The 113,515-nt window shown below is 65.8% G+C and carries 103 protein-coding genes and 2 pseudogenes (2 of these 105 cut by a window edge); 34 read left to right on the forward strand and 71 right to left on the reverse strand.

The annotated features are described in order from the left end of the window. The 4 genes in view from AUL38_RS08295 to AUL38_RS08310 are tightly spaced (at most 59 nt apart) and all read left to right on the forward strand, a layout consistent with a single transcriptional unit that may run on beyond the window. Nucleotides 1-363, forward strand: partial view of an iron chelate uptake ABC transporter family permease subunit gene (locus AUL38_RS08295; protein ID WP_201023716.1) — the end only. It extends 684 nt beyond the left edge of the window; only the last 363 of its 1,047 coding nucleotides appear in the window; its start codon lies beyond the left edge, outside the window; the stop codon is at nucleotides 361-363. Continuing rightward, nucleotides 360-1,433 carry an iron chelate uptake ABC transporter family permease subunit gene (locus tag AUL38_RS08300; RefSeq protein WP_059060996.1) on the forward strand — a complete coding sequence of 358 codons (1,074 nt, stop codon included), beginning with the start codon at nucleotides 360-362 and terminating at the stop codon, nucleotides 1,431-1,433. The genes AUL38_RS08295 and AUL38_RS08300 overlap by 4 nt, the downstream gene beginning before the upstream one ends. Nucleotides 1,434-1,465: 32 nt before the next feature. After that, nucleotides 1,466-2,350, forward strand: coding sequence for an ABC transporter ATP-binding protein (locus AUL38_RS08305; protein ID WP_059060998.1), 885 nt, complete (start codon nucleotides 1,466-1,468; stop codon nucleotides 2,348-2,350). A 59-nt stretch (nucleotides 2,351-2,409) separates the two neighbouring features. Then, nucleotides 2,410-3,438, forward strand: a complete 1,029-nt coding sequence (locus AUL38_RS08310; protein ID WP_083506708.1) for an ABC transporter substrate-binding protein — start codon at nucleotides 2,410-2,412, stop codon at nucleotides 3,436-3,438. 67 nt (nucleotides 3,439-3,505) lie between these two features. Here the strand turns inward: AUL38_RS08310 and AUL38_RS08315 are convergent, their stop codons facing one another. The 5 genes from AUL38_RS08315 to AUL38_RS08335 form a co-directional block, all read right to left on the reverse strand. Next, complete coding sequence (locus AUL38_RS08315; protein ID WP_059061002.1) at nucleotides 3,506-5,971, reverse strand: ComEC/Rec2 family competence protein; 2,466 nt, start codon at nucleotides 5,969-5,971, stop codon at nucleotides 3,506-3,508. Next, entirely contained in the window at nucleotides 5,968-6,888 is a 921-nt protein-coding gene (locus AUL38_RS17730; RefSeq protein ID WP_235590657.1) for a helix-hairpin-helix domain-containing protein, read from the reverse strand. Before AUL38_RS17730 ends, AUL38_RS08315 begins: the two co-directional genes overlap by 4 nt. Nucleotides 6,889-7,152: 264 nt before the next feature. Beyond that, nucleotides 7,153-7,824, reverse strand: a complete 672-nt coding sequence (locus tag AUL38_RS08325; protein ID WP_153006524.1) for a hypothetical protein — start codon at nucleotides 7,822-7,824, stop codon at nucleotides 7,153-7,155. Nucleotides 7,825-7,888: 64 nt separating this feature from the next. Beyond that, nucleotides 7,889-10,426 (reverse strand): leucine--tRNA ligase, encoded by a 2,538-nt coding sequence (leuS, locus tag AUL38_RS08330; protein WP_059061232.1) that lies wholly within the window; start codon nucleotides 10,424-10,426, stop codon nucleotides 7,889-7,891. Nucleotides 10,427-10,500: 74 nt separating this feature from the next. Next, nucleotides 10,501-11,844 (reverse strand): anthranilate synthase component I family protein, encoded by a 1,344-nt coding sequence (locus AUL38_RS08335; protein WP_059061006.1) that lies wholly within the window; start codon nucleotides 11,842-11,844, stop codon nucleotides 10,501-10,503. 28 nt (nucleotides 11,845-11,872) lie between these two features. Between AUL38_RS08335 and AUL38_RS08340 the strand changes: the two genes are divergently transcribed. Continuing rightward, entirely contained in the window at nucleotides 11,873-12,820 is a 948-nt protein-coding gene (locus tag AUL38_RS08340; RefSeq protein WP_059061008.1) for a hypothetical protein, read from the forward strand. Nucleotides 12,821-13,050: 230 nt separating this feature from the next. On the opposite strand, the gene cydC is transcribed toward AUL38_RS08340, so the two are convergent. From cydC to AUL38_RS08360, 4 genes are read right to left on the reverse strand one after another with little or no spacing between them, the layout of a single operon-like run. Then, nucleotides 13,051-14,712 (reverse strand): thiol reductant ABC exporter subunit CydC, encoded by a 1,662-nt coding sequence (gene cydC, locus AUL38_RS08345; protein WP_059061010.1) that lies wholly within the window; start codon nucleotides 14,710-14,712, stop codon nucleotides 13,051-13,053. Further along, a complete protein-coding gene (gene cydD / locus AUL38_RS08350) occupies nucleotides 14,709-16,442 on the reverse strand; it encodes a thiol reductant ABC exporter subunit CydD (RefSeq protein WP_083506709.1) in 1,734 nt (577 codons plus the stop codon). The genes cydC and cydD overlap by 4 nt, the downstream gene beginning before the upstream one ends. Nucleotides 16,443-16,457: 15 nt before the next feature. Further along, a complete protein-coding gene (cydB, locus tag AUL38_RS08355; protein WP_059061012.1) occupies nucleotides 16,458-17,501 on the reverse strand; it encodes a cytochrome d ubiquinol oxidase subunit II in 1,044 nt (347 codons plus the stop codon). A gap of 15 nt (nucleotides 17,502-17,516) precedes the next feature. Then, entirely contained in the window at nucleotides 17,517-18,977 is a 1,461-nt protein-coding gene (locus AUL38_RS08360) for a cytochrome ubiquinol oxidase subunit I (RefSeq protein ID WP_059061014.1), read from the reverse strand. A 220-nt stretch (nucleotides 18,978-19,197) separates the two neighbouring features. On the opposite strand from AUL38_RS08360, the gene AUL38_RS08365 reads away from it, so the two are divergent. Both AUL38_RS08365 and AUL38_RS08370 read left to right on the forward strand, forming a co-directional pair. Then, on the forward strand, nucleotides 19,198-20,250 hold the full coding sequence (locus tag AUL38_RS08365) for an App1 family protein (RefSeq protein WP_235590658.1): 1,053 nt from the start codon (nucleotides 19,198-19,200) through the stop codon (nucleotides 20,248-20,250). Beyond that, a complete protein-coding gene (locus tag AUL38_RS08370; RefSeq protein ID WP_059061016.1) occupies nucleotides 20,247-21,314 on the forward strand; it encodes an aromatic acid exporter family protein in 1,068 nt (355 codons plus the stop codon). The genes AUL38_RS08365 and AUL38_RS08370 overlap by 4 nt, the downstream gene beginning before the upstream one ends. A gap of 18 nt (nucleotides 21,315-21,332) precedes the next feature. On the opposite strand, the gene AUL38_RS08375 is transcribed toward AUL38_RS08370, so the two are convergent. Continuing rightward, nucleotides 21,333-21,890: a YceI family protein gene (locus tag AUL38_RS08375; protein WP_059061018.1), complete on the reverse strand. Its 558-nt coding sequence runs from the start codon at nucleotides 21,888-21,890 to the stop codon at nucleotides 21,333-21,335. Nucleotides 21,891-22,149: 259 nt separating this feature from the next. Between AUL38_RS08375 and AUL38_RS08380 the strand changes: the two genes are divergently transcribed. Continuing rightward, nucleotides 22,150-23,670 (forward strand): HNH endonuclease signature motif containing protein, encoded by a 1,521-nt coding sequence (locus AUL38_RS08380; protein ID WP_083506710.1) that lies wholly within the window; start codon nucleotides 22,150-22,152, stop codon nucleotides 23,668-23,670. 43 nt (nucleotides 23,671-23,713) lie between these two features. Here AUL38_RS08380 and AUL38_RS08385 read toward each other — a convergent pair whose 3' ends face one another. From AUL38_RS08385 to AUL38_RS08440, 12 genes are all read right to left on the reverse strand, one after another. Continuing rightward, nucleotides 23,714-24,439, reverse strand: coding sequence for a type 1 glutamine amidotransferase (locus tag AUL38_RS08385; RefSeq protein ID WP_059061023.1), 726 nt, complete (start codon nucleotides 24,437-24,439; stop codon nucleotides 23,714-23,716). Beyond that, nucleotides 24,439-25,776, reverse strand: coding sequence for a Mur ligase family protein (locus tag AUL38_RS08390; protein WP_059061025.1), 1,338 nt, complete (start codon nucleotides 25,774-25,776; stop codon nucleotides 24,439-24,441). The genes AUL38_RS08385 and AUL38_RS08390 overlap by 1 nt, the downstream gene beginning before the upstream one ends. Nucleotides 25,777-25,785: 9 nt before the next feature. Next, nucleotides 25,786-26,478, reverse strand: a complete 693-nt coding sequence (trmD, locus tag AUL38_RS08395; protein WP_059061027.1) for a tRNA (guanosine(37)-N1)-methyltransferase TrmD — start codon at nucleotides 26,476-26,478, stop codon at nucleotides 25,786-25,788. Further along, nucleotides 26,475-27,101 carry a ribosome maturation factor RimM gene (gene rimM / locus AUL38_RS08400; protein WP_059061029.1) on the reverse strand — a complete coding sequence of 209 codons (627 nt, stop codon included), beginning with the start codon at nucleotides 27,099-27,101 and terminating at the stop codon, nucleotides 26,475-26,477. Before rimM ends, trmD begins: the two co-directional genes overlap by 4 nt. Then, nucleotides 27,101-27,349, reverse strand: coding sequence for an RNA-binding protein (locus AUL38_RS08405; protein ID WP_059061257.1), 249 nt, complete (start codon nucleotides 27,347-27,349; stop codon nucleotides 27,101-27,103). Before AUL38_RS08405 ends, rimM begins: the two co-directional genes overlap by 1 nt. 17 nt (nucleotides 27,350-27,366) lie before the next feature. After that, nucleotides 27,367-27,807, reverse strand: a complete 441-nt coding sequence (rpsP, locus tag AUL38_RS08410; protein ID WP_059061031.1) for a 30S ribosomal protein S16 — start codon at nucleotides 27,805-27,807, stop codon at nucleotides 27,367-27,369. Between the two features lie 172 nt (nucleotides 27,808-27,979). Further along, on the reverse strand, nucleotides 27,980-29,488 hold the full coding sequence (locus AUL38_RS08415; protein ID WP_235590659.1) for an aminopeptidase P family protein: 1,509 nt from the start codon (nucleotides 29,486-29,488) through the stop codon (nucleotides 27,980-27,982). Nucleotides 29,489-29,524: 36 nt separating this feature from the next. Further along, nucleotides 29,525-30,820 carry an alpha/beta fold hydrolase gene (locus tag AUL38_RS08420; RefSeq protein ID WP_059061033.1) on the reverse strand — a complete coding sequence of 432 codons (1,296 nt, stop codon included), beginning with the start codon at nucleotides 30,818-30,820 and terminating at the stop codon, nucleotides 29,525-29,527. Next, nucleotides 30,817-31,782: an ABC transporter permease gene (locus AUL38_RS08425; RefSeq protein WP_059061036.1), complete on the reverse strand. Its 966-nt coding sequence runs from the start codon at nucleotides 31,780-31,782 to the stop codon at nucleotides 30,817-30,819. The genes AUL38_RS08420 and AUL38_RS08425 overlap by 4 nt, the downstream gene beginning before the upstream one ends. Then, nucleotides 31,779-32,744, reverse strand: a complete 966-nt coding sequence (locus AUL38_RS08430) for an ABC transporter permease (RefSeq protein WP_235590660.1) — start codon at nucleotides 32,742-32,744, stop codon at nucleotides 31,779-31,781. The genes AUL38_RS08425 and AUL38_RS08430 overlap by 4 nt, the downstream gene beginning before the upstream one ends. Continuing rightward, nucleotides 32,741-34,567 carry an ABC transporter ATP-binding protein gene (locus AUL38_RS08435; protein WP_059061038.1) on the reverse strand — a complete coding sequence of 609 codons (1,827 nt, stop codon included), beginning with the start codon at nucleotides 34,565-34,567 and terminating at the stop codon, nucleotides 32,741-32,743. Before AUL38_RS08435 ends, AUL38_RS08430 begins: the two co-directional genes overlap by 4 nt. Nucleotides 34,568-34,659: 92 nt before the next feature. After that, a complete protein-coding gene (locus tag AUL38_RS08440; protein ID WP_153006525.1) occupies nucleotides 34,660-36,426 on the reverse strand; it encodes an ABC transporter substrate-binding protein in 1,767 nt (588 codons plus the stop codon). A gap of 238 nt (nucleotides 36,427-36,664) precedes the next feature. On the opposite strand from AUL38_RS08440, the gene AUL38_RS08445 reads away from it, so the two are divergent. Then, the gene (locus AUL38_RS08445; RefSeq protein WP_059061040.1) at nucleotides 36,665-37,636 is read left to right on the forward strand and encodes an aldose 1-epimerase family protein; all 972 of its coding nucleotides are present in this window, start codon (nucleotides 36,665-36,667) and stop codon (nucleotides 37,634-37,636) included. 18 nt (nucleotides 37,637-37,654) lie between these two features. On the opposite strand, the gene AUL38_RS08450 is transcribed toward AUL38_RS08445, so the two are convergent. From AUL38_RS08450 to ftsY, 4 genes are all read right to left on the reverse strand, one after another. Beyond that, nucleotides 37,655-38,740 carry a hypothetical protein gene (locus tag AUL38_RS08450; RefSeq protein ID WP_153006526.1) on the reverse strand — a complete coding sequence of 362 codons (1,086 nt, stop codon included), beginning with the start codon at nucleotides 38,738-38,740 and terminating at the stop codon, nucleotides 37,655-37,657. A 57-nt stretch (nucleotides 38,741-38,797) separates the two neighbouring features. Beyond that, nucleotides 38,798-40,357 carry a signal recognition particle protein gene (gene ffh / locus AUL38_RS08455; protein ID WP_059061043.1) on the reverse strand — a complete coding sequence of 520 codons (1,560 nt, stop codon included), beginning with the start codon at nucleotides 40,355-40,357 and terminating at the stop codon, nucleotides 38,798-38,800. Between the two features lie 269 nt (nucleotides 40,358-40,626). Beyond that, a complete protein-coding gene (locus AUL38_RS08460) occupies nucleotides 40,627-41,475 on the reverse strand; it encodes a 3-hydroxyacyl-CoA dehydrogenase (RefSeq protein WP_059061046.1) in 849 nt (282 codons plus the stop codon). A 242-nt stretch (nucleotides 41,476-41,717) separates the two neighbouring features. Then, a complete protein-coding gene (gene ftsY / locus AUL38_RS08465; RefSeq protein ID WP_059061048.1) occupies nucleotides 41,718-42,596 on the reverse strand; it encodes a signal recognition particle-docking protein FtsY in 879 nt (292 codons plus the stop codon). Nucleotides 42,597-42,812: 216 nt separating this feature from the next. Here ftsY and AUL38_RS08470 point away from each other — a divergent pair, with 216 nt between their 5' ends. From AUL38_RS08470 to AUL38_RS08485, 4 genes are read left to right on the forward strand one after another with little or no spacing between them, the layout of a single operon-like run. Then, nucleotides 42,813-44,165 (forward strand): branched-chain amino acid ABC transporter permease, encoded by a 1,353-nt coding sequence (locus AUL38_RS08470; protein ID WP_059061050.1) that lies wholly within the window; start codon nucleotides 42,813-42,815, stop codon nucleotides 44,163-44,165. A 3-nt stretch (nucleotides 44,166-44,168) separates the two neighbouring features. After that, nucleotides 44,169-45,155 (forward strand): branched-chain amino acid ABC transporter permease, encoded by a 987-nt coding sequence (locus AUL38_RS08475; RefSeq protein ID WP_059061052.1) that lies wholly within the window; start codon nucleotides 44,169-44,171, stop codon nucleotides 45,153-45,155. Next, nucleotides 45,148-46,086, forward strand: coding sequence for an ABC transporter ATP-binding protein (locus tag AUL38_RS08480; RefSeq protein ID WP_059061054.1), 939 nt, complete (start codon nucleotides 45,148-45,150; stop codon nucleotides 46,084-46,086). The genes AUL38_RS08475 and AUL38_RS08480 overlap by 8 nt, the downstream gene beginning before the upstream one ends. Then, nucleotides 46,083-46,862, forward strand: a complete 780-nt coding sequence (locus AUL38_RS08485) for an ABC transporter ATP-binding protein (protein ID WP_059061056.1) — start codon at nucleotides 46,083-46,085, stop codon at nucleotides 46,860-46,862. Before AUL38_RS08480 ends, AUL38_RS08485 begins: the two co-directional genes overlap by 4 nt. A 91-nt stretch (nucleotides 46,863-46,953) precedes the next feature. Here the strand turns inward: AUL38_RS08485 and AUL38_RS08490 are convergent, their stop codons facing one another. After that, nucleotides 46,954-47,730, reverse strand: coding sequence for a type IV toxin-antitoxin system AbiEi family antitoxin domain-containing protein (locus AUL38_RS08490; protein WP_059061058.1), 777 nt, complete (start codon nucleotides 47,728-47,730; stop codon nucleotides 46,954-46,956). A gap of 95 nt (nucleotides 47,731-47,825) precedes the next feature. On the opposite strand from AUL38_RS08490, the gene AUL38_RS08495 reads away from it, so the two are divergent. Together AUL38_RS08495 and AUL38_RS08500 are read left to right on the forward strand one after the other, a co-directional pair. After that, on the forward strand, nucleotides 47,826-48,611 hold the full coding sequence (locus AUL38_RS08495; RefSeq protein WP_059061060.1) for a crotonase/enoyl-CoA hydratase family protein: 786 nt from the start codon (nucleotides 47,826-47,828) through the stop codon (nucleotides 48,609-48,611). A 61-nt stretch (nucleotides 48,612-48,672) separates the two neighbouring features. Next, entirely contained in the window at nucleotides 48,673-50,232 is a 1,560-nt protein-coding gene (locus AUL38_RS08500) for a class I adenylate-forming enzyme family protein (RefSeq protein ID WP_059061062.1), read from the forward strand. 74 nt (nucleotides 50,233-50,306) lie between these two features. Here AUL38_RS08500 and AUL38_RS08505 read toward each other — a convergent pair whose 3' ends face one another. From AUL38_RS08505 to AUL38_RS08525, 5 genes are all read right to left on the reverse strand, one after another. Beyond that, nucleotides 50,307-51,566, reverse strand: a complete 1,260-nt coding sequence (locus AUL38_RS08505; protein WP_059061064.1) for an ABC transporter substrate-binding protein — start codon at nucleotides 51,564-51,566, stop codon at nucleotides 50,307-50,309. Between the two features lie 243 nt (nucleotides 51,567-51,809). Then, complete coding sequence (locus AUL38_RS08510; RefSeq protein WP_235590661.1) at nucleotides 51,810-53,072, reverse strand: ABC transporter substrate-binding protein; 1,263 nt, start codon at nucleotides 53,070-53,072, stop codon at nucleotides 51,810-51,812. A gap of 145 nt (nucleotides 53,073-53,217) precedes the next feature. Next, nucleotides 53,218-56,901 carry an AAA family ATPase gene (locus tag AUL38_RS08515; protein WP_059061066.1) on the reverse strand — a complete coding sequence of 1,228 codons (3,684 nt, stop codon included), beginning with the start codon at nucleotides 56,899-56,901 and terminating at the stop codon, nucleotides 53,218-53,220. A 75-nt stretch (nucleotides 56,902-56,976) separates the two neighbouring features. Beyond that, nucleotides 56,977-57,678, reverse strand: coding sequence for a hypothetical protein (locus AUL38_RS08520; RefSeq protein WP_153006527.1), 702 nt, complete (start codon nucleotides 57,676-57,678; stop codon nucleotides 56,977-56,979). Between the two features lie 49 nt (nucleotides 57,679-57,727). After that, nucleotides 57,728-58,330 (reverse strand): hypothetical protein, encoded by a 603-nt coding sequence (locus tag AUL38_RS08525; protein WP_059061070.1) that lies wholly within the window; start codon nucleotides 58,328-58,330, stop codon nucleotides 57,728-57,730. Between the two features lie 142 nt (nucleotides 58,331-58,472). Here AUL38_RS08525 and AUL38_RS08530 point away from each other — a divergent pair, with 142 nt between their 5' ends. Next, on the forward strand, nucleotides 58,473-59,792 hold the full coding sequence (locus tag AUL38_RS08530) for an MFS transporter (RefSeq protein ID WP_083506711.1): 1,320 nt from the start codon (nucleotides 58,473-58,475) through the stop codon (nucleotides 59,790-59,792). A gap of 2 nt (nucleotides 59,793-59,794) precedes the next feature. After that, nucleotides 59,795-60,568 carry a MerR family transcriptional regulator gene (locus AUL38_RS08535; RefSeq protein WP_059061073.1) on the forward strand — a complete coding sequence of 258 codons (774 nt, stop codon included), beginning with the start codon at nucleotides 59,795-59,797 and terminating at the stop codon, nucleotides 60,566-60,568. A gap of 24 nt (nucleotides 60,569-60,592) precedes the next feature. Here the strand turns inward: AUL38_RS08535 and AUL38_RS08540 are convergent, their stop codons facing one another. The 3 genes from AUL38_RS08540 to AUL38_RS08550 form a co-directional block, all read right to left on the reverse strand. Then, nucleotides 60,593-64,276, reverse strand: coding sequence for an efflux RND transporter permease subunit (locus AUL38_RS08540; RefSeq protein ID WP_059061075.1), 3,684 nt, complete (start codon nucleotides 64,274-64,276; stop codon nucleotides 60,593-60,595). A 123-nt stretch (nucleotides 64,277-64,399) separates the two neighbouring features. After that, a complete protein-coding gene (locus AUL38_RS08545; protein WP_059061077.1) occupies nucleotides 64,400-64,786 on the reverse strand; it encodes a DUF4260 family protein in 387 nt (128 codons plus the stop codon). A gap of 50 nt (nucleotides 64,787-64,836) precedes the next feature. Then, nucleotides 64,837-65,391 carry an OsmC family protein gene (locus tag AUL38_RS08550; protein WP_059061079.1) on the reverse strand — a complete coding sequence of 185 codons (555 nt, stop codon included), beginning with the start codon at nucleotides 65,389-65,391 and terminating at the stop codon, nucleotides 64,837-64,839. A gap of 109 nt (nucleotides 65,392-65,500) precedes the next feature. Here AUL38_RS08550 and AUL38_RS08555 point away from each other — a divergent pair, with 109 nt between their 5' ends. The 4 genes from AUL38_RS08555 to AUL38_RS08565 all read left to right on the forward strand — a co-directional run bounded on the left by AUL38_RS08555 (nucleotide 65,501) and on the right by AUL38_RS08565 (nucleotide 67,741). Next, nucleotides 65,501-66,253 carry an alpha/beta fold hydrolase gene (locus AUL38_RS08555; protein WP_153006528.1) on the forward strand — a complete coding sequence of 251 codons (753 nt, stop codon included), beginning with the start codon at nucleotides 65,501-65,503 and terminating at the stop codon, nucleotides 66,251-66,253. 99 nt (nucleotides 66,254-66,352) lie between these two features. Beyond that, nucleotides 66,353-67,045: an HAD family hydrolase gene (locus AUL38_RS08560; protein WP_059061082.1), complete on the forward strand. Its 693-nt coding sequence runs from the start codon at nucleotides 66,353-66,355 to the stop codon at nucleotides 67,043-67,045. 30 nt (nucleotides 67,046-67,075) lie between these two features. Continuing rightward, nucleotides 67,076-67,300 carry a GNAT family N-acetyltransferase gene (locus AUL38_RS17940; RefSeq protein ID WP_304438376.1) on the forward strand — a complete coding sequence of 75 codons (225 nt, stop codon included), beginning with the start codon at nucleotides 67,076-67,078 and terminating at the stop codon, nucleotides 67,298-67,300. Between the two features lie 9 nt (nucleotides 67,301-67,309). Further along, nucleotides 67,310-67,741 (forward strand): GNAT family acetyltransferase, encoded by a 432-nt coding sequence (locus tag AUL38_RS08565; RefSeq protein WP_059061084.1) that lies wholly within the window; start codon nucleotides 67,310-67,312, stop codon nucleotides 67,739-67,741. 275 nt (nucleotides 67,742-68,016) lie between these two features. On the opposite strand, the gene AUL38_RS08570 is transcribed toward AUL38_RS08565, so the two are convergent. Continuing rightward, nucleotides 68,017-68,463: a MepB family protein gene (locus tag AUL38_RS08570; protein WP_059061086.1), complete on the reverse strand. Its 447-nt coding sequence runs from the start codon at nucleotides 68,461-68,463 to the stop codon at nucleotides 68,017-68,019. 141 nt (nucleotides 68,464-68,604) lie between these two features. Here AUL38_RS08570 and AUL38_RS08575 point away from each other — a divergent pair, with 141 nt between their 5' ends. After that, nucleotides 68,605-69,219 carry a helix-turn-helix domain-containing protein gene (locus AUL38_RS08575; RefSeq protein ID WP_161937424.1) on the forward strand — a complete coding sequence of 205 codons (615 nt, stop codon included), beginning with the start codon at nucleotides 68,605-68,607 and terminating at the stop codon, nucleotides 69,217-69,219. Continuing rightward, nucleotides 69,216-70,451, forward strand: a complete 1,236-nt coding sequence (locus AUL38_RS08580) for an MFS transporter (RefSeq protein WP_059061089.1) — start codon at nucleotides 69,216-69,218, stop codon at nucleotides 70,449-70,451. Before AUL38_RS08575 ends, AUL38_RS08580 begins: the two co-directional genes overlap by 4 nt. Here the strand turns inward: AUL38_RS08580 and AUL38_RS08585 are convergent. Continuing rightward, the gene (locus AUL38_RS08585) at nucleotides 70,420-70,968 is read right to left on the reverse strand and encodes a DUF1648 domain-containing protein (RefSeq protein ID WP_059061092.1); all 549 of its coding nucleotides are present in this window, start codon (nucleotides 70,966-70,968) and stop codon (nucleotides 70,420-70,422) included. The genes AUL38_RS08580 and AUL38_RS08585 overlap by 32 nt on opposite strands. Nucleotides 70,969-71,095: 127 nt before the next feature. Here AUL38_RS08585 and AUL38_RS08590 point away from each other — a divergent pair, with 127 nt between their 5' ends. Continuing rightward, complete coding sequence (locus tag AUL38_RS08590) at nucleotides 71,096-71,827, forward strand: TRM11 family methyltransferase (protein WP_235590662.1); 732 nt, start codon at nucleotides 71,096-71,098, stop codon at nucleotides 71,825-71,827. Here the strand turns inward: AUL38_RS08590 and AUL38_RS08595 are convergent. Beyond that, on the reverse strand, nucleotides 71,824-72,414 hold the full coding sequence (locus AUL38_RS08595; RefSeq protein ID WP_059061094.1) for a DUF6434 domain-containing protein: 591 nt from the start codon (nucleotides 72,412-72,414) through the stop codon (nucleotides 71,824-71,826). The genes AUL38_RS08590 and AUL38_RS08595 overlap by 4 nt on opposite strands. A gap of 89 nt (nucleotides 72,415-72,503) precedes the next feature. On the opposite strand from AUL38_RS08595, the gene AUL38_RS08600 reads away from it, so the two are divergent. Beyond that, on the forward strand, nucleotides 72,504-73,058 hold the full coding sequence (locus AUL38_RS08600; protein WP_059061096.1) for a GNAT family N-acetyltransferase: 555 nt from the start codon (nucleotides 72,504-72,506) through the stop codon (nucleotides 73,056-73,058). Between the two features lie 37 nt (nucleotides 73,059-73,095). Here the strand turns inward: AUL38_RS08600 and AUL38_RS08605 are convergent, their stop codons facing one another. Together AUL38_RS08605 and AUL38_RS08610 are read right to left on the reverse strand one after the other, a co-directional pair. Further along, nucleotides 73,096-73,434 (reverse strand): hypothetical protein, encoded by a 339-nt coding sequence (locus AUL38_RS08605; RefSeq protein ID WP_059061098.1) that lies wholly within the window; start codon nucleotides 73,432-73,434, stop codon nucleotides 73,096-73,098. A gap of 148 nt (nucleotides 73,435-73,582) precedes the next feature. Beyond that, nucleotides 73,583-75,178, reverse strand: a complete 1,596-nt coding sequence (locus AUL38_RS08610) for an isocitrate lyase (RefSeq protein WP_059061100.1) — start codon at nucleotides 75,176-75,178, stop codon at nucleotides 73,583-73,585. Nucleotides 75,179-75,399: 221 nt separating this feature from the next. Between AUL38_RS08610 and AUL38_RS08615 the strand changes: the two genes are divergently transcribed. Continuing rightward, complete coding sequence (locus AUL38_RS08615; protein ID WP_059061102.1) at nucleotides 75,400-75,903, forward strand: hypothetical protein; 504 nt, start codon at nucleotides 75,400-75,402, stop codon at nucleotides 75,901-75,903. 23 nt (nucleotides 75,904-75,926) lie between these two features. On the opposite strand, the gene AUL38_RS08620 is transcribed toward AUL38_RS08615, so the two are convergent. Together AUL38_RS08620 and AUL38_RS08625 are read right to left on the reverse strand one after the other, a co-directional pair. Then, the gene (locus AUL38_RS08620) at nucleotides 75,927-76,565 is read right to left on the reverse strand and encodes a class I SAM-dependent methyltransferase (RefSeq protein ID WP_059061104.1); all 639 of its coding nucleotides are present in this window, start codon (nucleotides 76,563-76,565) and stop codon (nucleotides 75,927-75,929) included. A gap of 45 nt (nucleotides 76,566-76,610) precedes the next feature. Continuing rightward, complete coding sequence (locus tag AUL38_RS08625) at nucleotides 76,611-77,189, reverse strand: GNAT family N-acetyltransferase (protein ID WP_059061106.1); 579 nt, start codon at nucleotides 77,187-77,189, stop codon at nucleotides 76,611-76,613. A 480-nt stretch (nucleotides 77,190-77,669) separates the two neighbouring features. Between AUL38_RS08625 and AUL38_RS08630 the strand changes: the two genes are divergently transcribed. After that, complete coding sequence (locus tag AUL38_RS08630; protein ID WP_059061108.1) at nucleotides 77,670-78,353, forward strand: helix-turn-helix domain-containing protein; 684 nt, start codon at nucleotides 77,670-77,672, stop codon at nucleotides 78,351-78,353. On the opposite strand, the gene AUL38_RS08635 is transcribed toward AUL38_RS08630, so the two are convergent. The 3 genes from AUL38_RS08635 to AUL38_RS08640 all read right to left on the reverse strand — a co-directional run bounded on the left by AUL38_RS08635 (nucleotide 78,329) and on the right by AUL38_RS08640 (nucleotide 79,829). Beyond that, on the reverse strand, nucleotides 78,329-78,727 hold the full coding sequence (locus AUL38_RS08635) for a VOC family protein (protein ID WP_059061110.1): 399 nt from the start codon (nucleotides 78,725-78,727) through the stop codon (nucleotides 78,329-78,331). The two genes, AUL38_RS08630 and AUL38_RS08635, sit on opposite strands and share 25 nt — an antisense overlap. Nucleotides 78,728-78,957: 230 nt before the next feature. Continuing rightward, a complete protein-coding gene (locus tag AUL38_RS17885; RefSeq protein WP_255355609.1) occupies nucleotides 78,958-79,083 on the reverse strand; it encodes a hypothetical protein in 126 nt (41 codons plus the stop codon). Nucleotides 79,084-79,133: 50 nt separating this feature from the next. Beyond that, on the reverse strand, nucleotides 79,134-79,829 hold the full coding sequence (locus AUL38_RS08640; RefSeq protein WP_059061112.1) for a YafY family protein: 696 nt from the start codon (nucleotides 79,827-79,829) through the stop codon (nucleotides 79,134-79,136). A 72-nt stretch (nucleotides 79,830-79,901) separates the two neighbouring features. Between AUL38_RS08640 and AUL38_RS08645 the strand changes: the two genes are divergently transcribed. Continuing rightward, complete coding sequence (locus tag AUL38_RS08645; protein ID WP_059061113.1) at nucleotides 79,902-80,615, forward strand: alpha/beta fold hydrolase; 714 nt, start codon at nucleotides 79,902-79,904, stop codon at nucleotides 80,613-80,615. Here the strand turns inward: AUL38_RS08645 and AUL38_RS08650 are convergent. The 4 genes and pseudogenes from AUL38_RS08650 to AUL38_RS17740 form a co-directional block, all read right to left on the reverse strand. Next, nucleotides 80,599-83,190 carry a transglutaminase domain-containing protein gene (locus tag AUL38_RS08650; protein WP_059061115.1) on the reverse strand — a complete coding sequence of 864 codons (2,592 nt, stop codon included), beginning with the start codon at nucleotides 83,188-83,190 and terminating at the stop codon, nucleotides 80,599-80,601. The genes AUL38_RS08645 and AUL38_RS08650 overlap by 17 nt on opposite strands. Next, nucleotides 83,183-84,148: a DUF58 domain-containing protein gene (locus AUL38_RS08655; RefSeq protein ID WP_059061117.1), complete on the reverse strand. Its 966-nt coding sequence runs from the start codon at nucleotides 84,146-84,148 to the stop codon at nucleotides 83,183-83,185. The genes AUL38_RS08650 and AUL38_RS08655 overlap by 8 nt, the downstream gene beginning before the upstream one ends. Before the next feature lie 7 nt (nucleotides 84,149-84,155). Next, complete coding sequence (locus tag AUL38_RS17735; RefSeq protein ID WP_235590663.1) at nucleotides 84,156-84,644, reverse strand: MoxR family ATPase; 489 nt, start codon at nucleotides 84,642-84,644, stop codon at nucleotides 84,156-84,158. 12 nt (nucleotides 84,645-84,656) lie between these two features. Next, nucleotides 84,657-85,342, reverse strand: a pseudogene (locus tag AUL38_RS17740) (AAA family ATPase); the annotation flags it as partial. A gap of 471 nt (nucleotides 85,343-85,813) precedes the next feature. On the opposite strand from AUL38_RS17740, the gene AUL38_RS08665 reads away from it, so the two are divergent. Next, complete coding sequence (locus AUL38_RS08665; protein WP_059061119.1) at nucleotides 85,814-87,496, forward strand: ABC-F family ATP-binding cassette domain-containing protein; 1,683 nt, start codon at nucleotides 85,814-85,816, stop codon at nucleotides 87,494-87,496. 156 nt (nucleotides 87,497-87,652) lie between these two features. Here the strand turns inward: AUL38_RS08665 and AUL38_RS08670 are convergent, their stop codons facing one another. Then, nucleotides 87,653-88,021, reverse strand: coding sequence for a cytotoxic translational repressor of toxin-antitoxin stability system (locus AUL38_RS08670; protein WP_201023718.1), 369 nt, complete (start codon nucleotides 88,019-88,021; stop codon nucleotides 87,653-87,655). Between the two features lie 72 nt (nucleotides 88,022-88,093). Further along, the gene (locus AUL38_RS08675; protein WP_083506716.1) at nucleotides 88,094-88,516 is read right to left on the reverse strand and encodes a hypothetical protein; all 423 of its coding nucleotides are present in this window, start codon (nucleotides 88,514-88,516) and stop codon (nucleotides 88,094-88,096) included. 169 nt (nucleotides 88,517-88,685) lie between these two features. Between AUL38_RS08675 and AUL38_RS17980 the strand changes: the two genes are divergently transcribed. Next, nucleotides 88,686-89,189 (forward strand): HXXEE domain-containing protein, encoded by a 504-nt coding sequence (locus AUL38_RS17980; protein ID WP_059061124.1) that lies wholly within the window; start codon nucleotides 88,686-88,688, stop codon nucleotides 89,187-89,189. Here AUL38_RS17980 and mutM read toward each other — a convergent pair. The 10 genes from mutM to AUL38_RS08730 all read right to left on the reverse strand — a co-directional run bounded on the left by mutM (nucleotide 89,186) and on the right by AUL38_RS08730 (nucleotide 98,475). Then, on the reverse strand, nucleotides 89,186-90,154 hold the full coding sequence (mutM, locus tag AUL38_RS08685) for a bifunctional DNA-formamidopyrimidine glycosylase/DNA-(apurinic or apyrimidinic site) lyase (RefSeq protein WP_059061125.1): 969 nt from the start codon (nucleotides 90,152-90,154) through the stop codon (nucleotides 89,186-89,188). The genes AUL38_RS17980 and mutM overlap by 4 nt on opposite strands. Nucleotides 90,155-90,156: 2 nt before the next feature. Then, a complete protein-coding gene (gene rnc, locus AUL38_RS08690; protein WP_059061127.1) occupies nucleotides 90,157-90,882 on the reverse strand; it encodes a ribonuclease III in 726 nt (241 codons plus the stop codon). Nucleotides 90,883-90,945: 63 nt separating this feature from the next. Continuing rightward, on the reverse strand, nucleotides 90,946-91,149 hold the full coding sequence (gene rpmF, locus AUL38_RS08695; RefSeq protein ID WP_059061128.1) for a 50S ribosomal protein L32: 204 nt from the start codon (nucleotides 91,147-91,149) through the stop codon (nucleotides 90,946-90,948). A gap of 13 nt (nucleotides 91,150-91,162) precedes the next feature. Further along, a complete protein-coding gene (locus tag AUL38_RS08700) occupies nucleotides 91,163-91,708 on the reverse strand; it encodes a DUF177 domain-containing protein (RefSeq protein WP_059061130.1) in 546 nt (181 codons plus the stop codon). Then, on the reverse strand, nucleotides 91,708-92,202 hold the full coding sequence (gene coaD / locus AUL38_RS08705; protein ID WP_059061132.1) for a pantetheine-phosphate adenylyltransferase: 495 nt from the start codon (nucleotides 92,200-92,202) through the stop codon (nucleotides 91,708-91,710). The genes AUL38_RS08700 and coaD overlap by 1 nt, the downstream gene beginning before the upstream one ends. A gap of 34 nt (nucleotides 92,203-92,236) precedes the next feature. Then, the gene (locus AUL38_RS08710) at nucleotides 92,237-92,920 is read right to left on the reverse strand and encodes a response regulator (protein ID WP_369795301.1); all 684 of its coding nucleotides are present in this window, start codon (nucleotides 92,918-92,920) and stop codon (nucleotides 92,237-92,239) included. A gap of 29 nt (nucleotides 92,921-92,949) precedes the next feature. Continuing rightward, nucleotides 92,950-94,257, reverse strand: coding sequence for a sensor histidine kinase (locus AUL38_RS08715; RefSeq protein WP_059061134.1), 1,308 nt, complete (start codon nucleotides 94,255-94,257; stop codon nucleotides 92,950-92,952). A gap of 63 nt (nucleotides 94,258-94,320) precedes the next feature. After that, entirely contained in the window at nucleotides 94,321-95,190 is an 870-nt protein-coding gene (locus AUL38_RS08720) for an ABC transporter permease (protein ID WP_059061136.1), read from the reverse strand. Between the two features lie 44 nt (nucleotides 95,191-95,234). Beyond that, on the reverse strand, nucleotides 95,235-96,149 hold the full coding sequence (locus tag AUL38_RS08725) for an ABC transporter ATP-binding protein (RefSeq protein WP_059061138.1): 915 nt from the start codon (nucleotides 96,147-96,149) through the stop codon (nucleotides 95,235-95,237). 151 nt (nucleotides 96,150-96,300) lie between these two features. Further along, nucleotides 96,301-98,475 (reverse strand): ATP-dependent DNA helicase RecG, encoded by a 2,175-nt coding sequence (locus tag AUL38_RS08730; protein ID WP_059061140.1) that lies wholly within the window; start codon nucleotides 98,473-98,475, stop codon nucleotides 96,301-96,303. Between the two features lie 58 nt (nucleotides 98,476-98,533). Here AUL38_RS08730 and AUL38_RS08735 point away from each other — a divergent pair, with 58 nt between their 5' ends. Then, nucleotides 98,534-99,382 (forward strand): tyrosine-protein phosphatase, encoded by an 849-nt coding sequence (locus tag AUL38_RS08735; protein WP_059061142.1) that lies wholly within the window; start codon nucleotides 98,534-98,536, stop codon nucleotides 99,380-99,382. A gap of 3 nt (nucleotides 99,383-99,385) precedes the next feature. Beyond that, nucleotides 99,386-100,003, forward strand: coding sequence for an RsmD family RNA methyltransferase (locus AUL38_RS08740; RefSeq protein ID WP_059061144.1), 618 nt, complete (start codon nucleotides 99,386-99,388; stop codon nucleotides 100,001-100,003). Between the two features lie 403 nt (nucleotides 100,004-100,406). Here the strand turns inward: AUL38_RS08740 and AUL38_RS08745 are convergent, their stop codons facing one another. Next, complete coding sequence (locus AUL38_RS08745) at nucleotides 100,407-101,873, reverse strand: NAD-dependent succinate-semialdehyde dehydrogenase (protein WP_059061145.1); 1,467 nt, start codon at nucleotides 101,871-101,873, stop codon at nucleotides 100,407-100,409. Between the two features lie 38 nt (nucleotides 101,874-101,911). Further along, complete coding sequence (gene gabT, locus AUL38_RS08750; RefSeq protein ID WP_059061146.1) at nucleotides 101,912-103,246, reverse strand: 4-aminobutyrate--2-oxoglutarate transaminase; 1,335 nt, start codon at nucleotides 103,244-103,246, stop codon at nucleotides 101,912-101,914. Nucleotides 103,247-103,362: 116 nt separating this feature from the next. Here gabT and AUL38_RS08755 point away from each other — a divergent pair, with 116 nt between their 5' ends. Beyond that, complete coding sequence (locus AUL38_RS08755) at nucleotides 103,363-104,571, forward strand: PucR family transcriptional regulator (protein WP_059061147.1); 1,209 nt, start codon at nucleotides 103,363-103,365, stop codon at nucleotides 104,569-104,571. On the opposite strand, the gene AUL38_RS08760 is transcribed toward AUL38_RS08755, so the two are convergent. Both AUL38_RS08760 and thiL read right to left on the reverse strand, forming a co-directional pair. Continuing rightward, nucleotides 104,558-105,181, reverse strand: a complete 624-nt coding sequence (locus AUL38_RS08760; protein WP_059061148.1) for an SIMPL domain-containing protein — start codon at nucleotides 105,179-105,181, stop codon at nucleotides 104,558-104,560. The genes AUL38_RS08755 and AUL38_RS08760 overlap by 14 nt on opposite strands. A gap of 50 nt (nucleotides 105,182-105,231) precedes the next feature. Then, complete coding sequence (gene thiL, locus AUL38_RS08765) at nucleotides 105,232-106,269, reverse strand: thiamine-phosphate kinase (protein WP_059061151.1); 1,038 nt, start codon at nucleotides 106,267-106,269, stop codon at nucleotides 105,232-105,234. 88 nt (nucleotides 106,270-106,357) lie between these two features. Between thiL and AUL38_RS08770 the strand changes: the two genes are divergently transcribed. Beyond that, nucleotides 106,358-106,903, forward strand: coding sequence for a DUF3515 family protein (locus tag AUL38_RS08770; protein ID WP_235590666.1), 546 nt, complete (start codon nucleotides 106,358-106,360; stop codon nucleotides 106,901-106,903). Nucleotides 106,904-107,005: 102 nt separating this feature from the next. On the opposite strand, the gene AUL38_RS08775 is transcribed toward AUL38_RS08770, so the two are convergent. The 6 genes and pseudogenes from AUL38_RS08775 to leuC form a co-directional block, all read right to left on the reverse strand. Further along, a complete protein-coding gene (locus AUL38_RS08775) occupies nucleotides 107,006-108,163 on the reverse strand; it encodes a D-alanine--D-alanine ligase family protein (protein WP_059061152.1) in 1,158 nt (385 codons plus the stop codon). Further along, a pseudogene (locus tag AUL38_RS08780) lies at nucleotides 108,121-109,220 on the reverse strand (NAD(P)H-dependent glycerol-3-phosphate dehydrogenase). Before AUL38_RS08780 ends, AUL38_RS08775 begins: the two are co-directional and overlap by 43 nt. Continuing rightward, nucleotides 109,217-109,993: a 1-acyl-sn-glycerol-3-phosphate acyltransferase gene (locus AUL38_RS08785; protein WP_059061153.1), complete on the reverse strand. Its 777-nt coding sequence runs from the start codon at nucleotides 109,991-109,993 to the stop codon at nucleotides 109,217-109,219. The pseudogene AUL38_RS08780 and the gene AUL38_RS08785 overlap by 4 nt, the downstream one beginning before the upstream one ends. A 75-nt stretch (nucleotides 109,994-110,068) precedes the next feature. Next, entirely contained in the window at nucleotides 110,069-111,430 is a 1,362-nt protein-coding gene (gene murA / locus AUL38_RS08790; RefSeq protein ID WP_059061270.1) for a UDP-N-acetylglucosamine 1-carboxyvinyltransferase, read from the reverse strand. A 63-nt stretch (nucleotides 111,431-111,493) separates the two neighbouring features. Continuing rightward, nucleotides 111,494-112,096, reverse strand: coding sequence for a 3-isopropylmalate dehydratase small subunit (gene leuD / locus AUL38_RS08795; protein ID WP_059061154.1), 603 nt, complete (start codon nucleotides 112,094-112,096; stop codon nucleotides 111,494-111,496). Nucleotides 112,097-112,098: 2 nt separating this feature from the next. Next, nucleotides 112,099-113,515: the 3' portion of a 3-isopropylmalate dehydratase large subunit gene (leuC, locus tag AUL38_RS08800; protein ID WP_059061157.1), read on the reverse strand. It continues 41 nt past the right edge of the window; the window shows 1,417 of its 1,458 coding nt (coding positions 42-1,458); its start codon lies beyond the right edge, outside the window; it ends in the stop codon at nucleotides 112,099-112,101.

The raw sequence follows: 113,515 nt of genomic DNA on the forward strand, positions 1-113,515 counted from the left end.
CCGTTGAATGCGATCGCGCTCGGCGAGGATCTCGCGGCCGCACTCGGCGCGAACGTGCTCCGCACCCGGATCCTTGTGATCGTCGCCGTCACGCTCCTCGCCGGCGGGGCCACCGCGATCGCTGGACCCATCGGGTTCATCGGGCTCATGGTGCCGCACGTTGCCCGGTGGATCGTCGGGCCAGATCAGCGGTGGATCCTCGCGTACACTGTTGCGCTCTCCCCAATCTTGCTGCTCGTCGCCGACATTGCCGGGCGGCTCATCATGCGCCCGGCGGAGGTGCCTGTCGGCATCGTCACGGCGTTCGTCGGCGCCCCCGTACTGATCGTGTTGATCCGCAGAAGAAAGACGAGCAGCCTGTGAGCACCACGCATGCTGAGGGAACACCCACCCACATCAACTTCGGGCGCAAGGTCCGCCGCATTCGCTTCCGGGGAGCGTGGATCCGATTCGATGTGCGCGGACTCGTCGCGTGCATCGTGTTCGCAGCGACCGCTATCGCAATCGGCGTCGCCGCCCTCGTCAGTGGCGAGTACCCGCTGACGCTTGCCGAGGTCTGGCACGCCCTCACTTCCGGGGTGGAGGACTTCACCCGCACCGTCGTCGTCGAGTGGCGTATGCCACGTGCCCTTGCCGCCATCACGTTTGGTGCGGCGCTCGGGGCGAGCGGAGCAGTGTTTCAGTCTCTCACCAGAAACCCGCTTGCGAGCCCCGACATTCTCGGCTTCTCCGCAGGGGCATACACCGGAGCGATCATCGTGATGATCGTTTTCCACGGAACCTACATCGACGTTGCTGTCGGTGCGCTCGTCGGTGGGCTTGCGAGCGCCGCGGTGGTCTACCTGCTCGCGTTCAAGGGCGGCGTGCAGGGGTTCCGGCTCATCATTGCGGGCATCGCGGTGTCTGCGATGCTCAGCTCGCTCAACACCTGGCTCACCCTCACCGCTGATCTCGATACTGCGCTCGTCGCTGCGGTCTGGGGCGCGGGTTCGCTCAACGGCATGACCTGGGAACAGACGGGCGCGGGCAGCATCGTCGTCGCAATCTTGCTCGCCGCGACCCTCGCGATGTCGCGCCCGCTCAGGCAGCTCGAGCTCGGTGACGATGCGGCGCAGGCACTCGGCGTCCGCGTCGAGCCCACCCGGCTCGTTCTCATGTTACTGTCGGTCGCCCTCATCGCAGCGGTCACCGCTGCCGCGGGCCCGATCTCGTTCGTCGCACTGGCCGCGCCGCAGATCGCACGTCGGGTCACCCGCACGGCCGGCATCTCTGTCCCCGCCGCGGCACTGATGGGCGCCGTGCTGCTCTCAGCGTCCGACTACGTGGCGCTCCACGCGCTCCCCGCAATGCTCCCGGTCGGTACTGTCACGGTGGTCATCGGCGGCGGCTACCTCATCTGGCTCCTCATCCACGAAGCGCGAAGGCGGCTCTGATGCGCGCCCTCCGATACCCCGAAGGCACACCTATGACGACACTTCACCCAGCTACGCTTCGCGTGGAGCGCGCGACGATCGGCTACGACCATGTCACCATTTCAGAGGATCTTTCGGTTGACATCCCCGACGGTTCGTTCACGGTCATCGTCGGACCCAACGCTTGCGGTAAGTCCACACTGCTGCGCGCGTTGTCCCGGCTACTCAAGCCCTCAGCCGGGCAGGTACTCCTCGACGGCAAGAGCATCTCTACCTACAAGGCAAAGGACGTCGCTCGCAGGCTGGGATTGCTCCCCCAAAGCTCACTCGCGCCCGACGGCATCTCGGTGGCCGACCTGATCGCGCGCGGGCGTTACCCGCACCAGGGCATCATTAGGCAGTGGACCGACCGCGACGAACAGGCTGTCCTTGACGCGATGGCAGCGACGGGCGTCACCGAGTTGTCCGCGCGGCTGGTCGACGAGTTGTCCGGCGGACAACGCCAGCGCGTCTGGGTCGCGATGGTGCTCGCGCAGGAGACTCCGCTGTTACTGCTCGACGAGCCGACCACCTTCCTCGACATCGCGCACCAGATTGAGTTGCTTGAGCTCTTCACTGACCTACACCTGGCGGGAAACACGCTTGTTGCGGTGCTGCACGACCTCAACCAGGCCGCCCGCTACGGCACCCACCTCATTGCGATGAAGGACGGCCGGATCGTGGCCGAGGGGCCACCGGAAACAGTCGTGACCGAAGACATCGTGTCGGAGGTCTTCGGCCTCGCATGCCGTGTCGTACCGGATCCGGTCGCGGGGACCCCCACTGTTGTGCCGCTCGGTCGGGATCGAGGTCGCGGCCCTGCTGGATCCGCCGCTGCGGCAGGCTCGCGTCTCGAACGCGACGCGCCTCGTCCCCCTCACGCCACCACCTCTGCGTAGCTTGGAACGTGCGGCGCCACCACCGCGCCCGTACCCCTCGTCCCTGGCCTAGGAGTTTCATGCCTCTTCCATCTCTGTCACCTACTCGATCACCGCTCAGGAAGCCGGGCCGACGCCGCTGGTACGCGGTGACCTCGGCCGTGGTCGCCGCCGGGCTGCTCGCAGGCTGCGCTTCCGGTGGGGCCGCACCCGACGCACCCGATGCCGCAGCTTCGAGCGAGACCATCAGCTTCAGTTACGAGGGCTACTCGGCCGACATTCCTGCCGATCCGCAGCGGGTCGTCGTACTCGACAGCAGGAGCGGCCTCGAAATGGCGTTGCTTGCCGATTACCCGCTCGTTGCCACCGCCTACGGCACCGACAGCCCACTCTCACCGCTCATTGACGATGACGTTGCGCACCTGAAAAACACCGCGTTTGACCTCAACCGAGAGGAGATCGCGTCGTACAACCCCGATCTCATCGTCGTCGGCGTCGGGTGGTGGAACTTCTACGAGGGCGAGGATTTCAAGCTCGACGAGATTGCTCCGGTACTCGCCGTCAATGACGGACTCGAGGTCGCAGGTGCCTCTGCAGCCACTCCATTCGTCGCGATGACCGATCAGCTGTCGCTTCTTGGCCGCGATCATCAGGCTGACGAGGCCATCGCGGGCTACGAGCAGGCCGTCGCTGACGCGAAGCAGCGCATCGGTGCGGCCACCGAGGGGAAGGTCGTGTCGGTCATCCACGCCCCGAGTGACAATTTCACGGTCATTTCTGACGAGTCGATCTACGAGACAGTTCTCCCGGAGCTCGGATTCACCATCCTAGAGAACGATGAGATCACCAACGCGCCGCCGAACCAGAACGGCATCGGCCACATGCTCAGCTACGAGAACGCGGTGAGTTCGCTGGGCGCCGCTGACATGCTGCTCGTCTACAAGGATGACGTCGCGGCGGATCTCGACCCGCTCCTCAAGCGAGTGCCGTCCGTCGCCTCCGGGCACTGGATCGACGGGAACCTTGCAGAGCGGTTCGGGTTTGCGCTCACCTACACAAGTTTTGTCAACGGCATCGCTGACGCCGTCGAGGGGTTCACGGACTTCTAGCCGCACGCCTCTGCCATGGAACCCGCTGCTTCACCCCGCTACCGGCGGAGGGGCAGCGGGTTCCGCGTCATTGCATCACGGCGCTTCGAGCGCCGGCGCCCCACGGCTCAGGCCCGCTCGGCGACAGGCGGATCGCGATGGAACCGAGCTCGTCGGTGCGGAGTGGGACGGTACCCGCGGCTGCGAGGTCAGCCAGCAGCGCCGTGTTCGGGTGGCCGTACCGGTTTCCCTCTCCCGAAGAAACAAGGCCGTACTGCGCGCCGACCGTCGCGTAGAACCCGACTGCTTGGTCGCGAGAGCCGTGGTGCGCCACCTTGACGATGTCCGTGGTCAGTGCCGGATACCGCGTAACGAGTTCGCGCTGCTCTGTCTCCCCGGTGTCGCCAAGCAGCAAGACCCGCACTCCGCTTACCTCGACCGCGAGCACCAGGCTCGTTGCGTTCGCGGTCGCAAGCTGCCGTCCCGATTCGGGAGCCAACACTTCCCACACCAGCGAATCCGCCACGCCACCGGCAACGCCCGCGCGTCCGACAGCCACCGGCACGCCGCTGCGGGAGACCCGCTTCGCCAACGCTAGCCGCCCTTCGCCTTCGGCGCTCGGTGGGGCGACGAGCGCCCCGTCACTCCGCGCAAGGGCGAACTGCATTGCCCCAACATGATCCATGTGATCGTGCGTCAGCACGAGCAGTGCGATCCTGCGCACCCCGAAGAGATCCAGACACGCGCCGAGCAGTTCTGGATCATCGCCGGTGTCGACGAGCATCACTTCCGAGGGCCGCGCCGGATCACGCAGCAGGATCGCGTCGCCCTGCCCGACATCACACGCGACGACCGCCCAGTCATCCGGAACACCGAGCCGCACCGCGCCAGGCACCACCACCACGACCGCGAGGAACACCCCGGCGCCAATCGCCGCGGTAGCCCACACGAGCCGGCGCAGCGTGGCAGTGCTTCGTAGCCGACCGCGCCACGGCGCCCATCCACCGGAACCGTCACGTAGCGCCGGTGGGGACCCGCGCAGCCACCCGCTGGAGGCCGCCCAGGCGACCCCAAACACCAGGTAGACGCCGGCGAGCAGCGCAGCTCCCGGCCAGCCCTCGGGCCAGTACCACCTGGCTCCCGGCAGTGACGAGCTGACGGCCCCGGCAGCCTCGATCCAACGCGCCGGCAGCACCGCAATGCCAAGCACACACGTGCCAACGCTGGCGCTCACGGGGAGGGTGAGCAGGGCAACCATTCCGAGGCCCGTACCGAGCGGGGCCGCTGGCGCGGCCAAGAGGTTCGCGAGCACACCCCCGACAGGGAGGCCCGGTTGCAGCAGCAACAGCAGTGGGGCGCAGGCGAATTGCGCCACGGCCGCAACTGCAAGGGGAAGCGCCAGGAGTCGTGGCAGGCGCACCCTGCTGCGCAGCCACGCTTCGAGTGGCGCCGCCCACAGGAGAATGCCCACAGTCGCAGTCACGGAAAGCGCAAACCCGGGTTGGATCGCCTGCCAAGGGTCGGCGATGAGCAGCGTGATTGTCGCGAGTCCGAGCGCTGGCAGCGCATGCCGTCGCTTGCCGCCGTAGCTTGAGACGAGCAAGACCACGGCCATGATCGCCGCGCGCTGTACGCTCGCGTCCGGTCCAACGATGATAACGAACCCGCCGAGCGCCGCCGCGCCGCAGAGAATCCGCACGCGTCGTCCGAGGCCCAGTCGCTTCGCGACGGCGGTCATCGCGGTGATCACGAGCGCGCAGTTGGAGCCTGACACCGCGGTGAGATGTGTGAGGCTCGATTCGCGCATCACCCGGTCTAGGTCGTCGCTGACCAGCGTCGTGTCACCGACTGCGAGGCCTGGCACCAGCGCCGCACCCGTGGTGTCAGCCGCCACCGCGTGGAGCGACGCACGCAGTGCAGCCGCAGCCGGGCCAGTCCACCGCCCGATCCCACTGGCAGGCCCGACGTATCTGAGCGAGCTGACACGCACCTCGTAGGCGGCGAGCTCCGCCGGCGGTCCGCGCACCAGGGATCCGGTCACGAGCACGCGCGCACCAGGATGCCAGCGATCATCTGGCGGGCCAGGGAGCCAGAGCATCGCGGGGCTCGGTCGCTCAAGCGGTGTGCCGTCGACGGAAAACAGGGCGGCGCGCACCCAGCTCCGGTCCTCGCCGCCGATGCTCGACGATGGTTTCGGGTAACCGCCGACGCGGGTGAGCATGGTCACGTTGCCGTGTGCCTCGGCGGCGCCCGTGAGCAGGGGATCGCTTCTGGCGCCTTCAATCCCGTCGATCCGAGTGCCGAGCCCCAGAAGCACTGCGCAACCCACAAGCGCGATCCCAACTGTCCGGGTGGGAGGGGCACCAGCGCGGCCCAGCACAAGGACCCAGACCAGGCAGAGCACACTCCCGATGCCAGCGCTCCCCATCGCGAGGAGTCGCCCGCTCCCGGGGAAATGAATGAGCAGCGCCGCCGCGGCCCACGCCACCACCGCGGGCCCAAGCAACCGCCACTGCCCGTGCAGTTGAGCGCGCTGCGGCCGATTTCCGTTCACGTGCTCGCTCTGTCTCGAAACTTCTCCAGGGTTTTCGCGCCGATTCCGCTGACCTCGGTGAGCTGGTCAACGTTCTCGAAGCGACCGTTCGCTTCCCGCCACTCGACGATGCGCTGGGCGAGCGCAGGGCCGATCCCAGAGAGCTGCGTGAGTTGCTCGGCCGACGCCGTGTTGATGTTCACCGTCCCGCCGCTGTCGCCTCCGGCCGCGCTCTGACTGTCCGCTCCCCCTGCCCCGGGCAACGACTGCCCTGTCTCCCGCATGAGCGCAGCAGTTTCCCTGTCGAAGACCTCGATCTGTTCGCCGTCGCTGATCTGACGGGCGAGATTCAACACAGTGAGGTCAGCCCGATCCGTCGGTCCCCCGGCCGCTTCGACGGCGTCGAACACACGCGCACCGGCCGCGAGCTCCACCACGCCGGGCTCGCGCACCTCACCAACGAGGTGAACGAGAACAGGCGCTGCGGTCGTGGCCGCCCAGTCCTCCTCGGTCTCCTCGAGCGGCGAGCCGCCGACCTCAGCGGTGACAGCGGCGTCTGGGTTCAGCCCGATGGTATCGGTCTCGCTGCCGCCGGCGAGGTTTCGAATCATCACACCCGCGGTCAGGGCAACCGCGACAATAAACACGACAATCCCGACGGCAGCCGGCACGCTGACTCCGCGGAGCAGCCGCTGGAGGAGCGAGGGTGACGGCTGCCAGCTCAGTGACGCGCCTCCGGCTGCCTCGCAGGCAGGAGCGCTCACCCACCGGCCCACAGCCGCCGGATCCGACCTCCGTGTAGTGCCGTCAGGCTGCAAAGTCTCAGCCACGGCGGCATCGAGATCCTCCTCGCTCTCCGTCGCGGAACCCCAGCGCGCACGCGCCGGGCGATCGAGGGCATCGGGCCCGGTCCTGGGGTCGCCTGTTGAGGAATACATGCACCCAGCATGGTCAGCGCAACGCGCGCTGTGCCGGCCGGGGCACAATCAGTGGAGAGTCTGCGGCGGCACACGCTCACCTCACGAGTGTGGAGGAAGCACCACCCCGGAGCGCCCGAGCGTATCGATGCGGACTCGAACGGCGTGGAGAGGCGCGACCGGCGGGCGAGCAGCAGGCTGGCAGGCTGGCAGGCTGGCAGGCTGGCAGGCTGGCAGGCTGGCAGGCTGGCTGGCTGGCTGGCTGGCTGGCTGGCTGCTCAGCGGTTAGGGGGCAGTTGGCTGCCAGTCGGGGTGCGCCCCGCGAAGGTTTCCGAACACGGCCTCGATGGGCGCCGCGCCTCGTTGTCCGAACGATCCCACCCAGACGTCACCCGAGAAGCCATACCAGTTGTACGCTTCGGGATCGCCAAACGTGTAGCTGAACAGGGTGACGTCTCCGGATTGGGACTCGACATAGCTCGAGGACCTCAGTTCGGCAACAATATCCTGTGTCACCGCGCTCGGAAGCTCGGCGACAAATAGGTGCTCAACGAGCCCGGAGAGTGGGACTCCCCATACGCACGAGCGAAACTCGACGGCTTCGTCGAGGGCTGCGACTGCGGCGGGCCCCATGCGTGATTGGCGGTACTCCTCTTGGAATGCCGCGCTTGGTCCTACACCTTCCTCAAAGCTGGGCAGGAAGATCTGCTGCGCTTCCTCGTCCGTGATGAGTGACGAGCACTCGGGAACGGTCACATCGAGGTCTCTGTCAGGGACCTCACCCTCGTCTGAGGGGACGGGGGTGGGCGTCGCCGGGGCCCCGGATGCGGTGGGAGCAGGTCGAGTCGGTGTCGCCTCGGGCTCGACGGTCGGCGAGCACCCGAGCAGCCCCACGGCCACGAGACTCAGCACGACAAGGGATCCAGCGCCTCGGCGCGCAACCAACTGAGCGGACATGGCTAGATCGTAGCAGCGGGTGAGGCATCAGCGCTGCCGACCCCTCACCCGCGCCCTTCGGCTGCTAGCTCGCTGGCTTCGTCGCGATCGATACGATCTTCGGAGCGCGCGCGATGACCTTCACGATCTCGCGGTCACCAATGGCGCGCTGGGCGTTCGCTGAAGCGCGCGCTGCCGCCTCGGCATCGACTTCGCTAATCGATGGCGACACCGTGATCTTGTCGCGCACCTTGCCGTCGACCTGCACGATCATCAGCACTTCGTCGACGACCGTGAGCGATGCGTCGCCCTTCGGCCACTCGACGAGCGCAACGGTCGGCTCGTGGCCGAGCATCGCCCACATGTCTTCCGCGGCATACGGCGCGTACATCGACAGCATGACGGCGATCGCCTCAGCTGACTCGCGGACTGCGGGATCGGCGACGCCGCAGCCGGAGTCGATCGCCTTGCGGGTCACATTGACCTGTTCCATGAGCCGCGCGATGAGCACGTTGAACTTGTAGGACTCAGCGAGCTGCGGCCCGTCAATGAGCAGCTGGTGCGTTGCCCGACGCAGCGCCTTGTCGCCGTCGGCAAAGGAGACGCCCACGGGTGCCCCGCCGACCTCAACGTCGTGTGCGATGCGCCAGGCGCGGGCGAGGAACTTCGCCGAGCCCTGCACCGACACGTCGGCCCAGTCGATGTCGTCCTCAGGCGGGCCGGCGAACACGAGCGAGACACGCAGCGCGTCGGTGCCGTGCTCTTCGAGCTCTGAGGCGAACTCGACGATGTTGCCCTTCGACTTTGACATCTTTGCGCCGTCGAGCAGCACCATGCCCTGGTTGAGCATTTCGCTGAAGGGCTCTTCAAAGTCGATGTAGCCGAGGTCAAACAGCACCTTGGTGATGAAACGTGAGTAGAGCAGGTGCAGAATCGCGTGCTCGACGCCGCCAACGTACTGATCGACGGGCGCCCACTTCTTCGCCTCTGCGGGATCGAACGCCTGCGTAGGATCGTTCGCCGAGAGGAAGCGGAAGAAGTACCACGAGCTGTCCACGAAGGTGTCCATCGTGTCGGGGTCGCGCGTGAGCGTCTCCCCCGTCTCGGGATCGACGACGGTCGCCCACTCGGTTGCCGCGCCGAGCGGCGAGGATCCCTTCGGCTTGAGGTCGAGGCCTGCCGCATCGGGCAGCTTCACGGGGAGTGACTCCTCGGCGACGGGCTGCATCGAGCCGTCTTCAGAGTAGAGGATCGGGATCGGGGTGCCCCAGTAGCGCTGGCGCGAGATGAGCCAGTCGCGCAGGCGGTACGTGGTCGTCGCGCGGCCGGTGCCACGCGCTTCAAGAACCTCGATGGCGCGGGCGATTGCCGCGTCCTTGCCGAGTCCGTCGAGCTCGGCGGAGTTCACCATCGTGCCCTCGCCGGAGGTTGCGACACCCGAGACTGCGGGATCCGCGAGCGGTTCACCGTCTTCGTCGCGCACGTCGACGACAACGCGCACCGGGAGGTCGAATTTCAGCGCGAAGTCGAGGTCGCGCTGATCGTGCGCGGGCACGGCCATGATCGCGCCGTGGCCGTAGTCGGCGAGCACGTAATCAGATGCCCAGACGGGAATGCGCTCGCCACTCACGGGGTTCACGGCGAAGTGGTCGAGGAAGACGCCGGTCTTTTCGCGGTCGGTGCTCTGCCGCTCGATCTCGGTCTGCTTCTGCGTCTGCTCCATGTATGCCTGGAATTGCATCCGCACTGCCGGTGATGCTCCGGCAGCGAGTTCGGCGGCCAAGTCGGAGTCCGGGGCGACCACCATGAACGTCGCGCCGTGGAGCGTGTCGGGGCGGGTCGTGAACACGGGAACGCGCGCTGAGCGGCCCTCGATCTCGAATTCGACCTCTGCTCCGTGCGAGCGGCCGATCCAGTTGCGCTGCATGCTAATGACCTTGGAGGGCCAGCGTCCCTCGAGCTGGTCGAGGTCGTCCACGAGACGATCAGCGTAGTCGGTGATGCGGAAGTACCACTGCGTGAGCTTCTTCTTCACGACAACGGCGCCGGAACGCTCGGAGGTGCCGTCCGCGAGCACCTGCTCGTTCGCGAGCACCGTCTGGTCTACCGGGTCCCAGTTCACCCAGCTGGCCTTGCGGTAGGCGAGGCCCTTCTCGTACATCTTCAGGAAGATCCACTGGTTCCACTTGTAGTACTCGGGGTCGCTCGTGTGGAGCACGCGGCTCCAGTCAAAGGACGGCGCGTAGGTGCGGAACGAAGCCTTCTGCTGCTCGATGTTCGCGTAGGTCCACTCGCGCGGATCGATGCCGCGCTGGATTGCAGCGTTCTCGGCGGGCAGGCCGAAGGAGTCCCAGCCGATCGGGTGCAGCACGTCGTGGCCCTGGCCGCGCCAGTAGCGGGCCATGATGTCGCCGAATGCGAAGGCTTCCGCGTGTCCCATGTGGAGGTCGCCCGACGGGTACGGGAACATGTCGAGCACGTACTTCCGTGGCCTGTCTGATTCGAGGCCGACGGGCACCTCAAACGGCTTGAGCTCATCCCAGACGGGTAGCCAGCGATCCTGGATCGCCTTGAAGTCATAGCCCTGCTCAGCATCCTGCTGGCCGGTTCCCTGCTCGCTCACACGCACCTCAACACTCGTCGATCATTTCCGGCCTCTGGGACCGCACACATCCACCCAGTTTATCCCGCCGAGCGTCAAAGGTTTGCCAGCATCGCGGCAGCCTTGAGATCTCGCTCCCGCCGCTCGGCCTCCGGGACAGAATCGATCGTGATTCCCCCGCCTGCGCCCACGAGGGCACGGCTGCGCGTCGCGGTGTCAGCAGACCACACCGTCCCGGCTGCTGCGCGCAGTTCGACGCCACGAATCGTCATGGCCAGCTCGGCGTCGCCGCCGTCGTCAATCCATCCGAAACAGCCCGCGTACAGCCCGCGTGGCCCGGCTTCGAGGACCGAGAGAACCTCAATCGCGCTTCGTTTCGGGGCACCCGTCATCGATCCGCCGGGGAAACACGCTTCGAGTGCGTCGTACACGTCGGCTCCCGCACGCAGCTCCCCCGCAACCGTGCTCACCAGTTGGTGCACCCGCGGATGCGTTTCGACGGTGAGGAACCGTTCCACCCGCACCGAACCGACGGCGCACACTCGGGCAAGGTCGTTCCGCATGAGGTCGACGATCATGAGATTCTCAGCCCGCTCCTTCGGGTCGGCGGCAAGCTCGGCCGCGAGTTCCCGATCCCGATCCGCCGATTCGCCGCGCGGTCTCGTGCCCTTGATCGGATGCGTCGAGACCGTGTGGCCTCGCACACTCAGAAAGCGCTCAGGGCTAGCGCTCACGAGCGCGCGGCCGGGCATCGAGATCACCCCGCCCCGCATCGCGCCCTGCCGCAGGCGCCCGTATAGTTCGAGCGGCGACGCCACTGTGTGCGCTTCCGCGGTGTCTGTGAGGCACAGCACGTACGCGTCGCCCGCGCGGATCGCAGCGCGGCAGTCAGCTACGCGTGCCTCGTAGTCGTCGCCACGCCACACGTGTTGGGCCAACTCGTGAGCGGGGTGCAGTCTGGCCGCGCGCGCGGGCGTCGTGGCCACTGGTGCGGATCGGGTCGTAAGCAGCGCTGATAGTCGTGCGGCCGCGGCAGCGTCGCCGCAAATCTCGGCCGATCCTGTGTCGTGGTTCACCACGAGCACGGCGTCCGCACGCAGCGCAAACGCGGGCGCTGCGTCGTCCACAGGGGCGTCAGCGCCCACCAGCGCAACCCCGAATTCGTAGCCGAGGGCTGCGATCCACCCCGCGGCCAAGCCGGAGAAGACCCGCGGTGGTCGTGCGGCTGCTGCACCCTGCTGCTGCGCGCGAAGCGACGCCAGAAAGTCCCGTTCGCGACCACGCTCAGCCTCGCGCACTTCGCTGGCAATGCCCAGGTAGCTCACGCGGCGCTCGCCGGGCGCAGCTGCCTCACCGTCGAGCCAAAACCAGGCGTTGCCGCTTTCCTCGAGTACCCGAGCAGCATCGATCGCCGTCACTGCGACTCCCCCACGTTCCACCCTCACAGCGTAGTGCTACGCTCGCGCCATGAGTACTTCCGCTGGCGCGCCCGAGCTGGTTGCAGCTGACTCGTTTCGCGTGCGAGTGCGCGACGGCCGGGCAGAGGTGCGCGGATTCGAGCAGCACATCGAGCGCTTTCGGTGGGCGGTCAGCGACGCGATGCTGGCTGACGGCAGCGGCAGCCGTCCCGAGGTCTCAACGGTCGAGGAGTCAACTCGGCGGGCCGCAGCAACGAGCGCGCTCTTCGACCCAAACCCTGTCGCAGCCCCCGCCAGCTTCTCGTGGCTGGTGCACGACTCCCCTCTCACCGCTGCGGAACGGGCAACGCTCGACGCGTTCCTGATCGAGTCCGGCGCCGAGATCGAGCGTTTCGGCGAGGGGTTTCCTCGGCTGGAGATGTGGCGTGATCCAGACGGGTCCACACGCTTCGCGCGCTCCCTGCGACCGCTCCCACCGCTCGGGGAGACGCTCCAGCTCACGTCAGTCGTTGCCGCACCCTGCGCACACGCGCGCCGCAAGGGGCCCAACATCGCCAGCTACTCTGCGCTCAACCGCAGGCTCAGCGCAGAGGCAGTGCTCGTCGACGCCACTGGATTTGTCCGGGAAGGGGCGACGACGAGTTTCGTCTGCTGGCCAGACGACAGCGAGCAGACGGGCTATGTCAGTGACTCCGACGCACGCGTCGCCTCAGTCACGGAGGCAATCTTGGTTGCGGCGGCGGCACAGCGGCTCGTCGGCGAAAAGCCGAACCGCACCCGTGCTGGCCTGCTCGCCCGCGCTAGCGCAACCGTGAGCGAACTGCAGCGCGCTGAAGTGTGGGCGGTTAACGCGCTCCACGGGATCCGCACTGTGTCCCACATCGACGGCGTCACACTCCCCTCGCACAACGCGAGCCGGCTTCAGTGGTTCCGCGAGGCGCTCGACCGCTCGTGGCAGCCGGTCGAGCCCGTCACGCGCGGGGACGCTCGCCCGTAACGAGGCTCCTCACAGTTGAAGGTGTAGCGATGGCAAGGAATCGTGGTGAGCGCGGGAGGCCACGACCACCACACTCTCAATCCCAAGGCATCCCCGGCCTGAATTGCTCATCAGCCATGACCTCAGCGAGGTCATGAGCCTTTTGCTGCAAATCAATCCTGACCTCGCTGAGGTCATGGCAGGTGAGCGTCCGTACTCGTGAGGTCTACACCTGCAACTGTGACGGGGCGCTACAGCTCCAATCGCGCAGAAACTGGGATGCCGTCTGGCAGCCCGGTGTGCGTGATAAGGATCACCGCGCGGTCATCGGGGATCGCACCCAGCAGGTCACGCAGCAGGCGGTCGGCGACGAGCTGGTCGACTCCGGCAGTCGGCTCATCAAGGATCACCACGGGGAAGTCCGCAAGGATCACGCGCGCCAGCGAGATACGCTGCATCTGGCCGCCGGACACGAGGGTGCCCCGCTCGCCCACCTTCGCGTCGAGCCCGCCGCGCTCACGCACCCACTCGCCGAGTCCAACCCGTTCGAGCACCGCAAGCAACTCCTCGTCGGTGGCGTCCTCGCGGGCAAACTTCAGGTTCTGCCGGATGTCGGTGTTGAAGAGGTGCGGCTGCTGCTCGCAGAGGCCAACGAAGCTACGCACGGCAGCCCCGGTGAACTCGCGCGCCTCGACGCCGCCGAGGCGGTAGCTCCCGCCGTAGTCGAGGAAGCGGGCGAGTCCGAGGGCGAGTGTGGATTTGCCACTCCCGCTGTCGCCGGTGAGAACGAGCAGTTCAGCTGGGCCGAGTTCGAATGAGAGCCCGTCGATGACGGTTCTCCCGCCCGGATGTGCCACCGACAGGTCGGTGACCGCGAGCAGCGGTACACCGGGCACTGCTATGGGAACGCCCGCTGCCCCGGTATCCGCGGCACTTACTTCGGGGTCGATCGGGATCTCGCTGGGCAGCGCACCGTCAGTAAGCCGTGCGACGCGCTGAGCGCTGGCTTCGACCGTCCGCCGTGCAGTGAGCGCGGCGAACACCTGGGCGAACACGTCGAACACCGCAGCAGGCACCACGACGATCGCAGCGAACACCGGCGCCGAGAACGCTGTCCCGGCCCCTGGCGCGACCGCGAGCAGAATCGCAACGGAGGCAATACCCGCGCCAAGCGCGACGATCGCGCCGGTGAGCCCCGCAGCCCTGGTCCGGGTGAGCTGTACACGGGTGAGCCGATCCTCTGCCGCCTCGATCCGGGCGCGCTGCGCCCCCAGCGCGCCAAACGCGGAGAGGACACTCGCCGAGGCGAACCGGTCCAGGAGCGCGTCGGTGAGTCCGGAGCGAGCGTCGGCAAGCTCGCGGTCGCTGCGCCCAGCGATGCGCTTCGACAGCCCAGCGCCGACTGCTGCCGCAATCACGAGGATCACCGCGAGGATTGCGGCGGCAGTGGGCGAGGCGATCGCGATGACCAGCACAGTGAGGCCCGTGACCGTCAGGCTGACGATGAGCGGTTGCCGCACCCGCAGCGGGTGATCCTGCAGCTGGTCAACGTCATCGACGAACGTCGCGAGGATCTCCCCGCGCCGAGAGCATTCGATCGCCCCAGGCACTCGCGGCACGAGCGCAGTAAACGTCTCCGCACGGAGCTTCGACAGCTGGAACAGGGCCGCGTCGTGGCTCGAGAGCCGCTCCGCGTACCGGAACGCTGCGCGGCCGATCGCGAGTGCGCGCACGCCCACGATGGCGAAGGTGAGGTGGAGGATCGGCGGCTGCGCACCAGAGCGAGTAATGAGCCACATGCTCAGCGCGAGCAGCCCGACTGCGGCGCCGTCGGAGAGGATCCCCAGGAGCTGGCCAGGGAGCGCGCGCCGCCACGTGGGCGTGGCGCGCTGGAGCACAGTTTCGACGCTCACGGACGAACCTCCTGATCGCTAGCTGGCGCTGCGGCCGTTGCCGGAGCAGCGGCGCTGTCCTGGACTGCAGGCGTGATCTCGACAATTCGATCTGCCGCGTCGAGAAGCGCCGGACGATGGCTGACCACGAGAACGGCACGGCCCGCCTGCGCCTCTGCGCGGGCAACGTCAATGACGAGGGCTTCGCTGCCGGCGTCGAGCGCGGAACTCGGCTCGTCGAGCAACAGCACTTCGGCTGACACATCCGCTGCCCGGTAAAGCGCACGCGCAATGGAGACGCGCTGCGCCTGCCCGCCCGACAGCCCGGATCCGAGTGCGCCGAGCACTCGATCGAGCTGGAGGTCGTGCAGGCCAAGCCGATCCAGCGCGTGCCGCGCGAGCGTGGGGTCTGGGTTCGCGTTGCCAAGACCGACGTTTTCGAGAATAGTTCCCTGCACGAGCCCAGCCTGCTGCCCGGCCCAAGCGATCGGTCCGCTTGCGGCGACACTGCCAGAGTCAGGCTCCACGAAGCCAAGCGCAGCGGCGAGAATCGACGACTTTCCGGCGCCCGAGGGGCCCGCCAAGGCGACAAACTCGCCCGGCCCAACCGCGAACGATACCGGGCCAGCCACGACCCGCTCGCCGCGCACGATGCGCGCGTCCGCGACAGAAAGACCAGGAAGCGCAACTGCCGGGGCGGCGTGGCCACCCTCGGCGTCGCCGTGTGCGATCGCGGTCGGGAGTGCGGTTCCTTCGATAAGCGCGAAGACATCCTCGGAGGCGGCTAGGCCCTCCGTTGAGTCGTGGAACGCCGCTCCCACCTGGCGGATCGGCACAAAGACCTCGGGCAAGACCAACAGCACGAATAGGCCGAGTGCGAGCGGGAACTCCCCCGCCACGAGCCTGGTGCCAACGGTGACCGCGACGAGCGCGATCGAGAAGGTGCCGGCAAGATCGAGCACGAATCCAGAGAGGAAGGTGACACGCAGTACCTTCATGGTGCGCGAGCGATACTCGTCCGTCTCACGCTCGATGCGCGCGGCCTGACGCTTTTCGCGTCGGAAGATTTTGAGGGTTGGCAGCCCCTCAACGACGTCGAGGAACGATGACGACAGTCGTTGGAGCTGATCCCACTGCTTGCCCTGAACGGACTGCGTTGCCAGCCCGATGAGCACCATGAACAGCGGAATGACCGGGAAAACCAGGAGGACAGTGATGCCGCTCAGCAGGTCTGAGAAGAGCACCGTCGCGACGAGGATCGGCGTCGCGACGACGGCAAGAATGAACTGCGGCACATAGCCAGAGAAGTAGCCATCAAGTGCGTCGAGGCCGCGTCCGAGGATCGTCGCGAGCTTCGCGTCGGGCATTCCGGCGGTGGCCTCGGGACTGCGGGCGTCGAGCGCGTCGAGCGCTGCGGATCGCAGCTGTGCTTTCACCTTGACCGCACCACGAGCGGCGAGGAGATCCATCCCCCAGCCTGACAGGGCGCGAACCGCGGCGGCGGCGAGAGCTCCGGCCGCGAGCCAGGGCAGGCTGCTGGGGGCGTAGACGCCCTCAGCAACCTGCCCGGCTCCGGCGGAGTCCCAGATCCCCTCGTACACCGGGATAGCGACAGCCGCTATCGCCTGAGCAAGGAACCAACTCCAGGCGATGATCGCGACGGTGCGCACTACTCCGAGTAGCGCACCGAGCGCGAACACCGTGCGGGCTGCTCCCGCAAAACGCAACAGGCGTGGGTCGAGGGGTTTCATCTGGGTCGGGGCCGCCTAGGCGGCGACCTCGGCTGGCGACTCAACCGGGATCATGTCCTGGGTGAGCCGTTTGCGGAAGACCCAGTACGTCCAGCCCTGGTAGAGCAGCACGAGCGGCAGCGTAAACACCGCAACCCAGGTCATCACTTCAAGCGTCATCTGCGAGCTGGCCGCTCCAGCGACGGTCATCGACTCAGCGGCGTCGATGCTCGAGATCATCACGTTCGGGAAGAGCGCGGCAAAGATCGTGAGCAGCGCGAACGCGATCGTCACGGTGTTGCCGACACATGCCCAGCCCTCGCGGCCCATGAGGTTTGCCACCCAAGCGCCGATGAGCGCGACCGCCGCAATTGCAGCGCACGCGATAATGAGCATGATGTTCGGGTTCGACAGGTGCATCACGATCGTCCAGACAAGCCAGGCGGCGGCCAGCACGATCGTCACGAGCCCAACGTTCTTCGCCATCTTCTGAGCGTTCTCGCGCATCGCACCCATCGTCTTCAGCGCGACGAACACGAGTCCGTGCGTGAAGCAGAGGAGCATGACGACGATTCCGCCGAGCAAGCTGTACGGGTTCAGCAGCGTGAGGAGCGTGCCCTCGTACAGCCAGCCCCCACCCTCCATGGTGCGGATCGGGACACCGTTGATGAGGTTCGCGAATGCGACGCCCCAGAGCAGCGGAGGCACGACCGAGCCCCAGAAGATGAACTGGTCAAACCAGCGAGTCCAACGGACTCCCTTGCGCTGGTGCCGGAACTCGAAGGACACACCGCGGAGGATGAGCGCAACAAGAATGATCAGCAGCGGGAGGTAGAACCCGGAGAACATCGTCGCGTACCACTCCGGGAACGCGGCGAACAGCGATGCACCGGCAACAATGAGCCAGGTCTCGTTGAGATCCCAGACCGGGCCGATCGTGTTGATGAGCACCCGGCGATCAGTGTCTGTCTTTCCGAGGAACGGCAGGGACATGCCCACACCGAAGTCGAATCCGTCGAGTACGAAGTACCCGATGAACATGACGCCGACGATGAGGAACCATACGGTTGTCAATTCCATGATCCGTCTCCTTTCCTAGTAGACCGTCGCGAGTTGGTCATGGTCGATCGTGCCTGAGCCGTCGTCACCGTCATCGTCCTTCCCGGCGATCTCCGGCGGACCCTCCTGCGCGACCTTCTTAATGAGCCCGAACTCCACGACAGCCAGGCCGCCGTAGACGATGGTGAAGACGGCGAGGGAGATGAGCACGGCCCACGCCGGCACTCCCGGCGAGACTCCTTGTTCGGTCGTCATCACCCCAAACACGATCCAGGGCTGACGGCCCATCTCGGTGAAGATCCAGCCGACGAGCGATGCGAGCATCGGGATCGGTGCGGTCCAGATCGCTACGTTCCATACCCACTTGGGGAGCTCGACAGTCTTGCGTGTGATCCAGAGACCCACAACCGACACGAGTGCGGCGAGTGCGCCGAGACCGATCATCCAGCGGAATGCCCAGTAGGTCACCCAGACGATCGGCACGAAGGATCCGTCGGTCGGGCAGGTGAGCAACGTGTCTCCGGCGCCACAGTACATCTCCGTGTACTCGGCCTGCAGATCGTTAATGCCCTCAACAGTGCCGTCAAGCGTATTCGTTGCGAGGAAGGATGCCAGATACGGAATACGTACTGAGAAGATCTCATGCGCGCCATCCGGGGTACCGAGGCTGAACAGCGAGAACGATGCGTCTCTGCCTGTCGAGGTGTTGTACATTGCCTCGGCTGCCGCCATCTTCATCGGCTGCGTCTCAGTCATGACGAGTCCGAGGAAGTGGCCGCTGAGTGCCGTTCCCGCGAACGCGATGATGTTCGTCCACGCGCCAAAGCGAAGCGTCGTGCGCATCTCATCAACGAACTGGCGCCGCTTGAGGTGCCACGCAGCTACCGACACCATGACCACGCCAGCAAACATGAGCGCGGCGAGGATGGTGTGGGGGAACTGTGTCAGCGCGACTGGGTTCAGCAAGACATCAACGATGCTCGTGAGTTCGGCGCGGCCGCGCTCCCCGTTGATGGTGAACCCCTCAGGGTTCTGCATGAACGCGTTCGCCGCGAGGATGAAGTACGCGGAGAGCACGGTGCCGATCCAGACAAACCAGATCGTCATCAGGTGAATCTTCTTCGGGAGCTTGTCCCAGCCGAAGATCCACAGGCCGATGAATGTCGCCTCGAAGAAGAAGGCGATGAGGCCCTCCATCGCGAGCGGCGCGCCAAAGATATCGCCAACGAAGCGGGAGTAGTTCGACCAGTTCATGCCGAACTGGAACTCCTGCACGATGCCGGTCACCACGCCCATGGCGAAGTTAATGAGGAAGATCTTTCCGAACAGACGTGTCAGCCGGAGGTACTTCTCTTTACCGGTGCGTACCCATGCGGTCTGCAGAATCGCGACAAGCAGCGCCATTCCAATGGTGAGGGGCACAAAGATGAAGTGATACAGGGTGGTCAACCCGAATTGCCATCGCGCGAGCGAGACCGGGTCTAGGAACTCATTCATTTGTTCTCCTAAAACCAGGAGATCAGCGATCGCCGCGCGAAAACGCACTTCTCCCGTAGGAATTCCCTACGGGCGGGTGTGCCCGCGGGGTGTTGGCCAAAGCGCCAACTGTAGCCAGTATATGCAAGCTGGGAGTTCGCTGCGAATCAAGTTTGATGTCAAGATTGTTTTCTCATGGGGCCGCACAATGGCAGGGTCTGATTCGTCATACACTGGCTGAGTGACTTCGCCAGACGACCTGCCTGACAGCCGACCACGCTTTGCGGCGCGGTTTGAGGATCGAATCCACCGCAGCAGGGCGAAGCAGGCCGTCAAACGCGGCAAGATGCCGTCGGTGATCCCCTACATCGGCTACGGCACCACCGAGTGGGTACGCGTCCTGGGACGGGTGCTCTACCTGCGCCCGGACACCAGTGAGCATTCGCGGTTCCGCCCCGACGTGCAAGAGGTGTCGCGCGTGCGTGGCTGGCGCACGTTCACGAGCGTCTACGTGCCGTACCAGCGGGTGACCGTGTTCGTCGATGGTCGCCCGGTGACGGAGGTCGTTGCGGATCGCGGGGGTGTGATCGATTCCATCGTGCCTGTCGCCCTCTCCCCCGGCTGGCACACGGTCACACTTCAGGTCAGCGACGAGGAGGCAGCACACGCCCCGGTCAAGGTTATGGACCCCGGCTCCCAGCTCGGAGTGCTGTCGGATGTTGATGACACCGTACTCATCACTGCTCTGCCGAAACCATTCGTTGCGGCCTGGAACAGCTTCGTGCTCGTGGAAACTGCGCGGCGCGCGACGCCAGGCATGCCTGTGCTCTACGATCGGCTCGCGAAGCGACACACCGGCTCTCCGTTTATTTACCTCTCAACGGGGGCGTGGAACGCTGCTCCCGCGCTGAGCCGCTTCCTCGCACGCAACCTGTACCCCATGGGCCCGCTCCTGCTCACCGACTGGGGCCCAACACACGACCGCTGGTTCCGCAGCGGTCGTGAGCATAAGCAACGGGAGCTCAAGCGACTCGCGGTCGAATTTCCGAATGTTCGGTGGATCCTCTTCGGCGATGACGGCCAGCACGACGAGGCGCTGTACTCGGAGTTTGCCCGCGAGCACCCCCAAAACGTCGCCGCCGTTGCTATCCGGCAGCTGTCCGTCGGGCAGGCAGTGCTTGCTGGCGGCCGTTCAAAGGCGGAGCAGCAGAAGGATGCGAGCGGCATCCCCTGGGTCTACGGCCCTGACGGGGCGACGCTCAGCGAGGAGCTCGGCAAGCTCGGTCTCCTATGACTGACGCCGCAAGCCCATGGTGGCGCCGCGCCGAACAGCGCGTCACTGGCCGTTTCACCGTAACCTCACGACCGCCCGCGTTGCAGCTGGCTAAAGCCGGCGGAGCAGCCGTGCTCAGCTGGTTCGTGTGCCTGCTCCTGTTCCCCGGGTCCCTGCCCATGTTTGGTGCGATCGCGGCGCTCATCGTCGTGCAGGAGAGCGTCGATCAGTCGCTCACCAAGGGCATCGAACGCGTTGTCGGCGTGCTCTTCGGCGTCTCCGTTGCGCTCGGTGCTGGCGCGCTGTTTGGGACGAACTCCTGGCTGTTCATTGCCGCGATCCTCGTATCCATGGGGGTCGGGTGGCTGCTGCGGATGAGTGCGACATCGACGAACCAAATCGCGATTACGGCGATGCTCATGATCGCCCTCGGCGGCTCCGAGCTCGGGTACGGTGTCGAGCGCCTCGTCGAAACTGCGATCGGTGCCGCGATCGGAGTCGCGGTCAACGCAATCATCGCCGCCCCCGTACGCACCGATGTGACACACGAGGCAATCTCCTCATTAACCGCGCATGCCGCCAGGGCGCTCGACCGCCTCGCCGACGCCCTGGAGGAGCCCCGTGACGAAGCGTGGCTTGAGGACATGCTCGACTCGGCACGGGAGCTGCACGAAGAGCGCACCCAGGTGCACGCGTCGCTGCGCCGGGCCCGCGAGAGCCTTCGACTGAATCCGCGGAGTCGTCGCCACATGCGACAGCTACTCGCCGACGACGCGCTCTTTCAGCGGGTCCAGCCCATCGTCACCCAGGTCATTGGCATGTCCAGGGCGCTCTACGATCTCTACGATCCCGAGCTGGTTGAGGATCCATCCGTCATCGGCATGGGGCAGGAGATTCGCCGCGCCGCCCACGACCTTGAGCGTCTCGGGTCTGCTACCGCAGACACGACAGCGGCCCCGGAACCGCCGGCACTCACAGCACCGTATACGATTTCGAGGCCGCCGCCACGCCATTGGGTACTCATCGGCTCACTCATGGAGGATCTGCGCCGCGTGCGCGGTCGCATCACCGGCGAGCTGGAGTAGCCCCAGGGACTTGTTGGGCTACTGAACCAGTGCTGCCTGCACATCGATGGTGATCGTGACGTCTTCGCCGAGCAGGAAGCCACCCTTTTCGAGCGGGGCGTTCCAGGTCAGGCCGAAGTCCTCGCGCTTCACAACGCCGACTGCGGTGAACCCTGCCTTGTAGTTGCCGTAGGTGTCGTCGCCGAATCCACCGAACTCGAAGTCGAAGGTGACGGGCTTCGTCACGCCGCGCATGGTGAGGTCACCGTCGACCTTGAAGTCGCCGTTGACGACACGCACCCCGGTCGAGGTGAAGGTGAGCTGCGGGAACTGGTCTGCTTCAAAGAAGTCGCCGGTGCGGAGGTGGCCGTCGCGATTCTTTTCGTTGGTGTTGATCGAGGCGACCTCTGCTGCGGCCGTAACCGACGAATCCAGGGGGTTCTCGCCGGTCACAAAGGTGGCGTCGAACTGCTCGAACTTGCCCTTGACCTTGCTGATGGCGAGGTGACGGATCGCGAACCCGACCTCGGAGTGCGTGGCATCAATCTTCCAGGTGCCTGCACGGTAGCCGGGGATCTGATCAGCGGTGAGCGTCATAAGAGTAAACCTTTCGAAAAACTTGTCTTGCGCCAATCTAGAAACTCTCTATTGGCTGTCCTGAAGTATCGCGGACACTAGAGACAACTTACATGCATGCGCATCTATTCCCAATTTGGTGGATTTCTTTTCCCCGCCCACGAACCCGCCAGAAACTCCGGCACGAACCTCTCGCCATTTCGTCGTTTATTTTCAGAAGAGTGTCATTTGCACCACGCATGCTGGCCTCAATGTCGGACGTCCATGTTTGACTTCTCGCATGAGCCAAGCACTCCAGATCAGCGAAGAGGCCATGACCGGCCTCGAGGTCGCAACGCGCGATCTCCGGCTCGCGGAGGCGAAACGAATTGATCACCTCGCACGCGGCTTTCGCGCACTCCCACCGGGAAAAATGCCTGAGCGAGCCTACCTGGCAGAGGCGGCACTGATCTTCGGCTGCTCCGAACACCGGGTGAAATCGCTGCTCGGCCTCGCGCTCACGCTGTCAGATGAGTACATTGACACCGCTGGTCTGGTCCGCGACGCGCGGCTCACGCTGCGGCACGCGGAGGTCATCACCGATGCCGGCCGGGTCATCACGAACATCACCGCCGCGGGATGTGACGACGCAGCAATCGCGCATCCCCGGGAGCAGCAGCGCATTGCCGAGGCGAGGCGCAAGGAGTACGAACAGGCTGTGCTCCCCCATGCACTGGAGCTCACGCCAAACCGGCTCGCTCCCGTGGCCAAACGCCTCGCCGAACAGTGGGCGGTCGAGCCCATCGAAGAGCGCCAAGCCCGAGAGGCAGCGCGTCGCAGGGTGGCGGTTGTCCCCCTTGACGATGGAATGGCAGAGCTTCGCGCCTACATGCCGGCGGTGCAGGCCTACGGGCTGTTCGATCACCTCACCCGGATCGGGAAGGCTGCAAAGCGCAAGACGATCCAGGCGCCACCGATTCCCGGCGTGCGCACCACGGCAGGGTCGGCTGAACCTGCCCCCGAGCTTGGGGAGGCGCCCGCTGCGGACGATACGCGAGGCCTTGACCAGATCCGAGTCGGCGCACTCTACGACCTGCTGTCTCGGGACCCCTTCGACGCGGCCGCAATCGCATCAGGGACGTCCGGGAGCGGCCTCCAGGGTCGGGTGCAGCTCGTCGTCACCGCCGAGGGATTTGAAGCGCTCGTCACGAAGCACGGTGGCACCGTCATGCGAGACACTGCGTACGATCCGGGTGCGGTGAAGTGCGCACTCAAAGGGTACGGGCCCATCGGTATTGACTCAGCACGGCCACTTATCGCTTCCCAAACACGGTGGGACGTGGTGACGGTCTGCAAGCACACCGGAAGCGTCATTCGAACCGATAGCTATCGCCCCAATCGAGCTCAGGTCCGTTTTGTCTCGGCGAGGGACGAGCATTGCAGGCACCCCGGCTGCATGGCTCCCGTGTACCGCTCAGAGATTGATCACACCATCGACGCCGCTCTCGGCGGACCCACAGCAACCGACAACCTCGCGCACCTGTGCCTCATGCACCACATACTGAAGGGTGAGTCGGATTGGACAGTAGTCCAGGGCGAGGGCGGCGTGCTCGTGTGGACGTCACCGACCGGTCGCACATACGTCGAGCGACCCCCAGATCTCCTCCCCGAACTCACATCAGTGCAAGCTGACGCTGCGGCGCCATGGCCCGAAGCGGGGCAAGATCGGCAGGCGGCGAACCCAGCTCAGCGAAGCCACGTCAGATTCGAAGCGGACGACGATGATCAATCCGGCTCAGCCGACGGCAACCACCCGTTCTGAGCGATTTCAGCCCCGTGAAGCGCTGAACCTCGGCGCGTTCACGCTACCGAGGACGGCGCTTTGCGGCAGCGCGGGCTCGCTCTGCGGTCTGGTCGACGCCGGCACGCGGCTCGAACGCGTCATACCGCCGCTGAGCAGCAGTAGCGATCAGGAAGTCACTGATCGCGGGGTTCTTCGGCAGCAGCGAGCCATGCAGATACGAGCCGAGCACGTTGCCGCTGCGGGCGCCCCCACTCCCGTCGTCGGGGTTGTTTCCTGCGCCCTGCAGCACCGTGCCAAGCGGCTCAGAGCCGCTGCCGAGCACCGTGTAGCCACTGTGGTTCTCGTAGCCGATGATCTCGCCGAAGTCGCGTGAATCCACGACAACATTGCCAATCATGCGCTCGTCGCCCCCGCGTGTCTCTACGTCGAGCACTCCAATGCCCTGCAGCGTAGAACCGGAGGTCGTGACGAAGCGATGCCCAAACAGCTGGTAGAGGCCGCAAATGACGAGCATGGGGGTTCCTCCCTCAGCGAGTGCCTGAAACTCGGCAGCGCGCCCTGCTAGATCCGCTGCGACGCGAATCTGGCCGGAGTCCTGTCCGCCTCCACCGATGACGATGTCGACATGCTCCGGTAGCGTGTCCCCGATATTCAGATCCACAACGCGCGGCTCGAAGCCGTGCGCCCGCGCACGGCGGGTGAGCGCGAGCAGGTTGCCACGATCGCCGTAAATATTCATATCCCTGGGGTACAGAGAGAGGATGACGAGTTCGCGCTGGTCTGCCATTAGATATCCTCTACGTGGGTGAGCTCGCCGAGCTTCTTTCGGAGCCCGAGCATCGCGGTGTAGGTGCAGTAGATGCGCCGCGGGCTCCCGACCGTGCGCTTGCGGAACGCAGCGAGCGCCGTCCCGAGATCTTCTTCGACGGCACCGACCGGTACATCGTCGTGTTCGAGGCGGAGCGCCATGTCCCACGCCCGCGTTCCGGTGACCGTATCAACGCCGCCGTCGACGAGCGACTCGAAGTCGACGTCCCACAGCCACGACATGTCACGTCCGTCGGCGTACTGGTCATTGATCGCGATCATCACCGCGACGCCCTCGGCATCGAACGAGGCAAGTCCGAGCCGAAAGCCGGCCGGGTTTTTGACGAGCACAAGTTCGAGCGGTTGGCCGTCGAGTTCGAGCTTCTCGCCGCGACCGAATGCCGGACGCACGGTCGCGAGCGACTCGAGCACCGCGGGGGTTGCCGCCGTAGACGCAAGCCCGGCCGACACAGCGGACTGCAGCACGGCGCGCACGGTCACGAGCGCCGCTGCCGCGTTGTACGTGTTGTACAGACCTTCGAGCTGCAGCGGCGTGGCGAAAGCCTCACCGTCAATCTCGAAGGTGGCCTCATTCTTGCCGAGCTCCAGCAGCGTAACGTCGGGCGTCGGGCGCGCATCCCGGGCAGACGAAGTGTCCTGCTCAGATCCGCCGGGCGTCGCGTGGAAATCATCGTCACCCGGGAAGGTGCTCAGCAGCGCGGGTGCCAGCCCGAACTCGCGGACTTCGGGGCCTGCGCCGCGGGCAGCCCGCTCGCGTGTGCGCTCACCGATTTCAGCGATGAGGCGATCCTCCCGGTTCACGACCAGCACGTCGCTCGTCGCGTCCGCGATGCGCTGCAGATACCGCGCGGTCGTATCGATTTCGCCGAACCGATCGAGCTGGTCACGCAGCACGTTGAGCAGCAGTGTGAAGCGCGGCTTCACTCGCTCAATGAAGAACATTGCGTGGGCCTCATCGAGCTCAAGCACGGCGACGTCAGCATCGAGATTCCCGCCAAGTGAGCCTTCTTCAACCATCGCAGCGACGACACCTCGCGAGAAGTTCGAGCCGGTCCGGTTCGTGAAGACCTTCAGTCCCTGCGCCTCGAGCATCTCAACGATCATTTTCGTGGTCGTCGTCTTACCGTTGGTGCCGCTCACGGCGATCACGCCGAGCGGCAGACGTTCAAGACCCCGTGCCATAAAGCCAGGATCGAGCCGCTCGACGACGAGCCCGGGTAGCGCTGATCCGCCACCTCGGAGCCTCGCCACCGCTCGAACCGCTTTGCCGGTCGCCGCAGAGAAAAAATCACGCATGGATCAAGGTTAGTCGTCCAGGAGGTCAGGCCTGACGCGACGCGTCCGTTCAACGCTCTGTTCGTGCCGCCACTTGTCAATCGCAGCGTGGTTGCCAGACAGCAGAATGTCAGGGACACGCCGCTCGCGCCATTCGGCGGGCTTGGTGTAGCTCGGGTACTCAAGCAGGCCGGACTCGTGCGATTCCTCGACAAGGCTGTCAGGGTTCCCGACGACGCCTGGCAGCAGTCGTCCGATCGCCTCGATCATCGCGATCGAGGCAACCTCTCCCCCGTTGAGCACGTAGTCGCCAATACTCACGAGCCGCACGCGGCCGCGCTCAGCGTATTCGTCGAAGACGCGCTGGTCGATGCCCTCATATCGGCCGCAGCCGAAGACGAGGTGAGACTCGTGTGCAAGTTCACGAGCCATCGCCTGGGTGAACACGTCGCCGGCTGGCGAGGGGAAGATGATGAGCGGATCCGCCGCATCTTCCCCCGCCAGGATCCCGTCGAGCGCGTGGCCCCACGGTTCCGGCGTCATCACCATCCCGGCGCCGCCGCCGGTCGGCGTGTCGTCGACCGTGCGGTGCTTGTCCAACGCTGAGTCGCGAAGGTCGTGCACGTTGAGGTCGATGAGGCCCCGGTCTCGAGCCTTCCCCATGAGCGACAGTTCGAGCGCGTCGAAGTAGCCGGGGAAGATCGTGACGACGTCGATTCTCACGCGTCGGATCCTGGGTTCTGGGTGCCGTCTTCGATCGCCCCTTCGCCGAAGAGCCCCGCGGGAGGCGTCATCGTGACGACTCCTGCAGCAAGGTCGACGCTGGGCACGATAGCTTCGACGAACGGTACGAGCACGATGCCACCAGGCGTCTGCACCGACAGGAGATCCTGCGCTGGGAAGTGCTGGACCTCGGCGACGGTCCCGAGCTTTTCGGTCGTGCCGTCCTCGAGCGGCTGCACGACGTCGAGCCCAACGAGCTCGTGGTCGTACCAGGCGTTCTCTTCTGAGCCAGCCGCAACCGCCTGCTCGTCAATCCACAGGATGGCGCGGACGATGCTTTCGGCGGCGGTGCGATCAGGCACCTCGACGAAGAATCCAACGGGCATGCCGTTGAACCACTTGAGCTCACGCAGCTCGATGATCTTGCCAAACCAGGGCGAGTCCTCGGGCACCTGCAGGTGGAACGTTGCACCGGGCACGAACCGAAGGTCCGGGTTATCCGTGAACATCTCCAGCTTCACGCCGCCCTTGAGGCCGTGTGGCTTGGTGAGGCGTCCGACACGCAAACTCCCCGCCCCGCTAGCGGGACGGGGAGCTTGCGCACGCTTGGAAGCGTCAGCCATCAGCCGGCCTCAGGTGCGTCGGTGTCGACAATGTCGACGCGCACGCGGTCACCGGTTGCAAGCGCAGAGATCACCGTGCGAAGCGCCTGAGCGGTGCGGCCACTACGGCCAATCACTCGCCCGAGGTCTTCGGGATGCACGCGAATCTCAAGGGTCTCGCCGCGGTTGCCCGCGCGCTGGTTGATGCGCACCTCGTCAGGGTGGTCGACGACCCCCTTGACGAGATGCTCAAGCGCATCAGCGAGCACCATTTCAGCCAAGAGTCTTAGGCCTCGGTGGTCTCAGCAGCGGCCTCTTCGGCCGGTGCCTCTGCGGGAGCCTCTGCTGCCTCTTCAGCGGGAGCCTCTACGGGCTTCGCTGCCTTGGGGCGGAGAACAGGCTTCTTCTTGGCGTCTGCCTCGAAGACTTCCTTCGCCTCGGGTGCGAGCACCTTCGACTCGGTCGAGCCCTCGCCCGAGAACTTGCCCCAGTCGCCGGTCAGCTTGAGGAGTGCAGCAACCTGCTCGGTCGGCTGTGCGCCGACGCTGAGCCAGTACTGTGCACGATCCGAGTCAACCTCGATGAAGGAGGGGTTCTCGGTCGGGTGGTACTTGCCGATCTCCTCGATGACGCGGCCGTCGCGCTTGGTGCGCGAGTCTGCAACGACGATGCGGTAGAACGGTGCGCGGATCTTGCCGAGGCGCTTGAGGCGAATCTTGACTGCCATGAGATGGCTCCTTCAGGTTGGGTTACATGTGACACCGCGCAGCTATCCAGGTCACGAAGACCGAAAGCGCGGAAGCCTGGCACGCAAATATGCGAACTAGGCAAGTTTGCCACAGCAGCGGCCAAATTGCAATTCTTGATGGGATCAGGGCTTTTGCAAAACCCTTGGGTGTTTACTTGCCCTGCACCTCACGCATCCAGGCTTCAATTCCCGCCGCGTCGATGGGAATTGCGTCCGAAATCACCTCGTGTCCAGTCTCGGTGACGACAAGGTCGTCCTCGATCCTCACTCCGATGCCGCGCAGCTCGGGCGGCACGGTTTCGTCCCACGCGTGGAAGTACAGCCCCGGCTCAACAGTGAGCGCCATGCCGGTCTGCACGGTGCCGCCGAGGTAGGTCTCGTAGCGCGAGGAATCGCAGTCGTGCACGTCGAGTCCGAGGTGATGCCCGACGCCGCACACGATGTAGCGGCGGTGGTGCTGCCCGTCTGCCGACAGCGCCTCGTCGACCGAGACCGGGAGCATGCCCCAGTCGTGTAGGCCATTCGCGAGAACCTCCATACAGGCGGCGTGGAAATCAGCCCAGAGCTTGCCCGGCTGCACTGCAGCGAGACCCGCCCGGTGTGACTTCTCGACGAGGTCGTGCACCTTACGCTGCGCCTCAGTGAACGTGCCGCTCGCCGGCAGCGTTCGCGTCACGTCCGCGGTGTAACCGGAGCGCATCTCGACGCCCATATCGAGCAACAACAGCTCGTCAGGGTGAATATCGCCGTCGGTGCGGGTCCAGTGCAGGATCGGCGCGTTAGATCCGGATCCAACGATCGTCGCGTAGCCGGGCGCCTGACCGACGGTACGAGCGTGCCTGTCGAAGGTACCCTGCAACCACCGCTCTCCGCCGCCCGAGATCGCGCGCGGGATCTCGCGGCGAACCTCGGCGAAGCCTTCGATCGTTGCGAGGTTCGCGCCGCGCAACTGGGCGATCTCCCACGCGTCCTTGATCTGGCGTAGCTCGGACAGCACAGTCGCGAGCCTCGCCGAACGCGCACGACCCTCAAGCGCCGCACCCGCACCGCGAGCCACGACCGCAGCGCCAGCGATGAGCGCATCATCGGGCACGCCTGCCTCGGCGAGCTCAGCGATGGGCTTCACCGTGAGCCCGAGCCCAGCAGACACCTCTTCGATTCCGGCAATTGGCCCAACCCAGAGCTCACCGTGGTTCGCGTCGGCGTAGAAGCCGCGGCTTCCTGGGCGCGCCGGCGGGGTGATGTAGAGCGTCGCGTCGTGCCCGCCAGACACCGGGCGCATGACGAGGACGGCGTCCTCTACCCCGTGGCCGACGGCCCACAGGAAGTCGCTGTCGGCGCGGAACTCGAAATAGGTATCGTTCGCGCGCAGCTGCGAGCGTCCGGCGGTCACTACCAGGGTGGCGCCTGGCAGCTCGGCGGAGAGCCGGGCGCGATGATCCGCCGCTGCCTGCGCGGCCCCCGGCTCGACCTTCAGCTCACGCGAGGCCTCGCCCCACCCGTCGGCCATCCACGAGGTGAACCCCTTGGACTCGCTGATGAGCGGCATGCGGGGGTCGCGGCGCGTCGCTCGCGAGTTCGGCATGCCCGACTCCCAATCGACTACGTTCACGGTGCTCCCGAGGCCGTTCAGCGTGGGGCCGTCGTGGTGATGCGTCATGTCTCTGTAACCCTTTCGAGGTCGTAATGTGTGGAATTAGTTGCGGGCGCTCGGGGTGCCGCCGAGGCGCACCTCGAGGGCGTCAAAGAGCCGCGGGGCGACGTTACCGAGCCGCAGCCCGTCGTGTTCGTACTCGTTGGTAACCCAGGCGTGGACGCCCTGCACCCGCGAAGCGGTGTCAAGCGAGAGCTGCGCGTCGACATACATGTCGTCGAAATAGACGGCGGCTTCGACTGGAACCTCGTTGCGAGCGAGCTGCTCGTGATCGTACGTCTCAATCGGCTGCGGGTTCGCGGCGAGGTGGTTCACTGCTGCCTGGATTCCGGTGAGCGCTCCGATCTCCTCGAACATCCACGGGAACACGGTTTCGCCCGTGAAGTTCAGCGGGCGCGCTGACTCGGCGAACTCGGGGTGGCGCTCGCGCTCAGCCTGCGCGGCCCAGCTGCTCGGGCCGGGCCCGTAGATCGCTTCCTGCAGTGCGATGAACAGTGGGTTCGTCGCGAACCCGGTCTCGGCCTCCACCGTCGCCAGGAACGTGGCCGAGAGCTCAGTCTCGGCTTCGTCGGCGAAAGCCTCGTCGAAGATCCAGTGCACGCGGTCGAAGCCGGGCTGCATGCCGAAGTCGAAGCCGAGGGTCTGCAGCCGGCGCACGGTGAGCCGGTCGCCGCCGGGCAACCGGATGTCCTCGCGCTCGAGTATGTCGGCGACGCGTGAGATGCGCTCGACGAGGTGCGGGTGGCGCGCGCGGAACTGCCGGTTCTTCTCGGCGATCCGCGGGAAGGTGCGTGAGTAGACGACCGCGGGGTCGGGATCGATACTCGGCAGCCCGCCGGTGATCGCCGAGGCGACAACCGACTCGGGGAAGTGCGAGAGATACTGCAGCGTGAGGAAGCCGCCGTAGCTCTGGCCGAGGGTCCACCACTGGCGGCCCGGGAAGTGCTCCTCACGCAGCGCCTCGAAGTCGCGCACGATCGAGTCCTGGCGGTGCTGCGCGAGCAACTCCGCGCCCTCGGCTGCGTCGAGGCCCTCGAAGCTGCGAGCGCTCAGCGGCGTCGAGCGGCCGGTGCCGCGTTGATCCGGCAGAATCACCCGGAAGCTGGTGACCGCGTCACCGAGCCAGCCGTCAGCCTCGAGCGGCCTGGGCGATTTCCCGCCAGGGCCGCCCTGCAGGAAGACGAGCAGCGGGAGGTCGGCGTCACGCTTCGTCACCTCGGTGACCTCGCGCGCGAACACGCGGATGGTCTCCCCCGCGGGCTCGTTCCAGTCGAGTGGCACGGTTACCCACAGGTCGCGGGCAACAAGGCGGGTTCCGATGGGGTACCAGTCGGTCATTTTCGGGCAGTCCTAACTCTCGAATCAAGCAGCGCGTACAGGGTATCGACGATCAGGTTCGACAGCACGACGAAGAGGCCGCCGAGGAGCACAATGGCGATGACAACGGGGCGATCCTGCATCGCGACGCTCGTCACCGCAAGCGAGCCAACTCCGGGAAGCCCGAACACCTGCTCGATCACAATCACACCTCCGAGGAGCATACCGATGTCAATTCCCAGCTGGGTGACCAGCGGAGGCATCGCGCTGCGGAACGCGTGGGTGTACGTGACCCGGCGCTCAGTGAGGCCCTTGGCCCGGGCGGTGCGGATATAGTCCTGGCCGAGCACGTCAAGCATCTGGCCGCGCGTCAAGCGCGCATACACGGCCGCGGTCACCAGCGCCAGCGTGAGCCACGGCAGCGCGAGGTGCCAGGCCCACTGGCCCGGGTTCTCAGTGAACGGCACGTAGCCAGAAGGCGGGAACAGCGTGACGCCCATCTTGGTGGGCAAGAAGTACAGGGCGTACAGCGCGATCATGCCGAGCACGAAGGTGGGGAAGCTGATACCGACGATCGCGAAGCCCTGACCGATGCGGTCACGCAGCGTGCCCGGGTGCTTGGCCGACGAGACCCCGATGGGAATTCCGATGGCGAGCCACACGATCACGGCGCCGAACACGAGCGACATCGTGACGGGAATGCGGCTCGAGAGCAGATCCCACACGGGCAGATTCGACCGGTACGAGAAACCGAGGTCGCCCTGCAGGAGATTCCCGAGGAACATGAAGTACTGCTGGATCATGGGCTTATCGAGCCCGAGGTTCAGGCGAATCTGCTCCATCAGCGCTTCCGTCGCCTTGTCGCCCGCAATAACGCGCGCGGGGTCGGTTGGCGAGACGTAGAAGAGGATGAACACGAAGATGCTGAGCAGGAAGAGTACGAGCGCGCCGAAGCCGACGCGAGAAAGGACATAGCGGATCATGCTTTGTTCCCCTTCGAGGAAGTCGGATCGAGGGCGTCTCGCAGCCCATCGCCGAGCAGGTTGAACGCGAGTGTGAGGGCAAGGAGGGCCAGTCCCGGCACGAGCACCATCCACGGCGCAACCATGTACATGGAGCCGTTCGCTGCGTCAGCGAGCATGTTGCCCCAGCTCGGCGTCGGCGGCACGATGCCCAACCCGAGGAACGAGAGCGTCGCTTCGAAGACCACCGCTGCGGGGATACCGAGTGTTGTGTAGACGATGATCGGAACGACAAGGTTCGGGAGCACGTCACGGAACATCATGGAGAAGCGTGACTCCCCGAGGGAGCGCGCAGCCTCGATGTACTCGCGTTCACGGATCGCGAGCACCTGTCCGCGGATGACGCGTGCAAGCCCAGCCCAACTGAAGAACACGATCACGATGATTGACAGGCCAAGACTCGGCCCGAGCACCGCGACAAGCGCGATTGCGACGAGCAGGAAGGGCACGCTCATCACGAGGTCGATGATGCGGCTGAGCAGCGTGTCGACCCATCCGCCGAAGAAGCCAGCGGTCGCGCCGATGATGACGCCAATTGCCGAGGCGATGAGCGACGCTGCGACGCCGACGAGTAGCGAGACGCGAGCGCCGTACGCGAGGCGCACGAACACGTCGCGGCCGAGCTGGTCGGTGCCGAGCAAGAACTCGGCGTTGGGCCCGACCGGGATACCGGAGGCCGACAGGCCAGTCTCGCGGAACTGCTCGGTGGGGCCGTGGCCGGTCCACTGTGCGATGAGCGGAGCGCAGATCGCGAACAGCACGATACCGAGAATGACCACCGCCGAGATCACGCTCGCGGGGTCGCGGAGCAGCCGTGCCATCGTGAGCTGTACCGAGCTCTTCGCCTGGATATCGGCAGCCTTCTGGGCCGCGTATCCGGGGGTGATAATGAGCTTCGTGTCTTTGGAGAAAACCTTATTCACAGTGCCCCTCCAGCTGCTGAAACGAGTACGCGTTCGCGCTCGACGCGCGGGATCTCGGGGGCAGCTGCCGAGAGCAGCTTCTTCGTGAACGCCTGCTGCGGATCGCCATAGACAGTCTCCGCGTCGCCAAGCTCAATGATCTTGCCGCCGTCCATCACCGCAATGCGGTCACACACGTGCCGCACCACGGCGAGGTCGTGCGAGATAAACAGGTACGTGAGGCCGAGCTCGCGCTGCAGCTCATCAAGCAGGTTGAGCACCTGCGCCTGAATCGAGACGTCCAGCGCCGAAACCGGCTCATCAAGAATCACGAGCTCAGGGTTCAACGCGATCGCGCGGGCGATGCCGATGCGTTGGCGCTGGCCGCCCGAGAACTGCGACGGGAACCGGTTGTAGTGCTCCGGGTTCAGGCCCACGATCTCCATGAGCTCCTGCACTCGGGCGAGTCGATCGTCACCCTTTGCGACCTTGTGAATACGGAACGGGTCGCCGATGATCGAGCCCACGCGGCGCTTCGGGTTCAGCGAACCAAACGGATCCTGGAACACCACCTGCACCTTGCGGCGCATCTGCCGCCACTCGGCGTCAGAGAGGTTACCGATATCTGCGCCGTCGAAGCGGATCTTACCCGAGCTCGGCGGGATCAGGCCCGCGATGGTGCGGGCGAGCGTCGTCTTGCCGCAACCGCTCTCCCCCACGAGGCCGAGGGTCTCGCCTCGGCGCACGGTCAGTGAGATGTCGTCAAGAACCGTGCGGGGCTCGCCCCGGCGCTGCGGGAACGACACCGTGAGGTGTTCGACGGTGACGATGCTGTCGTCGCTCGTGACCTCGATCTCGGCGGCCGGCATCTCGGGGGCCTCAGGTTCGGTCGGAGGCGTCTCAAGCCAGCACAGCGACTCGGTGCCGTCATCGAACTTCTGCAGGGGCGGCGCCTCGCCGCAGATGTCCATCGCGTTCACGCAGCGGTCTCGGAAGACGCAGCCGGTGGGCGGGTTGAGCAGGCTCGGCGGGCGGCCCCCGATCGGGATCAGCGGGGTGCCCGGAGCACGGTTAAAGGAGGAGGAGCGCAGCAGGCCAGCCGTGTAGGGGTGCGCGGGGTTGCCGAGCACGTTTTCGCTCGTGCCAACCTCGAGCTTGCGCCCGCCGTACATCACCATGACGCGATCGGCGACGCGCGACAGGATGCCGAGGTCGTGGCTGATCATGAGCACGGTCGCGCCGAAGTCCTCGCGCATCTCGGCGAGGAGGTCGAGGATCTGGGCCTGGACTGTGGAGTCTAGGGCGGTGGTCGGCTCGTCGGCGATGATGAGCGCGGGGTTGAGCGAGAGACTCATGGCGATCATCACGCGCTGGCGCATGCCACCGGAGAACTGGTGCGGGTAGGCGTCGAAGCGCGCTGCGGGGTCAGGGATCCTGACCTTCTCGAGCAGCTCGATCGCGCGGGCCTTCGCGGCCTCTTTCGTGACCTTCTCGTGGGCACGGATCTGCTCAACGATCTGCCATCCGACGGTGTACTGCGGGTGCAGGCTCGAGAGGGGATCCTGAAAAATCATGCTGATCTCGGCACCGCGCTTCTTGCGCAGGCCCTCCGCAGACAGCGTGAGCAGGTCTTCCCCCTGGAACATGACCTGGCCGGAGCGCTTTGCCTGCGGGATGAGGCCCATGATCGACTGCACAAGCACAGACTTGCCCGATCCGGACTCTCCGACGCTGCCGAAGAACTCGCCTTCGTTCACCGAAAATGAAACGTCTTGCACGGCGTGAACCGCGCCATCTTCTGTCGGAATGTCTACGACGAGATTCCGAACATCGAGTATTGCCACTCGTACTCCAAGGTTTGGTGGTGTGCGTGATGAGGCGGCGAACCGTGCGGCGGCGAATGGTGTTCCACCGCCGCACGACTCACGCACCGGCGTTACTGCTTGAGCCAGACGTTCGTCCAGTCTCCGTTCTGGGCGAGCGCGTAGATCGCGAAGTCCTGCACGCGGTCAGAGTGGTAGTTCGCCTTCTTGCGCGAAACAATGCTCACGATCGGCGAGTCTTCCATGACGGTCTTGTCGACCTCGTGCCAGAGCTTGCCTGCCTCCTCTGGCGTCGCAGCAGCGAGCGCCTGGTCAGCAAGCTCGTTTGCCTTGTCGTTGTTGAAGTCGACGTAGTTGTACGACTGCGGGGTTCCATCGAAGGTGAACTGCGGCTGGAAGACGGAGCGCGCTGCGCCGCCAACCCAGTCGGGCGACCAGCCGACGAGCGCGACGTCCCACTCACCGGTGGAGGCGTTCTCACGGTTCGTCATGAAGTTCGCGTAGTAGTCGGTCGGTGGGACCGGGAAGAGCTCGACGGTGATGCCAGCCGCTTCAAGGCTCGACTGAATCGTCTGCGCGATGTCGGGCTGGGTGCCAACGTTGCGGTACGGGAACTTCAGGGTGAGGTTCTCGACGCCGGCTGCCTTGAGCAGCTCCTTCGCCTTCTCGGGGTCAGCCTTGCCGCTCTTGTCGCCGTAGAGGCTGAACTCTTCGTAGCCGTTGATTCCCGGGCCGAAGATCCCGTTGGTGACCGAAGCAATATCTTCGCCGCCCATAACCTGCACAACTGCCTGCTTGTCAATGGCGTACTGAATTGCCTGGCGCACCTCGAGCTTCTGGAGCGCGCTGTCGTTGTTCGTGGTGGTCGTGTTGAACCACATGAACTGGTCGATGCCACCGTTCTCCATGGTGGTGAACTTCTTATCGTTCGCCGCCTGGAGCTGCTGGATGTTTGCCGGGCTCGGGCTGAGGTCGAAGAGCATGTCGGCCGAGCCGGCCTGCAGCTGCTGCATCGCCGCATCACCCTCGACGCCCATCGTCATCTCAATCTTGTCGACGTGCGCCTTGCGCAGTGGGTCGCTGTCGGCCTTCCACGACTCGTTGCGTACGAACTCCCACTTCACGTCGGTCGTGTACGAAGCCACCTTGTAGGGCCCCGAGGAGACGAAGTTTGCTCGGTACTCGGGTGAATCCGGCAGGTATTCCAGCACCTCGACGGGCGCGGGGTTGGCGGTCGGAAGGCTGAGCATCGAGGTGAAGTCGGAGGCGGGCTCGACGAGCGTGAACACGACGGTCTGGTCATCGGGTGTCGCGATGCCCTTGATGTCGTTGGACTCGACGTAGTCCTTCATTGCGGCGGCCTCGGCCGGCACCTTCGCGAAGCCTTCGCAGTACTCGGACATGCCGTCGATGAGACTGATGAAGTAGCCACCGAGTGCGGCCCCAATATGGGGGTTGCAGATGCGCTCGATACCGCGAGCCACGTCGCCAGCGACGATCGGGCGGGCACCGTCCGGCGCGTCCCACGTGACGCCGTCGCGAATCTTGATCTCGTAGGTGAGACCGTCTTCGCTAGCGGTGGGAACCTCTTCAGCGATATCGCCGGTCAACGCAATGCGTTCGTCGACATCGTTCGAGGTTTCGTAGCTGAGGATCGAGCGCGAGAGGGAGCGTACGACGCTGTTCACCGGCACGTATGCCGTGAGCTGCGGATCGAGTCGATCCACGTCACCATTGGCGAGGACCTTGAGCGTGCCGCCCGGCTGCGGTTCGCCGCCTGCTTCGCCACCCCCACCGGAACCGCCGGTTGCACACCCGCTGAGCACGAGCATTGCGGCTGCGCCGAGCGCAACGCCTGAGAGAATCTTTTTCCGAGCCATAGAGTCACCTTTGAATCGCTGAGTAGGCTGCGTCACGCCCGTCGGGCGCCACGGATGCAGATCACATCACGAGTACCATAATACATGTCAACGGTCGCACCCTACATTGCGCCTCTCGGGAGTGTCGCGAGCGAACTCGTACGTTACACACAGTCAACGGAGCGTAGAGCCCCCTCACGCTGCGTTGGGCTGCCCCCGGGCACTACGCTGGGCAGCCCCGGGCACTACGCTGGGTGCCATGCAGAGTAGCGAGCCCAGCACTGTCGACCCCATCGCGTATCCCTCCGGACAGGAACTGACGATCACCTTCGGCGACGCCGAGGCGCGAATCGTCACTGTCGGCGCGTCGCTCGCAAGCTACCGCGCGCACGACCGCGATCTCGTGCTCCCGTTCTCCGTCACCGAGATCCGCCCGGCATTCCGAGGGGCAACACTCGCTCCGTGGCCCAATCGCATCCCCGACGGGAGCTACCTCTTCCACGGCGAGCAGCAGTTGCCGCTGTCTGAACCAGGCCGAGGACACGCACTCCACGGGCTCGTGAGCTGGCTAGATTGGAGAGTTCTCGTTCACTCACAGAGCGCCGTGACACTCACCACGGAGATCGTCCCGCAGCCGGGGTACCCATGGCGCGTGGCGGTGCGCACCGAGTACCGTCTCGCCGCAGATGGCCTCACCCAGACAGTGACCGCAACGAACCTCTCAGCCGAGCAGGCCCCCTTTGGCACCGGCCCGCACCCGTATCTCGTCGCCCCCAACGGCCCGCTGAGTTCCTGGGTTCTGGAGCTCCCGGCGGAGACCGTGTTGCTGACCGACGATCGGCTCTCGCCGCTCGGCACCGCCCCCGTCGAACACGACGCTGAGCGCTTCGACTTTCGAGAGCCGCGCACGATTGGCGCCACAGAACTCGACCACGCGTTCACCGACATCCGCAGGGGCGGCGACGGCGAAGCACGCGTCCGATTGACAGACAGTGCGGGGCACGGCGTCGAGATCCGTTTCGACGACCGCTGCGGCTGGGTGCAGGTGCACACCGCAGACCAGCCCAACCGGCAGCTCACCAGACTCGGACTCGCAGTCGAGCCGATGACCTGCCCGCCCGCGGCTTTCCAATCGGGTGAGGACGTGCTCGTCATCGAACCGGGCGCCGCGGTGTCGGCCTCGTGGACGATCGCAGCGATTCAGCCACCCCTCGCGCAACTCGAGCCCTAAGCAGCACAGGCGCTTGACCTACCTGTCGAGGAGCCACCCCAACACGTGCGGGAAGGCCAGCATCGCACCGATGACGCCCACGAACGCTGCGGTGGTCCACGCTGTCGAGCGCCGCCGCAGCCGCCGGCCCTGCGCAGCAACTTGAGCGCGCGGGCGGCTCGCCCGTGGATCCGAGTAGCTTGCAGCTTGGTGCGCGAGTTCCGCTCCAACGAGCTCCGCGAAGTAGACAAGCGCGGTGCTCTCTGCCGCATCAGACCGAGCAGTCACCCGTGACGAGGCAAGTTGCAGCCGATCATCGATGACCTCGATATCCCATCGGCTTCCGTAGTCGATGAGGCAGGCCATCACGTCGGGTGTGAGCAGCTCGAGCGCGTCACGCTCGTAGCCTTCGGGCACGTAGATCGTGAAATATCGGTCGAAATCGCCCTCGAGCGACAGCCGTTGCGTGCCAGGCAGGAGCGTCCGCAGGCTGCCGTTGCCGCGGGCATCGATGATGAGGTGGGGCAGGGCTCGCGGCAACCGAAGCGAGAGATAGCGGAAGCCGTGCCGCGGACCCTTCGGATCGTTCTTGCCGCCGGTGTAGCTCGCGATACCGATCGCCAGTTCCGGATCGCTCGCATCGCGCCCTCGCCACAGCACGAAGGTGCTGCGGAACAGTGACGCCGGCCGCGCCGCCCCAACGGGCAGCCGACGCCTGGCAGGGTCGCGCGGGCCAGGGAGCTTCTCTGCGAAGAACACCCCGAGCCTCGCCGGCGGAAACCCCATGCGCATGTAGCCCATGCCCTCGTGCTTCGCGAACAGCTCGAAGGCGAGGCCTCGCCGCGTGTCAGCTGGCATCGACACCATGATGAGGCCCCACATCCAGAGCAGAATGGACGCGAAGAGGGCGATGACAATCAAGAACCCATGCGCCCATGCGATCCATCCGGGCAGCGCTATTGGGCGCGGCCACTCGAAGGTCAGCGCAAGCCACACCACCGTACATACTGCTGCAGGAATACAGAGTAAAGCGCCGAGGGCTGCCTGCCGAAACACCGTCGGCTGGGCTGCCCGCACCTCCGCCCAGGAGACGCGAGACGGCCACGACTCACGCAGGGTCACCAAGCGGTCACTCTGAGCGCCTCCGCGAGGTCTTCCGCTCATACGCGACGTTCCAGGGGCCTAGCGGAGTCCGCCACCGAGCATCTGCTGCAGCTTTTCCATTTCCTCGGGGCTCGGAGCAGCGGCTGCTCCCCCGGTGTTGCCCAAGCCGAAGCCAGATCCACCCTGCGGCGCGGGAGCCTCAATCGGGGTCTGTGCGCGCTTCGCCGGGTTACCGGACCGCTTCGCGCCCTTCCCCTTTTGCTGCTGCTTCTTCTTGCCGCCGTGACCCCCCATACCAGGCATCGGGCCCATTCCGGGAATCTGCGGCATACCGCCACGGGCGACGGTCTTCATCATCTTCGCGGCCTGCTCGAAGCGCTGCACGAGCGAGTTCACGTCGGTCACGGTCATGCCCGAGCCCTTCGCGATACGGAGGCGACGCGAGCCGTTGAGGATCTTCGGGTTTTTCCGCTCTTCCTGCGTCATCGACTGGATGATGGCCTCAGTGCGGATGATCTCGCGCTCGTCAAAGTTCTCGAGCTGATCCTTCATCTTGCCCATGCCCGGGAGCATGCCCATCATCTTCTTGATGGATCCTGCCCCGCGGAGCTGCTGCATCTGGCCGAGGAAGTCGTCGAGCGTGAACTCGTCCTTTGCGATCTTCTCCGCGACCTTCTTTGCCTCGTCCTCGTCGAACGCGCTCTGCGCCTGCTCGATGAGCGTGAGGATATCGCCGAGGTCGAGGATTCGACTCGCCATACGGTCCGGGTGGAACGGCTCAAAGTCGTCGAGCCCCTCACCGGTAGACGCGAACAGGATCGGGCGGCCCGTCACACCGCGGATCGAGAGCGCCGCGCCGCCGCGCTGGTCGCCGTCGAGCTTGGTGAGCACGACACCCGTGAAGTCGACGCCCTCCTGGAATGCCTGCGCGGTCGCGACCGCGTCCTGGCCGATCAGCGAGTCGATGACGAACAGCACCTCGTCAGGGTCGACAGCCTTACGGATATCGCGGGCCTGCTTCATCATCTCGGCGTCAACGCCGAGGCGGCCTGCCGTGTCAACGATCACGAAGTCGTACTGCTTGGCCTTCGCCTCCGCGACGCCCTGCTTGGCGACCTTGACGGGGTCGCCAACTCCGTTGCCGGGCTCGGGAGCGAAGATCGCGACACCGGCCTGCTCGGCTACAACACCGAGCTGCGTGACGGCGTTCGGGCGCTGCAGGTCACAGGCCACCAGCAGCGGCGTATGCCCCTGGCCCTTCAGCCATTTCGCGAGCTTGCCCGCAAGCGTCGTCTTACCAGCGCCCTGGAGGCCAGCAAGCATGATCACGGTGGGAGGGTTCTTCGCGAACTGCAGCCTGCGCTGGTCACCACCGAGCACCTCGACGAGCTCTTCGTTGACGATCTGCACGACCTGCTGTGCCGGGTTCAAGGCGCGATTGACCTCGTCGCCGAGCGCGCGTTCCCGCACCTTGCCAGTGAAGTCCTTGACGACGTCGAGCGAGACGTCCGCCTCGAGCAGGGCGCGACGGATCTCGCGAACGGTGCCGTCAACATCTGCCGCCGAGAGCTTGCCCTTCGCGCGAAGGTTCTTGAACGTGTCGGTCAGGCGCGTTGAGAGAGTGCCGAAAGTAGCCATAGTGCGTCTAGTCTACCGCGCCACAACCTCGTCAGGAGCACCTCAAGGAGTAGGGCACGGACGCGACAGGTTCTCAGTCGAGTCCGTGCCCTCTCAGCTCGGGAGCGCTTCTTGGGTCCCGCAGTGAGCGCGCATACATCGCAGGGTGAGGCCGTGAGGAGCGTCCTGGCAGCACCAGAGATCCGACGAGCGTGGGAACGAAGTCCTGAGCGTTCACCAGCCGGTTCGATGGAACTAACCGGGCCCTGCATCCGCCGGCCCCGTCAGCGCTACTTGTAGTCGTAGAAGCCGCGGCCTGATCCCTTGCCGAGATATCCCTTGTCGATGTAGTCCCGCTTGACGATCTCGGCAAACTCCCGCATGACGGGGTCGTCGCTATCCTTGCTCAGGTGATACGGAGTCATCATGCCGACAACGTCATAGATCTCGAAGGGGCCAGCTGGAGCACCGGTCGAGATCTTCCAGGTGCGGTCGATGTCTTCAACGCTCGCGATGCCCTGCACGAACAGGTGTGCTGCGGCGTCGAGGAACGGCACGAGGAGCGAGTTCAGCACGTAGCCGGGCTGCTCCTTGTGAATCCGGATCGGCACCATGCCAATCTCCTCGGCAAACGTTGCGACCTCTTCGAAGGCGCCAGCGTCGGTTCCCGCGTGCCCCATGACCTCGCCGACGTTGAACTTCCACACCTCGTTCGCGAAGTGCAGCGCGAGGAACTTCTCAGGGCGGCCGGTGAACGGTGCGATGTCGCTGGGCAGGAGCGTCGAGGAGTTCGTAGCGAAGATCGTCTTCTCTGGTGCGACCGCTGCCACCGCTTCCCAGGTCTGCTGTTTGATGTCGAGGCGTTCGGGCACGGCTTCGATGACGATGTCTGCATCCTTCATCGCATCGGCCAGGTCGGCGGTAACGCGGATGCGTGCGACGGCTGCATCAAGCTTCTCAGCGGTGGCGTCGGGCAAGTCTGCGAGGTAGGCGGCCTTCAGGTAGTCCCAGCGTTCGGGCAGCTTCGCAAGGATCTCGTCGCTAATGTCGTACGCAACGACGTCCTTGCCCGCGTAAGCGGACTGAAAGATGATCTGCGAGCCGAGCACTCCAGTGCCGAGCACGGTGAGATGTTGCATGGTTTTGCCTTTCTCGAAAGTCGCTCCCCCATTCGGGGCGCGTTCCGGTCCGGCGGCCGCACATCTGTGGCTCGGCCGTCAGGCCTCGCTCATAAGTTTAACAAAGGCAACTACTGTTCGGTCGGTTTTCGCCAGCGGCATATCCAGCTCTGACGCCGATCGCGGGCGAGGGAACGGGCGCGCTCACGCCCCGACTCCGGCTCCCGCTCACGCACCAACTCCGGCTTATGCACCGGCACCGACTACGCGATGAGCTGCGCTGCGAAGACGTGCGGCGTGAAGCCCGTCAGGTCCCCAATCCCCTCGCCCTGACCGACAAGCTTGATGGGGAGCTTCGTGTGCTCCTGCACCGCGAGCACGAAGCCGCCCTTTGCGGAACCGTCGAGCTTGGTGAGGACCAGGCCAGTAACGCCGGCATGCTCGATGAATGCCTGTGCTTGCGCGAGCCCGTTCTGCCCGGTCGTCGCGTCAAGCACGAGGAGCACTTCCGAGACGGGCGCGAGCTTCTCGATGACACGGCGGATCTTCCCGAGCTCATCCATGAGCCCGCCCTTCGTCTGCAGTCGCCCAGCGGTGTCGATGATGGCGACGTCGAAGGACTCGTCAATCGCCCGCTGCACGGTCTGGAACGCGACTGACGCCGGATCCTGGCCCTGCTGCTGCGGCTTCACGATCGCAACGCCCGCGCGGTCAGCCCAGGTCGCCAACTGCTCGACGGCTGCGGCGCGGAAGGTGTCGGCCGCGCCGACGATGATCTTCTTGTCGAAGCGGGTGAGGTAGTTCGACAGCTTCCCGATCGTCGTCGTCTTACCGACACCGTTCACGCCGACCACGAGGATCACGGCGGGACGTTCTGTGAGCTTGAGTGTGGGATCAAATGCTGCGAGCCGCTCTTCGAGCGTCTCACGCAGGATCCGCTTCAGCTCCGTCACTTCGGTCACCCGGTATCGCTCCACGGAGGCGCGCACGTCGCTGAGGATCGAGTCTGCGATATCCGGTCCGAAGTCTGCGGTGATCAGCGCCGTCTCAATATCGTCCCAGGTGTCCTCGGTGATCGTCTCAGATGCACCGCCAAAGACGTTCCGAAACGCGCGAGCAAACGACCAACCCTTTTCTGCCATGTCTCTAAGACTAGCGACAAGTTCGCACCCCGCAGGCGGGCCGAGATGTTGCGTATCGGCAACGAAGCACCCGGGACACGCGGAAACGTCGGCTTGGGGTCCTCTTGCCTTGTATATTCGATGAGACAGCAACGACGCTTCGACACACGCGCAGGTGGCAACGCGCGGACCAATGGAGGTCAAGTGAACCACGTAAGAACACGGAGCGGCATACCCATGCGCGCCCCCGCCATCGCACTGCTAGCTCTCATCGTGAGCTTCTTTGCGTTGTCATTCCAAGCTCTCCCGGCGCACGCCGCGGACTGCACACCAGACGCAACAACCGGCTGTGTGCAGGGCATCATCAAGACCAGCGCGGGCGATCCCGCGGTCGATGTGGAGCTCACACTCTCCGGTAAGGGAGCTCAAGAAGAAACCACAACCGACGAAAACGGCAGGTGGTCGTTCTCGATCACGCAGGCAGGCGAGTACACCGTAGCCGTCAGCGCAGCGTCGCTCCCCGAGGGCCAGTTCCCGAAGGCAGCTGACTCGCGCAGCGTGCAGGTTGCGCTCTTTGAATCGGCGAGCGCACTGTTCCCGCTGACCGACGATCCCGACGCTGCCGCGGCTCCCACCGCGCCAACGGGCGGAGACGAGGCCGCAGGCGAGGAGGCGACGCAGGCAACGAAACCCAGCGCCTCCGGCAGCTTCTCCTGGCCCCGGTTCTGGCAGCAGGCCGCCTCCGGGCTCCGCATGGGGCTTCTCCTCGCGCTCGGTGCCGTCGGCCTCTCCCTTGTGTTCGGCACGACTGGCCTCTCGAACTTCGCGCACGCAGAGATGCTCTCGATGGGCGGCATCCTCGCGTTCCTCGCGATGCAGCTCACTGGCAACATCTGGATTTCCGGCCTCCTCGTGGTCATCGTCATGGCCGCCTTCGGCTGGTTCCAAGACGCGGTGCTCTGGAAACCGCTGCGCAAGAAACGACTGAGCCTCACACAGATGATGATCGTCTCGATCGGTTTCTCGATCGTGTTGCAGAACATCTTCCAGTTCTTCTTCGGCGCAAACATTCTGCGGATCGACCCGTCGACGCCGAAGACGGTGACTATCCTCGGCGTGACGCTCACGGTGCAGTCGTACATCGCGATGGGCATCGCGCTCGTCGCGATCATCGGGGTTGCGCTCGTCATGAAGTACACCCGTTTCGGCCGCGCGACTCGCGCGGTCGCCGACAACCGCCCGCTCGCTGAGGCTTCGGGGATCGATGTGGATCGCGTGATCCGCTCGGTCTGGACCGTCGGCGTCGCGCTCGCCGGCCTCTCGGGTGTGCTCCTCGGCCTCGTGCTCAACGGCATCGCGTGGAACACGGGCTGGCACTACCTGCTGCTGCTCTTTGCGGCCGTCATCCTTGGCGGCATCGGAACAACCTTCGGTGCCATCGTCGGCGCGCTCATCATTGGCCTGGTCATCGAGATGGCAAACATCTGGCTGCCGGGAGACCTCAAGCACGCAGCGGCGCTCCTCATTCTTATCGTGGTGCTGCTGGTGAGGCCGCAAGGCCTCTTCGGGCGCAAGGAACGGATCGGATAACCCATGGACTTTTGGACCGGACTTCTGCAGGCAATGCTGCAGACTGCGCTCTCACCCGTCACCGCGGCATTCGTCATCGCCGCGATTGGCCTGAACATTCACTTTGGCTTTACGGGTCTCATGAACATCGGCCAGGCCGGATTCATGCTCGTCGGTGGGTACGGCTTCGTCATCTCCGTGATGAACGGCGTTGGGTTGTTCCCTGCGATCCTTATCTCGATGGCAGCTTCAGCCCTCTTCGCCCTCCTCCTCGGGATCCCGACAGTGAAGCTTCGCGGCGACTACCTCGCCATCGTGACCATCGGTGCCGCTGAGATCTTGCGCATGACCGCGCGGCTCGCAAATATCAGTCACATCACCGGTGGCCCCAGCGGGATCCAGAGCACACGCTTCCGCGAGCAGTTCAATGGGCTCTCCCCGCTACCCGAGGGACGGACTTCGTTCCTCGGCCTCGACTATGTGAACACCGGCGTCGATGACTGGTGGTCGCGCATCATCGCGTGGGCACTCGTTGGACTCTTCCTGCTCATCACCTGGTTGCTCATTCGCAGCCCGTGGGGGCGCGTACTCAAGGGCATTCGCGAAGACGAGGATGCGGTGCGCAGTTTGGGCAAGAGCCCGTTCTCGTACAAGCTCCAAGCCCTCGCCATCGGTGGCATTATGGGCGGCTTCGGCGGCATCATCATGTCGCTGCCCGCGACGATCAACCCCGATGGCATGTCGCGCGCGACGACGTTCAACATCTGGATGATCCTGCTCCTTGGAGGCGCCGCGACGATCCTCGGACCACTGCTCGGATCGATCCTGTTCTTCGTTGTGCGACTCGTGATCACGAGCCTCGCAACGGAGTTCGTCCCGGCCAGCGTGCTGAACGCGCAGCAGGCCGAGATCCTCGCCTGGATCCTGATCGGCGTCATGCTCATGCTGCTGGTGATATTCAGACCGCAAGGCATCCTCGGGAATAAGAAGGAGTTGGCCTTCAATGACTAACTATCCATACGACCGCGCCGCACTGCGCGCGAACCTCGCGACCCTGGAGCAGACACCGGGCGTCGCCAAACCAGACCCGATTCTCACCGCCGACAACGTGGTTCGCCGCTTCGGCGGCATGACCGCCGTCGACGTCGATCACGTCGAGGTGCAGCGGGGCGCGATCACCGCGCTCATCGGGCCCAACGGCGCGGGGAAGACGACGTTCTTCAACCTGCTGACGGGCTTCGACCGGCCGACCCCGGCCTCTGGGCGGGAGAAGGCCAGCTGGTCCTTTGACGGGAAATCGTTCAGCAGAACGAGCGCAACGAAGGTTGCCAGGTCGGGCATGATCCGCACGTTCCAGCTCACGAAGGCGCTCACGCGTATGACCGTACTCGAGAATATGCTCATCGGCGCTGCGAACCAGCCCGGAGAGAATCTCTTCGTCGGGCTCGTGAAACCGCTGTGGGCAAAGCGCGAACGCGAGAACGTCGAACGAGCCGAGGAGCTCCTCAGACGCTTCAAGCTCGACGCCAAACGTGATGACATGGCGGGCGGGCTTTCGGGCGGGCAGAAGAAGCTCCTCGAGATGGCGCGTGCGCTCATGTCGAACCCATCGATGATCATGCTGGACGAGCCCATGGCCGGCGTGAACCCCGCGCTCACGCAGAGCCTGCTCGAACACATTGAGACGCTGCGCGACGAGGGCACGACGGTGCTGTTCGTGGAGCACGATATGCACATGGTGCGGCACATTTCCGATTGGGTCGTCGTCATGGCGCAGGGCAAGATCATCGCTGAGGGCCTGCCCGAAGACGTGATGACGAGTTCCGCTGTGATCGATGCGTATCTCGGCGCGCACCACGACCGTGACCTTGGGGATGACGACGTCATCAACACGGAGATGATTCGGACAATCGAAGAACAGGTGAGGGAGGAGACGCGATGAGCGAGCACCAGCCAGAAATGGTTCTACACGCAGACCGACTGCACGCGGGGTATCTCCCTGGCATTAACATCCTCAACGGCTGCACGATCGAAGCCCGCAAGGGCGAGCTCGTCGGCATCATCGGCCCGAACGGATCGGGAAAGTCGACGCTGCTGAAGTCGCTGTTCGGCCTCGTCGACATCCGCGACGGCTCGGTCACGCTCAACGGCGAGGACGTCACACGGGCGAAAACGAACCAGCTCGTCCGCATGGGAGTCGGGTTCGTCCCGCAGACGAACAACGTATTCCAGGCGCTCTCCATCGAGGAGAATCTGCAGATGGGAATGTTCACGAAGCCGAAAAACTTCGCGAGCAGACTCGACGAGATGTGGGACCTGTTCCCGATGCTCGCTGACCGCCGCAAGCAGCTCGCGGGCTCGCTCTCCGGGGGCGAACGGCAGTCGGTCGCGATGGCTCGTGCGCTCATGACCGAGCCCAGTGTACTGCTGCTCGACGAGCCGAGCGCAGGCCTCTCCCCCGTCCGCCAGGACGAGACATTCATCCGCACCAGGCAGATCAACCAAACAGGTGTGACGATCGTGATGGTCGAGCAGAACGCACGCCGCTGCCTGCAAATCTGTGATCGCGCATACGTGCTCGACCAGGGAACGAACGCGCACCAGGGCACCGGGCGGGAACTCGCGAACGATCCGAAGGTGATCGAGCTGTATCTCGGCACCCTCGCGGCCGACGTCGAGGCGAAAACCGGTGCGATCAAGACGCAGGAAGAGGTCTAGCAGCACCGCTTCCAGTCTGGGCAGCAGAGGGGCTGTCGCGCTCGTAGAGCTGCGATAGCCCCTCTGTCGTGCCTCCCCGCTGCCGGTCGGGCTAGTCTGCCAGCCACGCTTGCCACAGCGGGTACGCGAGCGCTTGATACCTGCTCATCTCGGCGATGAGCCGGGTCCGCGCGGCACTCGGCATGAGCTGCTCAGGAAGCACGGGATCGCGGAGGATCAGCGTGATGGTGTCCCGGCCCAGCAGGAGCGTCTGGCGCACAGCATCGTCGCGTCCGAGTGCGCTCAGCCCGTCAGCGCTCTGTCGTAGCTCGGCGCTGCGCTCCTCGAGACCCCGGATCATTCCGGGAACGTCCCACAGCGCGGCCGCTCGTCGCTGTGTTGCACCATCGAATGCTCCAGCGCGGAACACCATCGCTCGGTCTGACAGCCCGAGCCCGCGCAGCGCTGCTGCAGCTTCGGCAGCTCCGCCGGGCCGGTTGTTTGGCCGGACTTCGAGCCCCTGTCCGAGGCTCCGAAACCCCGAGAGGCTCAGCGCTCGCTGATGTGTGCGCCATCCAACCTTGTCTGAACGTTGCACGTCCCCATCGTGCACCGCGACCCAATCGCCGCTCCACGCCACCGTGTCTTCTCCGTGCCAACGCCATGCTGCCACGCGTCGTGAGAGCGCGGAGGGATCGCTGGGTGGCGCATAGACGCCACGACGGACCCGCCGTATCTTGCCCTCGGCAACCAAACGAGTCAGCGTCACCCGCACCGTGGTCTCGCCCACGCCGAAGACTCCGCCTGCTCGGCACAGCCCGCCGACGCTGACCTCGCCGCCGTGAGTACCGAGCAGGTCGAGCAACAACGACGGAGCTGAGAGAGCCATTCCGCAATTGTTACATGAAGTGGCATCCGTTGCGCAACATTTGAATGATGCGTACCGTTCATCCCATAGCCTCACACACCGAACAGGAGCGCCCCGTGGACTTCATCACCGTCGAATCCGAAGGCCCGATCCAGACACTCACCTTGAACCGCCCACTCGTGCGCAACGCAGTGCACGGGCCGATGGCAGCCGAGCTCGCGACCGCCGTCGCAGCGTTCGAGGCCGACGACGAGCTGCGCGTCCTCATCCTGACCGGAGCTGACGGGACGTTCTGTGCCGGAGCGGACCTCACCTCGATGCGCGACCCAGACCTCAGAAACGTAGTGACCCCGGACGGCAGCGGATCAGGCCCAATGGGCCCTTCGCGCCTACACATCACAAAACCCGTGATCGCCGCGATCGAGGGGCACGCCGTCGCGGGCGGCCTTGAACTTGCGCTGCTCGCCGACCTCCGCGTCGTCGCCAGCGACGCAACCCTCGGGGTCTTCTGCCGCCGCTTCGGCGTGCCACTCATTGACGGCGGCACTGCCCGACTGCCACGCATCATCGGGCTCGGCCGCGCCCTCGACCTTATCTTGACCGGCCGACCAGTCGCGGCCAACGAGGCGCTCAGCATGGGACTTGCCACACGAGTTGTCGCTCCCGGTGGCGCGCTGACTGCCGCTACTGACCTCGCGTACTCGCTCGCGGCGTTCCCGCAGGAGTGCATGGTTGCGGATCGCGCGGCCACCTACGCCGGACTCGACCAGCCCCTTGCCGAAGCGCTTCGGGCAGAAGGAAGCGGCGGGGCACCGATCGTTGAGCGCGAGGGGCTCGCTGGCGCGCTCCGCTTCGCCCAGGGATCGGGCCGACATGGCTCCTTCGACGCACAGCACCAATGACAGCTGAGGCTCCTTCCACCCCTCACCCCTACCGCAGGATCGCCTGCAGATTGGACACACGATGACAGTTCTCGGAGGCGCAAAGGCGCGCCAACCTCTCACAATCGACCTCATCGCTCGCGGCGCCGCACAGCACGCACCGCGGGTTGCCGTGACGTTCGGCGAAGATTCTCTCACCGTCGCCGAAGTCGACGCGCTCAGCTGGCAGCTCGCGCGTGCGCTGCGTGGCCCCGCCCAACTCAGCCCTGGCCCCCCGCTTGCCCTCCTCATCGACAACGGGCTACTCAGCGTTCCTGTCGACTTCGCGTGCGTTCGCGCCGGCCTGAACAGGGTCCCGCTGAACTCCCGGCTCTCCCCCGTTGAACACGCGCAAATGCTCGCCGAGATCGACGTGAAGCAGCTCATAGTTGGGCCCGGACTCGAAGACCGCGCCGCCCAACTCGCCGGAGTCTCCCCTGGGCTGCAGATACTGAGTCTCGGCGACATCGTCACTGACTCGTTGCCGCTCGGCGATCTCGCAGCAGCAGAGTCGACGGAGCCATTCGAACGCGACGTCGAGCCAGACGAGGTGATCCTCACCCTCTTCACTTCAGGCACCACCGGAACGCTGAAGGCAGCACGCCACACCCAGGCCTCGTACGCCTCGGTCGCCCGCAACGTGATGCTCAATCTCCTCGATCCCCTGCCGGGCGATGCGATGCTGCACGCCGCTTCTCTCATCCACGCAAGCGGCGTGTTCGTCGTGCCGTTCTGGTTGCGCGGAGCGCGCACCGTGATCCACTCATCGTTCAACCCAACGGAGTTTCTCGCAACGCTCAGTCGCGAGCGCATCACTGCGATCAATCTCGTACCGACGATGCTGTCGGCGCTCGTCGACCACCCGGCGTTCTCCGACACCGACGTAACTGCACTTCGATCGGTGATCTACGGCGCCTCCCCCATGCCAACGAAGCTGCTTGAGCGAGCCATGCACGGCTGGGGAAGCCACCGTTTCTGGCAGTACTACGGCCAGACCGAGATCCCGCTGTGCCTTGCCGTGCTGCGTCCTGAGGATCAGCAGCTTGCGCTCTCGGGGGTCGCTGGTATGCCATCGCTCGATGTTGAGATGAGGATCCTCGCTGAGGACGGCAGCGAGGCGCCGCTGGGCACGCCTGGCGAGATCGTCGTTCGTGGCCCTTCCGCCGTTGACGGCTACCATGGTGCTCCCGAACTCACCGCGGCAACATTCACTGCTGACGGCTGGGTGCACACCCGAGACATCGGACTGCTTGACGCACAGGGCTACCTGACGCTCAAGGATCGCACCAGCGACATGATCGTTACTGGCGGGTACAACGTGTACCCCCTCGAGGTCGAGAATGCCCTCACCGCACACCCGGAGGTGCGCGAGTGCTGCGTCGTCGGGCTCCCTGACGAGCGGTGGGTTGAGGCGGTATCAGCCGCGGTGGTACTGCGCGAGGGTGCTGAGGTGAGCACCGCAGATCTCGTGGAGTTCGTGGCCGAACGCCTGGCCGGATACAAGAAGCCAAAGCGCGTGTTCTTCGTAACAGACATCCCGAAGACCGCGGTGGGCAAGCTCAATCGGCGCGCGCTCAGAGAGACGCTGAGCGCTGAGCACTAGCCCAGCTTGCACAGCAGAAACAGCTGAACCCCCGGCTCAGAGAGCCGGGGGTTCAGCTGTGTGCGGCTGAGAGCTTAGCCCTCGATCTCACCGACGGCGACTGGAGTGTTCGTCGCGTCATACTTGTAGATACCGATGAGAGCCGACGACGGCTCGTTCTTATCGGTCAGCGGGCCGCTGCCTGCGCGACCCTCGTAGTGGATGTCCTTACCGTCATCGAGCAGGGCGAGGCAGTCCTTGTAGGTGTCGCAGGTCTCGCCACCATCGGCGCCGGAGACGGCAGCAAGGTTTGCCACGATCGTCTCGGTGTCGGTTCCGCCGCCCTTCTGCGCCGCGAGTGCGACGAGCATGACCGCGTCGTACGACTCAGGCGCGAAGTTCGTGCTCTGGGTCGCGGTGCTGTCTGCGGCGACGAGGGCGTCAAGGAACTCACCCTTCGAGGCACGGCCTGGCGTGGTGCCCTGTGCCCCCTCGAGGAGGCCCGCGTCGAACTCCTCATAGGGAACGGTGTTGCCATCGACGAGGTAGAGCTTCGACAGGTCAAACTTCTGAGCTGCAAGCTCAGGGATGATCTGCTTGGCTTCCTCGTAGCTGACGATTGCAATGGCGTCTGGCTTCTTCGCGAGAGCAGCGGTCACCTCGGAGGTGAACGTGGTCTGTCCCTCGGGGAACTCCTCGCCGGAGCCCTTCGCGCCGTAGACGAGCTCGGCTCCGGCCTCCTCCAGGGTTTCCTGGAAGTTATCGCGAAGGCCAATGCCGTAGTCGTTGTTCTGCGCGAGCATCGCGACCGTGGTGTTGCCGTCCTGCAGCACGAGGTTGCCAAGCGCGCGACCCTGAATGATGTCCGAAGCAATGGTGCGGAAGTAGAGGTCGTTAATGCCTGACATCGCGATACCGGTGTTCGACGGCGACCCCATGAGGATGCCGGCTTCAGTGAGTCGCGGCATCGCGGCGTTCGAGTTGCCGGTACCCATTGCCCCGAGCACGAACGAAGGGTCGGCCTTGACGATCTCGTCGACGCTCTTGTTCATGATTGTCGGGTCGGAGGCGTCATGCTCATTGCCTTCGACGACGAGCTCGATGTCCTGTCCGAGTACGCCTCCAGCCTCATTGATCTCGTCCATGGCGAGCTTCACAGCGGCGCGCGGCCCAAAGATGAGGTGCGCAAGTGTGCCGGTCTGGGGCAACAGCGTGCCGATCTTCAGCGCGCCGGTGTCACCGGCCGCGGTCTCTTCGGGAGCCTTTTCCGGGGTGGATGAACAGCCGGAGAGTACGAGTGCTGCGCCTGCGAACAGTGCGATCGCGGCGGCAGACTTCTTGGAGTAAACCTTCATTGGCTACGCCTTTCCATACGTGTTGGTACGCCCCCACATTGGAGCTGTACTTTCGTAGCGTATCGCTGCGCGTACCGCTTGTGGGCTCTATGCGACAGCCCGAGACAGATTTGTTAGATTCCATACGTTTCTGAGCCGCAGGTTGGGCGTCGCACTGTAGGAACCCCGTGACTTCGCTCCGCCCAGGCGCGCGGACGGCGGCAGGGCCCGTAGCACCCGGGCCCTGCCGCCGAACGCGACTCGCTATCCTTCAATCTCCCCCACAGCTTGGGGCGTATTCGTATCGTCATAGCGATAGATCCCAATGAGGGCCGACGAGGGCTCGTTACCGTCTGTGAGCGGACCGCCTCCGGCTCGGCCCTGGTAGTGGATGCTCTGTCCGTCGTTCAGGAGCGCAAGGCAATCCGAGTACGTGTCACAGGTCTCGCCACCGTCGGCACCGGACACGGCACCAAGGTTCGCGATGATCGTCTCGGTGTCGGTGCCGCCGCCCTTCTGCGCCGCGAGAGAGACAAGCACGACGGCGTCGTAGGCCTCCGGGGCAAAGTTCGTGCTCTGGGTGGCGCTGCTGTCCGCCGCCACGAGGGCGTCCAGGAACTCTCCTTCGGTCGCGCGACCGGGCGTTGTGCCCTGGGCTCCCTCGAGCAGCCCGGCATCGAACTCTGGATACGGGATGGTGTTGCCGTCAACGAGATACAGCTTCGACAGGTCGAACCCCTGCGCCGCGAGCTCCGGGATGATCTGCATCGCTTCCTCGTAGCTCACGATGGCGAGCGCCTCAGGATTCTGTGCCAGCACCGCAGCGACCTCGGGGGCGAATGCTGTCTGACTCTCTTGGAACTCCTCGCTGTTCCCTTCCGCCCCGTACACGAGCTCCGCGCCCGCCGCTTCGAGCGTTTCCTGGAAGTTGTCGCGCAGCCCGGTGCCGTAGTCGTTGTTCTGCGCGAGTATCGCGACGCTCGTGTGTCCGTCGTGCAGGACGAGGTTGGCGAGCGCACGGCCCTGGATGATGTCCGAGGCGATCGTCCGGAAGTAGGAGTCGCTGATGCCTGATAGCGCGACGCCAGTGTTCGACGGCGAGCCCATGAGAATGCCAGCCTCGCTCAAGCGTGGCATCGCCGCATTCGTATTACCTGTTCCCATGGCGCCGAGCACGAAGGAGGGAGCGGCAGCGATGATGTCATCGACGCTCTTGTTTATGATCGTCGGGTCGGTCGTGTCGAACTCGTTTGCTTCAATAACGAGCTCGATATCTTGGCCGAGGACGCCGCCGGCATTATTGATGTCCTCCATCGCGAGCTTGACGGCTGCCTGCGGTCCATAAATGAGATGCGCGAGCGTGCCTGACTGCGGCAGCAGCGTGCCGATCCTCAACGGCCCGGTGTCTTTTTCAGCGCTTCCAGGGGAACCGTCATCGTCGCCGGTTGTTGCGCAGCCTGAGAGCGCGAGCGCAGCCCCGGTGAGCAGCGCGAGCCCGATGGCGGCTGTGTGTGCGTGAAACCTCATCGCCAGCACCTTTCCATTGCGGTTGAGCCCCGTGGGGCCGGTTGCTTCGAAAGGGTAACCGGAAGCGGAACGCCACGACAGGAGTGTTGCAGAGTTGCAATACGAATGACGCACATTGGGTTGGGCTGATGCAGCCCGGTACCACCTAGACTTCGGCGCCGAGCCGTTGGCCGACGACGGCCGAGATGCCGTCGCGCCGCATGGAGACTCCGTACAGGGCGTCAGCGATTTCCATCGTGCGTTTCTGGTGTGTGATCACGATGAGCTGGGAGGTCTCGCGGAGCCGTTCAAAGACGTGCAGCAATCGCCCGAGGTTCGCGTCGTCAAGCGCAGCCTCGACCTCGTCCATGATGTAGAACGGGCTGGGGCGGGCTTGGAAAATAGCAACGAGCAGGGCAACTGCGGCCAGCGAGCGCTCACCGCCGGAGAGCAGCGACAACCGCTCCACCTTCTTGCCAGCGGGCCGCACGGAGATCTCGATACCGGTTCCGAGGAGATCGTCGGGGTTCGTGAGCGATATCTCACCGGTCCCACCAGGGAAGAGGATCGGAAACACCTCCGCGAACGCGGCGCGCGTGTCTTCGAAGGCCGCGCCGAAGATGCCCTGCATGTGCTCGTCGAGCTCTTCGATGATCTGTCGCAGGTCGGCGCGCGTCTTCGTGAGGTCAGCGAGTTGCTCGACGAGGAACTTGTGCCGCTGCTCGAGCGCTGCGAACTCCTCGAGCGCGAGCGGGTTAATGCGACCGAGTTCGGAGAGCCTGCGCTCAGCTTTGGCGAGCCGCCGCTCCTGTTCGGCGCGGACGAACGGCACGAACTGCTGCGGTGATCGTTCGGCTGCACGGTCAGCGGCTGCACGGTCAGCGGCTGCCGGCGCGGCTGGCTCCTCGATCCCGAGCTCGGCGGCGAGCTGCTCCTCGAGCGTGCCGGGTGGTTCGCTCTGTATGTCAGCCGCCGGCCCGCCCGACAAGACGGGCTCAACGGCCGCGTCCTCGGGTTCGCCGCCAACTGGGATGCCGTTCTCTGGCCCGTACTCGGCAACGAGGACCTCCTCGACAAAGCCAAGCTCGTTGCCGGCGCGCTCCAGGAACGCAGACAGCTGCAGTTTCCGCTCGTAGCTCTTCAGCTCGGCACCGTGCACAAGCTCCGTCAGGGACTGCAGCCGGCCACGCACCTCTGATTCTTCGGATCGCAGCAGGGTGAGCTCCTGGCTGTTGCGTGCCCGCTCCTGCTCAGCGGATTGTTGCGCGGTGCGTGCTTCCGAGAGGGAACGATCGCACGCGTCAAGAATGTCGGGGAGCGCCGCAGCAACCCGCTCTGCCTGCGCGACCTGCCTACCCCTGAGCACGGCGCGGCGCGCAGCTTCCTCAGCAGCGCGCCGTTCCGCCTCGAACTGCTCGGCGACGACTTCGCTGCGCGCCTCGGCGGCACGTGCACGCTCCTTGGCAGTCTCGAACGCGAGCCGCGCTTCGATCTCGAGCGCCCTGGCCTGCTCGACCTCGACGAGCAGCCCGTCGCGCTGCGTCGCGTCGAGGATCGGTCGCGGTTTCGCCTCGGCTTCCTGGAGTCCGCGCGCCGCACGAGTTGCGGCATCCGCTGCCTCGTCCGCTGACTCCGAGACTCCGGCGAGTGCGGTCGCCGCACGATCCGCCTCGGATCTCGTCGCCTCCGCTCGCACGATGAGCTGCTGTCGGCGACGGGCATGCTCCGCCAAACGTGCGTCGGCCTCGCGGAGCTCGGTGTAGGCAGCCCGGCTCTCGGACTTCAATCGCGCGACGAGCTCGCGCTGATCCGCGAGGGAGGTTGCGGCCGCGGCAACTTCTGTCTCGATCTCGGCCATGCGGCGTCGAGTCTCGGCAAGGTCGGCCGTGAGCTCGATGCGGGAGGGCGCCTGGCCCGATCCACCCGAGAGGGTGTGTTCGGTGAGCACGTCGCCGTCCGCGGTGACAATGGTGAAGCCAGCCCCCTGCAGGGCGTGCCTGAGCGCGACTGCCCCGCGGAGCGCCTCGTCGGCGTCGCTGGCAATGTAGCTCCTCGCGAGCAGCCCGCGTACTCCGTCTGGGGCGTCGATCAGCACCTCGGCGACGGCGACAAGGCCCTCGACTGGAGCAGGCGCGTCGGGCACCGCTGCTGCACTGGCGATGACGGCCCGTAACCGTCCAAGATCCTGCTCGTGCGCGCCTGCGACGGCACTACCGGCGACCTCTGCCGTATCGACGAGCAGCGCATCGGCAAAGACACCGAGCGCCGCGCCCACAGCGGCCTCGAAGCCCTCGCGAACGCGCACGTGGTCGGCAACTCGGCCGCGCACCCCCTCGCGAGCTTCGGCGAGCAGCGCTCCCGATGCGTCGCGCTGGTCGAGGGAGCGGGCGAGTGCGCTCGCCCGAGCCTCGAGCCCCGCGGACTCCTGCTCGAGGGCATGCAGCGAGCTCCGCAGTTCGTCAACGAGCTGTTCTGCCGCGGTTTCACGTTCTTGCGCGGCGCGGTATGCCCCGTCAAGGCCACCCTCCGGCAGCTCCGCTGCTTCGCTCTCGGCCTCGAACGCCGTGAGCTCGGCCTGGGCGTCGTCAGCCCGGGTCTCCGCCTGCGCCACGGCCTGCGTGCGCCGGTCGAACTCTGCCGCGAGCGTCTGCCGTTTTTGTTCGGCCGCGTCGACCCGACCCCGCAGCTCCGAGAGTTCGAGATCGTGCTTCGAAACGAGTTCAGCCTGGGCTTGGATGTGTTCGTCAATGGCGTCGAGTGCCTGCTGCGCTCTGCGGGTCACCTGCTCGGCGGCGCGCCACGCGTCTTCGCGTTCAGGAATGAGCCCTGCGAGTTCGTGGGCCTCCGCGCGAGCCTCATCGACAGCGGATCGGGTCGTCAACGGCGCCTGCTCTGGCGCATCGGACTGCGTGGCGAGGAACGTCAGACGCTGCTGCGTCTGAGCGTACAGCCCCCGCAGTTTGGCCTGCGCGCTCTCCAGCGCAAACGTGACGCGGCGGGCCGCATCGAGTTCATCACCCTGCTGTTCGTGCTCGAGACGCTCGATCCGCAGCTGCTTCTGTTCGACCTGCTCCTGGAGCACGATCCGCTCCGAGTGGCGCTCGGACTCATCCTTCGCGAGGCTCGCGAGCTCGATGCGTAGCCGAGTGACGTCGTCAGCAAGCAATCGCGCCTTCGCGTCACGCACTTCGGCCGCGATCGACTGCGCCTGCCGGGCGACTTCTGCCTGGCGACCGAGCGGCTTGAGCTGGCGCCGGATCTCCCCCGCGAGATCGTTGAGGCGGGTGAGGTTTGTCTCCATCGCGTCCAGCTTGCGGAGCGTGCGCTCCTTGCGCCTGCGATGCTTGAGGATGCCGGCCGCCTCCTCGATGAAGCCGCGCCGGTCTTCTGGCGTTGCGCGGAGCACAGTGTCGAGCTGCCCCTGGCCGACGATAACGTGCATCTCGCGGCCGAGGCCGGAATCGCTCAGCAGTTCTTGGACGTCGAGCAGGCGGCACGATTCGCCGTTGATCGCGTACTCGCTCGAGCCGTTCCGAAAGAGAATTCGGCTGATCGTCACCTCGGTGTACTCGATCGGCAGTGCGCCGTCGGAGTTGTCAATGGTGAGCCGCACCTCGGCACGGCCCAGCGGCCCGCGGGTCGAAGTCCCGGCGAAGATGACGTCCTCCATCTTGCCGCCGCGCAGCGTCTTCGCGCCCTGCTCACCCATCACCCATGCCAGGGCGTCGACCACATTCGATTTGCCTGAGCCGTTCGGGCCAACGATGGCAGTGACCCCCGGCTCGAACTGAAAGGTCGTCGGCTGCGCGAATGACTTGAACCCGCGAAGGGTGAGGCTCTTCAGGTGCACGCCGTGTCCCTTTCGCTCGTTCGTAGCTCGCGCAGATTATTCCCAAACCCTACCGCGCGAGTTGGTTCCGATCCCTTATCCCGCGCCGGATCCGCCGGTTCCATCGCCGCCACCGAGGCTCACCGACACGATGAAGATCACGGTCACGACAAGTGCGCCCGCGAGTACCCCGAGGAATACCCGCTTGCCGGCCCAGGTGACCGAGCCGCGGGCCAGCAGGTAGCTGAGCCCCGAGATGAGCATTACAGGGAAGAGCACGACGGCGGTAAAGACGATGAGCGCCCAGGTGGATTCGACGCATGGCGGCCCGAGCGCGCACCCGATACCGCTGCCGTTCGTGACGATGGGGAGCAGCCACGTGACAAGCAACGCTGTGGCGTAGGCGACAAGTCCGAACAGCACGGCTTGGGTGATGGGCAGGAACCGCCTGAGCCAGCCATGCAGCGCTGCGGCGAGAACGGCAGTCACCATCGCAGGGACAACAACCATGGCAGCCCCCGCGAACCAATCAGGCGCGAAGTAGTCGATTCGCCCGTCTGCGAACAGCAGCACGGTGAGCAGTGCGACGCTCAGCCCGATTGCGAGCACGCTGAGGGCAACCCGCCAGGCTGCGCTCCACCGGGAGATGCTGCGCCACGGGTGTGCCTCGTCGCTACGCCGAACTCCCCTGCCGGTGTTGCGGCCGAGCGCGTTCTCTCCGGATCTTCCTGGGTCGCCGCTGAGCCCCTCGCCGCGGCCCATTCCGGCGCCCTGGTACCCACCCATGTATGCGTTCATGCGTGCCTCCGGTGGTGTGGTGTGTGTCCGCGCATCAGCCGATGCCGGATCATTGGAATGTGAGTGCGGCAGCGAGGACGAGGCCGCTGCAGACGGTGGCGCCGATGAGCCAAGCTCGCACTCGGCGCCCGCTCGGGGTGACGGTGGCGAGCGCGAGGCCGTAGCCGACCGTGGCGACGAGGATGAGCGGCAGGAAGACGAAGCCGGCGAACATGATGGTATTCGCGGTGTACTCGGTGCAGCTGGACTCGCTGCCGCAGGAGGGGTTTCCGAGCGCGTCCACAATTGCGAGCACGGCCGCGATCACGTTCGCGCTCAGGTAGCTCAGCAGGCCGAACAGGAGCGACTGCGTGAAGGGGACGAAGCGGGTGAGCCAGCGTTGACTTACTGCGGCGAGCGCGGTGCAGAGTATTGCGGGGACGAGCAGTACGCTGATCACCCAGCCCATGCTGGGGAGGAAGTATTCGCCTTGGCCGGCTCCGGTGAGAAGTGTGTTGAAGACGAATGCGATACTCCAGGTCGCGAGCACGCAGAGTCCGACGCGCAGCGCTTTACTGCCAACCGGGGTGGTGAGCCATGGGTGCGCGTCTGCGATGGGGCGCTGCTCGAGTCCCACGGCTGTGCGCTGCGCTTCGGTTGCGTCGGTGTGCATGCGTGCTCCCTGGTGTAGGTCTCTTGCGCCCTGTGGTTCGACAGTACCAAGCCGCTCAAGCCACGCATAGCTCTGCCACATCTTCTGGTCCGTCCGACGTGCGGTTTGACCGTGCCGCGGCGGCATGGTTTCCCATGGGGGCATGCACGCATCCACCTGGGTCTATTTCGGTTCATACAGTCTCTCCCTCTTGGGCAACGGCATCGCGTCCGTCCTCTTCCCTCTGCTGGTCCTCGCCCGCACGGGCGACGTGCTTGCTGCGGGGACCGTCGCGGCTGTCACGACGGGGGTTGGCGCGGTCGTCGGGGTCTTCGCCGGCGTCGTGGTGGATCGGGTGAACCGCCGCACCGTCTCCGTCGTGAGTGACCTGCTGTCGGCTGGCTCGGTTGCTGCGCTGCCCGTTGTTGACGCGCTCTGGGGTCTGAACCTTGCGTGGTTCGTTGGTCTCGGGGTTGTCGGCGCGTTCGGCGATATGCCCGGCCTGACCGCGCGGGAGAGCATGCTCCCCCGGCTCGTCGAGCTGTCGGCGGGGAAGGACGGGCCAAAGCCGGGCGCGCTGGACCGGGTCGTTGGCGGTCGGGAGGCGCTCACCGCCGCGCTCGTGATGGCGGGGCCGGGCATCGGCGGCGCAATCGTCTGGCTGTCGGGCGTGAGCGCCACCGCGATGCTCATTACTGCGGCCACGAGCACGGCGGCTGCCCTCCTCTCGCTGTTCCTCTCCCGCCGTGCTGGCGCGATCCTCCCCGCGGGGGTCTCCCGTGCGGGTGTACCCGCACGCTCGGGCCCCGGGCGCGCGCTGCGCGAGCTCTTCGAGGGCTGGCGCTTCCTCGTCGGCAACCGGCTCGTGTGGTGGTCGACGTTGCTGACCACGGTTTCGGTGATCGCGCTCACTGCGCTGCAGGTAGCGATTCTCCCCGCGTACTTCACTGCCGAAGAGTTACCCGGGCTCGCGGGCCTCGCGATGTCGGGCATCGCGCTGGGGAGCCTCGTTGGCGCGGGTCTCTACGCCGTCACCGTTGGCAGCGTGTCTCGTCGGACCTGGTTCGTTGTGGGCGTGTGCGGTTCGGTGATCGGATTCCTTGCGTTGGGCTCGCTCGCGTCTCCGTGGATCGTCATCGGGGCGGCCACCTTCGTCGGTGTCACGAACGGACCGCTCTCGGCCGCACTCGGTGTCGCCCTCATCGAGGCAATCCCTGACGAATTGCGCGGGAAGGTCCTTGGCGCCCAAAACGCACTGATGCTTGCCGGGCCCGCGCTCGCGCTGACTCCGATCGCGGCGCTCGCTTCGGGCTACGGCCTGGCAACAGCGGCGCTCACTGTCGCGGTCGGGATCGCGGTCGCCATGGTCGGCGCGCTCTTCGTTCCCACGCTCCGCTCCTTGGGCGGCCCCACCCCTCATTCCGTCGAGCACACCGGCCCCTCAGCGATAATGAAGCAACCACCGCTACCCCCGGAGGCGTAATCATGGCATGGAGCACGCGAGAGCTCGCGAACATCGCGGGAGTGAGTGCCCGAGCGATCCGCCACTGGCATGATGTCGGGATCTTGCCGGAGCCCGCTCGCCGGTTCAACGGGTACAAGCAGTATGAGAGCGCCCATCTCGTGCACGTGCTGCGGATCAAGCGGCTCACTGCGCTCGGGTTTCGGCTGGACCGCATCGGCACGCTCCTCGAAACTTCCGCGCTCTCCGCTTCCGCGAACATCGGTGCGAGCGCACCAGCCGAACACACCGTGGCCGAACTCACCGCGCTACGGGCCGAGCTCGACGGCAGGATCACGGAACTCGAGCGGGTGCGCAGCGACATCGACGAGCTGCTGGCACAGGGTGCCGCCCCGGATCTCTCGCTCGCTGCGCTCCGTGTGCAGGGCGTGCTCGGTTCGGATCAGACCTCACGCGACATCGCCGTTCTGCTCGGGCACCTCACTGACGAGGAATACCTTGATGCGGTCGTCGGCCAGCTCACGGGCTTGGATCAGGACATGCTGGAGCTCGAGCGGGAGGTGACGGGACTTCCGCCATCGGCGAGCACCGAGGCGATCGACGCCCGCGCTGCTCGCGTCGCGGCAGGGGTGCGGAAGTTCATCACCGGAAACGAGCGCCTCGATCAATCAGCTGGCAGCGCGTCGTCGCCTCATCTGAGCGTCGGGCTCATCACTGACGTTTTGCTCGGGCCGATGAACCCGGCGCAGCGCCGCGTCATGGAAAACGTGTTCGAGGCGCTCGCCGACCTGGAGTAGGGCGAGCGCCTCGAGCACTGCTGGTTAGTCGCGAGTGCTGTCGTCGAGGCCGAGAACCTCAGTCAATTCGCGGGTATCGCTGGCCGCCGCACCGTCTGCCTTCGCCGCTGCCCGGGCTTCACGCTTCGCTGCCCGCTTGTCGAGCTTGCGCTCACGGCGGCGTTCGACGAGTGTGTAGAGCACCGGTACGAGGATCAGCGTGAGCAGTGTCGAGGACACCAGCCCACCGATGACGACGATCGCGAGCGGACGCGAGATGAACACGCCTCCGCCGGTGAGTCCGAACGCCATGGGGAGCAGCGCGAAGATCGTCGCGGCCGCAGTCATGAGGATCGGTCGCAGCCGCAGCCTCGTGCCGTGCTCGACGGCTTCCTCAAGCGTCGCGCCGCTCGCCCGGAGTCGGTTGACGAGGTCCATGAGCACGATCGCGTTCGTCACGACAATACCGATGAGCATGAGCAGTCCGATGAGCGCGGGCAGTCCGAGCGGCACCCCGGTCAACAGCAGCCCGAGGATCGCGCCGGTCGCCGCGAACGGTACCGAGATCAGCAGCACCAGCGGCCCGCGGAAGCTCCTGAACGTTGCCACCATCACGAGCATGACGAGCATGATGGCCGCAAGCATTGCGATGCCGAGTTGTGTGAAAGCTTCGTCCTGTTCTGCGCTCACTCCGCCGACGTCGAACGTCACTCCCGCGGGCAGATCGACGGTCGCGATCGCACGCTCCACTGCCCTATTGGCTGCGTCGAGCTGTCCCTTGCGCGGTTCAACCGACAGGGCAACCTGCCGATCGCCGTCGGCGCGGGTGATCATCGGCGCCGTGAGCTCTTCCGTCACCGTCGCGATCTCGGAGAGCTTCAACGGAGCTCCCTTCGCCTCAGTCGCCGCTTTCTGCTCAGCCTCGGCAGCCTGCTGGTCAACGAGCTGCTGGGAGGCGTCGCTCTGGCTCTGTCGAAGCGCTGCAATCTGTTCGTCCATGCCCGCGATTCCGGCCTGGGCACCAGAAATCGCGCCCTGCAAGCCAGCGAGCTGCTCGGCCCGCTCCTGCGCCGCCTGCTGCTTGCCCACCTCGGTCGGATCGATCGGCGGATAGGGAGTGACTGGTGCCTTTGACAGTTCGGCGAGCTGCGCGTTGAGCTCTCCGAGCTGCTGCACGAGTTCGCCGCGTTGTACGCCGGCTTCCCAGATCTGATTGCTGAGCTCGGTATTTGCTTCGAGCCGCATACGCTCGGCCTCGGCCTCGGCCTTCTCCTGCAGCGCGTCGCCCGCTGCTTTCTGCGCGAGCGCGGTCTGCTGTGCGGTCACTGGGAGCTTCAGCTCGCCGAGGTTCGCCGCGGTGTACTCAGTGCCAGGCGTGCGCAACACGATGTCGCGTTCGCTGCCTGCCAGCATCATCCGACCGATGGTTTGCCCCTCGAGCGCTTCCTGGATCGCCTTCGCGACCCCTGCCCGGTCGAAGCCGAGACCCGTCGCTTTTGCTTCGTCGAGCGCTACACGCATGAGGGGCTCTTCGCCCTTGAGCTCGCTGTAGACGGATTTGACGCCCTTCGCGTCGGTGAGCTCCTGTTCGAGCAGTTCACTCGCCTCGCGCATTGCGACGGGATCGTTACCGCGAATCTGCAACGAAATGCCGCCGCCGCCAGATCCATCGCCAACGAAGGCGTCCTGTGTGAGGAGCCGCAGCCCCCCTGCCCCCTCGAGCGTGTCAAGCTGCGCCTGAACGGCGTCGCTCACCTGGTCGGCGTCCGAACCGTCAGCCAGCTGCAGGTTGTACGAGATCTCCCCCGCGCCGTTTCCGACGGGGATCGTGGTCATCACGTCACGTACACCGGTCACCTTGCCGAGCGCCTCCTCGACGGGCTCGGCCGCAGCAACGAGATCCGTGGTGCCAGTCTCGACAGTCTGCGTCAGCTGCAGGCTCTCTTGTCCAGAGGATCCTAGGAAATCGGTCGGGATGAAGACTGCCAGTACGAGCGTCACCGCGAGAATGAGCCCCGAACTCACGAGCGTAATCACCGGGTGCCTGCGTGTCGCGGACAGCGCCGGCATGATCGCGCGTTGCAGCCGGTCAGGTTCGGTGTGAATCTCGCTGAGCTCAGATGGGACATCCGTCTCGTGCGCTGCGGCGGTCACTGCGTCAGTCGGTGTGACACCGTCGACCGCTGCGGCGTCGTCAATCGCTGCGGCGTTGTCTGCGCCGTCAGCGTTTGCCGCCTGCGGCGCGGCGTGGCCCTTCTGCTTTGGCGGCTTCTGCATGAACCAGTATGAGAGCACGGGCACGATCGTCAGCGCGACAAGCAGCGAAGCGAGAAGCGCGATCGATACTGTAATCGCGAACGGGCGGAAGAGCTGGCCGGCCATGCCTGAGACGAACGCGATGGGGAGGAACACGGCGACGGTCGTGAGCGTTGACGCGGTAATCGCACCAGCGACCTGGCGCACGGACGCGACGATCCCTTCTACCGTGAGCGGCCCGTCGCCGCGCCTGCGACTGATATTTTCGATGACAACGATGGAGTCATCAACCACGCGGCCGATGGCGATTGTCAGCGCACCAAGCGTCAAAATATTGAGAGTGTTATCGCTCCACTGCAACCCGATGAGCGTGATCAGCAACGAGAGCGGGATCGACACGGCGGCAATAATCGTCGACCGCCAGGATGCAAGGAACGCGAGGATCACGAGCACAGCGAAGACGAGTCCGAGGCCTCCCTCGACCGCGAGGTCGTGGATCGACTGCTCAATGAAGGGCGCCTGATCGAAGATCGTCACGAACTCGGCCTTCAACCCCGGGGCCTGGCGATCGAGTTCCGCGGTCACCGCGTGTGAGATCTGCACGACGTTCGCGCCCTGAGACGGTGTGATGGTGAGCGTGAGCGCTGGCTTCCCGTTCACCCGCGAGATGGTGTCCGCCGGGATCGCTTCCGTACGCACATCAGCGAAGTCCGAGACCCGCACGACGCCGTTCTCAACCGCGATCGGGAGCGCCCCGATCTCGTCGACGGTGCCGAGCGCCGTGCCGACGGTGATCGGCATCGATCCTTCGTCGGTAGCTGCCTGTCCCGCGGGGAGGCTGGCACCGTTCGTCTGCAACGCGAGTTCGATCGCGGCGGGATCCACCTTGAGCTTTTCGACATCTGCTGGACGTAGATCCACCACGATGCGCTGCGCCTCGCGGCCAGACAGTTCAGCTTTCTGTACACCGGGAATCGCTTGCAGCGCGGGGACCAGCCGCTGCTCGAGCGCGTCGCCGAACGTCGCTTCGTCGCCCGTGGTGCCTGCGCTGAGCATCATCGCAGGCATGTCGTCCGCGCCACCCGAGTACACCTCAGTGACGGTGCCGCTCGGGAAGCTTGTCTTCACGGCATCGACCGCACCACGAAGGGTACGCATCGTCTCGTCGGCGTCCTCGTCGAACGGCCACTCAACAGTGATGCTCGAGTAGCCGCTGAGGGTGTTGGACGTCACGGAGGTGACACCGGGCACCGCGCTGAGGGCCTGCTCGATCGGTTCAGTGACGGTATCGACCATCTCTTCGGGGGCGAGGCCTTCGGTTTGCACCGACACAAACGCCATCGGCACGTTCATCGAGGGCATGAGCTCTTGTTTGAGCGCCCCCATAGAAATGATGCCGAGCACCGCGACCGCGAGGGTCACGAGGCCAACGATGAGACGATTCTTCAGACTGAGTCTGGTGAGCGGGGTCATAGAGTCTTTCGGGCAGGATCGGACGCTCGTACCGAACTAGTGTCCCGCCGCCCGGCTCAGAGCGCGTCGTACCGTAGTACTACACGTGTCAGCCCACAGGATGATTTTGACCCGCGAGCGACCCTACAACACGGGAATGATGCTGCCGTCGGGCGCGCGCCGACCAAAATTCAGGGCTCGATCCACTGCGATGTGCACGAACCATGCCAACCCGGCAACGCCGATCGCCCAGATCCCGCCGTTCATCCCGCCAGTGAGGAGGAACACCGCGAACCCCACCGCGAGCACTCCAACGGCGACGAAGGCGTTATGCATCGCGTTGTAGAACTGCACGCGCTCGGGCTTCAGCCTCCCCTTGCTCTCGAACGCTCCAATGAGGGCGATATCGGGGAGGATCGCGAAGATCACCGCGACCGTCACCGCCGGCAGTCCAAACCAGACACACCAGAGCACAGTGATAATCAGCCACAGCAGGGCACTCATGCCCCACACCACTCGCGTATAACCCATGAGCCAATGCTATTGGGTGCCGCGGGCACGAGGCTGCGTGCCCGCCGCGGTTACGCTTTGGCGACCGTCACCGAGACTGGGGTCGGGTTGGCAAACAGGTCGTAGACCGGGCAGTTGATGTCCACGGCATCGCGGAGTGATTCGTAGCGTTCCTGGGTTTCAGGCCCTGTGAGTTCGACGTGCAACCTGATCGCGCTGAAGCCGGGCCGTACCGAATCGTCCTTGCCGAGCAGCCGAGCGGCGTCGAGATCGCCCTCGGCGGTCACGCGCACATCATCGACCTGGATCCCGAGAGCCTGCGCGTACAGCCTGTACACGACGACCTGGCAGCCGATGAGCGCGCCCAGTGCATAGTCGACCGGGCTCGCTGCGACATCGTCACCGGCGAGCGCGGCAGGCTCGTCGATGTAGAACTCGTGCGCCCCGGCGCGCACACGCGTCGCGACACCGCCCACACCCTCGCCCTCGGCACGGTAGGTGAGGTGGGAGGAGGAACGCTTCGCGTCGATCCGCTTCCCCCAGGCCTCACCGGCCTGCTGCAGGCGCTTCGCGCGGTCCTCGGCGGTGATCTCGGGAACAACTGGGGCTGTGGTGAGTGTCGTCATGGCTGCCACGTTAGCCGCGGGCCAGCCACGGCGCACACGCCAACGACACACGCAGAAACACTGCGTTACTTGGCGTCATCTGGGCTTCTCGCTGTTAGGCTTCGGCAGTATGAACACTATGATTTCGGGCTCCGGGTCAGACGTGCTCTTTCTCCACGGCGGCGGGGTCTCCGGCTGGATGTGGAAACCCGTTATCAACCAGCTCGCGGGATCGGTTCGAGCAATCGTCCCCGATCTTCCCGGGCACGGCACGAGCAACTCGGTCGACTACGTGTCGCACGCCGATACCGTCTCCCGCCTCGCCGAACTCATCCACGACCGAGCACCGCGCGGCGCGATCGTCGCCGGCTTCTCCCTCGGCGGTCAGCTCGCAATCGCCCTCGCCAGCTGGCACCCCGAACTCGTGCGGGGCGCGCTCATCGTCAGCGCCGAGACGAAGCCGGCTCCCGCGCAAGCCGCAACGCTCTCGCTCCTGCGCCGCACCGCACCGCTCGCGAAACAGGAATGGTTTGCGAAACTGCAGGCGAAACAGCTCGGTGTGCCCGGCGCGTACCTCGCGCAGTACGTCCGCGATAGCCAGGCGCTCCGCGTGGAGACGCTTCTCGCCAGCGTCGGAGAGAACATAGCATTCACGTTGCCCGAGGCCTGGCAATCATTCACGCGCCCGACCGCAGTCGTCGTTGGCAGCAAGGAGCGCAAGCTCATGCACGAGTCCGCGAGGCTCACTCACGAGTCGCTCCCCCACAGCGAACTCATCCTCGCCGACGACGCGGCCCACGACGCCCCGTTTACCCGACCCAAACTCCTCGCGGAGCAGATACGCACACTCGCCAGGGCGACCGGCCCGCGCTACGCGAGGTGAGGGCGCCCCGCCCGGAGCCCGAAGCCCGGCACCCGGCACCCGGAACCCGGCGCCCGGCGCCCGGACCAACGAGACAGGAGCACGCGCCCTGCGCGACGCATGATTTCACACGTCTACTTCGACTTCTTCGGCACCCTGGTCGACTACGATCCGTCGGTGCTGCCTGACGCTGCCAACGCCCCACACGACTTCGCGGTGCGTGCAGGGGTCGATATCAGCCCAACCGAAGCGAGCGAATGGTGGCAGCAGGCATGGATTGAGCTCGACACCGAAGCGGACCGCACTGGTCGTGAGTGCTCAATGCTTGAGATCGCCGCGCGCTACGCCGAGCTTCTCACCGACGGAACAGGTGCCGTCGACGTGAGCGACGCAGATCTTCAGCGACTCGTTACGGAGTATCTCGACGCCTGGACCGCCGGCATCCGACTCGCAGCCTTCGCGACCGAATGCCTCGAGGATCTGGCACGAGACCACTCGCTCTCGGTCGTGAGTAACACCCACGATGCCGATCTCGTTCCGCGGATGATGCGCAGGTTTGGTATCGAACAGTATTTCTCCCAGGTCTTCACGTCGGTGGATCTCGGCTGGCGCAAACCCCATCCCGAGATCTTCGCGACCGTGCTCAGACACCACGGGATCCCCGCGGGCCAGGCGGCCTTCGTCGGTGACAACTGGGCCGCAGACGTCGAGGGGCCGATTGCTGCCGGCATGGCCGCCTTCTACGTGGGAGTGCCGTCACCGGGTCGACTCCCCTCCACGCTGGCGGAGATTCCCGGCCTTGTGCGCAGGTAGCGTCGCGCCTGCGCTCGTCGCGCGCTGACGGTGCCGAACCTGAGCACACGATTGGTCAGTGCGGTCTTTGGCCAGTGCGGTCTGTCGCGTCGGAGCATCCGCGGAGCTGACCTCATTGAGGTGGGATACCTGTTCAACCGGGCGTACTGGCGCCAAGGGTATGCCGTCGAGGCGCAGACATGCCGCATCTCGCGTTTGTTGTCGACCGGTCGACCGCCGAGACCGCTTCATTCTGACCTGTTCCACCTGCTGTAACGTGAGAACATGTCGCCCTCAGCAACGATCAGACAGTTTCAGCCCACAGACGCAGACGCGACAGTGGCGCTGTGGGAGGCCTGCGGCCTGACCCGACCATGGAACGATCCGCACGCCGACATTGCGCGGAAGCTCACCGCGCAGCCCGAGCTATTCCTCGTCGCTGAGGACGAGGGTGCCATCATCGGGAGCGTCATGGCGGGCTATGACGGGCACCGCGGCTGGATGTACTATCTCGCGACCGCTTCGACCCATCGGGGCCTTGGGGTGGGGCGATCGCTCGTCGCCGCGGCCGAGGAGCTGCTTGAGGCAATGGGGTGCCCCAAATCACAGTTGATGGTGCGAAATGATAACCACTCGGCCATCGATTTCTACACGCAGCTCGGTTACGAGACCAATGAGGTTCGGGTGCTCGGCAAACGCCTCATCACCGACGCGTAGGCGGGCGTAGCCTAGGGTCCGGCACCCGGCACCCGGCACCCGGCACCCGGCACCCGGCACCCGGCACCCCACCGTATGCAATCGCCGATCCCTAGCGCCGAAACCGCGATTTTCTCCAGATATTGGGCAGATTACATACCGATGGACCGGGCCCTGCTTGGGCAGGGGCCCTGCTTGCACCGGGCCCTGCTTGCACCGGGGCCCTGCTTGCACCGGGGCCCTGCTTGCACCGGGCCCTGCCGCGACTGCGCACAGCCAAGTTCTGCGGGACGGGCCTATGCCAGCTGCTCGAACGCAGGCGCTTGCGCTCGCTGGGCCCGCACTGCCTGCGCGTTGAGTCCGCCGCTCCAGCCGGGGTAGACCCTAAATCCGCGCTTGCCAGGGGAAGAGCCGGAACGCACGACTCCAAGATCGGCAAGCATGTCCTGGGTGAAGCGGAACACTCCGAACCGCTCCCCCTCTGTCACAAACACCATGAGGCCAACCACGGAACCTACGCGGGGAAATGGTCGCGTCTCGCCTCTCGCCCCGCGCTCCCAGCCTGCGACGAAGGCGCCGGGCTTCGTCGGCGTGACCCGCGCCGTGCGGATGCGCCACACTTCCCCATCCAGGGAAACGGTGCCGGATTCATAGCTACTGCTCTCTTCCTCTCCCCACGGGCCCGCCACAGCGCGTCCGTTGCCGTCATGCAGCTGAAAGCGTTCAAAGCTCGAGAATCTCACTGGACCAGGGTATCCCCGTGATCCGGTGCCGAAAGCCGTGCAGGCGCACGCGCGACCGCGACCCCGACCGCGACCGTCGGCACAATGCGAAAACTCCACAATAACTCTTGCGCAATAGTCATTGTGGACTATTCTGGTGGCATGACCCCTCCAGCTAATGTGCACCACGCCGCCCAAATGCGTGTGCTCGCGCACCCCACGAGGCTCCGCCTGCTCGCGCTACTGCGCGAGCTCGGCCCACGGACGGCCGCGCACCTCGCCGAGTTCGTCGACGAGGCACCGGGTTCGCTGAGCTACCACCTGCGCAAGCTTGCGAGCGCCGGCTTCATTGAAGAAGCTCCCGAGGCCGGCTCCGACGGCAGGCAGCGGTGGTGGCGCGCATCACACGAGGCAACGCAGTGGGACACGGCCGAGTTCACGCGCGACCCAGAGCGCCTGGCGGCACAGCAAGACCTGTTCGCGCTGCTCGGGCAGTTCTACGCACGGCAACTCACCAGCTACATGCAGTCCGCTGCAGATCTCCCACCGGAGTGGGTCGAGGCCGGGTTCGTCACCGATCGGCGGCTGCGCTTGACGGCCGCGCAGCTGGCCGAGCTCAGCGCCGAGGTCACCGCATTGGAGGGCCGCTGGCTCGACGTCAGCGCTGCCAATGTTGCCGCCAGCACAGCCCAGGATGCCGACTCTGCGGGCAGCCCCTCGCGGCAGGCCGAAATCGCAGAGGTCTTCTTCCTCGCACAGGGCTATCAGCAGCCGTGAGCGCGCGCGAACGATCCGGGTCGCTCCCGCTGCGGGCCCTACTGACGAGTCACGCTCTCTCGCGGACCGGCAATGTCGTGACCGTGTTCGCGATCCCCTTCGCGGTGCTGGGCTCAGGCGGCGGGGCGATCGAGGTCGGGCTCGCGGCCGCCGCTTCGACCGCTCCGGTCGTCATCGGCGGCACCCTGGGAGGGGCGCTCATCGACCGGCTCGGCTATGTCCGGGCGTCGGTGCTTGCAGACATCATGAGCGGGGCAACGCTCGCACTCATTCCGCTGCTCGCCGCGGCACAGCTCCTCCCCTTCCCTGCGCTCCTCGCACTGGTGTTTCTCGGTGGCCTGTTCGACACTCCGGGCGAGACGTCGCGGCGCGTACTCCTGCCACCCCTCTCACGCAGCGCCGGAATTCCGATTGAGCGTTCGATTGGGTTCCTCGACGGAACGAGCAGACTGTCGTCGCTTCTCGGAGCTCCACTCGCCGGCATCCTGGTGGCCGCCGTCGGACCGCATCCGGCGCTCTTCGTGACGGCTGGCACGTTCGCCATCTCGGCGGCGCTCACGGCCGCCGCCGTCAGGCTCCCACGAGGAGCGATTCCGGCGCCGAGTGGCAACGGATACTGGCGCGATCTCGGCGAGGGATTCAGATTCGTGGCGAAGGATCCGCTCCTCGTACGCATCATCACCCTTGTCGTCGTGACGAACGCGCTCGACGCGGCACGCTCGGGCACATTGATGCCGCTCTACGCGGCAGAGGAGCTCGGCGGCTCGGCACCGCTGGGGCTCATCGTCGGCGCGTTCGGCGCGGCCGCGCTCGTCGGCACCATTGGTTTCGGGTATGTTGCGCACCGGCTCCCCCGCCGGGTCCCGTTCGCGCTCTGCTTCACGGTTGCGGGCGCGTTTGCGTTCGCCCCGGCACTCGGTTTCCACACTCCGGGCATGATCGCCGCGGCGGTGGTGAGCGGACTGGCCGCTGGCGCGATCAACCCGATCCTCGGCGCAGCGCAGTTCGAGCGAGTACCGACGGAGCTCCGGGGCCGAGTGCTTGGCCTCGTCACCGCTGGCGCGTGGGCGGGCATGCCGCTCGGTGGCTTCCTCGGAGGTCTCGGTGCTGATGTGCTCGGCACGCGAGCGACCTTCGCGGTCATCGGCGTCATCTACGTCGTGCTCACGCTCACGCCGCTCCTTGGCGGCCCATGGCGGCTTATGGAGCGGGCAGCCGCCGAGCCGCGTTGATGATGCGCACGACGCCCACCCCGGTGGCACCGAGCAGCGCTGCAATCATCAGGAGGTTGAAGAACGCGAGGTCGAGCGCGAGCAGCGTGCTCAGCGCGAAGCTGACGGTGAGCAGCGAGATCGCGAGGGCGGCCCAAACTACCATCCGTTCGCCCTCCCGGTAGATCGCCTGCGCGTTGCTCTCCGTAATCTCCGTCGGGTAGTTGAACAGGTGCGGCTTGGTCGACAACCAAGCTGAACCGAACACGAGCGCGCCGAAGACCCCGACGAGCACGAAAACGTAACGCTTCGGTCCCCAGCCATCGGCGACACCAGCGAGATTGAAGTGGATCGGGATCTCATTGGGCAGCGTGGCGTACCCGATGAGGAGCGCCAGTGTGGAACCCAGGGTGAGCAGGATCGATCCGCGCCGCAGCCAGGTCGTCACCGCACCGGTCCGGTACACCTTGCGGGGGCGGCCTGCGGATTTCGTCGCGGCAGCCGCGGGGGTCTCGGGCGCACTGCCGTGTGGACTCATGCCTTCCACCCTAACCGGTGGCTACAGGAGGCGACCCACGGGGACTGTTCGGGGTCGTTGCCTTCTCGAGACAGCGCAGTTCGCATCTCTGTGAGGCGTGAAGTCACAACCCAGCTACACTGCGAGTGTGAGTATCCCTGCCGAAGAGCTGCTCGAACGCCCCACACGATGTTCCCCGCTTGATCCTGCGCTGACCGCCACGCTGGCGGCCTTTCACGCCGAGCGACCGGAGGAGGCTGAGGAGGACGTGCACATGGTCGCCGCCCTCGTCGACCACGTGCTCGAGCGCTGCAGTTCGCCTGGCGAACTCGTTTTCGACCCGTTCGCGGGCTTCGGCACGACAATTGAGCGCGCCGCGCTGCTCGGCAGACGCGCGCTCGGGATCGAGCTCCTCCCCGAGCGCGTCGAGCAGCTCCAGCGGCGCGTGCCAGGCGCTCGGGTCATCGAGGGTGACGCGCGCGAGCGGCTCCGGATCGTACGCGCAATCTCCCCCGCGGTCGCAGACGGCTTGGTGGATCTCGTGCTCACCTCCCCGCCGTATATGACGAAGGATCATCACGAAGCCGACCCGCTCACCGCTTACGAGCAGAACACCGGAGACTACGGCAAGTACCTTCAGGAGCTCAGCCTCGTCGCCGCGCAGTGCGCTCGGCTCGTGAAGCCCGGCGGGTTCGTGGTGTGGAACGTCGCAGACATCCACCACATGGGCGCGACAACGCCGCTCATTGCGGACTGCGCGCGGGTGCTTGGACGGCATCTCGAGTCGGTGGGCGTCACCGAGATCCACTGGGACGCGCTCCCCCACGATCTCGTCGCCGACGCACTGCTGGTGTTTCGTCGAACGGCGCAGTCTCCCTAAACGCGACCTCGCTCGTCGATGGGCCGACTCCGGTACGCAGACCAAGCTGCGAGCAGGTCGGCGCGGCTCCCCTCGGGGTAGCGCGCATGCCAGGCCCGGGTGAATCGGTTGAACTCGAACTGCTTGTCAATCTCGCGGGGCGCCTGATCCCGCGTCGCATACCAGTGGGCAATCGCGTCGTCGAGCGTGCGTGTGCCGTCTGAGGCGGGGAAGAATGCGCGCATTTCGGCATCAAAGTGGAACCCGTCACCCACCTGCTCCGTCAACCACGCACGCACCACCTGGCTCGACCGCTGCCCGACCGGGATCAGCGTCGAGCCGGTGAGCTGGCCCGCGAGCTGTTTCGATCCGCTCGTGCGGGCTGTGGCGGGCTCGACGAACTCGCTCCCCGCGAGCTTCGCGGCGATGCGGGCGGCGAGCACTTCTTTGCCCCCGGAGGCGCGGATCCCGAGCGCCCTCGCGAACACAACCAGCTCGTCCTTCAGCCAGTACCAGCGCGAGAACTCCTCAGCAGATACGTCGGCGGCGAGCTGAGGCCGCTGCCCCGCCGATCCAGGAGATGCTGATTCGTGCGCGTTCGGAGGCATCCGCTCAGGCTAGCAGCGAGGCCCGGCGAGGTGAGGCGCCGCGCAGTGCGGTGATGGTGCGTGCCGCGCGAGCCCGCTACCGTTGACGCATGTTTGGAGTTCGGCGAATCAGCGACAGCGTCACACTGCGGCCTCTCACCGTGTCCGACGCGGGGGCGGTCGCAGAGGCCTACGTCCGAAACCGTGACCACCTCGCTCCGTGGGAACCGATCCGCCCAGAGGAGTACTACGGCGAGGCCTGGCAGGCCACTGATCTCGCGCGCCGAGTGGCCGAGGCCGACGCGGGCCTGGGGGTGTCGTTCGGCATGTTCGACGGAGACGCAGTGATCGGCCGCTTCAACGTCGCGGGTGTCTCACGCGGGCCTTTCCAGAGCGCGGGACTCGGGTACTGGATGGACAAGGACTATGCCGGCCGTGGTCTCGCGTCAGCCGCCGTGCAGGCCATCGTGGGAGCTGCTCGCGGCGAGCTCAGGCTCCATCGGCTCGAGGCGAGCACGCTGCTCCACAACATCGGCTCGCAGCGGGTGCTTGAGAAAGCGGGCTTCGAACGCATCGGGATGGCCCCCAAATACCTGCGCATCGCAGGCGAGTGGCAGGATCACGCCCTGTTCCAGATCATCCTGCACCACGACGCGTCTCGGTGATCAGCGGCAGGCACACACCGGACGATGACTCCCGACGCTAGTCGGTGAAGGCGCAGCTGCCGTCGCCTGAAATCAAGAGCCCCATTGTGGGTGAGGTGGCGCTGAGCTCCGCTTCGCCCGAGCAGTAGTCGAGCGCGTCGATCTTCAGCCAGCCGAGGGGTACGTCTTCGATGGCGCGCCCATCTCCTTCGCGGAGCTCGACCGACGCGAACTCCTCCCCGCCGATGCTCAGGGCAACCTCGACGCTGTCGCTGTCGTAGTCATCCGCAAATTCGCTCACCTGCAGCGTGACCGTGCCTGTCGGGTCGGCCGCGCAGCCGGCGAGCGCCAATCCCGTGATAACTGCGAGCGTTCCAGCGGCGAGTAGTCGTTGCATACTCTGAAGTATCCCGCATCCCGCTGCGCCGGTGGTTGCCGCGGGCGGCGCGCCGCCCCGCGCACAACACAAACGGGGGCCCGGCCGAAGCCGAACCCCCGTTTGCGGGAAATGTGATCGCCTCTACGGGGCTCAGCCCCGGAGACTGTTAGTTGAACTGGTTCATCGTGTTGTCCTTACCACCCGCCTTCAGCGCTGCGTCACCTGCGAAGTACTCCTTGTGGTTGTCGCCCAGGTCGCTGCCTGCCATGTTCTGGTGCTTCACGGTTGCGATGCCCTGGCGGATCTCCTCGCGCTGTACGTCGCGGACGTAGGTGAGCATGCCCTCGTCACCGAAGTAGCCCTTCGCCAGGTTGTCGGTCGACAGCGCAGCGGTGTGGTACGTCGGCAGGGTGATGAGGTGGTGGAAGATACCTGCACGAGCGGCACCGTCACGCTGGAAGGTGCGGATCTTCTCGTCAGCCAGATCGGCGAGCTCGGTGCCGTCGTAGTCGACGCTCATGAGCGCGTCGCGATCGTATGCCGAGACGTCCTTGCCCTCTTCTGCGAGCTGGTCGAATGCCTGCTGGCGGAAGTTCAGGGTCCAGTTGAACGAGGGGCTGTTGTTGTAGACGAGCTTCGCGTTCGGGATGACCTCGCGGATGCGATCCACCATGCCGGCGATCTGCTCGACGTGCGGCTTCTCGGTCTCGATCCAGAGGAGGTCGGCGCCGTTCTGCAGCGACGTGATGGAGTCGAGCACGCAGCGGTCCTCTCCGGTGCCGGCGCGGAACTGGAAGAGGTTCGATGCGAGACGCTTCGGGCGGAGCAGCTTGCCGTCACGCTTGATGACGACGTCACCGTTGCCGAGGTCGGCGTCAGAGATCTCCTCGACGTCGAGGAACGAGTTGTACTGGTCACCGAGATCACCAGGGGTCTCGCTGACGGCGATCTTCTGGGTGAGGCCCGCGCCGAGCGAGTCGGTGCGCGACACGATCACGCCGTTGTCGATGCCAAGCTCAAGGAACGCGTAGCGGATCGCGTTGATCTTCGCGACGAAATCCTCGTGCGGAACAGTGACCTTGCCGTCCTGGTGGCCACACTGCTTCTCGTCGGAGACCTGGTTCTCGACCTGCAGCGCGCACGCGCCGGCCTCGATCATCTTCTTCGCGAGGAGGTAGGTCGCCTCGGGGTTGCCGAATCCAGCGTCGATGTCGGCGATGATCGGCACAACGTGAGTCTCAAAGTTGTCGATCTGTGACTGGATGAACTCGACTGCGGTCTCGTCGCCGGCAACGCGTGCCTCGTCAAGCTGCGTGAAGAGCAGGTCGAGCTCGCGGGCGTCAGCCTGGCGGAGGAAGGTGTAGAGCTCCTCGATGAGTGCGGGAACTGAGGTCTTCTCGTGCATCGACTGGTCGGGCAGCGGGCCGAACTCGGAGCGGAGGGCGGCAACCATCCAGCCGGAGAGGTAGAGGTAGCGCTTGTTCGTGGTCTTCAGGTGCTTCTTGATGGAGATCATCTTCTGCTGACCGATGAAGCCGTGCCAGACACCGAGCGACTGGGTGTACAGCGAGGAGTCCGCGTCGTACTCTTCCATGTCCTTGCGCATGATGTCTGCGGTGTACTGGGCGATCTCGAGACCGGTCTTGAAGCGGTTCTGCGCCCGCATGCGTGCGACGTACTCAGGGTTGATGCGATCCCAGCTGCTGCCGTGCTGCGCCTTGAGTGCTTCTACGGCTTCGATGTCGTTGCTGAATGCAGTCATGGTGACTCCTTTGTAGTGATTGCCAGATCACGTCGCGGTGATCTTTCTGGGCTACTTCTCACTCTGCACCCTCCACAACCACGACAATGCACAATCCGGGGGTGAAATTTACGAGTATTTCTGCTCGCTAGAAGATTCAACGCATTCGACCGTCTGTTTTGCGTACGCTGCACTGCTCCACCCAAGCCTGCAATTCCTCGGGCCTGGACTACAGTTCAGGCATGACGCATCAGGATTCGGGATCCCCCAGTATTCGCGCCCAGCTTGCGCACTCCGAACGCGCAACCGGCAGCGCGAGGCTTGGCCCGACCATCGCGCTGGGGATCGCGGCGTCGTTCGCCGCGCTCATCGCCGTCTCAACCGACTCGCTGATCGCGTGGGTCGCGCCCGCAGCGCTCGCCGCGTTCGCCGCGTGGTGGATCTGGGTTGCGCGCATCACGGTCGCAGTCGATCGCGACTCCATCCACTTCGCGGCACCGCTGTTCCGCCGCACCGTTCCCCGTGAGACCGTCTCGCAGGTACGAGTCACCGCCGACGATGGGATGAACCCCGGGATCGTGAGCTGGGTCGTGGTGCCCACCGAGGTCGACGGCGAGAGATTCACTCGGATCAACATGGGCGGCGCGGCCGCCGTCACGTTCACGCTGCGCGCGGGGAAAGGGATCCAGCTCGTCGTCCGCGATCTCGACACGGCGAACCGCCTCGCGGAGACGCTGCGCGCGTAGGGCACGCAGCGACCGCGGACGCACTATCCCAACGCGTTGCGGGTGGCGAGCAGCGCACCGTGCCGGCGGGCACCCGGGCCGGTCCGCGCCTCGGTGTGAATCACCGTGAAGCCGGCGGCCGCTACCTCGCTACTTAACTCTTCAAGCGGCCAAAAGCACGCTGTCGTCACCGCGTGGGCAAACGATTCGCGCACTGGTCCCTCAAAGAACCCGACGGCAAGCCCTCCTCCCGGTCGCAGGATGCGGCGGAACTCAGTGAGAGCCTCGCGCACCTCGCCCGGCTCCGCGTGGATGAGGGAGTACCAGCTGAGCACCCCGTCAACCGTGCCCTCTGCCACACCGGTCATTTGCGCCGACGCCAGGTCGAATCGCTGCTGCGGGTAGCGGGCTCGGGCAAGCTCGACAAACTCGGGCACGGGGTCGATCCCGCGCGCGGCCAGGCCGGCTTCGGCGAGGAGCTGCGTCCACTGCCCAGGCCCGCAGCCGACATCGAGCACGGTTGCGGCCGAGGCTCCCTGGTTGAGTCCGTGAGCCCAGTGCAGCACCAGCTCGACGTCGAGGGCCGCAAGGTGTTCAACGCCGCCGAGCAGCTCTGCGTACTCCCGCGCCCTGTTGCCGTAGTCACGCACGACTCCAGCGAGCGCCTCCGCTTCCCGACTCATAGCAGTGCAGTCGAAGCGTCGAGCGCGGCAGACCGAAGCTGGACGCTACTCACGGTCGCTGCGCTCAGTGACCGCGGGCCGACTCATCGAGTAGACGGTTGGCCCCTCCGGGATGTGCGTTGTTGCGTCAACCGAGAAGCCCAGCCGGAGGTAGAGCCGCACATTGTCATCGGATGAGGTTTCGAGCGTCACTGGCACTGAGCGCTGATCAACCGCCGCAAGCCCGGCGCGGGCTACTGCCGAGCCGAGGCCCCTCCCCTGGCTCTGGGGCGAGACACCGACGGTTGCGAGTGTCCAGGCCCCCTCCGGACCGGGCGGGAGCGAGACACCGAGCAAGCGGTCGAGCCGATCACCGTGCAGCTCACCGACACGCTCTTGCAGAGCGTCCGATGGCTGCGGGGCGTCGGGCGGCAGAAAGGCCGCGACAGCCAGAAGACCATCCTCCGTGAGGACAAGCCCATGCTCGAGCGCGTGGCCGAGATACAGCAACTGCAGCTCTTCGAGGCGCGCGTCGTACTCGTCTTCCGGAATGCTCCAGCGGGTCCAGGGATAACCGGCAAACGCGTCGGCCAGCACACGCGCAAGGCGTGGCAGGTCTGCTGCAGTAGCCCGCCGGATACGCACCGCGGATTCCGCGCTTCGGATTAAAGGTTGATTCTCCGGCTGCCCCATACCAAGAGTGTAGTTTGCCGACGACGGTGACTCTGAATGCGCCACCTATTTCGGTGAACCTGCTGCGAGCCCCTCAGCCGCTCCACCCGATCAACACCAGAAGTGGCTTGCGAAGATGGAAACCACCACGGCACTGGGCGACATTACCAAAGCCATCACGACGCCCCAGCTACCGAGAGACGGAGACTGCAGGCGCACTTGTGTCCTCCTCAGGGACCCGCGCACGACGCTCACAGGCCATGTCCTCAGCGAGGTCAGGAGTCCTCAGCAGCTGAAAGATCCTGACCTCGCTGAGAGCATGTCTGTTCGGCGCTCCTGAGAGTTACGCTCCCGCTCGGTGCGGACGGCGAGGGCTCCTACTCATCGCGCCGCTGCACCCCTTCAATTGTGCAGCACCAGTGCAATTCATCCGCCCCGGGTATCCTGGGCGGAATGTACTCCGAGTCGCTCCTGCCGAACGGCGCCGCACTCTGGCGCTCCCAGGGCAGCACCGGCGGGGCCGTGATTCCCGCCGACGGCTCCGTCGACCTCATCCTGCGCGACTCCCGACTGTTTGTCGCTGGGCCATCAACGATGCGGATCGTGTCGGAGCGCGACGGCGAAGGTGGATCGCTCGGGCTCAGGATCCCTCCCGGTCACGCCGCCCAGCTGTTCGGGCCGGTGCTCCCCGAGATCGCCGATCAGCTCGTTCCTTTCAGCGACCTCGGACACGGCCCCGGGGCCGGCCAGCTACGCGAGGCGATGCTGGGATTGGGCCGCGGAGAGACCTCGGTGGCGAACTTGGCACGGGCCACGTCCGCGCACACAGCCGACAACGCGTGGGCTGACGCGGTGCGGCGCGCGGCTGGCGGGCTCGTTCCAGCCGGCTCCGCTGCCGAGCAGTTTGGCGCGTCGGAACGATCCTTCCGCCGGCGCATGCTCGGCGCGTTTGGGTACGGGTACGCGACGCTCGTGCGCATCGAGCGCGCGAGTCGCGCGCGGGCGCTACTCGAGGGCGGATCCTCCCTCTCAGACGCCGCGGCCACCGCAGGTTTCTCCGACCAACCGCATCTCTCACGCGAGTTCCAGCGGCTGGTCGGAATGAGCCCGAGTCAGTTCGCGGCGAGCTCCGCGTAGAGGTCAACCGAGTTGCCGTCGGGGTCGAGGAGCGTCGCGTAGCGCTGCCCCCAGTGCGCGTCCCAGGGCTCGACGTGCCCGCGGTAGCCGGCAGCGATGAGCGCGGCGTACGAGGCGTCAACCTCGGCAGCGGTTCCCTTGTCGAAGGCGAGCGCGATGCGGTGTCCGCCGGTCGCGGGCTCGAACGCCGGGTCGAAGCCGCGGATCGTTTCGATGGTGTCCCACGCGACAACGACACCGTCGTCGAGCTTGCCGTCGACGTGGGGCGCGTCGTCCTGCCCCGGCTCGACGTGCACGCCGAGGGCGCGGTAGAACGCGAGCGAGGCACCCATGTCGCGGGTGACGATTCCAATAAAGCCAAGTTTCAATGTCATGGCTTCAGACTACGGTCCGGCGTGCGACGACGTCTTGAACAGAACGGCCACTTCACTACTGGCAGTTCTCACCAAAGTGCGTAGACCTCAGCAATTCGGAGCGCCGACATGTCATGACCTCAGCGAGGTCATGAATTGTTCGCCGCTTATCACTCATCACTTCGCTGAGGTCATGTCTTCTGAGCACCGGTCAAGGTTGACATGCTGTGCCTTGAACGTGTGGCCGCCAGTTACAAGCCGACCGCGGGATCTTCAGGACGCCCCGTGGCACGGCGAAGCGTGAGCCACAGCAGTGCAACGTAGACAATCGCGGCAAGTCCCAGCGGGCGCTGCGCGCTGGGCTTCGGGCTGCTCATTGCCCCACCACAACAAGCTCCAACCAGAGCCCGGGTCGACCGACCCCGATTCAGCCCTCGGCGCGGAGCGGCTTGGCCGTCTCGGGTGGGGTGCCGATCTCTGCGATCTCGTGCCCGCTGCAGGCAAGCTGCGTGACGGTGGCACGCGCGATCCGGGAGATCATGAACCAGCGGGTCGCCTCGCGCAACCGGCACCACGCAATCAGGTACCAGCGCCCGCCCGTGGATGCGAAGATCATCGGCTCGACATCGCGGAGCGTCTCGTCCCCGGCACCCGACACGTAGCGGATACGCACAACCTTCTGCTCTGCCATTGCGGTTTCGAGCGCAGACCGTACCACCCTCGTGGCAACTTCCTCTGTGTTTACCCATATGCGATTCGCGAGCTGGTCTGCCCTCGCCCTCGTTTCGGGGTCCAGCACGTCGAGAATCTTCCGCATGCCTGCCGCCGCACGATCCGTATATGGCGCATCTGATGCCGCCGACACCGCGGCAAGGAGCGCCACCGACTCTGCCGGGCTGAGCCGCACGGGAGGCAGGCTTGACTGCGCGACGACCCCGTACCCGCCGCCGGGCCCGGGCCTCGACCAGACGGGAAGACCGCTGTTGTCGAGCGTCTCGATGTCGCGCTTGATCGTGCGCAGCGACACCCCAAATTCGCTGGCCAGGCGCTCCGCGGTCACGCCGCGTGCGCCGCTGCGCCGCAGCTTCTCGGACAGCGCCTGCAGTCGCTCAATTCGTTTCATGTGTGCACCCTGGTTAAATGATGCCAGAAATAGTGACATGCTATTGTCCCCGGGCCACGGGAAGATTGTGGCATGACATCGCAAGAGCAGCACCCAACAATCATCCTGATCCCCGGCCACTGGCTCGGCGCTTGGGCGTGGGACGACGTGGTCACCGAGCTGGCAGCCGCGGGCAGGCAAGCGATCCCGGTTACACTTCCGGGCCTCGACCCCACCGACGCCGATCGCGCTCAGCGGACGCTCGACGACCAGTTCCAAGAGATCGAGCGGATCGCACGCGACAGGGCACAGCCCGTCGTGATTGTCGCGCACAGCGGAGCGAACGGGCCTGTGACGCTCATGCTGGATCGGCACCCAGCTCTCCTGCACCGGGTGATCTGGGTGGACAGCGGCCCGGTCGCGCCTGGCGCGGCGTTCGCCGCGGACTACCCGCTCGAGGCAGGCCCGCTCCCGCTGCCGCCGTTCGAAGCGCTCGGACAGCAGGCGAGTCTTGTTGACCTCGACCAGCAGACCCTCGGGCGCTTCCGCGAGCGAGCCGTCACCGAGCCCGCCGGTGTGCTCCGCCAGCGCGTCGAACTCGCGAACGACGCGCGTTTCGACGTGCCGACGACGTTCGTCTGCAATTCCCTGTCAAGCGCACAGGTGCAGGAGATGGCGCAGGCTGGTCACCCGATGTTCGCTGAGGTGACGAGGTTTCGGGACGTCAGCTACGTCGATCTCGAGACTGGGCACTGGCCGATGTGGAGCAGGCCTGCGGACTTGGCTCGGATCATCCTGACGCTCTGAGCAGCGAGGCCGGCAACCAGCGGGCTCGAGCGTTCACACCGCGCGGGGAGCTCGACTGCAACTCGGAACGGACAGTGCCGAGCGCGGAGATGAGTTGCTCGGGTATCGGCTCCAGGTGGGCCGCGGGCTCGCGTGCGCCCGCGGGCGCGTACCGTTCCAGGCTCACTGCCGTGGCCAAGAGTTCGGCGGCGGATCGACTTCCTGGCGTGGACAGTGACCCACTTTCGCAGGCCGCCTCTACGAGCGCCTCGGGCGTCTGCGCGTGCGGCAGTACCGAAGCTCCCGCGGCTCCCACGGCTCCCGAGGCTCCCGCGGCTCCCGCGGGGTGCTGTCCCGGTGCTCGACGGTGGTCGCGCAGGAGGTCTTCGAACTCAGCCCACGCGTGGCGGGCGGGGTCGCGGCCGCTGCGGATCGCGCGCACCCGCAGCGTGCGCCGGAGCTGCCTGACCAACGCTGGGAGTGCGGCGAGCAAGAGGACCGCACATAGCGTCACCCCGGTGAACACCCAGGGACCTCCGCCAGCAGCGGCGGTTGCCCCGGGCCCAGTGGGATCTCGTTGCCCTGCTAGCTCTTCGTCGGTCAGGGGCCGGTTCTCGCCGGTGACCTCTTCTTCGTCGGCATCGGGCACGTCAGGCTCGGTGGTGTCGTCCTCGCGAGCGGCCAGCGCCGCCGCGGTCTGCGCGCTGTCGACGCCGCCTCCTTCAGCACGAACCCCGGCGCCACCGGGGGTGGGCTCGAAGGGAATCCAGCCGACGTTGTCGATGTACACCTCCGGCCAGGCGTGCAGTTCTTTGCCCCGCACCGCGACCGGGGTCTCGCCACGCGCGCGCGACGCGTATCCGACAGCTACCCGCGTGGGCACACCGACGCTTCGAGCGACCGTCGCGAAGGTGGTGGCGAAGTGCACGCAGTACCCTGACTTCGTCGCGAGGAAGGCATCCATCACCCCGTATGGGCCTTCGGGGTCGGCGCCCGGGACGTACGGTGCCGCCTCGTCGTAGGTGAACTCGCCCCAATTGCGGAAGTACCCTTCAAGCGCGAACGCGGTGCCAGCCCTGTCGTATCCGAGGCCGCCAAACTCAGCCTGGAGTGCCTGCAGCGATGAAGGCAGGGTTCCCGGAAGTTCGAGGTAGGGCTGCAGATTGCTCGGCGCGGCAGCTGCATCAGGGAACACCCGCAGCAGCTCCGGGGGAAGCCAACTCAGAAAGTTCCTGGTGGCCCCGCCGCCCCAGGGGTAGAGCAACGCCCGGTACCCGTCGCCCCGCCCGGTCATGGCGTCAGCCGATGCCGCGGTGCTCGCATCCTGCGTCCACACCCACTCGTCGGTGTCAAAGGCGCCTTCGCCCTCGTCATCGACCACCTGGGTTGCCCCGCTGGGCAGCGGAAGCCACGAACTGCGCAGCGCCGCAATGGAGACATCGACGAACTGCCGCTCATCCTCGCCGAATTCAAACGTGAAGTCCCCCAAGGGACTCTCGCTCGCCCGAACCCCGATGAGTCGCCCGGTATCGGGGGCGAACCATGCCTCGCCGCCAGGAGTACTGACCACGATCCGCCCCTGCTCGTCATGCTGACCGCCGGAGAGCTTGCGCAGCGCGGCAAGCTCGCCGCCCGAAGCCTCGCCGCTGGGCGTGACGAGCACGCGCTCCTCCCCCACGGTGCGCTCCGCAGCGTCGAGTGCTTCGTCGGGCAGCCAGGTGCCGCCGTCGAAGGTGCTGAGCGTTGCGAGCCGGAGATACACCGCCTGCTCGAGGTCGCTCGTGTACGTCAGCACGGGAACGGAGCTGCCCGCCTGCAGGTCGCGCGCGAGCTCGATCGTGACATCGTCGACGTAACCGCCGACCGGCGCGTACTGCACGCCGCGGTTCCAGCTTGGGGTGCGGACCTCTGGCACTATGGCGAACGCCCCTGCGGCGAGCGCGACCGCGCTTCCCGCGGCGACGACGCCGGTGAGGCTGAGTCTGGCTGAGGCGAGCCACACGACTACTGCGACGAGCGTCACCATGCCGAGGAGTGCGCCGAGGCTGGGGGCTTCGTTCGTGATGAGCGGGATGCAGAGCGGCGGCAGTGCGATGAGGAGCGCCGCCGCGATTGCGCCAGGCAGAGCGCGGCCGTGTCGCCGGAATCCGGTGAGCACGAGCACGACGATGAAGCTCCATGCCCACGCGAGCAGCAGCATGACGTCTTGGAGGAGCGGGCTGGGGTCCATTGGAGCTATACCGCGCAGCACTTCGCTCTGGAGCCGGGCGAGCTGGAGCGCGGGGTCCGCGACCCACTCCAGCAGTCCGCCGCTCCACGCAAATCTTCCGATCCAGAGCGCGAGGCCGGCGGTGCCAGCGACGGTGAGCACCACCCAGCGCGGCAGCTTGGTGGCCGCGAGGCCGAGACAGGTGAGGAGTGTGACGGCCGCGGTGATTGCGACGGCAGTGCCCCACCAGCCCTGCGGTGTGAGCAGTGTGGTGAGTACCCAGAGGCTGAGTGCCCAGAGCACGCTCAGCGCGACGCCGATCGCGAGCAGGCGGAGCCGCGCGGCGGGTGGCGTGGTACCGAGAGTGTGGGGGTGTTCGTCACGCATGGGCTGCCGCCTCGGGGTCATCGAGGCGCACGAATGCGAGTGCCCGCATGAGCTGGGGCGCGGTCGTGCAGAGCTGCGGATCGGCAGCGCTTGTGAGCAGCCGCACTGGGTTCCCAGCGCGGATCCGTCGAAGCCCCTCAGTGGCAGCGACTGAGACCGCGTGTTCGAACGATTCCGCGCTCTCGTACGCTACCGGGTCGGTGCGCAGGCGCAGGTCGACGGCCACCTGTGGATCCTGCTCGGGCAGTCGGATGAGGAGCTCTCGCTGCCGGGCGCTCTGCTTCCAGTGGATCTGCCTCACGGGATCGCCCGCCTGGTACTCGCGGACGTCGCCGCCGGGCAGCCCCCGCTGTTCCCTGGCCACGGTCTGCTGCTGTGTTCCGCCTGCCCCGGGCGCCTCGAGCGAGGGCGAGCGGTGGTCACCCGTGAGGAGCCGCGGCAGCACGAGGATCTCCGCGCGCTCGTCGATGCGGATCCTTCGCCGCGCCAAGCCGAGGGGGTCTTCGAACAGCACCGCGAGCAGGCACACCGTGGCGGGCCCGCGGGAGTGGTGCGCGACGGTGAGCGCGGCTGGTGTGCGTGTCGTGGAGCGCCGAGTCTCTCCCAGGTAGTCGTTGACCTCCCACTCGGCCGCCACGACCGCCGCTGGCCCCCGTCGCGCGGCAAGGCTCGGGTGTACGGTGTGTGGCTCCCCCACGGTCGCTGTCGAGGACTCCGGGCGAAGGATCCGCCCGCGCTGCGCCGCAGGCGGCACCCGCGAGCCCACCGTGACGATGATCACCGCGAGCAGGAGGCTGGCGGCGAAGAAGAAGCAGAATACACTCAGTCCGTGCAGCCCGAGTAACCGCCAGCCTGCCCCGAGCACGACCGCGGAGAGCAGCACGAATACTCCCCGCGCGGTGAGCGTGAGCGGGAGCCTCCGTGACTGCTTCCGTGGCTGCTTGCCCTGCGAGGTCACGGCGGCGTCACTCGGTTCGGGTGTTCGCGACAATCTCGGCGACGACTGCCGCCACAGCGTGCGTCGCGTCAAGTTCGCTGTCGAAGTATCCGCGTGGGAGCAGCCGGTGGGTGAGCACCGCAGGAGCGAGCCGCGCGATGTCGTCAGCGGTGACGAAGCTTCTGCCCTGCAGCAGGGCGCGGGCGCGCGACATGTGGGCAAGGTGCAGTGTGGCCCGCGGGCTCGCCCCGAGGGAGAGTGCGGCGTGCGTGCGGGTCGCGGTGATGAGGGCAACCAGGTATCGGGCGGCCGCCTCGGAGATATGCACGTCGCTGACCGCTCGCTGCGCGCGCAGCACCTCCGCGACATCGGCGACGGGGGTGATCGACCGCACGGGATCGCTGCCGGTCCTCGCGCGCAGCATCGCAGTCTCTGCGTCTTCGCTCGGGTAGCCGAGTGAGATCTGCGTCATGAAGCGGTCGCGCTGCGCTTCTGGCAGCGGGAAGGTGCCCTCCATGTCTCCCGGGTTCTGCGTCGCGACCACGAGGAACAGCTCGGGCAGTTCCCGCGTCTCACCGCGATGGTGACCGTGCGCTCGGCCATGGCCTCGAGCAGCGCCGACTGTGTTTTTGCGGTACCGCGATTGATCTCATCGGCGATGACGATGTTGCTGAAGATCGGCCCGGGATGAAACGTGAACTCGTGCGCGTCTTGGTGGTAGACCGACAGCCCGGTAACGTCCGAGGGCAGCATGTCAGAGGTGAACTGCAGCCTGCGCACGCTCGCATCGATGGAACGGCCGAGCGCCGTGGCGAGCGTGGTTTTCCCGACTCCCGGCACGTCCTCGATGAGCAGGTGTCCGCCGGCAAACAGCGTGGCTACCGCAGCGTCGACCGCCTCGCGAGAGTCGCTCATCGCGCGACTAACAGACTGCGTGATGCGCTCAGCAAGCTCAGCAACATAGCCCACCGTCGTCTGGTCGATCATCGTTGATTCCATGCGCCCCAGCCTAACGTCACGAATCTGCGAACCGCCGCGAAGTGCTCGGTGGCCAGAACCGTCTGACGCAACGAACGCACCTGGGGAGCTGCGACAGCCACGCGGCCCGCGCAAAGGGGCCACAGCGAAGCCCCTTCTCACTACGGCCACTACATTCCCAAGGCGAGGGCACGCCCAGCTTGAGTCGCTCACAAACCATGACCTCAGCGAAGTCATGAGCGATTTACCGTAAATGAATCATGACCTTGCTGAGGTCATGGCTGTTGAGCGTTCCTCGCGACTGAGGTACACACCTTTAATTGTGAAGAGCCGCATTGCGATGTAGCGCTCCGCCCCGCGTTCGCGATACTCTCGTAGCGTGTACCGCCTGGCATTTGGTTAACGGGCCTGCGTCTCATCCGCGCAGGGTTCCCCACGGAGGGTGTCATCGCTGACCCCTCCTGACCCCCGTCAGACCAACGCGAGCTCTCTCTTCGCTCGCGGCACGCAGTACAGGAGGCCACATGGCCACCGCTTTCTCGCCGCACACTGTGCGCATTCGCACGATGCCGGATCGATCCAATGCGCCCGCGCGTGACCCCACCGCCCGCGCACCCGCGGCACCCCGAGCTCACCGGGCAGCCCGCGCGCACAGATCCACTTCCCTCTTCATTCCCCGCGATATCCGGGGAAGAAAGCAGCACCCGCATGTCTCATCTTGAACTCACCGGCATCAGTTACACGTTGCCCGACGGCAGACCCCTGCTGAACGACGTGGGCTTCCGCGTCGGCAACGGCGCGAAAGTCGGCCTCATCGGCGCGAACGGCGCCGGCAAAACCACGCTCCTGCGCATCATCACGGGCGACCTCACCCCCGACGGCGGCGTCGTCTCCCGCAGCGGCTCCGTCGGCGTGATGCGCCAGTTCTTCACCTCGGGCACCGTGCACGAGCTGCTCCTCTCCTTCTCTCCGGAACCCGTGCGGGCAGCCGCGGAGCGTGTGCAGCTCGCAGAAACCGCGATGCTCGAGAACACCGATCCGCTCCGCGAGGAAGCCATCCAGATGCGCTACGCACGCGTCCTCTCCGAGTGGGGCGACGCCGGCGGCTACGACGCCGAAGTACTGTGGGACGTCTGCACGATTGCGGCCCTCGGCATCCCGTACGACCGGTGCCGCGACCGCGAGCTCAGCACGCTCTCCGGCGGCGAGCAGAAACGGCTCGCGCTCGAAGCACTGCTGCGCGGCAGCGACGACGTGCTCATTCTCGACGAGCCCGACAACTACCTCGACGTCCCGGCGAAACGCTGGCTCGAGGACCGGCTCCGCGCGTCTGAGAAGAGCGTGCTGTTCATCAGCCACGACCGCGAGCTGCTCGCCCGCAGCGCCACCGCCCTTGTCAACCTGGAGCTCGGCGGCGCAGGAAACACGGCGTGGACGCACCCCGGATCCTTCGTGAGCTACCACGAGGCACGCGAAGCCCGATTCGCACGCCTCGAGGAGCTGCGCAAGCGCTGGGACGAGGACAGGCAGAAGCTCAAGAACCTCGTGCAGATGTACAAGGACAAGGCCGCCTACAACGCCGACATGGCGAGCCGGTACCGTGCCGCGCAAACCCGCCTCGAGCGGTTCGAAGCGGCAGGGCCGCCGGAGGAACAGCCGCGCACGCAGGATCTCGCCATGCGACTCACGGGCGGGCGCACGGGCAAGAAGGCGATCGTGTGCCGCGAGCTCGAGCTCACCGGGCTCATGTTCCCGTTCGATCTCGACGTGTGGTACGGCGATCGGATCGCGATCCTCGGTTCGAACGGTTCGGGCAAGTCCCACCTGCTGCGGCTGCTCGCCGCGGGCGGCACGGACCCCGAACCGGAAAACCGACCGGGCACCGACGTCGTGATCGAGCCGGTGCTCCACGAGGGCACCGCGAAACTCGGGGCGCGTGTGCGGCCCGGCTGGTTCGCGCAAACCCAGGGCAGGCCCGACCTTGCCGGGCGCACGCTCCTCGATATTCTGCACCGCGGCGACGATCACCGGCAGGGGCTCCCGCGCGAGCAGGCCGCTCGCGCGTTGGCCCGGTATGAGCTCGCGGGCGCCTCAGAGCAAGTCTTCGAGGCGCTCTCGGGCGGGCAGCAGGCCCGGCTGCAGATTCTGCTGCTGGAACTCGGCGGCGCAACGCTGCTCTTGCTCGACGAACCGACCGACAACCTCGACCTGGTCTCTGCCGAGTCGCTGCAGCAGGCGCTACGCGCCTTCGAGGGCACCGTGCTCGCAGTCACGCACGATCGCTGGTTCGCGCGCGACTTCGAACGGTTCCTCGTGTTTGGCGAGGACGGCGAGGTGACGGAGTCGGACGTGCCGGTGTGGGGCGAGGGGCGGGTGAAGCGGCAGCGGTAGGGCTGGCGCCACGGCTGCGACGTTCCGCCTGGGATTGCCCGAATATATGCCCGATCCGCACGATCTCGGCATATATTCGGGCGATCCCGGAGCGAACAGGCGGGGCACCCTGGTCCATGAGGTATTCGAAGCCCCGCTACGACAAACGCGGAAAGCCTACTCCTCGGGCCCTCGGCTGTAGAACGCCGCGATCCTCGCGGATGCGGATGCGGGGTCAAGCTGTGCAATCTCTTCGTCGGTCGCACCGATGTGCACGAGGAGCCGGTACATGTGGAGCGGCAGCGCAGCACGAGGGGCGACCTGACGTGGGCCACCTCGGTCCGGCTTAATCGAGCGGAGAGCGCAGTCCCAGAATTCGTCCTGAGAGACTGTGAGTTGTTCACGGAGAATATGGGCCCAGACCCTTGCACCATAGGTAGTGCCATCGATTGGCTTGGAGATCCGTGTCCGCAGGATGCGCCCGTCCCACAGCACTAGCTCGTACGTGCGGTGGTGTTTGACCGGCTTGCCCGTCGCCCCGCGCACAATAGTCCAGTCTTCCGTTGTGCAGAAGTCTTCGTGGTGCTCGCGCGTAGGCGCTGGATACTTACTCAGACGCTACTCGCCACCATTCTCAATCCAAGCGCGCAGCTCGTCGTCTGTCGAGAGCGTGATCAACTGCACCAGCGCCCAGTTTGCTTGGTGATTCGAGGCGCTACTCAGCCGGTCTTCCCAGTCCTCGGCGTATTCTCGCAGAGAGGCGATGAGATCATCGATTGCTTCGTCAACGGTGAGGCCCTCTGAGACGAAGGACCGCCCCCGCAGCAGCACCACCCAGCGGCCGTCTTCGCTGAAGACTTCCGCGTGCGCGTTGAGCGTCGAGGCGAAATAGGCGCGGAGCTGGTCTACCTGCACTACTGCAGCAGTCTTCGAGTGCCGACGGATCGTTACGGCCCGGCCTCGCTCGGCGGAGTCAAGAACTGCCCCGAAGCTCTTTCGTGCTGAGGCCATCGAGTCGTAATCTGGAACGATGAGGGACATAGCGCTCCTTCCGAGGTCACGAGCTGTAAACGGGAACCATGTACACGATGTACATGATACGCCTGGGCGCTAAGAGAACCTAGTGTGAAAGCCGAATCCATCATCACAAGGTGTTCAACCGGTATAACGCACCTAGGGATCCACGCATTCTCGCACCTAGAATTTGCGTATGAAGGTTCGCGGACCCGCGCTCTTGTTCGCCGCTTGGGCAATTCACGACATCGAGGAAGCACTGACGTTCCCTGCTGCCTGCAACGATATGGCTGACCGCACAGGAATCGAGTATCTCCGGATCAGTCAGCGTCAGTCTTGGATAGCCATCGGGATCATGGGCGTCATCGTTGGGGCAGCGTGTTGGCGAGGTCAGCGCACGGGTGGCCAGTCGAGGTTGTATCGAGCCACCCTCGCCGGTCTCGAGGCTCACGTTTACACCCACCTCGCCGCGTCAATCGCGAGACGAGGTTATACGCCTGGAGCTGTCACCGCCGTGCCCGCGATGCTCCCAGGAGCAATAGCTGCGCGAAAAGAGCTTCAGCGATCCAATACTCCGCTACGAACACAAGATTTCATCCGGGGCACATGTCTGCTGATTCCCAGCGCGATCATGAGCCACGCTCTGGCAACACTCGGCAAAAGGAGCGCGCTGCGATTGAGTGACTCCGTCCACTCTTAGCGCTTCCGCTGACACTTCGGGCAGAAGTGACTCGACCGCCCAGCGAACGGCACGCGCTTGATCAGTCCGCCGCAGCGCGGGCACGCCTCTCCCCCGCGGCCGTACGCGTTCAGGGAGTGCGCGAAGTACCCGGCCTGCCCGTTCACGTTCACGTACTGCTCATCGAAGCTCGTGCCACCCTCGGCGAGTGCCTGCGCGAAGACCTCGCGCATGTGGTGCAGCAGGGTGACCGCGCCCCGCTGCGAGAGCGAGGCCCCGGGCGTATCCGGGTGCACGCGGGCGCGCCAGAGCGTCTCGTCGGCGTAGATGTTGCCGACGCCACTCACGAGCCGCTGCTCGAGCAGCAGCTTCTTCGCACCGATCGAGCGTGCACGGATCGCCGCGACGAAGGCCTCGTCGTCGAAGTGCTCGTCGAGCGGGTCGCGCGCGATGTGCGCGGCCTGCGCCGGGATCGTGCCGGGCGCGGCGTCAACGAGATCGTCGATCGCGAGCGAGCCGAAGAGGCGCTGGTCGGAGAAGTCGAGCCGCAGCTCGCCGTGTTCGGGGTGTTCGATCCAGGTGCGGATCCGCACGTGCCTGTCGTCCGCGGCGTCCGTCGCGCGGAGCAGCATCTGTCCGCTCATGCCGAGGTGCGCAAGTAGCGCAGTCGTGGGCTCGGGCGCCGAAGACGCGGGCCCACTCTCCCCCGCGATCGGGATCCACATGAACTTCCCGCGCCTGAGCGGGGCGGCGAGCACGCGGCCAGTCATCCGCCGTTCGAAGTCGGCGGCGCGGCTGCGTCCGGCCTCCGTAGAGAGGGTGCGGCCGTGGCCGCCCTCGCCGGGGGCGGAACCCGGCACCTCGCCGAGCGGGGTGTGGCGTTTCAGAGCGCGCGGATCCATCACCTCGACGGCGATGACCCGCGCGCCGGTGACGGCGGGGGCGAGCCCCGCGCGCACCACCTCAACCTCGGGAAGCTCGGGCACAGTTACTTCTTGTGGGCTCGCGCGGTGCGGGGTTTGCGCGCGGCACGGAGTGCGCGCAGCTGAGCAGCTGCGTCGCGCGCGGCGGCGAGCTCGGCAACTTTCTTGCTCGTACCCTCGCCGCGACCGGTCACGTCACCGAGCTGCACGGTCGACGCGAACACGCGTGCGTGATCGGGCCCGGTACCGACGGTGTCGTAGGCGGGGTGCGGGAGCCCGCGCGTGGCGGCCTCCTGCTGCAGCGTGGTCTTGGGGTCGAGCACCTCGGAGAAGCGCTCGGGGTCCTCGAGCAGCGGGTCGATGAGTTGCAGCACGAAGTCCGCCGCCGTCACCGAATCGGTCGAGAGGAACACCGCGCCGATCACCGCCTCAACCGTGTCCGCAAGGATCGAGTCCTTGTCGCGTCCGCCGGTCTGCTCCTCGCCCTTGCCGAGCTTCAGTTCGGCTCCCAGCGAGAGGCCCCGCGCGACCTCGGCGAGCGCCACGGTCGACACGAGCGCTGCGCGGCGCTTTGCGAGTTCACCCTCGGTGAGCTCCGGATGGTCACGGTACAGCTTGACGGTCACCGCCTGCCCCAGGATCGAGTCGCCAAGAAACTCCAGGCGCTCGTTGTGCGGAGCAGCGCTGTGCTCGTACGCCCATGAGCGGTGCGTGAGCGCGAGCTCGAGCAGCTCCGGGTCTACCGCAACGTCGAACGCGTGAAGAAAGCCGCCGGTCGCGCCCTGAGGCACGCCCGACGGCTCTTCGTGTTCGTGTCGCGGGAGTGAAGATTCATTCCCCGTCACGGGTAAGTCTTACGCGTCAGCTACGCGACGACCCTTGTATTCGAGGAACAGGGGCGTACCCTGCGAATCCTCGACCACGCGGGCACGGTGCGGGAGGCTGTACACGGTCTTGCCGTTCTCGACGGTCTTGACGAGTGCGGGTACCGCAGCCTTCCACGCCGAACGGCGGTGGCGGGTGTTCGAACGCGACATCTTGCGCTTGGGAACAGCCATGATGCTCTCTTTCCTAGTTACTCTCAGATTCGGGCACACCCGAACCAGATGATTCTACAGCCTTGAATTCAGCCAGTGCCGCCCAACGCGGATCTGTATCCACATTAGTCGCCATCGCAGCCCCGGCATCGCGCAACTCGCCGGACTCGGGATCGAGACCCGGACAGTCCGGACGACACACAGGCTGGAACGGCAGTGCAAGCACTACCGCGTCTCGGAGCGGGGGTTCAAGATCCACGTGATCACCGTGAACCCCATACTCGTCGGCCTCCGTAGGAGTATACGCGAAAAGTTCCTGAAATTCGACTTCAAACGGCGCGGTGAAGTCCTCGAGGCAGCGACCGCACTCGGCGTGCATCGTCGAATGGGCCGTCGCGGACACGAAAATGCCCTCGTGCACGGACTCCAGACGCACATCGAGCTTCAGCTCTTCACCCGCGGGAATGGCCGCGAGGGCCTCTCCGAAGCGCTCGGGCACGGAGATGACGAGTTCGCGCTCGCGCATCTCCCCCGGGCGGTTCATGATGTCGCGGACGCTCTCTTCGAACATGCGCGCCATTATGCGGGCCTCGCCGTTGCCAGGAAGCGTGCGACGGCTTCGGGCACGTACGGGCTCACATCGCCGCCGAGCGACGACACCTGGCGCACGAGCGTGCTTGAGACGTGCGCGTGCGACGGCTCGGGAAGCATGAACACCGTCTCCACGTTCGCGAGACTCCGGTTCATGAGCACCATCGGCGTTTCGTACGCGACGTCAAGCTGCGAACGGATGCCCTTCACGAGCACGCTCGCGCCAACCTCAGTGCAGTAGTCGACGAGCAGCCCGACCGACCACGAGGCAACGATGACGTTGTCGGGAGTTTCGGGATCCTCATCGAGCGATTGTTGGATCAGTGCCATACGCTCTGAGATCGGCAACATCGCCGATTTGCCTGGATTATGGACGACTAGTACGTGGACCTCGTCGAAGACCGCTGCGGCGCGGCGAATCACATCGAGGTGTCCGAGGGTGATCGGGTCAAACGACCCGGGAACCACTGCGATTTTGCTCATACCCTCTACAGTACGCGGTTGAGGTGCAAGAAATCTAAAGACCGTGCTGCTTTGCAAAGATTACGGCGTGTACCCGGTCGCGCAGCTGGAGTTTTGCAAGCACGCGGCCCACGTGCGTCTTCACCGTTGACTCAGACAGGAAGAGCGTTGCACTGATCTCGCTGTTGTTTTTGCCGTCGGCGATGAGCCTGAGCACGTCGAGCTCTCGTTCGGTGAGTTCCTTGAGCTCGGCGGCCACCGGCGCGTCGGCAGCACCAGCAGGTGCGGCGAACATCGTTGCCTGCGTGCCAGCGCCTGGCTCACGCATCCGTTCGATCATGCGCGCGGTCACCGCGGGCGCCATTGCGGCGTCTCCGCTCGCGACACGGCGAATCGCATCCACGAGCTCGGTGGGCCGTGCGTCTTTCAGGAGGAACCCACTCGCGCCTGCCTGGATCGCGCCGATCGCGTACTCATCGAGATCGAAGGTTGTGAGCACGAGGACTCGGGTGTTCGGAAACTCTGCCACGATCCGCTTCGTGGCGTCGATGCCGTTCATACCGGGCATGCGGACGTCCATGAGCACGACATCGCAGCCCGTGCCCGCACCGGAGAGCCGCGCGAGTTCGGCGAGCGCTTCTCCGCCATCGCCTGCCTCGGCAACGACCTCCATGTCGGTCTCTGACAGCAGCACGAGCCGAAAGCCCGTGCGGATGAGCTCTTGGTCGTCGACGAGCATAATGCTGATGCGGTGCGGATCGCTCACAATCATCCTTCTTCGTTCGGTAGTGCAGATGCCGCGCCTGCTGCCCCGCGGGGAAACAGCACGCGAAGTTGCCAGCCGGGCCCGCTCGGTGCGGGCCCGGATTCAATGGTGCCACCGAACACGCGCACGCGCTCAGCGAGGCCTGCAAGGCCCCGGCCGGAGCCGACACCGGTCGTTGGCCCGAGGGTGTTCGGTGGCCTGCCGTAGTCGCGCACCGTGATCTCCGATCCTGCCGCGTTTTCCGTGAGCGTGACCTCGGCCCGCGCGCCCACTCCGGCGTACCGGAGCACGTTCGTGAGTCCCTCCTGGACGACGCGGAAGATCGCGAGGCCCTGGAGTCGGTCGTCGAGCCGCAGCCCGCCGTCGCTCAGGGTGACGTTGAGGCCCGCCTCTTCGAAGCCGCGCACGAGGCCGGGGATGTCCGAGATCCCCGGCTGCGGCGCCATGTCAGCTGCCTCGCTCATTTGGAGGGCCCCGAGCAGTCGGCGCATCTCGGTGAGCGCGGTGCGCCCGGTCTCGGCGCTGCGCTGCATCGCGTTCGCTGCGGCCTCCGGCGCGGTTTCGACGGCGCGTGCCCCGCCCTCAGAGAGCGCAATCATGACGGACACGGAGTGCGCGACGATGTCGTGAATCTCGCGGGCGATGCGGGATCGCTCCTCGGCGACGGCGAGCTGCGCGAGCTGGTCACGCTCGCGTGCGAGCTGGTGCGCGCGATCAATAATCGCTTGGAGGTAGCGCCTGCGGTTGCCGAGGTTAATACCGATGAGCAGCACCGCGAGCATCCAGATCGAGTCGAGAATGACGATACCGATCGGGCCGGATCCCTGCACTTCACTGCGAAACGCTGGCGAGAGGGTTGGGGTGTACACGCTGACGATGTTTCCGGCGACCGCGATCGAGTAGGCGATCCATCCGGTTCGAACATCGCGATACACGGGGACTGCGTAGAGCAGGAACCAGCTTGCGACCGCGTTCGCGATGATCAACGGTCCGCCGTCGCCCACCAGCGAAAGCATGACAATGATGAATCCGAGCAGCGGGGCCCTGCGCCGAAAGAGCAGAGCGACCGTGCCGGCCGCGATCCGCAGGGCCACCACGAGCGAGTAGACCGCGCCAGCGGCGATGTTCGGACCAACGCGGTCAAAGTACAGCGTGAAGATGTCGAGCAGTGCGAGCGGCACCGCCCCGATGAGGTAGCAGACGAGGATCGCGATATCGATCGCACGCGGATGAGCAGCGACCCAGCGGCGGAGCGCGCCTGGGGGTCTGGGGAGGAACGCCTCAGAGTCGACTCTCGCGGTCTCATGCATCAGCGTTCCCCCTTTCACGTTCTCACCCTACTGGCGCTCCCCCGATGGGCGCCTGCGGAGCGGCTACTTTGCGTCGCGCGACTTCAGCACAAGCAGTCCGAGTGCCATCGGAATCGCAGCCCACAGCGCGATCGCGAGCATCCCGATCCCATAGGTCGGGTCAGTGTTCGTCGAGATGTCGCCCAATGCAAGCGTGCTCCCGAGTGACATCGGCAGGAAGCTGCCGACGGTCGGCACCCACTCCCAGCCGGTCATCATGAGGAATTGCAGACCGATGGGGAGCACGAAGACGATACCGGCGACGAGCGCGATTCCACCGGCTGTCGAGCGGAGGGCCGCGGCGAAGCCGAAGCCGAGCAGCGCGACGCAGACGAGGTACACCACTGCACCGAGCGCGCCGGTGAGTACCGGGTAGGAGAAGAGTTCTGCCCCGGCTGCCGGGATGAAGAGCAAGCCGATAACGAGTCCGAGCACGACGAGCACGAGCGCGGTTAGCGCAGCAATCACGGCGAGCACGATCGCCTTCCCGAAGTACATCGGGGTGCGGCGAGGAACTGCGGCGAGACTCGAGAGGATCATCCCACTCGAATACTCACTCGAGATGACGAAGACGCCGAGGACACCGAAGATCAGGGCGAGGAAGGGCGAGGCGAGGGTGGATACCGTGAGCAGGTAGCTCTGCAGCCCCTCGGCGGGCAGCGCGGCGGGATCCATCCCGTCGTATGAGAACGTCGTCTTCATCGCCCAGGCGCTCAGCAGGCTGAGCCCGACGCTCGCCAGCAGGGTGACGAGGAGCGTGATCCTGATGGAGCGGAGCGAGGTGAGTTTGATCCGTTCGGATTTGATGATGCCGCCAAAGCTCAGCTTCGGGGAGCTGCCCGAACCCGCGAAGGTCTGGCGCGTGGCCGGTGGTGTGTACGTTGCAGAAGTCATGGTGTGTCCAGTCCGTCGAAAGTGTGTGTGGTCACGTGCCCGGCTCAGCCGGCCGCGTACTCAAGTTCGTCGCGAGTGAGCTGAATGTAGGCGTCCTCGAGGCTCCCGGTGACGGGGGTGAGCTCATGGAGCACGATGGCGTTCGCCGCCGCGATCTCGCCGATCTCGGCAGCGGTGAGCCCGGCAGCAGAGAAGCCGGCGCCATCGCCGCGGTCGAGCGGCAGCAGTTCAGCCTCGGACCGTGCGTTCATGACGAACGAGGCGAGCTCGGCGGCCTGCGGGCTGCGCACGGTCACGCGTGCGGTGCCGTTGCCGACGAAGTCTGAGATCGGTGCGTCAGCGACGACGCGGCCGCGACCAAGCACGATCACGTGGTCTGCGGTCTGCGCCATCTCACTCATGAGGTGACTCGACAGCAGCACCGTGCGGCCCTCGCTCGCGAGGTGACGCAGCAGGTTACGCACCCAGAGGACACCGTCGGGGTCGAGCCCGTTCACCGGTTCGTCGAGGATGAGCACCTTCGGGTCGCCGAGCAGTGCTGCGGCGATGCCGAGGCGCTGGCCCATGCCGAGCGAGAAGCCGCCAACGCGCTTGTTCGCGACAGATTCGAGCCCGGTGAGCTCGATCACCTCGTTCACGCGCTGGTCAGAAATGCTGTGCGTCGCGGCAAGCGCGCGAAGGTGACTGCGTGCGCTGCGGCCGGGGTGGACCCCCTTCGCATCGAGCAGCACGCCGATCTCGGCGAGCGGGGCGCGCAGGCCCGAGTAGCGTTCACCGTTCACCGTCACCGTGCCGGCGGTCGGCTTGTCGAGGCCCACCATGAGGCGCATGCTCGTCGATTTTCCGGCACCGTTGGGCCCGAGGAAGCCGGTGACCTGGCCAGGCTTGATGGTGAAGCTGACATTATCAACGGCTTTCTTCGCACCGTAGTGCTTGGTGAGCCCGCGAGCCTCGATCATGGTGTCTCCTTTTCGAGAGAGGTTGAGCATGTGCCTTCAGCTTAGAAAGCAGAGTGCGTTTCCGTATCCCACTTGAGTATCTCTAGCGTGGTACCTGGGTACCGTTGCGCGACCCTACTCAGGAGCGATGCTCGGCCCCCATGGACTCAGACTAGGACTTCGCCAGGTTCTCCAGGTGAGCCTCTTCGCGCGCGATGATCGCGGCGAGACCCGGATGCCCTGCGAGTTGCGGATCCTCGTCGAGGAGCGCGTCAGCGAGTTCTCGTGCGTGTGCGATGAGCTCGCCGTCGTGCGTCACCCGGAGGAGCTTCAGTGTGGATCGGCCGCCGGACTGAGCGGTACCGAGGATGTCGCCCTCGCGGCGTAACTCGAGGTCGATCTCGGCGAGTACGAAGCCGTCGCTCGTTGCGGCAACCGCTTCGATCCGCTCTCGCGCGGTCGTCCCCTGCTCGGCCACGCTCATGAGCAGGCAGAGCCCCGGGTGCGATCCGCGCCCGACACGGCCGCGAAGCTGGTGCAGCTGCGACACCCCGAAGCGGTCGGCGTCTCGCACGATCATCATCGACGCGTTGGGCACGTTCACGCCGACCTCGATGACGGTCGTCGCAACGAGCACGTGGATCGCTCCCGCCGCGAACTCGCTCATGATGCGGTCCTTCTCGGGGCCGGGCATGTCACCGCTCAATGCTTCCACGCGGAAGCCCGCGAACTGGGGCATCGCACGAATCTGCGCGACCGAGTCCGTCACGTTCGCGAGCGGCCGCTTCGTCTCCGGCCCCTCGACCGGGGCGTCCTCCCCCTCCTCGACGTTCGGCGCTGCCCCACCGGAGATCGCAGGGCACACCACGTAGACCTGTCGGCCAGCGGCGACATCCTCCGCGGCGCGCTCCCACACGCGCGCGGCGCGGCGCGGCATCTCAAGCTCCGGCACAACAAACGTTTCGATGCCGAGCCTGCCGGGCGGCAGCTCACGGATCGTGAGCGTCTCCAGATCACCGAACGCCGTGAGCGCGACCGTGCGCGGGATTGGGGTCGCGGTCATTGCCAGTACGTGCGGCTGCGCGCCTTTCTGGCGGAGCGCCTCGCGCTGATCCACCCCAAAGCGGTGCTGCTCGTCGATGACCGTGAGCCCCAGATCGTAGAAGGTGACGCCCTCACTCATGAGCGCGTGCGTACCGACCGCGATGCGCGAGTTGCCCGACGCGAGCGACAACAGCGCACGCCGCCGTTCGGCAGTCGGCATACGGCCCGTGATGAGTACCGGGTTGAGTGTTGCCGCGAGGTCAGGGCCGAGCGCTTCGACAACCGAGCGGAAGTGCTGCGAAGCGAGCACCTCGGTTGGCGCCAGCAGTGCGCTCTGGCCGCCGGACTCGGCGACCTGCAACATCGCCCTGAGCGCCACGAGCGTCTTACCTGAGCCGACCTCGCCCTGCAGCAGTCGATGCATCGGGTGCGGGAGGGCGAGCTCCTCGGCGATCACCGCACCGACCTGCCGCTGATCCCCGGTCAGCTCGAACGGCAGTGAGGAGTCGAAGCGTTCGAGCAGCGCCCCCGGCGGGCGCGGGGTGCTCGGCTCGGCGGATTGCTGCCGTCGCCGGTGCAGGAGCGCCAGCTGCAGATCGAATGCCTCGCGAAACTTCAGGCTGTGCTGCGCGTCCCGCCAGTCACTGTCGCGGCGCGGCCGGTGCACGCCTTCGAACGCCGCCCCGAGCGAGAGCAGCCCTTCGGCCCGCAGCAGCTCCCCGGGAAGCGGATCCGGCACCTCCGTGAGCGCGTCAAGCGCCATCTCGGCCGCGCGCGCGATCGTCCAGCTCGGCATCTGCGCCGTTGCCGGGTAGATCGGCACCGGCTTCTCAGCCCACGCCTTCGCAGCCGCCTCCTCGAGCTGCGCGGCCCCCGGCACCTCATCATCGGAGTCGAAAAACTCGTAGTCGGGATTCTGCAGTTGATAGGCCCCGCGATACTCGGAGACCTTGCCCGCGAAGATCCCCTGCCTGTCCTTGCTCAGCTCTTTCAGCCGGTAAGGCTGGTTGAAGAACGTGAGCGTGAGCGTTCCCACACCGTCAGTGATCTGCGCCTCAACGATCGAGCCACGCCGCCGCTGCATTTGCCGGGAGGTCGCACGGAGCACCTGCGCGACGACCGTCACCTGCTCACCGACGGGGAGACCCCGCAACGGGGTGAGCTCGCCGCGGCGAGAGTAGCGCCGCGGCAGATGCCAGAGCATCTCTTCGACAGTCGTGATCCCGAACGCCTTCTCGAGCGGCTTCGCGCTCCGCCCGCCGATGACCCCGGTGAGCAGGGAGTCGAGGGTTACGTTCGCCATGTTCCCAGGCTAGCGCGCTCACCCTAGTTTTCTGGGAAAGCGACGGTAGTCTGGGAAGGTGACCGAACTCAACAGCCGCCGCGTGCACCTTGACACCGTCCCGAACCTTCGCTCGCTCGGCGGGCTCCCCGTCGCCGGGGGCACCGTCGCCCCAGGCATGATCTTCCGTTCCGCGACGCTCGGCGCGCTCTCCGACGAGGACAGCGCAACCCTCGTGGACCTCGGTATACGCCGCGTCGCCGATTTCCGAACCGCCGGTGAGCGCAAGAGTGCACCCGATGTGCTCCCCGACCACGTCGAGGGCGTCGTGTTTGATGTGCTCGGCGACCAGCCGAACAGTATCGCCGCGAGCCTCGCCCACATCGGCATGCCGGGCGACCGTGGCAGCCGCGAACTGTCGCCGGAGGCAGCAGCACAGGCGGCTGCGGGAATCACCGAAGTCTTGGGTGAAGGCCGCGGCCTCGCACTCCTGCAGGGTTCGTACCGCCACTTCGTGCAGGCAGACTCGGCACACACCGCCTACCACGGCTTCTTCTCTGCCCTCACCGAGGATGGCGAATACGCCCCGACGCTCTTCCACTGCTCCGCAGGGAAGGATCGCACCGGCTGGGCCGCAGCGGCGTTCTTGTTGCTGCTCGGCGCCGACGAGGACACAATCATGGAGGACTACCTCCTCACCAACATAGACATCATGCCGATGGTTGAGCCGATGCTCGCGAAGGCGGAGGCGAACGGCATCGATCCTGACATGCTGCGCCCGGTACTCACCGTGCAGCCAGAGATGTTGGAGGCGGCCTACGACGAGATGCGGGCTCAGTACAGCACAGTTGAGAACTACTTCGTCACCGGACTCGGGCTCGACGAGCGCCGCCTCGAGGTGCTCCGCGACCGCTTCATTTCGGCGTAGCGCGTGACGCGGATTATTGCGGGCCGTGCTGGCTCACTCAGACTCGAGGTTCCTAAAGCGGGCACACGCCCGACGAGCGACCGCGTTCGCGAAGCGATCTTTTCGGCGCTCGAATCGTGGGGCGCAATTGACGGCGCGCGAGTGCTGGACCTCTACGCCGGTTCGGGGGCACTCGGGCTCGAGGCCGCAAGCCGGGGCGCTGCCTCGGTGACGCTCGTCGAAAAACACCCGCAGGCGGCGGGCGTGGCCCAGCGGAACGCTCGGACGGTGTTGCAGGCGTGGCAGGGTGGTGCGCGCGGCGGCCGCGGCTCAGACCCCACCGGAGCTGCCCCAGCGGTCGCGGTTGAGAAGCACTCGGTGCAGACGTTCCTCGACCGCGAGCTAGAGCGCGGCGACGCGGCTGCGCGATGGGACGTCGCACTGTTGGATCCGCCCTACGACCTCGACGACGAGTCCCTCACCGCCAACCTGACTGCGCTCGTCCCGCTGCTCGCCCCAGAGGCTCTCGTGCTCGTCGAGCGCAGTAGCCGCTCCCCCGAGCCGACGCTCCCAGGAGGGCTGGCGCCGATCCGCAATCGCGCATACGGCGAGACCGTACTGTGGTGGTCTGAGCCGGCGTAGCCGCGTTGCTGCTGGCCTGCTGGCCTGCTGCATTCCTCACTGACCCGTTTTTTCTAGTGCACCATTCCGGGGGCCGGATTCGGCACTGCGAGGATTAAACGGGCAAGAATGGAATGGGCAGCCGGGCTGCCGCGGGTGCTCCGCACCCTTGCCATGAGGACAAGTGTGCCCGGGCCGCGTGCGTTGCGCCCGCGGCAGGCGCTCACTTCACGGCGCACCCGTCCTCTCCGACCCCAGTTTTCTCATGCGAACCTTGTTCGGGCCATGCCCGGGTCGGAATGGATTAATCGGGGCAGGGAGGATGTGGGGGCTCGGCGCGCAGACACGGGCGTGCCAGGAAACAGCAACGGCGGGGTGCGGGAGAAAAGTCTCCGGCACCCCGCCGTTTCGGGCTCAGTGCGGGTTAGCGCGGGATGAGCGTGTACTTCGTCGAGAGGAACTCGTGGATTCCCTCGAAGCCACCCTCGCGGCCGATGCCCGACTGCTTCAGTCCGCCGAACGGAGCTGCAGCGTTCGAGACGAGGCCGGTGTTCAGGCCCATCATGCCGGTTTCGAGCTTCTCGATCATCCGGTGGCCGCGAGCGATGTCCTCGGTGAAGACATAGCTGACAAGGCCGTACTCGGTGTTGTTCGCGATCTCAACAGCTTCTGCCTCAGTCGAGAAGCGGATGATGCCGAGAACCGGTCCGAAGATCTCCTCGCGCATGATCGCCGACTGCGGGCTGAGCTTGTCGATGACGGTCGGCTGGAAGAAGTTTCCGGGCCCGTCGATTGCTTCGCCACCGGTAACGATGGTTGCGCCGGTCTCGACTGCGTCGGCGACGAGGCGAGCCGTGTTCGCGACGGCCTTCTCCTCGACGAGCGCGCCGATGTCGTTGCCCTCATCGGCGCCACGGCCGATGCTCATCGCAGCGACCTTCTCGCCGACGCGACGAGCGAACTCGTCAGCGACCGACTCGTGCACGATGATGCGGTTCGCAGCGGTGCACGCCTGGCCAATGTTGCGGAACTTCGCGAGCAGCACGCCTTCAACGGCCTTATCGAGGTCAGCGTCCTCGAAGACGACGAACGGGGCGTTGCCACCGAGCTCCATCGAGGTGCGGAGCACGTTCTGCGCAGCAGCCTGGAGCAGCGTCACGCCAACCGGGGTAGACCCGGTGAACGAGAGCTTACGCAGGCGGGTATCAGAGAGGAGTGCGCTGGACTGCGCGCTCGACTTTGACGTCTGCACCACGTTCACGACGCCAGCGGGAACGCCGGCCTCTTCGAGCAGCTGCGCGAAGAACATGGTCGTGAGCGGGGTCAGCGCTGCGGGCTTGATGACGACGGTGCAACCAGCCGCAAGCGCCGGAGCGATCTTGCGGGTCGCCATCGCCAGCGGGAAGTTCCACGGCGTGATGAAGTAGCACGGCCCCACGGGGATGTGCGAAACCACCATGTTGCCGGTGCCCTCGGGGTTCGGGCGGTAGTCGCCGCGCACGCGCACGGCTTCTTCCGAGAACCACCGGAGGAACTCGCCGCCGTAGTTCACCTCGCCGCGTGCTTCAGCGATGGGCTTGCCCATCTCCATTGCCATGAGCAGCGCAAACTCTTCCTTGCGCTCCATGAGCATGTCGAATGCGCGGCGGAGAATGTTCGAGCGCTCGCGCGTCGACGTCGCTGCCCAGTCGTCCTGCGCTGCGACTGCGGAGTCGAGCGCACGTACTGCGTCTTCGACGGTCGCATCGGCGATGGTCTTGATGACCTCACCGGTTGCGGGGTCGACGACGTCAAACGTTGCACCGGAGGTGGATTCTTCCCACTTGCCACCGATCGCGAGCCCCGAGGGGACGCGGTCGAGGAGTTCCTGTTCGTTGGGCTTGAGAGCCATGAAGCGGTGTCCTTTCAGCCTGAGTACTTGTGAGGAGCTTAGTTGGCTGCCAGCGCGTCTGCGATGATCTGCAGCGCTTCGCGGAGCAGCTCATCGGAGATCGACAGCGGCGGGAGGAAGCGAACCACGTTGCCGTAGGTGCCGCAGGTGAGGAGGATGACTCCCTCGTTGGCTGCGTGCTTCGAGATCGCGCCGGTGAGCGCTGCGGCCGGGTTCTTCGAACCCGACTCGACGAACTCGACTGCCATCATTGCGCCGCGGCCACGGATGTCGCCGATGCGGTCGTCGGTCTTCTGCAGCTCGGCGAAGAACTCGGTGATGATCGCACCGATCTCGTTCGCGCGTGCAGCGAGGTTTTCCTTCTCGTAGGTGTCCATCGTTGCGAGTGCTGCTGCACACGAGATCGGGCTACCGGTGTAGGTGCCGCCGAGGCCGCCTGCGTGAGCGGAGTCCATGATCTCGGCGCGGCCGGTCACTGCCGACAGCGGGAGGCCGCCTGCGATGCCCTTCGCGGTGGTGATGAGGTCGGGGACGACACCCTCGTGGTTCGCTGCGAAGCGATCACCGGTACGTGCGAAGCCGGTCTGCACCTCGTCGAGGATGAAGACGACGCCGTTCGCGGTTGCCCACTCCTGGATTGCGGGGAGGAAGCCTGCTGCGGGAGCAATGAAGCCGCCCTCGCCCTGGATGGGCTCGATGATGATCGCAGCGACGTTCTTCGAGCCAACCTGCTTCTCGATCTGCGTGAGCGCGACCTCTGCTGCGTCGACACCCGAGAGACCGTCACGGTACGGGTACGAGGTGGGAACGCGGTAGACCTCGGGAGCGAACGGGCCGAAGCCGTCCTTGTACGGCATGTTCTTTGCGGTCATGCCCATGGTGAGGTTGGTGCGGCCGTGGTACGCGTGGTCGAAGACGACGACTGCGTCGCGCTTGGTGTAGTGGCGAGCGATCTTGATCGCGTTCTCCACTGCCTCGGCGCCCGAGTTGAAGAGTGCGGAGCGCTTCTCGTAGTCGCCGGGGGTGAGCTCGTTGAGCTTCTCCGCGACAGCGATGTAGCCCTCGTAGGGGGTGACGGTGAAGCAGGTGTGGGTGAACTGCTGGACCTGCGCGGTGACTGCCTCGACAACGGCCGGAGCCGAGTTGCCGACGCCGGTCACGGCGATGCCCGAGCCGAGATCGATGAGCGAGTTGCCGTCAACGTCAACCATGACGCCGCCGCCAGCAGCAACGATGGAGACGGGAAGTGCAACGCCAACGCCCGCAGCAACCGCTGCGTTCTTGCGTGCGAGCATCTCCTGCGACTTCGGGCCGGGGATGCTGGTGACGAGCTTGCGCTCCTGCGGAAGTGAGGGGCCGCCGGTGAGAGTCATGGATGTCTCCTTAACGTGTTGAAGTGTGAGCACCGAAGTGGTTCCCCACCACGGCGCCGGATACCTCCAAGGATACGGCTGGGAGCCACGGCGCAAAGATGCCATAATGGCGATTGATGATGCAATATTTCGCCGAACCGGCAATTCACTCGTGGATCGATCTCGATACGCTCCTGCGCGACTACGAGCTCGGTCTCGTCGCCGTGGCCGGAGTCGACAACGAGACCGGTTCGCGCGTCGTGCAGTGGGTGCACTCGACGGACCTCGCAGACCCGACGCCGTTCCTCACGCCCCGCACGGTGCTCCTCACCACCGGGGCGCAGTTCAAGGGCACGCTGAGCATCCGATCGGCCGAGGCCTACGTGGCCCGCCTCGTCGCCGCTGGCACCACCGCCCTCGGTGTGGGCGTCGGAATCCGCTGGGATCGTATCCCGCCGACGCTCGTCGAAGCGTGCGAGAAGCTCGGCCTGCCGCTCATTCGGGTGCCGTATGACACCCCGTTCATTGCGATCACCCGCGCGGCCGCGCGCCTCATTGAGGCCGCTGTCCACGCACAGAACATGGACCGGCTGTCAGAGTCGCGTTCGACGCGGCCCACGAGCCTGGCGCGCTCCGAGGCGGCCCTCGCGACCGCGACGCTCCGCCTCCTCATCGCTGGGCACCGGGAGCTCGCGGAGAGTGTGGCAGGCTCACTGTTCCCGCGGCTGCCTCGCGGCCAGGTCTCCGTCATCGCGCTCCCAGGCATTCATCCCAGCCTTGAGCTGGAGTCGCTCGGCGACGGCGCCGCGACCGGGATCGTGGATGGCCGCAGACTCATCATCTGCGAGCCCGCTCGCATTCCAGCAGCCAGAAAGCTCGCCCGCGGACTCCCGGGCGGCCTCTCGGAGCGCGGATCCCTCGATGACCTCGTCGAACTCGTCGCGCAGGCGGATCGCGCCCTCGAACACGCGCTCTCCGAGGATCGAGCTGCGGGAGCCGGCGCGAAGATCGTCGAGTACCGGCCAGCGATGCACGCCGGCCTCCTGCAGCTCATTGGGGAGAGCCAGGATGCCCGCAGGAGGGCAGCGGGTTTCCTCTCCCCTGTGCGCGCGCACGACCGCAAACACGACGACGAGATCGAGCGCAGCCTCGAGGCCTGGCTGCGCCACAACGGCCAGCTTTCGCCAGCCGCGGAGGAACTGTCGATCCACCGCCACACCCTCCGTGCGCGCATTCGCACCGCGGCAAGCTTGCTGCAACGCGACATCGACACCCCCGACACGAGAGCCGAGCTGTGGACGGCGCTCCGCATCGCCGCAGGGCCGCAGCAGGCTACTCAGCGGTGAAGGTCGCCTCGACGCGCACGCCGACGGCAATCTGCCCCACCGTCACCTCGGGCGCCGCGGCTGCGGCCATCGCGAACCGTGCGTCGCCAACGGGCGACGGGCCACCGCTCGAACGGCCGTCACTGAGCGACAGCAGCGTCAGTGTCGTCGCACCGATGGCTGCGGCGAAGTCCTCGGCGGCGGTGCGCGCATCCTGCACGGCAGCGCTGCGGAGGTTCCGGGTCGACTCGCTGCGCAGCGCATCCCCCAGCTCCCACTGCACGCGCACGTCGGCGCCGCCGTCCGTCAACTCGGCCGCTACATCACCCACGCGGTCGAGGGCGGTGAGCACGATCCGCACGTTTGCGTGTGCTTGGTGCTCGACGACGTTCGCACCCTGCTCATCACGCCACGAGTTCGAATAGGTCGAGACCGGGTCGGCAATGTACTGCAGCGCAACCCCCTCAGCCACCAGCGCCTTCGCCCGCTCAACGAGCCGCGCATGCGCCGCGTTCGCGCCCTGCAGCGCGGTCTCCCGCGATGCATCGCGGAACGACGCCGACGCGAACACGTCAGCCTGATCCGCAGGCACCTGCGCCTCGGCTGCCCCAATCACCGTAATCTTCGCCATAGTTGTCCCCCTCATGCGTGCCGGGAGCGCGGCGCGCAGATGCGCGCCCGCTAGCTCCGCAGCGTCGTGAGCTTATTGTATGGATCCCACCCACGCGGCGTATAGGGGGCGCCGCCGACGGTCAGCGAACTCGCGGTCGACGCTCCGTCCGCTGGCGTGTCAGGCGCTGCAGCGGCGGGCGCGACCGTGCCAATCGCGTGAAACCCCTCCGGCAGCGTCACCCCCGGCGGGAAACACGCCAGCAGGCCGTGATCCTCCCCGCCCTCGAGCATTGCGTGCAGCGACACTTCGACATCAACCTGCACCCCAAACGCGGCGGTGAGGAGGTGCGGGTGCAATTCGATCCGCACCCCCGAGGCACGCGCGAGCCGGGCGGCATCGAGCGCGAGCCCATCGGAGACGTCCATCATTGCGGTCGCGCCACCCGTGCTTGCTGCGACCCCGAGGTGGATCGGCGCGCGCGGCGCGAATTGCGCTGCAAGCTCCGCGGCGTGCGCTGCCCGCAGCTCGGCGAGGCCCGCATCGTGGGCGATGCCGTGCTCGTCGGCGCAGTGCTCAAAGAGGAGCGATAGCCCCATCCCGGCAAGCCCCAGGGGGCCACCGTACGCGACGGTGTCCCCGGGCTCCGCTCCCGAACGGGTGACCGGAGCCCGGCCCTCGAGATCACCAAGCGCCGTCACCGCGGCGAACAGCACCGGCGCCTGCCCCAGGTCACCGCCGACAACGCCGCAGCCGGGCGCGAGCTGCCGGCAGGCCGCGCTGAGCCCGCGCGAGATCTCTTCGAGGAGCATCACCGGCGTGTCCTTCGGGCACGCGAGCGCAACCGTCAAGGCCGTCGGTTTCGCGCCCATCGCGGCCACATCAGACAGGTTTGTCGCAGCAAGCTTCCACCCGAGATCGAATCCGGCGTGCCAGGCCAATCGAAAGTCGGGGCCCTCGATCATTGTGTCGGTCGTCACCACCAACTCACCGGACTGCGCGAGCACCGCGCAGTCGTCACCGGGGCCAAGGGTCGCGGCTTCCGCCGGGCTGAGCTGCGCCAGGATCCGGGCGAGCACGCCCGCCTCACCGAGTTCTCCAACTGTCATCACCACACCAAGGTACCGCGGGCCGCAGGAAGCGGCACGCTCAGCCCACTCCCCGGCTCCCCAGCCCCGCAGCGGATAGGCTTGAGGCGTGAAAGCTCGTGCCGTTCGTACCACTGCCCTCGTCCTCTCCGCGGGAGCAATCGCGCTGGCACTGACCGGCTGTGCCCAGGACGTTCCGATGGAGGCAGCGGCCGACGCAAACAACCCCGCCTGCGCTGATGTCATCGTGCGACTACCGTCCTCGGTTGACAATCTCGATCGCCGATACACGAACGCGCAATCGACCGGAGCATGGGGAGACCCGGCGAGCGTGCTGCTGTACTGCGGTATCGAGCCGAGCGGCCCCACCACCGATAGCTGCGTCACGGTGAACGGTGTCGACTGGATCATCGACGATTCGCGCGCCCCACTCTTCCGGTTCGAGGCTTACGGCCGCAGCCCCGGCGTCGAGGTCATCGTGAACTCCGACGAGGGCGTCAGCGGCACCAACGTCATCACCGAGCTCAGCGGTTCAGTTGGGAAGCTGCCGCAGGAACGCAAGTGCACCGCGATCACCGACAGCATCGACGACTCGCAGTTTGGTGACGTTCCGCAGACCGACGTCACGCCCGAGGCCAAGCCTGAGGGCGAGTAACGTCACACCGCGCATTCGTTCTGTCAGCGGAGGTATCCGCAGCGGCCGCGCCGCGTCTCAAATCGAGATTCAGGGCGGCACGGTGCGGATCGGTGACTCGGGCTAGTACGACGGCCGCTTCTCGAGCGCGAGCTCGATGAGTTCGGTGATGAGGTCGGTGTAGCCGAGACCTGACGCGTCCCACAGCATGGGGTACATCGAGGCTGGCGTGAACCCGGGGAACGTGTTGATCTCGTTGAGCACGGGGCCGTTCTCGGTGAGGAAGAAGTCGATGCGCGACAGGGTGCGTGCCTGCGTGCCCTCGAACGCGCGCACGGCTGCGTCGCGGATCGCTGCAAATTCTTCCTCGGTGACCTTCGCGGGCAGCACGAGCTCGACGCCGCCTGCGCCGAGGTACTTCGCTTCGAAGTCGTAGAATTCGCGGCCGGTGACGACGATCTCGCCGAGCACGCTGCTCGTGCGGGTCGGCTCCCCCTCGCGGCCCTCGAGTACGGCGATCTCGACCTCGCGGCCGGTGATTCCGGATTCGATAAGCACGGTGCGGTCCTCGGCAAACGCAATCTCGAGCGCAGCAGGAATTTCCGACGCTTCGGTGACGCGGCTCACACCGACCGAGGAACCGGCGCGTGCCGGCTTCACGAACAGCGGATAGGTGAGCCCCTCGTCGAGGGTCGAGACGATCGCCGGGTCGCGATCCACCTCGCCGCGAGTGATCGTGCGCCACGGAGCCACGGGGATCCCCATGCTCGCGAGCACGACCTTCACGAGGTGCTTGTCCATGCACAGCGATGAGCCGAGCACGCCTGATCCGACGTACGGCATGTCGATGAGGTCGAGCATGCCCTGCACGGTGCCGTCCTCGCCGTAGGGCCCGTGGAGCGTCGGCATGACGGCGTCGACGTGGCCGAGCGAGCTCAGCGTGCCGTCGCTCGAGATGAGCGTCAGCGAGCGCGTATCGACCGAGGCAGGCCAGATCACGCGGGTGCCGTTATCGCGCACCTCGGGCAGCGACGGGCCATCGAGGCGGTAGTCGGCGAGGTCGTCCTCGTGCATGAGCACCATCGCGCCCCGCTTGGTGATTCCGACGAGTACGACGTCGAAGCGCTCCCGGTCGATCGCGCGCAGGATCCCAGCCGCGGTGACGCAGCTGATCCCGTGCTCGCTCGATCGCCCGCCAAAGAGCAGGGCGATGGTGTGCTTCTTATGCTGAACGTCGCTCACTGCGTGCGCTCCTTCCGGCGCCCGAACCAGCGTCGCCATCCCGATGTTGCGTTGCGGCCGAGCACGAGCTCACGCCGCGGAATACCGTCTTCAGTGGCGAGGTGCGGGCCGAGGTTCTTCGGCTCCATCTCGCCGTCGAGCACCATGCCGACCTGCTGCACGATGGGCATCACGATGCCACGCGCCTGCGCGATCTCGAGGATCGGCGCGACCGAGGTGATGCCCTCGGCGGTCTGTTGCATCTGCTCGCGGGTTTCCTCTTGCGAGTACCCCTGGCCGATCAAACGACCGGCAGTGTTGTTGCGCGACAGTGGCGACTGGCAGGTTGCGATGAGGTCGCCGAGCCCAGCGAGCCCGGACAGCGTGATCGGGTCGCCGCCCTGGGCGACCGCGAACTCGGTCATTTCGGCGAGCCCGCGCGTGATGATCGACGCCTTCGTGTTCTCGCCGTAGCCGACCCCGTCGACGATGCCGATCGCGAGCGCGATGAGGTTCTTGAGCACGCCGCCGAGTTCCGTGCCAACGACATCGGTGTTCACGTAGGTGCGGAAGTAGGGCGCCGAGCAGGCCTTCGCGACCTCCTGGGCTACCTCGATCGAGGCGCACGAAGCGACAGCACCCGTCGGCTGCTCTTTCGCGATTTCGAGGGCAATGTTCGGACCTGAGACGACGGCGATGCGGTCGGACTCAAGGTCGAGGGTGTCATGGATGACCTCGCTCATGCGCATGGTGGTCGTGCGCTCGACGCCCTTGACGAGGCTCACGAGCACGCTCGTCGGCTCGAGGAACGGCTCGATGTCAAGCAGGTTCTGCCGCAGCGATTGGCTCGGCACCGCGAGGAAGACGAGCCGTGCGCCGCGCAGCGCCTCGGCCAGGTTCGACGTTGCCTTCAGCGTCTTCGGAAGGTCACTCCTGGAAGGTACTGGCTGTTGCGCTTCGCGACCTGGATCTCGTCCGAGACCTCGGAGCGTCGCGCCCAGATCGTCACGTCGGATCCAGCGTCGCAGAGCACCTTCGCAAAGGTGGTGCCCCAACTCCCCGATCCGATAACCGCGATCTTCGCGCCGCGTTTCACGCCGCCGTGTGCCGCGTTCAAAAACGCCCCGTTTCGTTCTGCTGATGTTTCGCCGGATCCCAGCGCTCGGCGGGGGCTTTCTCCCCGCGAAGCCCCTCAAGGAGCGCCGTGATCTCGTTCATGAGCTTGGTGGTCGCTGCATTAATGAGCTTCTGGTCGATGTGCTTGCCTTCGAACTCGCTCATGTCCATCGGTTCCCCGATCGCGACCTCGATGGTCTTCCGCGGAAACGGGCGAATCGACTTGCCGTACCGCGGCATGAGCTCCTGCGTACCCCAATGGGCTGCCGGAATGAGCGGGATGCCACTCTCGAGCGCGAGGCGGACCGCACCGCTCTTGCCCCGCATCGGCCAGAGGTCAGGATCGCGCGTGAGTGTGCCCTCTGGGTACACGACGACGCCTCCCTGGCTCTCGATGAGCTTGCTCGCGGCGCTGAGCGGGTTATCGAGACCGGTTGAGCGGGTCACTGCCCCGGTGCGCTCGACCGGGATCTGCCCGCTCCTACGCAGCATCCAACCGAATACCGGCACCTTGAAGAGACTTGCCTTCGTGAGGAACCTCGGTACGCGACCAAGGTGCCACACAGCGACACCCATCGCGATCGGATCGATCTCACTAAAGTGGTTCGGCGCAAGAATGAACGGGCCGCTCTTGGGGAGCGATGAGGTGGGCGTAAAGCGATAGCGCACCATGAGCGACCACACTGGCAGCACCAAGCTAGCCAAAAGCCAAAACATGGAGGGCTTGCGCTTCTCGGCACCCGAATGGCTCCGCAGCTTCACCGTTTTCGTCATAGTTCGATTATCCCGGAATCCCGCGCACGCAAGTGCATAGGCGCCGTGCGGCGCGGGATTCATCGCAGAGGGGTATTAGCCTTCGAACACGAAATCAGCACCGAGCAGCCGCAGCTTCTCAATGATGTTCTCGTAGCCGCGAGCAATGATCCCGATATTGGACACCTTGGACTCACCGTCTGCGATCAACGCGGCGATGAGGTAGCTAAAGCCGCCGCGCAGGTCTGGCACGACCACGTCGGCAGCGGTCAGCGGCGTCGGGCCGGTGATGACCGCCGCCTGCTCGAACTCACGACGCTTCACACGGCGTGCCTTATCGGCGAGCCCATCAGGGTGCACCTCAATGCTCGCGCCCATCTTGTTCAGGGCATCGGTGAAGCCAAAACGATCCTCGTAGACAGTCTCGTGGATCGTCGACTTCCCGACGGCCTGGGTCAGCGCCACGATCAGCGGCTGCTGCCAGTCAGTCATGAAGCCAGGGTGCACGTCGGTCTCGATGGTCACGGGCTTCAGGTCCCCGCCCGGATGCCAGAACCGAATACCGTCGTCCTGCACGTCGAAGTCGCCACCGACCTTGCGGAAAGCGTTCAGGAAGGTCATCATCTCTTCCTGCTTCACGCCGCCAACAAACACATCGCCCTTGCTCGCGAGCGCAGCAGCGGCCCAGCTTGCGGCCTCGTTGCGGTCGAAAATGGCCTTGTGGTCGTACCCACGGAGCTCCTCGACGCCCTCAATGAAGATGACGCGGTTCGGCTCCATCGAAATGATCGCGCCCATCTTCTGCAGAATGCAGATCAGGTCGATGATCTCTGGCTCGATAGCCGCGTTGCGCAGTTCAGTCTGGCCCTCTGCGAGCACAGCCGTCAGCAGCACCTGCTCGGTGGCGCCAACCGACGGGTAGGGCAGCTCGATGTTCGCGCCCTTCAATCCGTTGGGCGCGGTCAGGCTGATGCCGCTCGGCAGCTTCTCGACGACCGCACCGAACTCGCGCAGCGCGTCGAGGTGGAAGTCGATCGGACGGTCGCCGATGCGGCAGCCACCCAAGTCGGGGATGAATGCCTCACCCAGCCGGTGCAGCAGCGGACCGCAGAACAGGATCGGGATACGCGACGAACCGGCGTGCGCGTCGATGTCAGCCTTGTGCGCGACCTCAACGTTCGACGGATCGAAATGCCACTCGTCCGCGTCCTCACCCTTGGTGATGAGCACGCCGTGCAGTGCGAGGAGCCCTGCGACGACGCGAACGTCCGAGATGTTCGGGACGTTGCGCAGCACGCTCGGGGTCTTGCCGAGCAGCGTCGCCACCATCGCCTTGGTCACGAGGTTTTTCGCCCCGCGCACCTCGATGCGACCCTCAAGCGGTTTGCCGCCCTTGATGATGATCTCGTCCGAGCTCAGGCCAACCTTGGCACCCTGATTCGCGTTGTCGTGCGACACGGCGTCCTTCTCCGAGTGCTCCGGGTTATCGGGCTGTTCTGCGTTACTCACGTACGGGCCTCCCTAGGCGGTCTTCACGGGCAGCGTCTGCGGCATCCAGCCTGGACGACGTGCCTCAAAGTCGGTGATCGCCTGTTCATTACGAAGCGTCAAGGAGATGTCATCGAGACCCTCCATGAGACGCCACCGAGTGTAATCGTCGATATCGAACGAAACTGTGAGGTCACCGGCGGAGACCGTGCGGTCCTCCAAGTTCACGGTGACGGTGGTCGTGGGGTCGGCCTCAACGACCGCCCACAGACGCTCGACGTCTGCCTCCGACACCTGCGCGGCAAGCAAGCCCTGCTTGCCGGAGTTGCCACGGAAGATGTCGGCGAAGCGTGCCGAGATAACGACCCTGAATCCATAATCGCGCAGCGCCCAGACAGCGTGCTCACGCGAAGAGCCGGTGCCGAAGTCAGGGCCGGCAATGAGGATCTCGGAGCCCTTGAACTGCGGCTGGTTCAGCACGAAGTTCTCGTCCTGGCGCCAGTGGTAGAAGAGCGCGTCGTCAAAGCCGGTCTTGGTGACTCGCTTGAGGAACACTGCCGGGATGATCTGGTCGGTGTCGACGTTTGAGCGGCGCAGCGGCAGCGCCGTGGCCTCCAGCGTGATGAACTTCTCCATGGTTATGCCTCCACCTTCTGGTTCGCGTCAGCCTGCAGATCCCAGGGGCTCGACAGCGTGCCGCGGATCGCGGTCGCTGCGGCGACGAGCGGCGACACCAGGTGGGTGCGGCCTCCCTTACCCTGACGACCCTCAAAGTTACGGTTCGACGTTGACGCGCAGCGCTCTCCCGGAGCGAGCTGGTCGGGGTTCATGCCGAGGCACATGGAGCAGCCGGCGAAACGCCACTCGCCACCAAACTCCTCAACGATCTTGTCGATGCCCTCAGCCTCGGCCTCGAGACGGACGCGTGCGGAACCGGGCACGACCATGAGGCGGACGCCCTCGGCCTTCTTCTTGCCCTGAATGATGCTTGCGAATTCGCGGAGGTCATCGAGACGAGCGTTGGTGCAGGATCCCATGAAGACCGCGTCGACGGGGATCTCCTTCATTGGCGTGCCAGCCTCAAGATCCATGTACTCGAGCGCGCGCTCAGCCGCGGCACGCTCGTTGGGGTCAGCAATATCGGCTGGGTTGGGGACCGCGTCGCTCAGGTGTACGCCCTGGCCGGGGTTGGTGCCCCAGGTGACGAACGGCTCAAGCTCGCTCGCATCGATCGAGACCTCGGCGTCAAACACCGCGCCTTCGTCGGTGGGAAGCGTCTTCCAGTACTCGACAGCAGCGTCCCAGTCGGCACCCTGGGGCGCGTGGTCGCGACCCTGCACGTAGTCGAATGTCTTCTCGTCCGGTGCGATCATGCCGGCGCGTGCGCCCGCCTCGATCGACATGTTACAGATGGTCATGCGACCGTCCATCGACAAATTCCGGATCGCCGATCCGCGGTACTCGAGCACGTAGCCCTGACCACCGCCGGTGCCGATCTTCGCGATCACCGCGAGGATGATGTCTTTTGCGGTCACGCCCGGGCGGAGTTCGCCCTCAACGTTAATCGCCATCGTCTTGAACGGCTTGAGCGAGAGCGTCTGCGTCGCCATGACGTGCTCAACCTCGCTCGTGCCGATACCGAACGCAAGCGCACCGAATGCGCCGTGCGTGGAGGTGTGACTGTCACCGCACACGACGGTGATCCCCGGCATCGTGAGCCCGAGCTGCGGGCCAACAACGTGCACGATGCCCTGCTCTTTGTCGCCGAGCGGGTGCGAGCGCACGCCGAACTCCTCAACATTCGCGCGGAGCGTCTCGATCTGTACGCGGCTCGTCGGGTCTTCGATCTGCCGGTTGATGTTCAGCGTCGGAGTGTTGTGATCCTCCGTTGCGATCATCTGATCGACGCGGCGCAGCGGCCGACCCGCAACCCGCAGGCCGTCGAAGGCCTGCGGGCTGGTGACCTCATGGATGAGGTGCAGATCGATGTAGATGAGGTCAGGGTCGCCTGCCTCACCCTTGACAACCACATGGTCGTCCCAAAGCTTCTCGGCC

This window comes from Leucobacter sp. G161, assembly GCF_001482305.1.
GTDB lineage: Bacteria > Actinomycetota > Actinomycetes > Actinomycetales > Microbacteriaceae > Leucobacter.

Coding starts and splice junctions, on each gene's coding strand:
- AUL38_RS08745 (WP_059061145.1), bottom strand. CDS start 101,873: ATGGCTCTCAAGCCCAACGAACAGGAACTCCTCGACCGCGTCCCCTCG.
- AUL38_RS08720 (WP_059061136.1), bottom strand. CDS start 95,190: ATGACTTCTGCAACGTACACACCACCGGCCACGCGCCAGACCTTCGCG.
- AUL38_RS08560 (WP_059061082.1), top strand. CDS start 66,353: ATGATTTCACACGTCTACTTCGACTTCTTCGGCACCCTGGTCGACTAC.
- AUL38_RS08370 (WP_059061016.1), top strand. CDS start 20,247: ATGACTGACGCCGCAAGCCCATGGTGGCGCCGCGCCGAACAGCGCGTC.
- AUL38_RS08715 (WP_059061134.1), bottom strand. CDS start 94,257: ATGCATGAGACCGCGAGAGTCGACTCTGAGGCGTTCCTCCCCAGACCC.
- AUL38_RS08615 (WP_059061102.1), top strand. CDS start 75,400: ATGACGCATCAGGATTCGGGATCCCCCAGTATTCGCGCCCAGCTTGCG.
- AUL38_RS08500 (WP_059061062.1), top strand. CDS start 48,673: ATGACAGTTCTCGGAGGCGCAAAGGCGCGCCAACCTCTCACAATCGAC.
- AUL38_RS08730 (WP_059061140.1), bottom strand. CDS start 98,475: ATGGCGAACGTAACCCTCGACTCCCTGCTCACCGGGGTCATCGGCGGG.
- AUL38_RS08375 (WP_059061018.1), bottom strand. CDS start 21,890: ATGACGCTCACCGCTGATCAGATCCCCGGCTACCGTGCAGGCACCTGG.
- rpsP (WP_059061031.1), bottom strand. CDS start 27,807: ATGGCAGTCAAGATTCGCCTCAAGCGCCTCGGCAAGATCCGCGCACCG.
- AUL38_RS08675 (WP_083506716.1), bottom strand. CDS start 88,516: ATGTCCCTCATCGTTCCAGATTACGACTCGATGGCCTCAGCACGAAAG.
- AUL38_RS08505 (WP_059061064.1), bottom strand. CDS start 51,566: ATGAAGGTTTACTCCAAGAAGTCTGCCGCCGCGATCGCACTGTTCGCA.
- coaD (WP_059061132.1), bottom strand. CDS start 92,202: ATGAGCAAAATCGCAGTGGTTCCCGGGTCGTTTGACCCGATCACCCTC.
- rpmF (WP_059061128.1), bottom strand. CDS start 91,149: ATGGCTGTTCCCAAGCGCAAGATGTCGCGTTCGAACACCCGCCACCGC.
- AUL38_RS08540 (WP_059061075.1), bottom strand. CDS start 64,276: ATGACCCCGCTCACCAGACTCAGTCTGAAGAATCGTCTCATCGTTGGC.
- AUL38_RS08385 (WP_059061023.1), bottom strand. CDS start 24,439: ATGGCAGACCAGCGCGAACTCGTCATCCTCTCTCTGTACCCCAGGGAT.
- AUL38_RS08630 (WP_059061108.1), top strand. CDS start 77,670: ATGTACTCCGAGTCGCTCCTGCCGAACGGCGCCGCACTCTGGCGCTCC.
- AUL38_RS17730 (WP_235590657.1), bottom strand. CDS start 6,888: ATGTATTCCTCAACAGGCGACCCCAGGACCGGGCCCGATGCCCTCGAT.
- AUL38_RS08480 (WP_059061054.1), top strand. CDS start 45,148: ATGACTAACTATCCATACGACCGCGCCGCACTGCGCGCGAACCTCGCG.
- AUL38_RS08325 (WP_153006524.1), bottom strand. CDS start 7,824: ATGTCCGCTCAGTTGGTTGCGCGCCGAGGCGCTGGATCCCTTGTCGTG.
- AUL38_RS08575 (WP_161937424.1), top strand. CDS start 68,605: ATGACCCCTCCAGCTAATGTGCACCACGCCGCCCAAATGCGTGTGCTC.
- AUL38_RS08595 (WP_059061094.1), bottom strand. CDS start 72,414: ATGCCTCCGAACGCGCACGAATCAGCATCTCCTGGATCGGCGGGGCAG.
- thiL (WP_059061151.1), bottom strand. CDS start 106,269: ATGACAGTTGGAGAACTCGGTGAGGCGGGCGTGCTCGCCCGGATCCTG.
- AUL38_RS08650 (WP_059061115.1), bottom strand. CDS start 83,190: ATGCGTGACGAACACCCCCACACTCTCGGTACCACGCCACCCGCCGCG.
- AUL38_RS08305 (WP_059060998.1), top strand. CDS start 1,466: ATGACGACACTTCACCCAGCTACGCTTCGCGTGGAGCGCGCGACGATC.
- AUL38_RS08635 (WP_059061110.1), bottom strand. CDS start 78,727: ATGACATTGAAACTTGGCTTTATTGGAATCGTCACCCGCGACATGGGT.
- AUL38_RS08380 (WP_083506710.1), top strand. CDS start 22,150: ATGAGCCAAGCACTCCAGATCAGCGAAGAGGCCATGACCGGCCTCGAG.
- AUL38_RS08755 (WP_059061147.1), top strand. CDS start 103,363: ATGATGCAATATTTCGCCGAACCGGCAATTCACTCGTGGATCGATCTC.
- AUL38_RS08310 (WP_083506708.1), top strand. CDS start 2,410: ATGCCTCTTCCATCTCTGTCACCTACTCGATCACCGCTCAGGAAGCCG.
- AUL38_RS08760 (WP_059061148.1), bottom strand. CDS start 105,181: ATGGCGAAGATTACGGTGATTGGGGCAGCCGAGGCGCAGGTGCCTGCG.
- AUL38_RS08360 (WP_059061014.1), bottom strand. CDS start 18,977: ATGAATGAGTTCCTAGACCCGGTCTCGCTCGCGCGATGGCAATTCGGG.
- cydD (WP_083506709.1), bottom strand. CDS start 16,442: ATGAAACCCCTCGACCCACGCCTGTTGCGTTTTGCGGGAGCAGCCCGC.
- AUL38_RS08420 (WP_059061033.1), bottom strand. CDS start 30,820: ATGACCGACTGGTACCCCATCGGAACCCGCCTTGTTGCCCGCGACCTG.
- AUL38_RS08785 (WP_059061153.1), bottom strand. CDS start 109,993: ATGACGAAAACGGTGAAGCTGCGGAGCCATTCGGGTGCCGAGAAGCGC.
- AUL38_RS08530 (WP_083506711.1), top strand. CDS start 58,473: ATGCACGCATCCACCTGGGTCTATTTCGGTTCATACAGTCTCTCCCTC.
- AUL38_RS08600 (WP_059061096.1), top strand. CDS start 72,504: ATGTTTGGAGTTCGGCGAATCAGCGACAGCGTCACACTGCGGCCTCTC.
- AUL38_RS08665 (WP_059061119.1), top strand. CDS start 85,814: ATGTCTCATCTTGAACTCACCGGCATCAGTTACACGTTGCCCGACGGC.
- cydB (WP_059061012.1), bottom strand. CDS start 17,501: ATGGAATTGACAACCGTATGGTTCCTCATCGTCGGCGTCATGTTCATC.
- ftsY (WP_059061048.1), bottom strand. CDS start 42,596: ATGGCAGAAAAGGGTTGGTCGTTTGCTCGCGCGTTTCGGAACGTCTTT.
- AUL38_RS08490 (WP_059061058.1), bottom strand. CDS start 47,730: ATGGCTCTCTCAGCTCCGTCGTTGTTGCTCGACCTGCTCGGTACTCAC.
- AUL38_RS17980 (WP_059061124.1), top strand. CDS start 88,686: ATGAAGGTTCGCGGACCCGCGCTCTTGTTCGCCGCTTGGGCAATTCAC.
- AUL38_RS17885 (WP_255355609.1), bottom strand. CDS start 79,083: ATGAGCAGCCCGAAGCCCAGCGCGCAGCGCCCGCTGGGACTTGCCGCG.
- AUL38_RS08390 (WP_059061025.1), bottom strand. CDS start 25,776: ATGCGTGATTTTTTCTCTGCGGCGACCGGCAAAGCGGTTCGAGCGGTG.
- AUL38_RS08585 (WP_059061092.1), bottom strand. CDS start 70,968: ATGAGTCCACACGGCAGTGCGCCCGAGACCCCCGCGGCTGCCGCGACG.
- AUL38_RS08645 (WP_059061113.1), top strand. CDS start 79,902: ATGACATCGCAAGAGCAGCACCCAACAATCATCCTGATCCCCGGCCAC.
- AUL38_RS08425 (WP_059061036.1), bottom strand. CDS start 31,782: ATGATCCGCTATGTCCTTTCTCGCGTCGGCTTCGGCGCGCTCGTACTC.
- AUL38_RS17735 (WP_235590663.1), bottom strand. CDS start 84,644: ATGGAGGGCACCTTCCCGCTGCCAGAAGCGCAGCGCGACCGCTTCATG.
- AUL38_RS08415 (WP_235590659.1), bottom strand. CDS start 29,488: ATGACGCATCACCACGACGGCCCCACGCTGAACGGCCTCGGGAGCACC.
- AUL38_RS08775 (WP_059061152.1), bottom strand. CDS start 108,163: ATGGCGACGCTGGTTCGGGCGCCGGAAGGAGCGCACGCAGTGAGCGAC.
- AUL38_RS08640 (WP_059061112.1), bottom strand. CDS start 79,829: ATGAAACGAATTGAGCGACTGCAGGCGCTGTCCGAGAAGCTGCGGCGC.
- AUL38_RS08475 (WP_059061052.1), top strand. CDS start 44,169: ATGGACTTTTGGACCGGACTTCTGCAGGCAATGCTGCAGACTGCGCTC.
- AUL38_RS08460 (WP_059061046.1), bottom strand. CDS start 41,475: ATGCAACATCTCACCGTGCTCGGCACTGGAGTGCTCGGCTCGCAGATC.
- AUL38_RS08485 (WP_059061056.1), top strand. CDS start 46,083: ATGAGCGAGCACCAGCCAGAAATGGTTCTACACGCAGACCGACTGCAC.
- AUL38_RS08510 (WP_235590661.1), bottom strand. CDS start 53,072: ATGAGGTTTCACGCACACACAGCCGCCATCGGGCTCGCGCTGCTCACC.
- AUL38_RS08520 (WP_153006527.1), bottom strand. CDS start 57,678: ATGAACGCATACATGGGTGGGTACCAGGGCGCCGGAATGGGCCGCGGC.
- AUL38_RS08535 (WP_059061073.1), top strand. CDS start 59,795: ATGGCATGGAGCACGCGAGAGCTCGCGAACATCGCGGGAGTGAGTGCC.
- gabT (WP_059061146.1), bottom strand. CDS start 103,246: ATGACTCTCACCGGCGGCCCCTCACTTCCGCAGGAGCGCAAGCTCGTC.
- AUL38_RS08620 (WP_059061104.1), bottom strand. CDS start 76,565: ATGAGTCGGGAAGCGGAGGCGCTCGCTGGAGTCGTGCGTGACTACGGC.
- AUL38_RS08550 (WP_059061079.1), bottom strand. CDS start 65,391: ATGACGACACTCACCACAGCCCCAGTTGTTCCCGAGATCACCGCCGAG.
- AUL38_RS08545 (WP_059061077.1), bottom strand. CDS start 64,786: ATGGGTTATACGCGAGTGGTGTGGGGCATGAGTGCCCTGCTGTGGCTG.
- AUL38_RS08700 (WP_059061130.1), bottom strand. CDS start 91,708: ATGGCGCGCATGTTCGAAGAGAGCGTCCGCGACATCATGAACCGCCCG.
- AUL38_RS08440 (WP_153006525.1), bottom strand. CDS start 36,426: ATGGCTCGGAAAAAGATTCTCTCAGGCGTTGCGCTCGGCGCAGCCGCA.
- rimM (WP_059061029.1), bottom strand. CDS start 27,101: ATGGCTGACGCTTCCAAGCGTGCGCAAGCTCCCCGTCCCGCTAGCGGG.
- AUL38_RS08610 (WP_059061100.1), bottom strand. CDS start 75,178: ATGACTGCATTCAGCAACGACATCGAAGCCGTAGAAGCACTCAAGGCG.
- AUL38_RS08725 (WP_059061138.1), bottom strand. CDS start 96,149: ATGATCGAGGCTCGCGGGCTCACCAAGCACTACGGTGCGAAGAAAGCC.
- AUL38_RS08340 (WP_059061008.1), top strand. CDS start 11,873: ATGAGTACTTCCGCTGGCGCGCCCGAGCTGGTTGCAGCTGACTCGTTT.
- AUL38_RS08555 (WP_153006528.1), top strand. CDS start 65,501: ATGAACACTATGATTTCGGGCTCCGGGTCAGACGTGCTCTTTCTCCAC.
- AUL38_RS08470 (WP_059061050.1), top strand. CDS start 42,813: ATGCGCGCCCCCGCCATCGCACTGCTAGCTCTCATCGTGAGCTTCTTT.
- ffh (WP_059061043.1), bottom strand. CDS start 40,357: ATGGCTACTTTCGGCACTCTCTCAACGCGCCTGACCGACACGTTCAAG.
- AUL38_RS08445 (WP_059061040.1), top strand. CDS start 36,665: ATGCAGAGTAGCGAGCCCAGCACTGTCGACCCCATCGCGTATCCCTCC.
- AUL38_RS08525 (WP_059061070.1), bottom strand. CDS start 58,330: ATGCACACCGACGCAACCGAAGCGCAGCGCACAGCCGTGGGACTCGAG.
- AUL38_RS08605 (WP_059061098.1), bottom strand. CDS start 73,434: ATGCAACGACTACTCGCCGCTGGAACGCTCGCAGTTATCACGGGATTG.
- AUL38_RS08565 (WP_059061084.1), top strand. CDS start 67,310: ATGTCGCCCTCAGCAACGATCAGACAGTTTCAGCCCACAGACGCAGAC.
- leuD (WP_059061154.1), bottom strand. CDS start 112,096: ATGGAGAAGTTCATCACGCTGGAGGCCACGGCGCTGCCGCTGCGCCGC.
- AUL38_RS08710 (WP_369795301.1), bottom strand. CDS start 92,920: ATGCTCGTCGACGACCAAGAGCTCATCCGCACGGGCTTTCGGCTCGTG.